Annotated in this window: 77 protein-coding genes, 5 tRNA genes and 2 rRNA genes (2 of these 84 running past the window's edge); 34 read left to right on the plus strand and 50 right to left on the minus strand. The window is 37.8% G+C overall.

Going from position 1 to position 91,116, the window contains the following annotated elements; genetic code table 11:
• The 6 genes from BQ2679_RS00625 to BQ2679_RS00650 form a co-directional block, all read left to right on the plus strand.
• A protein-coding gene (locus BQ2679_RS00625; protein WP_075565099.1) for a gliding motility protein crosses the window boundary here: on the plus strand, positions 1-1,063 show its 3' portion. It extends 434 nt beyond the left edge of the window; the window shows 1,063 of its 1,497 coding nt (coding positions 435-1,497); its start codon lies beyond the left edge, outside the window; its stop codon occupies positions 1,061-1,063.
• 41 nt (positions 1,064-1,104) lie between these two features.
• The gene (locus BQ2679_RS00630) at positions 1,105-1,530 is read left to right on the plus strand and encodes a hypothetical protein (protein WP_075565101.1); all 426 of its coding nucleotides are present in this window, start codon (positions 1,105-1,107) and stop codon (positions 1,528-1,530) included.
• Between the two features lie 173 nt (positions 1,531-1,703).
• Positions 1,704-2,030 (plus strand): PadR family transcriptional regulator, encoded by a 327-nt coding sequence (locus BQ2679_RS00635; RefSeq protein WP_006149048.1) that lies wholly within the window; start codon positions 1,704-1,706, stop codon positions 2,028-2,030.
• The gene (locus BQ2679_RS00640; protein ID WP_075565103.1) at positions 2,017-2,610 is read left to right on the plus strand and encodes a DUF1700 domain-containing protein; all 594 of its coding nucleotides are present in this window, start codon (positions 2,017-2,019) and stop codon (positions 2,608-2,610) included. Before BQ2679_RS00635 ends, BQ2679_RS00640 begins: the two co-directional genes overlap by 14 nt.
• Entirely contained in the window at positions 2,603-3,556 is a 954-nt protein-coding gene (locus BQ2679_RS00645; RefSeq protein WP_075565106.1) for a DUF4097 family beta strand repeat-containing protein, read from the plus strand. The genes BQ2679_RS00640 and BQ2679_RS00645 overlap by 8 nt, the downstream gene beginning before the upstream one ends.
• A 48-nt stretch (positions 3,557-3,604) precedes the next feature.
• Entirely contained in the window at positions 3,605-4,618 is a 1,014-nt protein-coding gene (locus BQ2679_RS00650) for a DUF6574 domain-containing protein (protein WP_075565108.1), read from the plus strand.
• Positions 4,619-4,713: 95 nt separating this feature from the next.
• Here BQ2679_RS00650 and BQ2679_RS00655 read toward each other — a convergent pair whose 3' ends face one another.
• From BQ2679_RS00655 to BQ2679_RS00700, 10 genes are all read right to left on the minus strand, one after another.
• Positions 4,714-5,583: a DUF4299 family protein gene (locus tag BQ2679_RS00655; RefSeq protein WP_075565110.1), complete on the minus strand. Its 870-nt coding sequence runs from the start codon at positions 5,581-5,583 to the stop codon at positions 4,714-4,716.
• Positions 5,584-5,705: 122 nt separating this feature from the next.
• Complete coding sequence (trhO, locus tag BQ2679_RS00660; RefSeq protein WP_075565112.1) at positions 5,706-6,692, minus strand: oxygen-dependent tRNA uridine(34) hydroxylase TrhO; 987 nt, start codon at positions 6,690-6,692, stop codon at positions 5,706-5,708.
• 206 nt (positions 6,693-6,898) lie between these two features.
• Positions 6,899-8,092 carry an L-lactate MFS transporter gene (locus tag BQ2679_RS00665; protein ID WP_075565114.1) on the minus strand — a complete coding sequence of 398 codons (1,194 nt, stop codon included), beginning with the start codon at positions 8,090-8,092 and terminating at the stop codon, positions 6,899-6,901.
• A gap of 378 nt (positions 8,093-8,470) precedes the next feature.
• Complete coding sequence (locus tag BQ2679_RS00670; protein WP_075565117.1) at positions 8,471-9,955, minus strand: ABC transporter substrate-binding protein; 1,485 nt, start codon at positions 9,953-9,955, stop codon at positions 8,471-8,473.
• 106 nt (positions 9,956-10,061) lie between these two features.
• Entirely contained in the window at positions 10,062-10,982 is a 921-nt protein-coding gene (locus BQ2679_RS00675) for a carbohydrate ABC transporter permease (RefSeq protein ID WP_075565119.1), read from the minus strand.
• 13 nt (positions 10,983-10,995) lie between these two features.
• Positions 10,996-11,925 (minus strand): ABC transporter permease, encoded by a 930-nt coding sequence (locus tag BQ2679_RS00680; protein WP_075565121.1) that lies wholly within the window; start codon positions 11,923-11,925, stop codon positions 10,996-10,998.
• A gap of 207 nt (positions 11,926-12,132) precedes the next feature.
• Positions 12,133-14,013 carry a beta-N-acetylhexosaminidase gene (locus BQ2679_RS00685; protein ID WP_075565123.1) on the minus strand — a complete coding sequence of 627 codons (1,881 nt, stop codon included), beginning with the start codon at positions 14,011-14,013 and terminating at the stop codon, positions 12,133-12,135.
• Positions 14,007-14,876, minus strand: coding sequence for an ROK family protein (locus BQ2679_RS00690; protein WP_075565125.1), 870 nt, complete (start codon positions 14,874-14,876; stop codon positions 14,007-14,009). The genes BQ2679_RS00685 and BQ2679_RS00690 overlap by 7 nt, the downstream gene beginning before the upstream one ends.
• A gap of 84 nt (positions 14,877-14,960) precedes the next feature.
• Complete coding sequence (locus tag BQ2679_RS00695; protein WP_075565127.1) at positions 14,961-17,606, minus strand: alpha-mannosidase; 2,646 nt, start codon at positions 17,604-17,606, stop codon at positions 14,961-14,963.
• 74 nt (positions 17,607-17,680) lie between these two features.
• Positions 17,681-18,961, minus strand: coding sequence for a glycoside hydrolase family 125 protein (locus tag BQ2679_RS00700; protein ID WP_075565129.1), 1,281 nt, complete (start codon positions 18,959-18,961; stop codon positions 17,681-17,683).
• Positions 18,962-19,130: 169 nt separating this feature from the next.
• On the opposite strand from BQ2679_RS00700, the gene BQ2679_RS00705 reads away from it, so the two are divergent.
• Both BQ2679_RS00705 and BQ2679_RS00710 read left to right on the plus strand, forming a co-directional pair.
• Complete coding sequence (locus tag BQ2679_RS00705) at positions 19,131-21,215, plus strand: GH92 family glycosyl hydrolase (protein WP_075565131.1); 2,085 nt, start codon at positions 19,131-19,133, stop codon at positions 21,213-21,215.
• Positions 21,216-21,642: 427 nt separating this feature from the next.
• Positions 21,643-23,088, plus strand: coding sequence for an APC family permease (locus BQ2679_RS00710; protein ID WP_075565133.1), 1,446 nt, complete (start codon positions 21,643-21,645; stop codon positions 23,086-23,088).
• Between the two features lie 109 nt (positions 23,089-23,197).
• Here BQ2679_RS00710 and polA read toward each other — a convergent pair whose 3' ends face one another.
• From polA to BQ2679_RS00805, 19 genes are all read right to left on the minus strand, one after another.
• The gene (gene polA / locus BQ2679_RS00715) at positions 23,198-25,831 is read right to left on the minus strand and encodes a DNA polymerase I (RefSeq protein ID WP_075565136.1); all 2,634 of its coding nucleotides are present in this window, start codon (positions 25,829-25,831) and stop codon (positions 23,198-23,200) included.
• Between the two features lie 64 nt (positions 25,832-25,895).
• Positions 25,896-27,038 carry an SH3 domain-containing protein gene (locus BQ2679_RS00720; RefSeq protein ID WP_075565138.1) on the minus strand — a complete coding sequence of 381 codons (1,143 nt, stop codon included), beginning with the start codon at positions 27,036-27,038 and terminating at the stop codon, positions 25,896-25,898.
• A gap of 96 nt (positions 27,039-27,134) precedes the next feature.
• Entirely contained in the window at positions 27,135-27,407 is a 273-nt protein-coding gene (locus BQ2679_RS00725; protein ID WP_075565140.1) for a Veg family protein, read from the minus strand.
• Positions 27,404-28,762 carry a replicative DNA helicase gene (gene dnaB, locus BQ2679_RS00730; RefSeq protein WP_075565142.1) on the minus strand — a complete coding sequence of 453 codons (1,359 nt, stop codon included), beginning with the start codon at positions 28,760-28,762 and terminating at the stop codon, positions 27,404-27,406. The genes BQ2679_RS00725 and dnaB overlap by 4 nt, the downstream gene beginning before the upstream one ends.
• A 42-nt stretch (positions 28,763-28,804) precedes the next feature.
• Entirely contained in the window at positions 28,805-29,257 is a 453-nt protein-coding gene (rplI, locus tag BQ2679_RS00735; protein WP_075565144.1) for a 50S ribosomal protein L9, read from the minus strand.
• A complete protein-coding gene (locus BQ2679_RS00740) occupies positions 29,254-31,227 on the minus strand; it encodes a DHH family phosphoesterase (RefSeq protein WP_075565146.1) in 1,974 nt (657 codons plus the stop codon). Before BQ2679_RS00740 ends, rplI begins: the two co-directional genes overlap by 4 nt.
• A 180-nt stretch (positions 31,228-31,407) precedes the next feature.
• The gene (locus BQ2679_RS00745; protein WP_006150534.1) at positions 31,408-32,346 is read right to left on the minus strand and encodes a DUF561 domain-containing protein; all 939 of its coding nucleotides are present in this window, start codon (positions 32,344-32,346) and stop codon (positions 31,408-31,410) included.
• Between the two features lie 108 nt (positions 32,347-32,454).
• Positions 32,455-33,369 (minus strand): MBL fold metallo-hydrolase, encoded by a 915-nt coding sequence (locus tag BQ2679_RS00750; protein WP_075565148.1) that lies wholly within the window; start codon positions 33,367-33,369, stop codon positions 32,455-32,457.
• A 4-nt stretch (positions 33,370-33,373) separates the two neighbouring features.
• Positions 33,374-34,486, minus strand: a complete 1,113-nt coding sequence (locus tag BQ2679_RS00755) for an acyl-CoA dehydrogenase family protein (RefSeq protein ID WP_075565150.1) — start codon at positions 34,484-34,486, stop codon at positions 33,374-33,376.
• 16 nt (positions 34,487-34,502) lie between these two features.
• Positions 34,503-35,411: a LysR family transcriptional regulator gene (locus tag BQ2679_RS00760; protein WP_159427228.1), complete on the minus strand. Its 909-nt coding sequence runs from the start codon at positions 35,409-35,411 to the stop codon at positions 34,503-34,505.
• Between the two features lie 121 nt (positions 35,412-35,532).
• Positions 35,533-36,183: a 3-oxoacid CoA-transferase subunit B gene (locus BQ2679_RS00765; protein WP_075565155.1), complete on the minus strand. Its 651-nt coding sequence runs from the start codon at positions 36,181-36,183 to the stop codon at positions 35,533-35,535.
• Position 36,184: 1 nt separating this feature from the next.
• On the minus strand, positions 36,185-36,910 hold the full coding sequence (locus tag BQ2679_RS00770; RefSeq protein WP_075565157.1) for a CoA transferase subunit A: 726 nt from the start codon (positions 36,908-36,910) through the stop codon (positions 36,185-36,187).
• A gap of 16 nt (positions 36,911-36,926) precedes the next feature.
• Positions 36,927-37,706, minus strand: a complete 780-nt coding sequence (locus BQ2679_RS00775; RefSeq protein WP_006150502.1) for an enoyl-CoA hydratase/isomerase family protein — start codon at positions 37,704-37,706, stop codon at positions 36,927-36,929.
• Positions 37,707-37,983: 277 nt separating this feature from the next.
• A complete protein-coding gene (locus BQ2679_RS00780) occupies positions 37,984-39,162 on the minus strand; it encodes an acetyl-CoA C-acetyltransferase (RefSeq protein ID WP_075565159.1) in 1,179 nt (392 codons plus the stop codon).
• Positions 39,163-39,180: 18 nt separating this feature from the next.
• Positions 39,181-40,029, minus strand: coding sequence for a 3-hydroxybutyryl-CoA dehydrogenase (locus BQ2679_RS00785; RefSeq protein WP_075565162.1), 849 nt, complete (start codon positions 40,027-40,029; stop codon positions 39,181-39,183).
• 94 nt (positions 40,030-40,123) lie between these two features.
• Positions 40,124-41,332, minus strand: coding sequence for an acyl-CoA dehydrogenase FadE (gene fadE / locus BQ2679_RS00790; RefSeq protein WP_075565164.1), 1,209 nt, complete (start codon positions 41,330-41,332; stop codon positions 40,124-40,126).
• A gap of 217 nt (positions 41,333-41,549) precedes the next feature.
• Entirely contained in the window at positions 41,550-42,098 is a 549-nt protein-coding gene (gene hpf, locus BQ2679_RS00795) for a ribosome hibernation-promoting factor, HPF/YfiA family (protein WP_075565166.1), read from the minus strand.
• 79 nt (positions 42,099-42,177) lie between these two features.
• Positions 42,178-42,840 (minus strand): ComF family protein, encoded by a 663-nt coding sequence (locus tag BQ2679_RS00800; RefSeq protein ID WP_075565167.1) that lies wholly within the window; start codon positions 42,838-42,840, stop codon positions 42,178-42,180.
• Positions 42,837-44,135: an ATP-dependent helicase ComFA gene (locus BQ2679_RS00805; RefSeq protein ID WP_075565170.1), complete on the minus strand. Its 1,299-nt coding sequence runs from the start codon at positions 44,133-44,135 to the stop codon at positions 42,837-42,839. The genes BQ2679_RS00800 and BQ2679_RS00805 overlap by 4 nt, the downstream gene beginning before the upstream one ends.
• 55 nt (positions 44,136-44,190) lie before the next feature.
• On the opposite strand from BQ2679_RS00805, the gene BQ2679_RS00810 reads away from it, so the two are divergent.
• From BQ2679_RS00810 to cysK, 3 genes are all read left to right on the plus strand, one after another.
• The gene (locus tag BQ2679_RS00810) at positions 44,191-44,826 is read left to right on the plus strand and encodes a YigZ family protein (RefSeq protein ID WP_075565173.1); all 636 of its coding nucleotides are present in this window, start codon (positions 44,191-44,193) and stop codon (positions 44,824-44,826) included.
• A 13-nt stretch (positions 44,827-44,839) separates the two neighbouring features.
• Positions 44,840-45,283: a PH domain-containing protein gene (locus BQ2679_RS00815; protein ID WP_075565177.1), complete on the plus strand. Its 444-nt coding sequence runs from the start codon at positions 44,840-44,842 to the stop codon at positions 45,281-45,283.
• A 96-nt stretch (positions 45,284-45,379) separates the two neighbouring features.
• Positions 45,380-46,306: a cysteine synthase A gene (gene cysK, locus BQ2679_RS00820; protein WP_075565180.1), complete on the plus strand. Its 927-nt coding sequence runs from the start codon at positions 45,380-45,382 to the stop codon at positions 46,304-46,306.
• 86 nt (positions 46,307-46,392) lie between these two features.
• On the opposite strand, the gene tsf is transcribed toward cysK, so the two are convergent.
• The 12 genes from tsf to yfmF form a co-directional block, all read right to left on the minus strand.
• Entirely contained in the window at positions 46,393-47,433 is a 1,041-nt protein-coding gene (gene tsf, locus BQ2679_RS00825; RefSeq protein ID WP_075565182.1) for a translation elongation factor Ts, read from the minus strand.
• Positions 47,434-47,511: 78 nt separating this feature from the next.
• A complete protein-coding gene (gene rpsB / locus BQ2679_RS00830) occupies positions 47,512-48,294 on the minus strand; it encodes a 30S ribosomal protein S2 (protein WP_075565184.1) in 783 nt (260 codons plus the stop codon).
• Between the two features lie 230 nt (positions 48,295-48,524).
• On the minus strand, positions 48,525-49,748 hold the full coding sequence (pcsB, locus tag BQ2679_RS00835) for a peptidoglycan hydrolase PcsB (RefSeq protein ID WP_075565186.1): 1,224 nt from the start codon (positions 49,746-49,748) through the stop codon (positions 48,525-48,527).
• Positions 49,749-49,839: 91 nt separating this feature from the next.
• Entirely contained in the window at positions 49,840-50,334 is a 495-nt protein-coding gene (gene mreD / locus BQ2679_RS00840; protein WP_075565188.1) for a rod shape-determining protein MreD, read from the minus strand.
• Positions 50,331-51,152: a rod shape-determining protein MreC gene (gene mreC / locus BQ2679_RS00845; protein ID WP_075565190.1), complete on the minus strand. Its 822-nt coding sequence runs from the start codon at positions 51,150-51,152 to the stop codon at positions 50,331-50,333. Before mreC ends, mreD begins: the two co-directional genes overlap by 4 nt.
• Before the next feature lie 28 nt (positions 51,153-51,180).
• Complete coding sequence (locus BQ2679_RS00850; RefSeq protein WP_075565192.1) at positions 51,181-51,975, minus strand: energy-coupling factor transporter transmembrane component T family protein; 795 nt, start codon at positions 51,973-51,975, stop codon at positions 51,181-51,183.
• Positions 51,968-52,807 carry an energy-coupling factor transporter ATPase gene (locus BQ2679_RS00855; RefSeq protein ID WP_075565195.1) on the minus strand — a complete coding sequence of 280 codons (840 nt, stop codon included), beginning with the start codon at positions 52,805-52,807 and terminating at the stop codon, positions 51,968-51,970. Before BQ2679_RS00855 ends, BQ2679_RS00850 begins: the two co-directional genes overlap by 8 nt.
• The gene (locus BQ2679_RS00860) at positions 52,792-53,619 is read right to left on the minus strand and encodes an energy-coupling factor ABC transporter ATP-binding protein (protein ID WP_075565197.1); all 828 of its coding nucleotides are present in this window, start codon (positions 53,617-53,619) and stop codon (positions 52,792-52,794) included. Before BQ2679_RS00860 ends, BQ2679_RS00855 begins: the two co-directional genes overlap by 16 nt.
• 2 nt (positions 53,620-53,621) lie before the next feature.
• Positions 53,622-54,161: a CDP-diacylglycerol--glycerol-3-phosphate 3-phosphatidyltransferase gene (gene pgsA, locus BQ2679_RS00865; protein WP_075565198.1), complete on the minus strand. Its 540-nt coding sequence runs from the start codon at positions 54,159-54,161 to the stop codon at positions 53,622-53,624.
• Positions 54,162-54,172: 11 nt separating this feature from the next.
• On the minus strand, positions 54,173-55,000 hold the full coding sequence (rodZ, locus tag BQ2679_RS00870; protein ID WP_075565200.1) for a cytoskeleton protein RodZ: 828 nt from the start codon (positions 54,998-55,000) through the stop codon (positions 54,173-54,175).
• Positions 55,001-55,039: 39 nt separating this feature from the next.
• On the minus strand, positions 55,040-56,323 hold the full coding sequence (gene yfmH, locus BQ2679_RS00875) for an EF-P 5-aminopentanol modification-associated protein YfmH (RefSeq protein ID WP_075565202.1): 1,284 nt from the start codon (positions 56,321-56,323) through the stop codon (positions 55,040-55,042).
• Positions 56,320-57,570 carry an EF-P 5-aminopentanol modification-associated protein YfmF gene (gene yfmF / locus BQ2679_RS00880; RefSeq protein WP_075565204.1) on the minus strand — a complete coding sequence of 417 codons (1,251 nt, stop codon included), beginning with the start codon at positions 57,568-57,570 and terminating at the stop codon, positions 56,320-56,322. The genes yfmH and yfmF overlap by 4 nt, the downstream gene beginning before the upstream one ends.
• A 162-nt stretch (positions 57,571-57,732) precedes the next feature.
• On the opposite strand from yfmF, the gene yaaA reads away from it, so the two are divergent.
• Positions 57,733-58,092, plus strand: coding sequence for a S4 domain-containing protein YaaA (gene yaaA, locus BQ2679_RS00885; protein WP_075565206.1), 360 nt, complete (start codon positions 57,733-57,735; stop codon positions 58,090-58,092).
• Between the two features lie 2 nt (positions 58,093-58,094).
• Positions 58,095-59,186, plus strand: coding sequence for a DNA replication/repair protein RecF (gene recF, locus BQ2679_RS00890; protein WP_075565208.1), 1,092 nt, complete (start codon positions 58,095-58,097; stop codon positions 59,184-59,186).
• A 69-nt stretch (positions 59,187-59,255) separates the two neighbouring features.
• On the opposite strand, the gene guaB is transcribed toward recF, so the two are convergent.
• Positions 59,256-60,734, minus strand: a complete 1,479-nt coding sequence (guaB, locus tag BQ2679_RS00895) for an IMP dehydrogenase (protein ID WP_075565210.1) — start codon at positions 60,732-60,734, stop codon at positions 59,256-59,258.
• A 162-nt stretch (positions 60,735-60,896) separates the two neighbouring features.
• A complete protein-coding gene (gene trpS, locus BQ2679_RS00900; protein WP_075565212.1) occupies positions 60,897-61,922 on the minus strand; it encodes a tryptophan--tRNA ligase in 1,026 nt (341 codons plus the stop codon).
• A gap of 195 nt (positions 61,923-62,117) precedes the next feature.
• On the opposite strand from trpS, the gene BQ2679_RS00905 reads away from it, so the two are divergent.
• The gene (locus BQ2679_RS00905) at positions 62,118-63,740 is read left to right on the plus strand and encodes an ATP-binding cassette domain-containing protein (protein WP_075565214.1); all 1,623 of its coding nucleotides are present in this window, start codon (positions 62,118-62,120) and stop codon (positions 63,738-63,740) included.
• 167 nt (positions 63,741-63,907) lie between these two features.
• On the opposite strand, the gene BQ2679_RS00910 is transcribed toward BQ2679_RS00905, so the two are convergent.
• Positions 63,908-66,562, minus strand: a complete 2,655-nt coding sequence (locus BQ2679_RS00910) for a YhgE/Pip domain-containing protein (protein WP_075565216.1) — start codon at positions 66,560-66,562, stop codon at positions 63,908-63,910.
• Between the two features lie 128 nt (positions 66,563-66,690).
• On the opposite strand from BQ2679_RS00910, the gene BQ2679_RS00915 reads away from it, so the two are divergent.
• A complete protein-coding gene (locus BQ2679_RS00915) occupies positions 66,691-67,233 on the plus strand; it encodes a TetR/AcrR family transcriptional regulator (protein ID WP_075565218.1) in 543 nt (180 codons plus the stop codon).
• Between the two features lie 39 nt (positions 67,234-67,272).
• On the opposite strand, the gene BQ2679_RS00920 is transcribed toward BQ2679_RS00915, so the two are convergent.
• The 6 genes from BQ2679_RS00920 to rlmH all read right to left on the minus strand — a co-directional run bounded on the left by BQ2679_RS00920 (position 67,273) and on the right by rlmH (position 70,304).
• Positions 67,273-67,346, minus strand: a tRNA-Asn gene (locus BQ2679_RS00920).
• A gap of 5 nt (positions 67,347-67,351) precedes the next feature.
• Positions 67,352-67,423: transfer RNA gene (locus BQ2679_RS00925), tRNA-Glu, on the minus strand.
• Between the two features lie 51 nt (positions 67,424-67,474).
• Positions 67,475-68,227 carry a competence system response regulator transcription factor ComE gene (gene comE, locus BQ2679_RS00930; protein WP_075565225.1) on the minus strand — a complete coding sequence of 251 codons (753 nt, stop codon included), beginning with the start codon at positions 68,225-68,227 and terminating at the stop codon, positions 67,475-67,477.
• Entirely contained in the window at positions 68,224-69,543 is a 1,320-nt protein-coding gene (locus tag BQ2679_RS00935; RefSeq protein ID WP_075565227.1) for a GHKL domain-containing protein, read from the minus strand. Before BQ2679_RS00935 ends, comE begins: the two co-directional genes overlap by 4 nt.
• 166 nt (positions 69,544-69,709) lie before the next feature.
• Positions 69,710-69,783 (minus strand) — tRNA-Arg (locus BQ2679_RS00940).
• A gap of 41 nt (positions 69,784-69,824) precedes the next feature.
• Positions 69,825-70,304: a 23S rRNA (pseudouridine(1915)-N(3))-methyltransferase RlmH gene (rlmH, locus tag BQ2679_RS00945; RefSeq protein ID WP_075565229.1), complete on the minus strand. Its 480-nt coding sequence runs from the start codon at positions 70,302-70,304 to the stop codon at positions 69,825-69,827.
• Positions 70,305-70,488: 184 nt separating this feature from the next.
• On the opposite strand from rlmH, the gene htrA reads away from it, so the two are divergent.
• From htrA to BQ2679_RS01035, 19 genes are all read left to right on the plus strand, one after another.
• Entirely contained in the window at positions 70,489-71,673 is a 1,185-nt protein-coding gene (gene htrA, locus BQ2679_RS00950; RefSeq protein WP_075565231.1) for a serine protease HtrA, read from the plus strand.
• Between the two features lie 56 nt (positions 71,674-71,729).
• Positions 71,730-72,488, plus strand: coding sequence for a ParB/RepB/Spo0J family partition protein (locus BQ2679_RS00955; protein WP_075565233.1), 759 nt, complete (start codon positions 71,730-71,732; stop codon positions 72,486-72,488).
• 212 nt (positions 72,489-72,700) lie between these two features.
• Positions 72,701-74,059 carry a chromosomal replication initiator protein DnaA gene (gene dnaA, locus BQ2679_RS00960; RefSeq protein WP_075565240.1) on the plus strand — a complete coding sequence of 453 codons (1,359 nt, stop codon included), beginning with the start codon at positions 72,701-72,703 and terminating at the stop codon, positions 74,057-74,059.
• 158 nt (positions 74,060-74,217) lie between these two features.
• The gene (dnaN, locus tag BQ2679_RS00965) at positions 74,218-75,354 is read left to right on the plus strand and encodes a DNA polymerase III subunit beta (RefSeq protein ID WP_075565242.1); all 1,137 of its coding nucleotides are present in this window, start codon (positions 74,218-74,220) and stop codon (positions 75,352-75,354) included.
• 66 nt (positions 75,355-75,420) lie between these two features.
• Positions 75,421-75,615, plus strand: coding sequence for a DUF951 domain-containing protein (locus tag BQ2679_RS00970; protein WP_004250933.1), 195 nt, complete (start codon positions 75,421-75,423; stop codon positions 75,613-75,615).
• Between the two features lie 84 nt (positions 75,616-75,699).
• Positions 75,700-76,815 (plus strand): redox-regulated ATPase YchF, encoded by a 1,116-nt coding sequence (gene ychF, locus BQ2679_RS00975; protein ID WP_075565244.1) that lies wholly within the window; start codon positions 75,700-75,702, stop codon positions 76,813-76,815.
• A gap of 72 nt (positions 76,816-76,887) precedes the next feature.
• Complete coding sequence (gene pth, locus BQ2679_RS00980) at positions 76,888-77,457, plus strand: aminoacyl-tRNA hydrolase (RefSeq protein WP_004250929.1); 570 nt, start codon at positions 76,888-76,890, stop codon at positions 77,455-77,457.
• Positions 77,450-80,953, plus strand: coding sequence for a transcription-repair coupling factor (gene mfd / locus BQ2679_RS00985; RefSeq protein ID WP_083237570.1), 3,504 nt, complete (start codon positions 77,450-77,452; stop codon positions 80,951-80,953). Before pth ends, mfd begins: the two co-directional genes overlap by 8 nt.
• A gap of 65 nt (positions 80,954-81,018) precedes the next feature.
• Entirely contained in the window at positions 81,019-81,285 is a 267-nt protein-coding gene (locus tag BQ2679_RS00990) for an RNA-binding S4 domain-containing protein (RefSeq protein ID WP_075565246.1), read from the plus strand.
• Complete coding sequence (locus BQ2679_RS00995; RefSeq protein ID WP_075565252.1) at positions 81,278-81,646, plus strand: septum formation initiator family protein; 369 nt, start codon at positions 81,278-81,280, stop codon at positions 81,644-81,646. Before BQ2679_RS00990 ends, BQ2679_RS00995 begins: the two co-directional genes overlap by 8 nt.
• A 6-nt stretch (positions 81,647-81,652) precedes the next feature.
• A complete protein-coding gene (locus BQ2679_RS11130; RefSeq protein WP_262362248.1) occupies positions 81,653-81,775 on the plus strand; it encodes an SP_0009 family protein in 123 nt (40 codons plus the stop codon).
• Entirely contained in the window at positions 81,768-83,036 is a 1,269-nt protein-coding gene (locus tag BQ2679_RS01000; protein WP_075565253.1) for a serine hydrolase, read from the plus strand. The genes BQ2679_RS11130 and BQ2679_RS01000 overlap by 8 nt, the downstream gene beginning before the upstream one ends.
• Positions 83,033-84,310, plus strand: coding sequence for a tRNA lysidine(34) synthetase TilS (gene tilS, locus BQ2679_RS01005; protein ID WP_075565255.1), 1,278 nt, complete (start codon positions 83,033-83,035; stop codon positions 84,308-84,310). Before BQ2679_RS01000 ends, tilS begins: the two co-directional genes overlap by 4 nt.
• 4 nt (positions 84,311-84,314) lie before the next feature.
• Positions 84,315-84,857, plus strand: a complete 543-nt coding sequence (gene hpt, locus BQ2679_RS01010) for a hypoxanthine phosphoribosyltransferase (protein ID WP_075565257.1) — start codon at positions 84,315-84,317, stop codon at positions 84,855-84,857.
• 16 nt (positions 84,858-84,873) lie between these two features.
• Positions 84,874-86,832, plus strand: coding sequence for an ATP-dependent zinc metalloprotease FtsH (gene ftsH / locus BQ2679_RS01015; RefSeq protein ID WP_075565259.1), 1,959 nt, complete (start codon positions 84,874-84,876; stop codon positions 86,830-86,832).
• 151 nt (positions 86,833-86,983) lie between these two features.
• Positions 86,984-87,055: transfer RNA gene (locus BQ2679_RS01020), tRNA-Glu, on the plus strand.
• A 228-nt stretch (positions 87,056-87,283) separates the two neighbouring features.
• A 16S ribosomal RNA gene (locus BQ2679_RS01025) occupies positions 87,284-88,829 on the plus strand.
• A 50-nt stretch (positions 88,830-88,879) separates the two neighbouring features.
• Positions 88,880-88,952: transfer RNA gene (locus tag BQ2679_RS01030), tRNA-Ala, on the plus strand.
• Positions 88,953-89,078: 126 nt separating this feature from the next.
• Positions 89,079-91,116: ribosomal RNA gene (locus BQ2679_RS01035) — 23S ribosomal RNA — on the plus strand; it runs 862 nt beyond the window's last position.
• Together the 16S and 23S rRNA genes with 2 tRNA genes alongside form the textbook arrangement of a ribosomal RNA operon.

A 91,116-nucleotide genomic window follows, 5' to 3' on the forward strand; every position in this document is an offset into this window, starting at 1 on the left:
CCGTATTTCTAAACACAATATCAATGACGAGTGGATGCCTTTTGAAGACGCATTAGAATTAAAAATCTTCCCTTGTTTATCTAAGTTGACATTAACGAGATGGCACAAAAATATATATGAGTATTTGCAGTCAACTCCTTTTATTACAGAACTAGTTCTTAAAAATCATAGACAAACAAAACTGGATTTTTCTAAGACATCCATACATCGGCTTTCCATTGATTTGACAGGCGTAGAGGAACTTAGATTGAACGATGATTTGGAGGAGCTAGTCTTATTAGGAGACATGAGCGACAATTGTCAAATACTTGTAAAGGACCATGGAGCCAGCTTACGATTACAACTTGATAGTTCTCTACCTAAGGCACTGGGATTAAAAGATTTAGGAGCCATCCATTGCTCTAACATCCTTGAAATAGACTTTGTACAAATCTTGAATAACTATCCAAGGCTTAGGGAATTAAGATTGTGGGGGAAACCTGGTCATATTCTCAATTTCCATAAATTGTCAGAATTAAAAGAGTTAGTCAATTTTTCAACTGTTGATTTGTTTGGCTTTACCGCAGAGGATATTCCAAAACCAGAAGATTTACCTCGATTAAGCATGTTTTGGATGAGCAGCTTACCAGAAGAGGCCGCTAAAGTAGCCAAAAAATATTATAAAAAACAGCAGGACAAGGGACTGAATCTTTGGATAACAAAACCGAGAAAAGCTGAATGGCTTGCCCAAAACCTAGACAATCCATTTCGCTCATGGGATGGACAAGAGAATATTTCAACCGCAAACGCAAAAAAAGCAGCCTCTCTATATAGAAAGACTAGAGCAAGTGTTAGAAAGCTTCTAGAAAAACCCAACGAGGACACTATGAAACACATAGAAGTCCTCATAAGAGAATATACTCAAGGTTTCAATAAAATGGACAAGCGTAACTGTTTTATTGAAACAATCGAGAGAGAGGATATCTATGATGCCCTGGTCGAGATCTTAGATTTACTACCTGAAGATTTAGGGATGGACAAAGAAAAATTTATAGAAATCTTTGATGAGCTAAAAGATTTTTAAATGAGAAACCTTTCTAGTTCATTCTTGAAACGGAGATTATCATGACTAACTTTATACAGACTATCACAGTCGAAAATCGGCAGGTCGACAAAGAAAATTACTTTACAATTGGCTACTCTCCTGAGATAGAAAAATCTTTACTGTGTGTTTATATTTCTTGGATTGCTGGTTACGAACGCTATTACGAGTTAGATGACGGAGATTTGGCTCTCTTTGAAAGCAAACGAGAAGAATTTCTCAAAAAATATGACAAAGAAATCAAGGCTTATCGGACTGAAAGATTGATTGGTTCTGGGGCTCTGAGGGATTACAATTTTAGTTCTTTACCTGAGAATATCCTAAAAAACTTGGATAGCTATCCTCCATTTAACGGATATGTCTATCAAAACGGCATCCTCTGTGCCAAAATCAAGATTGAAGACAAGTATTTTTATCTTCCGCCCATTTATGATGAGGATTACAGATAAGCATTGCCTCAAAGTAATGCAAAACAGCCTCCAATCTTCTAGTTTTTGATAGAAGATTTTTTATATATAAAAATTTTACACATATTACTTGACAGGGCTTACAAATAGATGTATGATGTATGTGTAGAATAATTATATATAAAATTTTTATATACTAAAAAAGGAGGTGCCCCATGTATTTTCCAACATCAGCGGCCTTGATTGAATTTCTCATCTTGGCCATCCTAGAACAAGGGGATTCCTATGGTTATGAAATTAGTCAAACCATTAAACTCATTGCCAAAATCAAGGAATCTACCCTCTACCCCATCTTGAAAAAACTGGATACCAACCGCTATCTGACTACATACTCTCGCGAATACCAAGGTCGGATGCGGAAATACTACTCCTTAACAGAGATTGGGGAGGAGCAACTATTTGTACTCAGAGAAGAGTGGACACTCTACACTGACACTATCAACGGCATCATAGAAGGGAGCATTCGCCATGACAAGAACTGAATATTTGAATCAGCTTGAAGCCTATCTGATGAAGCTTCCTCAATCTGATCGCATCGAAGCCATGGACTACTTCAAAGAACTCTTTGATGATGCTGGTCCAGAAGGTGAGGAAGACCTAATAGCTAGCCTTGGAAGTCCAAAAGAAGCTGCCCATGATGTCCTGACTACACTTCTTGATAAGAAAATCAACGAAGAAAATTCCAGTAAGAACGACCACCATATTTTACGCATCGCTCTACTAGCCCTTCTTGCAGCTCCTATCGGAATTCCAGTCGGGATTGGTCTTCTCATGGCTATCATCGGGATTTTTATCGCTGCAGTTAGTGTACTTTTAGCCTTCTTTGCTGTATCAGCAGCTGGATTAATCCTAGGAGGCGTTCTCCTATTTGAAAGCTTCTACGTTCTGGCTGAATCTACATCTGCTTTTATTCTGATTTTTGGTGGAGGTTTACTGGCAATCGGAGCTTCGTCCCTAGTCTTGCTAGCGACTTCCTATGTGACCCGTTTCTTTGGAATACTAATCCTTCGACTTATTCAGTGGATTCTTAATAGAGGAAAGAGAGGTGAAAGTCATGCGTAAATTAACAAAAGGATTTCTTATCTTTGGAGTTGTTACTAGTATCATCGGTTTTGCCATGATCATCATCGGCATCCAAACCGATGGGGTCAGAAGCCTCCTTGCAATGTCTCAAAATCCAGTCTTTGAAAGCCGAATGGACGAACTCGTTTTCGATCAAGATATCGAAAATCTTAACATCTCACTAACACAACATTCGCTCGTCATTACGGAGTCAAACGATGATAAGATCCATATCCAGTATCATCCAACTATCTCTGAAAAAGAAAATCTTCAACATTCTACCAAAGAAAAAACTCTTGAGATTTCTGACACCAAGTCAACTACACGTCGTTCTGTAGGTTCTAGTATCGAGGGAATCCTATTTATCGCAAGTGGAGTCTCAAGTCGCAATAATGAAGTCGTTCTATCACTACCAAGAGGAAGAGAATTAAAAAACCTAACAGCGCAGGTTAATCATGGTGTCCTTTCGATTGCCGATGTAAAACTCAGCAATGCCAAGATTCTGTCAAATGGCTATCTTCTTCGTATCACTGATAGCGAGATTAAAAATAGCCAACTGATCACAACTGGAATTGTCAATGTATTTGAAACCAGTCTAACAGATAGCCGTATCCAAGCAGACCATCAACATATCTCTGCTGAGGATATTCAAGTACATGGTAAGGTGGAGCTAGAGTCAAAAAAAGATATGGTCATCCAGTTATCCAAAAAAGAACTTGAGAGAATCAATCTTAACCTCTCATCTGAACACGGCGCTATTTATCATCGAACTCGAGAAGGAGTTCATCCTGTTCAGGGAAATCATGAAAATAAGGACGAAGAATTCTCCAATCCTTACAACGTAGAGAAAAAAGATACGCAAGATCTCCTCGTCGCAAAGGCGGGTCAAGATATCAACATTCCAGACGAACCGGATCGCTCACCCAATTCGAGAAATTATGAATAATAGTTAATCATTACTACTCAAACAAGAAATAAAAAAGGAGGTCCCATCATGACTCAAGAATGGTTCGAAAGTGCTGATTTCGAGAAAACAGCCAACAATGAGAAAAAAGATAACCCATCTGACCCAGTCATTCCCCAAGAAGAGTTAAAAGAAAAAGAAGAGTTGCCAGTGGTTGAAGAAAATCTTCAAATCAATTCTGAAGAACAAGAAGCTGACCTAGAAAAAGTAGAGAATGGCGAACACGAAGAGATCGTGGAAAATACAGAAAAGATAGACAAGTCAGAAGAATCTGTAGAGACTGAAGAACAAGAAGAACTGGCAACAAAGACAGACCAAGCAGAAAAACCGGTTAAGGAAGCACCTCAGCCTAGCAAATCTTTGGAAAGTCCATTTGTCCCAGACCCTGTCCCTACAAAAACAGCAATCTTCAAAGAAGAATTTACTGATTTTTGGATTTGGCTACGAGGAGCTTTGAAAGAACCCACAGCTAGTTTTGATACAGATAAGAAACATAGTTATAATGCCTTTGCGCTACTAACTATCTTTTCTGCTACAAGCTTCCTCTTTACAGTTTATCACGCCAAACAAGGCTACTATGGTCGTATGGCAAGCATCGATGCTCACTTCATGGAACAATTTCCGTCTCTCAATCTCTTCTCGGTATTCTCCATCCTAGTAGCGACAAGTCTCTTCTTCTTTTCAATTCTCATGGGTGGATTTGTAGTCAAACGTTTCGTCGATCAAAAAAATGACTGGACACTAGATAAAACCTTCCAAGAGTACAGCCGACTCTTCGCTATTCCAATCCTCTTGACAAGTTTGGCTAGTTTCTTCGCATTCTTTAACAGTCTCAAATTTGCCATCTTTCTATGTCTGATTAGCTTAGTTATGGTACTTCTTGCTAACCTCTACATCATCTCAAGACCTAGCAAGGATAGTCAAACCGATCCCTTCTATCGCCTTCTCTTGGCCTTCCTAGTCAACGGAAGCATCCTATTTCTCTTTTTCCTAGCAGAATTGTCCTTGATCTTTGATTACATTAAAGTATTAGCCTTTATCTAACATGAAATCCTGTCAGAACTTGACAGGATTTTTTGTACACAAAAAGCAGACCAAAAATCTGCCTTTTCTTATTTTTTAGAACTACTATCTTTCGTTTATTTCTCCAGTTCACTATTTACTAAAGCTTCAAAATCTTCCCCTAAGATTGGTCCTACCACTATTTGGTTGGCATCCAAGTCCTGATAAAGTTCTTTTGGAAGAGCTTCTAAGAAGGCTTTGTAATCTAATCTGGCTACTGCTTCATAGTCTTCAGGCTTAGAACCATCTCCAGATATTTTCACCAAGTCAATCTCCCAGATGACATCTTTACCTGCCAATTGCTCAATGTAAGGAGCAGGAACAACAGGCCCCTTCGGTAAGATAGTCTTAACTCCCTGGGCTAAATGGTAGATGCCGTGAATCTTGCCTTGGCCATCTGGGTAAAATCTGAGGGTTGCAAGATAAGCATCAGACTCTTGAACCTTTTTGACCAGAGTTTCAAAACGTGTCAAACCATCTTGTTCTAAGAAAGCTTCCAAATCCGTCTTATTAAAATAAATAGGTGAAAGAATTCCTTGGCAGAAATATAGACGAGCAGCCTTGTCAGCTAAATAGTTTTTAACAGTTTCTTGGAAATAAAGATTCAAGTCGAAGTCCTCAAAACCTTCAACTGCTTCTCCTATCTTACTAGAAAATCCTCGCAAAAGATCTTCTACAATTTCCCAGTCAGCTCTTGTGATAAAATCAGGAATGACAACTTGATAGCCTTTCTTGCTATCTTCATAGCTAACTTTAAAGAGAAATTGAGACTTACCCACAACAGCACACTCGATATACTCAAGGCGATTGAGAGGCTGACGGAGATAGATAGCATCATAACTATGAGATTCCAAGCCATCTACAAGGGCTAAGATTGATTTTGCTGTTAAAATCTCCTGTTGTCCTAGGACACTTTGTTTATTTGGAATAAAAAATGCTTTCACCATACATCGGCTCCTTTGAAATCGTTTACATATAGTATACACTATTTTCCTGAAAGATGCAGAAACAAATTTTAGATTTTTGGGTAAAAAGCATAGAAAAACAGCCCCTCAGGACTGTTTGCTTTTTATACTGCTGTAGCTGGATCTAAACTCTCACCAAGTACTGCTAAACGCTCAATTACATCAGCTTCTGTTAATTCATGTTCTAAGACATAACGATTGCGTGGATGAACACGGCATTCATGTGAGCACCCGCGAAGGTATTTATCTTCATTTTCTTCTGACGTTAAGATACGACGGTTACAGAATGGATTGCCACAGTTAACGTAGCGCTCACATGGTGTTCCATCAAACCAGTCCTTACCAACAACGGTTGGATTCACATGGTTGACATCCACTGCGATACGCTCATCAAAGACATACATTTTACCATCCCAAAGCTCACCTTGAACTTCTGGGTCTTTACCGTATGTTGCGATACCTCCGTGCAATTGACCAACATCTTTATAACCCTCACGAACCATCCAACCAGAGAATTTTTCACAACGCACGCCACCTGTACAATAGACGACAACACGTTTGTCCATGAATTTTTCCTTGTTATCACGAACCCACTGTGGTAACTCGCGGAAGTTACGGATTTCTGGACGGATTGCTCCTCGGAAATGACCTAAATCATATTCGTAGTCATTACGTGTATCTAAGACAACGGTATCTTCATCAAGTAAAGCTTTCTTGAACTCTTTTGGAGATAGGTAAGCACCAGTTGTTTCTAATGGATTAATGTCATTGTCAAAGTCATTGTCTTCAAGACCAAGGTGAACAATTTCTTTTTTGTAGCGAACAAACATCTTCTTGAAGGCTTGCTCGTTTTCCTCATCAATCTTGAACCATAAGTTCTCCATTCCTGGGAGACTGTGAACATAGTCCATATATTTTTGTGTTGTTTCGTAGTCACCTGAAACTGTTCCGTTAATACCCTCATCAGCCACAAGGATACGACCTTTTAGACCGATAGATTTACAGAAGGCCAAATGATCTGCAGCGAATTGTTCCGCATTCTCAATTGGAGTATAGAGGTAGTAAAGTAAGACACGAATATCTTTTGCCATAAGATTTGTTCTCTTTTCTATTCTTAAATTTTCAGAATTTTTCATCTAACTATACTAGTATACCGATAAAGAAAAGCGATTGCAATTTATTTGACTGAAAATTAACCTCCTCTGGCAGGAGCTAAATTTGATTTGCAATCCTACATCTAAATCAAAATAATAAAAAAATCCTTGGAAAATTCCAAGGATTTTCCAAGGATTAATGTTTATGCTTTTTTAGCTTTAGACATGTAGAAGAGTTGGAGAAGAATACCAACGATAGCCATACCGATAACGATGAAGAAGGCCATTGTGTAGTCTCCTTGGTTTGCTTGTGCAAGACGTGCACCAAGCTGTGGACCAGCAATCGCAGCCACACCATATGCAGTAAACATCCAACCGTAGTTTGTTCCTACATAAGTTACTCCCCAGTTTTCAGCAGTGATACCTGGGAATGAACCTAGGAATCCACCAAATGACAAGGCAACCATCATAACTCCAAGGATAGCCAAGATGCTTCCTGGGCCTTTGAACAAGGCTGTAAGCAATAATCCAACAGCAATTGCTCCAAACATAGCGATAACTGTAGGGTAGCGACCGATCTTATCAGATACTGAACCCCAGAAGATACGTCCAAATGTATTAGCGATAGATACTAACATAACGAAGAGTGTAGCTTCTCCTACAAGTTGATACTGGTCAGAAATTGATGCTGCAGTACCGATGATCATCATTCCACCAGTAGCACCAAGAACGTAAATCAACCATAGAAGCCAGTAATTTCCGTCACGAAGCATTTCTTTGTAAGTTTTACCTTCTGGTTGAGATGCTCCAGCTGCAGGTGCAGCTGCAGGAGCTTTCTCCATTACCAATGAAGAAGTACAAATAACAATTAGAAGAATGATACCTAATACTTTGAATGTTGAGTAAACACCCATAGAAGCAATCAAAGATTTGGCAACTGGACCGATAATAAGGGGACCTAACCCGAAACCTGCTGCTGTCAAACCACCAGCTAGACCTTTTTTATCTGGGAACCACTTAGTAGCAACTGAAGTAGATGCTCCATAAGCTGAACCAATACCAAGTCCTAGGACAACCCCGTAAGTAAGATAAAGGACTGGAAGAGTGGTAGCAAATCCAGTAGCGAACATACCAGCACCGAAGAGAATACCACCTAGGAATACAAATTTCTTAGGTCCTACTGAATCGACTTTAGGACCAAAAATAATCATACCAACAGGTACCATTGCAAAAGAAATACTAAAGGCCAAAGAAGTTTGGGCTTGAACCCATCCTTGACTAGCATTGGTTTCTAGCAGTGCCTTTTGAAAGACTGACCAGGCGTAACCAGCACCTAGAGAGAGATTCGTTAAAATGGCTGCTGCCAAAATTAACCAACGATTGGGTGTTTTTTTCATATGAATAACCTCATGTAAAATTCTTATCCCCAAAGGGAATTGTTGACAAATATTGTCGGTTTTTACCTACTTATCCTAGGTAGCTAGTCTAGAAATCACTAAATAGATAAAGTAATTTTCACAATGTTAAGCGCTTTCATTGTCTTATATATTTATTATAAGCTAGATTCATTTAAAAATCTACTTAATTAAACTAATAGGGGTATTAGCTCAATTAAGCCCTATTCATATCTTATTATCGTATATTTAAAAGGCTATTATAGCCATCTCTTTAGCCTTTTCGCATCAACTATAAAAAGAATCACCACCCCGTCTGGAAAACTCCAGACAAGGCAGTGATCGCATCTTTTAGGAATGAATACACGAAATCAATTGTTCTTAAGATTTTTTGTTTTTCAAGAATTCGTCGTATTGTTTTTGCATTTCATCCAATACTTTTTGGTAAGCACCTTCAGATTTAAGTTTTTCCATCAATTCTGGAATAGCTTTTTCTGGGTCTACAGTACCAGTGTTGATAGCTGTATCGAATTGTTGCATAGTGTTAGTGATAGCTGAGATTTCAGATTTCACGTTGTCAGTGTTGAAGATGAATCCAAGCGCTGGAGATTCTTTTGCAGTTTCCAAGTCTTTCTTAGATTGTGCAATTTGTTCATCTGTAACGTTTTCGTTGATGTAAAGGATCCAGTTGTTACCAGTGTTCCATCCTGACATGTGAGTGTTTCCTTTGTAACCATCAAGGACTTTAACACGGTTTTCTTTACCTTGAATTTTCTCCCAGTTTTTGCCTTCTGGACCGTAAACAAGACCGTTCAAGAGTTCTGGATTAGTGTTCAAGAGATTCAACACTTCCATTGCTTTTTCTTTGTTCTTAGAGTTGTTTGAGATTACAAAGTTTGCAACTTGAGTTGTTTGGTTTTTCTTGATGAAGTTAGTAAATGGTTTGATTTGGATGTCTTTGTTAGCAACACGAGAAAGCAAGCTGCTACCGTAGTCAGCTGGTCCTACTGTTTCTTCACGTACGAACCAAGTATCTTGTTGAAGGTCAAATGAAGTATCGCTTGTTGCTACGTCTTTTGGAATGTATCCTTCTTCATAGAATTTGTGAAGAGTCTTCAAGTGCTCTACGAAACGAGGAACTTCGTAACGGTTAACGATCTTAGTAGTGTCTCCTTCAAGGTCGATTACGAATGGAAGACCGTTTGCCACTGGGTAGTCGAAGTTTTCAGATGGGATAAAGTTCTTAGTAACTGCAAATGGAACTACATCTGGAGCTTTTTCTTTAATTTGTTTCAAGACTGGTTCAAGTGTTTCGTATGAAGTTACACCTGAGATGTCGATTCCATATTTTGCAAGAAGAGTGCCGTTGAAAGCAAAGTTTTGTGAAGATGCAACGTTAGCTGCAACTGGAACTGCATAGATCTTGCCGTTTACAGTATTACCTTTGATGTAAGCTGGGTCAAGCGCTTTGTAGAGTTCTGCTCCTTCTTTCTTGTACAATTCAGTCAAGTCAGCATAAGCACCTTTTTGAGCGTTTACGATGTAGTTATCTGCAAATGCGATATCATAGTTTTCACCTGATGATGTGATAACTGACATTTTCTTACCGTAGTCACCCCATCCAAGGTATTGGATATCCAATTTAGCACCAACTTTTTCTCCGATGATTTTGTTTGCATTTTCTAACAATTCATCCAAGTTATCTGGTTTATCACCGATTTGGTACATTTTGATAACAGTTTTGTCGCCTGAAGTTGACTCAGCAGCTTTTTGGTTATTCCCTTTAAGGTTTCCACAAGCTGCAAGGCTAGCAGCCAAAGCTACAAGGCTAGCAGAAGCAAAAGCATATTTTTTCCAGTTTTTCATGATAAAAACTCCTTTTTTTATTTTTAATTATAAACAATGTAATGATATTTAACTTCTATCACAAGGACGAAGTTAGAGAGGGAGAAACTATGTTTCTCAACTAGCACTATTCTTTAACACCACCAATGGTCAAACCTTTTACAAAGTAGCGTTGGAAGAACGGGTAAAGAATCGCAATTGGAACAGTCGCAACTACAACCATTGCCATACGTCCTGTCTCTTTTGGAAGAGCAACTGCAAGTTGACCTGATAAACCAACTGACTTAGCAATGTAGTCCATATTTTGTTGAATCTGCATGAGCAAATATTGCAATGGATACAAGTTGTCACTCTTGATGTAAAGAAGAGCGTTAAACCAGTCATTCCAGAAGCCAAGAGCTGTCAAAAGCGTGATTGTTGCTATACCTGGTAGTGAAAGTGGCAAACAGATCTGGAAAAAGATCCGAGCCTCGCTGGCACCATCGATACGAGCTGATTCGAGAATTGCTTCTGGGATAGTCTTCTTGAAGAAGGAACGCATCAACATGATGTTGAATGGAGATAGAAGCATTGGAATAATCAGAGCCCAAATGGTATCACCAAGGTGAAGCAATTGAGTTACCACGATATAGCCTGGTACCAAACCAGCATTGAACAACATACTAAGAAGAGCGAAGATTGTAAAGAATTTACGATACTTAAATGTTGAACGTGAGATGGCATAGGCGTATGTTGTTGTGATGAAGACATTTGTCAATGTACCAACAACCGTTACAAAGACAGAGATAAAGAGCGCCTGTAAAATCTTATCTTGAAACTGAGTCAAAAACTCAAAACCATCTAAACCAAACTTAGCAGGGAAGAAACTGTATCCATTTTGAACGATACTGGTTTCATCTGTAACTGAGATAATGATAACGAAGATAAAAGGCAATATACAAGAGAAGGCCAGCAAACCTGATATGATACTGAAGAAGATGTTTGCTTTTTTTCCGAAGGAGTGTATGCCGACTTTATCAATTTTTTCTTTTTTGATTTTTTTTGCCATATGCTCCTCCTTTCTAGAATAGTGCCGAGTTAGGATCAACACGTCTTGCAAGTAAGTTTGATAGGATAACGAGAATCAAACCGACGACTGACTGGTAGAGACCGGCTGCTGAAGCCATACCGATATCTGCTGTCTGAGTCAATCCGTTAAAGACATAGACGTCCAATACATTTGTTACACTATAGAGCTGACCAGCGTTGTGAGGGATTTGATAGAAGAGACCGAAGTCTGCACGGAAGATATTTCCGACTGCAAGAATAGTCAATACTGTCACAAGTGGTGTCAACTGAGGAATGGTTACGTTACGAATCCGTTGCCATTTACTTGCCCCATCCACTGTTGCTGCCTCATAATAGGTTGGGTCAATCCCCATAATCGTCGCATAGTACATAACACTACTATACCCAAAACCTTTCCAGATACCTAGGAAAAGTAGGAGATATGGCCAGATGCCTAAGTCAGCGTAGAAGTTAATTCCCTTCATACCGATAGTTTGCAAGAATCGGTTGATAACCCCTTTATCGATGTTAAGGAAAGCATCTGTAAAGAAACTGATGATAACCCATGATAGGAAGTAAGGGAATAGCATAGAAGTCTGGAATATTTTAACCATTTGCTTAGAGCGAAGCTCACTGAGGATAATGGCAATTCCAACCGACACAATCAAACCGATAAAGATGAATCCAAGGTTGTAAAGAACAGTATTACGGGTGATGACAAAGGCATCTTTTGAACTAAATAAGAACTTAAAGTTGTCTAGTCCAACCCATTTACTATTTATAATACTGTGGATAAATCCTTCTCCCGTCATTCGGTAATCTTTAAAGGCGACCACATTTCCAAATACAGGGATATAGAAGAATAGAATCAACCAAAGCGTTCCTGGCAGAACCATTAAGAAAAAAATCCAGTTATCTCTTAAGGTCTTTGAAAACTTATTCATAATTTCCTCCCTTTTTATTTTCTAAAACGTCAAAATTCTCCATTTTAGACATGATAACGTTTACATCAATAGTATACTCCTATTTTTATGATAGTTTAAACTACTAATTATAGAAAAAACTCCACAAATTATTTTTTGTGGAGAAATATTGTTTATAAAAGTATGTTTCACGAGAAACATTCTGATTCATACAGGGTGTTCTAATCTTTATGTTGTATAGATTGTCGAAGCGGTCGCAATAGTGTGCCACTGATTAGCCGTTGTGGCTGCGAAGTTCTTATCTGCATAGAAATCATTAAATGGCAAGATGTCTACTTCTAGTTCATCAATACGAGAAATGTCACCTGCTAGGTAGTTTTCAATACGATTTTCTGCTCGCTTGATCCGTTGTAAGAGTCCACCTATGCGGATATCCACGGTATCCAAGCCAAAGACCTTGTTTTCTTTCAGCCATTGGTGACTAAAGAGAGCATGGAAGTGTTCAATCTCGCTTCTAAGTTTTGATAATTCTTCCCTAGCAATTTGTTGCAAGCTCTCTTTATCACCTGTTTGATAGGCTTGACGAATGCGTCGTCCCACATCAACCTTGCCACTTAAAATAGCATTCAACTGAGCCTGGGTCTCAAAGAGATAAGTGTAGATGCCTGCTCTTTCTTTAATGTCAGACAGAATCTCAGCTGCTTGGGCAAAGTGTGGTTTGTCCTGTTCAGGTGTCATGTGCTTGTCAAGAATTGGGCAAAGAACATCCTGATAAAATACATAGCGGTTAGGATTGATACCACTTAGATTTCCTGGTAGATTTGGTAAGAGGTTTGCAAGATCAAGCTGCATAAAGTCCTCAACTGATAGACCTGTATTGGTCTTGAAATGAGCAGACAAACGCTCTAAATCATCTCTATAACTGAGTTCAGCCCAGATTTGCAAACTAGGTAGAATAGAGAACTGAGCTGTTTCGCCACCGTTATCTCCCCAACCAGTCACAATAACCTCTTTAATCTTATTGACACGGCAGGCTTTATTTGCCTCAATAGCTACTAGACGACTGAAATGGTTGTGTGGTGTGAAACCAATCCACTTCCAAGCACCACCTGCAAAGGCAATATCCTGGCTAATCTTGTGGTGATTACCAAAGTTACGGTTGTATTTTTCTTCGCTATCCTGATAATAATCCCAGTAAACCAAGGTCACACGGTCTTTTAGACGATCTAAGTAAATACGAGTTTCTTCTGGAATTTCAACATCACGATCGTACTGGCCATCTGCTGACATGAGTTTGAAGAACATATCGCTCCACATCTGGCAGTGGAAACCATACTTGTCTGCAATATCCAGCACGCGCTCCAAATGTTGGCACATGAGGAGGCTACGGTCCACAACACCATTTAAGATGAGATAGCGTCCTAAACCAACCAAGTGGGCTTCGTCCATACCGATATTGACCTTGCGTGTTTGTAGTTTAGACAAAGTAGCAAACATGCCGTCGATTAGGTCGTAAACTTTTTCTTCGCCGATGAGGAGAATGTCCTCTACATCACGAAGTTGCTGGACTTCTTTGACACCCCATTTGACAAAGGCTGATAAGTGAGCCAAGGTCTGAATACAAGGAACAAAAGTCATGTCAAACTGCTGGGCATAGGCTTCGATTTCCTGTAATTCTTCAGCTGAATAAGCCCCACGGAAATAACCAAAATAAGGTTGCCCTTCAATCTGATAGGTGTCTTCTATATAAAGCTCAAAGGTTGAGTAGCCCATCAGAGCTAAGACTTCAATCATCTGCTTGGCAGATGCAATATTTAGAACCGCATTACGGGAACAATCCGCCATGTAGGCTAAATCTTCATAAGCCGCTTGCTCCTCAATCTCCACCTTGTCACCTTCTTCTAAAGCTGTTGCGAGAACAGACAAGGCGCGATAGAGTTGGTGAGGTTTGCGATAAGTCAATTGATATTCTCCGCCCTCACCCTTGATAGAGATAGAAGCTTGGTCAGACTGAGCGACTGCCACTTCTACATCTGGTAGAGAAATGTGCTTTTGAAGTAAGTCTATAGCTTGCTGTTGTTTACTGCTAATTCCGGTAAAATTTACCATTGGTTTTCCTCCTGTAACCAGTTGACAAGGGCACCGTAGAGATTGGCATCTGCCTGATAGGTGCAAGCTTGGATCACTGGCGCAATTGTATATTCTTCATAATTTTCGACAAAAGCATCTACTGCTTTTTGCACACCTTTGATAAAATCTGAGTTCTGGCTGATGGAACCACCTAGGCTGATCACATCTGGGTCGATTAGATACTGGATATTGAGAAGCCCTTGGGCTAGGTTACGATTCATGCGCTCAATGGCTTCTTGACAAAGGGCATTGCCTGCTGCAGCCTCTTGATAAACCTTACGGCCATCCCAGTCTGACTGACCTGATTTTTCAATCACATAACGAACCATGTTTCCTGTAGAAGCTAGTTGTGACCAGTTATTGAGTTTTTCTGCTGGTTCGATAGTTGTCATGTAACCAAACTCTCCACCCAAGCCATGGCGACCACGGTGAATTTTGCCATTGATAATCATGGCTCCACCAATCCCTGTACCAATAACGACACAGGCTGCATTTTCAATCTCAGGATGAGCTAGCAGTTCACTAAGTCCAACACAGTTGGCATCATTTTCTAGATGGACAGGTAGCTGGTGATGAGCAAGGGCCTGGTACCATGAAAATCCATGAATGTAAGGAATGGCACTAATCCCCTCGATCACTCCTGTTTCTTGATTGACCGCTCCTGGAACACTCATAGCAATCCCACGATAGTTCTGTTCTGACAAGCGTTGGTCCAACCAAGCCAATAAATCTTCTAGAGTTTCTGGAGTTGGGGTGCTGGTCTTATCTAAAATCTTTCCATCAGGAGTTAGACTAGCAAACTTAATACCAGTCCCTCCGATATCAATCGTTGCAATGGTCATTGCTTTTACCTGCAAAAAGGAGCGAATCAGCAGTTGGTTCTTACTTTTTCGCTCCTCCTTTCTGTTTATGTTTACTTTTTGAAATTAAATTTCTTCTTTTTGAATGAATTCTGTACGAATTTCCTGTGGTGCCAATAGTCCTGAATGGACTGGATATGGACGTTCCAGCAAATCAAGAATGGTTTGTTGTTTTTCAGATATGCGCACATTTTCTTGACTCATATTGTAGTAACGAAGTACATAACCTTCTCCATTTTCAGCTACCTTAAAGGCTGTTGGGCAGACTTGTGGTAAGCTAAGCACTGGATGGTTGAAAAGACTACCAGTAGCTGCAACACTACCCTCTTGTCTTGCAACTTGAAGAGCTGTAAAAGGCACTTGGAAGGATTTAGCACGACGGAAAGCAGAGAAGCGTTCGCCTGCCTGGTGACATTCCACAGCAAATTCTACTTCGACATCACGCAAGCACTGAGCTTCTGGTGTTGGGAAGTAGCCCCAGTCACCTAGCTCACCTGAAGCACGAAGAATCGTCACTGCAATCGTATCATCTCCAAGGATTTCGTATTCGTGCAATCCTTTATTTGCTACAGTTACAGCCTTTTCATCATCATAAAGGCTGACAAAGGCTTGTTGGTGTTGTGGATTCTCTGGATTTTCCCAAGAAGCTGCCGGTTTATTTGGTCTTGTCACAACTTCATAAATGCTTTCAGAATCATTGCTTGGACGAGTGTTATGAGTTTTTACCAAGAGACGAATGCGGTGGTCTTTGGCTGTATTAGTAAATCGAGTCTTGAAGCGAATCTGTGGATTGTCCACAAAGACAGTCATCTCAGTTTCAAGAGGAATGGTTGTCAACTCTTCTGAACGACCTGCATCTCGTTTCATGAACTCGATGATACCTCTTTGTTCTGCATCCAATTTTTCATCTGCGCTAACTGGAATAGTCAAGTCATGTTTGAGCAATACCTTAGCATAGCGAGCATTGTTTTCTAGGACATCGCATCCTTTCAATTGAGCATAGATTGGATCAGTTCCTTTTGGTTGGAAGTAAATGTACTCGTTACCAATATCTCCACGGTCCTCGAATTGGATGAAATCTTCGTAGGCTTCGTTTGTAGTCTTGTCATAGACTGTGATTCCTTCATCTACACTCACTGTTACGAATGGTGTATCAATGACTCCATTTTGGTAGATACCATCGTGGCCTTCTCCCTCGCCTTCAACCAACTGGAAGCTTGCCCAAGAAAGAGCTGCTAGGTGAACCGGAAGTGTCACGCGCACTTGACGAGCGATACGAGGTTGACGGAATTTGTCTTTTGGAAGGTCATACTCAAAGTTTGCTCCCAAGTCTTCGATTTTAGCTTCGACCACACGGCCATCCAAATCTTTTACATGGTAGGTTGGCAAGGTCAAGGCTGCCATCTTTTTGTAGCCTTCAGTTGGGTGTAATTCTTTGAACTCACAAGTAACGACGTCGAGTACCGTGCTAACAGTATCTACCTTGTCATGCAGACTCGTGTTAATGACAGTAAAGAGGTAGTCGCTCTCAGCATTTTGAGTTGCCAATTTCCCCTTCCATTCATCAAGAAGGTTGTTCTTGACAAAGTTTCCGACTTGGTTGACCTTGGCAAAACGAACTTCCATTTCACGGTGAACTTCGTCAATACTACAGCCACAGATACTATCGTGCGGTGCATTTTGCAGAAGTACTTTCCAAGCATAGGTCAATTGATCCTTGTGGTTGTGTCCACCAGTGATAATGGTCAAAGGTTCCACGACCTGCTCTAACAAGTTGCTATTTTCTTGAAAGGCTTGTTTGAGGTAAATACGGGATGAAGATGTGTTGGCAAGAGTGTACCAACCATCTGTTTCTTGGCTGGTCAACTCACCTGTGACCGTTGATAGGTGTTCAGGAAGTGCACTTTCCACTGCTTGGACATATTCGTCAAAGGAGCTATGAATAAAGGTCACGTCTGGGAAGAGTTCGTTTGCCACACGAATCGCTTCAGTAATATTTCTCTGAACAGGTTGGTGGTCACAGCCGTTCATCATCAACCATTGGTTGGTCGATGCATAATCACGAACATCTGCCAATTTTTGTTTCCAGAAAGCCAAAGCTTCATCTTTATCCACTGGAATTTCATTCCCATTACTGTACCAGTTAGCAAAGAGAATACCAAGCACACGGCTACCATCAGCCCCCTGCCAGTACATTTCAGAAAATTGAGAGGTGAACTGTTCATCTTCGAGGACTTGATTGTCAAATCCGATTGGCTTGACACCGCGACCAAAGGCTGCGACGTGAATACCTGATTTTTGAAGGATTTGAGGAGCCTGCCCCATATTTCCAAAGGTGTCTGGAAAGTAACCGATCTGAGTAGATTTGCCCCATTTAGCACATTCCGCTTGTCCAATCAAGGTATTGCGGACGTTAGCTTCACTGGAAATCAAGTAATCATCCTGCAAGATATAGAAAGGCCCAATCTTCAATTTGCCTTCGTCGATATAACGCTGCACCTTGTCACGGTTTTCAGGGCGAATTTCTAAATAGTCATCGAGGACAATGGTTTGGCCATCCAAGTGGAAACTTTTGAATTCAGGATCATTTTCGAAAAGATCAAAAAGATCATCAAAAAGTTCCACCAATTGCATGCGGTGACTTTCAAAAGGTAGATACCACTCACGATCCCAGTGACTGTGAGAGATGATATGTACAACAACATTTTCCATGAGTAAAACCTCATTCTAACTTAAATTTAAAAATATTTGTGATTCTATGTAAGAATCTATCGAGATAAGGCTCATTAGCGAATATCCAAGTAGTCCAAGACCAACTCACAGAACATCATATTGGCCCAAGAGAACCATTCACGAGAGTAGAGAGTTGGATCGTCAACGTGGAAGCTTTCGTGCATAACACCTGTTCCGCCATCACATGCAACAAGCTGATCTAGCAAGTATTTTTTCTCAGCTTTATCTGTAGCTGTTAAGCCTTGAATTGATAGGGCAATCGGCCAGATATAACGATAGAAGGTATGAGAACTTCCGAGACCGCTAGCGTATTCTCCTTGGTAGAAGTAAGGATTTTCCAGGCTCAGAATGGTGCGACGAGTTGCTTGATAGACTTCATCGTTCACATCGCAGTAACCAAGATAGGGAGCAGCTAACAAACTTGGTACGTTAGGGTCATCCATGATGCTAGCATTTCCTAGACCATCTACTTCAAAGGCGTAAATCTTTTCACCCTTACTGTTGGTGGTGTAGGCATAATTTTCGATCCCTTCTTGAATCTCAGCTTGGAGACGTTTGGCATCAGCAATAATGCTCTCGCTATCAGCTAGATTCAATTCTGCAAAGATTTCTTGGACATAACCTAAGACAACGACTGCAAACATATTTGACGGGATCAAGTAGCTGTACTGACAGCAGTCATCACTTGGACGGAAGGCCGACCAGGTCATGCCTGTCACCGCAAAATCAGGTCCAAAACCATCATTAACCAGCGTATCTTCCTTACGATCGGTATCACGAACAAAGCGATATGGTGAGTTCTTGTGGTCTTGTTCCACCGTCCAGAGATGGAGAATCTCCTTGGTCGCTGTAACAAAAGTCTCATCAAACTGACTAGTCTCGCCAGTTTCTTTCCAAAGAAGGTAAGCCAACTGCAATGGATAACAAAGCGAATCTACTTCATACTTGCGTTCCCAAATCCAGCCATTGAGATCTGTATGGTCTGTTTCGTGGTGACCCTTCCAGTTTTCCTCAATATTAAAAGAATTAGCATAGGGATCCTTGAGAATCAAAGTCATCTGGCGTTTGACCAAACCTGAAATGGTCTGACGTAAACGAGGGTCTCTTTTTGCCACATGAAGGTATGGTCTAAGCTGAGCAGTCGAGTCCCGAAGCCACATAGCTGGGATATCCCCAGTCAGTACAAAGGTCGATCCATCTTCTAAGATTTCAACTGTATTGTCTAAAGTGTCTGTATAGCAACGTTCAAAGACATCAACCCATTCAGGATGTTCCTTGGCGCGCTCCGCTACCTCATCTAGCCACTCTCTGACAATTTCTTTTGAATATACCATAATGTATTTTACCTCTTTCAAACAAGATTCATTTTCAGTATATAGCTTTTAGCCCAGAAAATATATACACAAATGATAGTCATTTTTCTACAAAATTGTTATATTTGAAACTCCTTTTCTAAAGGCTAAATTTTCTGATATAATGTAGAAAACAACTAAAGGATATTCTATGAAACCTATACTTGAAACCATTGATACCCGCTTTGGCACCGCGAGCAAGCATGCCTTTTCTCGGGGAAATACCCTACCTTACGCTGGAGTGCCTTTTGGGATGAATTACTTTGTTCCACAAACGAGTGACCAGGAAGGGTCTTGGTTTTTTGATCCCCATCTTCCTATCTTTCAGGGTATTCGACTAACCCATCAGCCTAGCCCTTGGATTGGTGATTATTCTTGGTTACTACTGACTCCTGTTACAGGAGAAATCAGAGGTGACACCCTCTTCCATCTTCAGTCTTCCTATAACCTTGATCGTGCTATTTTCAATCCCCATTATCTCAGAATTTTTTCTGAGCGTTATCAGATTGAAACCCAACTCACACCTACTTGCTATGGGGCTTCTATTCAACTAAGACAGATACAAGGCAAGAAGCTCTCACTCTATCTGCATGCAGTTGATGATTTATCATTAGAGCAAGTAGATGAGCGTACTGTCAGCCTTGGTCAAAGCGGATTAACCGAAACCAACAAAAGTCCCCTCGTCATGTTTACTGCTCTCGCATTCTCTACGGATATTCTATCTATCAATCAAGTAGGGCAAAACTGGCGAATCGACTTGGCTGGAGCAGAAGCTCTAGTTCAACTAGCTACTTCTTTTATTTCTAAAGAACAGGCCCTCTTTAATCTACCTAGAAAAGACTTTGAAGAAACGAAATCAGAGGCTAAAGCAAGTTGGGAAGACCTTCTAGGCCGTTTTGATGTCGTGGAAACCGGCCCTGTAGACCGAACATTTTTTGATCATTGTCTATACAGACTCTTTCTTTTCCCACAAACCTTCTATGAGGTAAATGAGCAAGGCGAGAATATTCATATAGACTTTGCTTCAGGAACGATCAAGCCTGGTCTACTCTATACCAACAATGGTTTTTGGGATACCTTCCGCACTTCATTCCCACTCTTTGCCTTGATTATTCCAGAACACTATCGTCAGTTTCTTGAAGGCTTCCTCAATAGCTATCGAGATACCGGGTATCTCCCAAAGTGGCTGGCTCCTGACGAAAGAGGAATGATGCCTGGTACTTTGATTGATGGCGTACTAGCAGATAGTGCTTGCAAAGACATGGCACCTGAACTTGAAGAAGAATTTCTCAAAGCCATGATTGAAACTGCGACAAAGGCAGATCCAAAAGCCATCAACGGGCGCCATGGCCTTTCTCAATACCAAGAACTGGGCTATTTATCCACAGACCACCACGAAAGTGTTAGTCACACACTAGACTATGCTTACAGTGACTTTTGCATCTCTACTTGTGCAACAAAATTAGGTCAAGAAGAGCTAGCCCAAACCTATGCTCAATATTCTAAAAACTATCAGAATCTATTTGACTCTGAGACGGGTTACATGAGGGCGCGTGATGTAGATGGCAACTTCCGTCCTGACTTTTCTCCCTATAGTTGGGGTCGTGACTACGCTGAGTGTTCAGCTATTCAAGCCAGTCTAGGTGTCTTACACGATATTTCTGGACTTAGCCAACTAATGGGTGGTAAAGAAGCCTTTAGCAACTATCTTTTGAAAGCTTGTCAAAGTCTCCCACTTTTTGAAACGACGGGCTATGGATATGAAATTCATGAGATGAGCGAGATGGCAACAGCGCCATTTGGTCAACTAGCCATTTCCAACCAACCAAGCTTCCACATCCCTTATCTCTTCCGCTACAGTAATTATCCCCAATATACTAGTCTCTTAATCAAGACTCTCCGTCAAAAAGCCTTCCAAGCTAGCTGGGATGCTTATCCGGGCGATGAGGATAATGGTAGTCTTTCGGCTTGGTATGTCTGGTCTGCTCTTGGACTTTACCCAATTTGCCCAGGAAAAGCAAGTTATGACCTTGGAATTCCACTCTTTGACCACCTTCGTGTCTATCTGGCAGAAAAAAATCAGTGGTTGGATGTTCGTACTCAACAAAATTATGAACACTTCCACTTTGTCCAAGACTGTCAACTGGACGGAAAAGAAAAACAAAGCATCAGCCATCAGGAATTGCTCAATGCTAAGAATCTTGACTTTACCCTTAGCTGGTTGCCAAAGCATTAATAACCTAACCCCTTTGTCAGACGCAAAGGGGTTTTCTTATCCATATAAAGTTATCCACAAGTTGTGAATAACCTTCAACCTTTCTTCGGAAAAGATTTTCAAGTTTTTCCAAAATATCTTTCCAATCCAAGTTCATAGGATGTACAAGAGAATAAAGCCTATAAACCTTGTCCTAACAAGGTTTATAAAAGATTGATTTGTTTCCTATTCTATAAATTTCGTCTTTCTTTTTTCTATTAAAATTATAAAGAGACAGTTGTTGTTGATACCTTGACTTATCCACAAGTTGTGGATAAGTTTTTCTCAACTAAGCAACCCTAGTGCCTATCTGTTAGCGGATTTTTACAATTTTTATAGTAAATTTTAAATTTTGGTAGGCGCTTTCAAAAAATCATGATATACTAAAATTATCAGAAAAGGAGACATTATGAAAAAAGATCAACACCAACTTAATTGGCTTATGGTTTCTCTGATTGCTTTCAACATGGTTTGGGGGCTAGGAAACGTCGTCAACAACTATTCTCAACAGGGTATTTCAGTAGTCGTATCTTGGGTTTTAATCCTCGCACTCTACTTTATCCCATATTCACTCATCGTCGGACAACTAGGTTCTACCTTCAAGGAAAGCGGAAGCGGTGTTAGTGAATGGGTTGAAAAAACATCAACCAAACGTCTAGCCTACTTCGCTGCTTGGACCTACTGGGTTGTTCACATTCCTTACCTCGCACAAAAGCCTCAAGGAATCCTTATTCCGCTTGGATGGGCCTTGCAGGGTAATGGACAATTTCTAAAACAAATTGACTTCCACTGGATTGTTATTCTCTGTTTACTAATCTTTGGACTTTTCCTCTACCTTTCTACAAAAGGATTGACAACTCTGAAAGTCATCGGTAGCTTGGCAGGAAGTGCCATGTTGATCATGTCTTTACTCTTTGTGCTTTTAGCTATCGGTCTGCCTGTCATCAAACCAGACGTCCAGTTTGCGACACCACACATGGATCAACTGAGCACCTACATTCCAAACTTTGATTTTTCTTATTTTACAACCATCTCACTACTGGTCTTTGCAGTTGGTGGTTGTGAAAAAATTTCCCCTTATGTGAATCAAACTCGCAATCCTGCAAAAGAATTTCCAAAAGGTATGATTGTCATGGCCATCATGGTAGGTCTCTCTGCTATCCTCGGGTCAGTTGCCATGGGAATGCTATTTGATGGCAATAACATCCCTGAAGACCTCATGCGTAATGGTGCTTATCAAGCCTTCCAAATGTTAGGAAATTCTTGGGGAGTTGGAAACCTCTTTGTCGTAGTCTACGCTCTTACAAACATGGTCGGACAAATAGCTGCTCTTGCCTTCTCTATTGATGCACCATTACAAATCCTTCTCAATAACGCTGACGAAAACTACATCCCAAGCTGGCTTCGTAAACGTACTGAAAAAGGTGTCCTCATTAACGGCTACCTCCTTACAGGCGTCCTCGTTAGCCTTATCATCATCCTTCCAATTTTTGGTATCCAAGAAATTGACGGACTTGTAAAATGGATGACCAACCTCAATTCAATCGTAATGCCGATGCGTTATCTCTGGGTATTCCTTGCCTATATGATGCTCAATCGCGCTTGGAAAACATACAAAAATGCCGAATACAAGTTTGTTAACAATCCTAAACTTGGCTTTGTGATCGGTACTTGGTGCTTCCTCTTCACTGCCTTTGCTTGTATCCTAGGTATGGTTCCAAAAATTAGCTATGCTGAGAATCCAACTGCTTGGCAATTCTCTCTTCTCACAAACATCTTGACCCCAATTATTCTGATTGGTTTAGGTGTTATTCTACCAATCCTTGCAAAAAAAGAACAAAAGAAACAAATCTAATAAATCCTACTATTAGCTAGATAGCATCACTTTTGTCTTTTCCTAAAAGAAAAATCCCTTTGAACAGTAGCGTTCAAGGGGATTTCTTTTTTGTCTGATAGGCTATTTTTTATTTGGCCTCATACCAAGTCACGCCTTCATTTTCATCAGCAATCAGTGGCACACTGAGTTGAATGGCTTCTTCCATGGTTTGTTTGACGATTTTTTTAATGGCAGCTAATTCTGACTTAGGCACTTCAAGAACAATTTCATCGTGTACTTGTAACAGCATCTTAGTTTGATAACCACCTGCTAGCAAGGCTTTATCTAGCTGAATCATGGCGATTTTGAGAATATCTGCAGCCGATCCTTGAATAGGTGAGTTGATAGCTGTACGCTCTGCAAAACCACGAATGTTAAAGTTACGCGAATTGATATCTGGTAACTCACGACGACGTTTGAAGAGAGTCTCCACATAACCCTTATCACGCGCCTCACGAACCACTTCATCCATGTAGTTTTTAATACCTGGGAAGCGTTCAAAGTAAGTGTCGATGTATGCCTTAGCCTCTTTACGGCTGATACCTAGGTTATTGGATAAACCAAAGTCTGAAATTCCGTAAACCACTCCAAAGTTGACAGCCTTGGCATTGCGACGGTCGTATGGAGTCACATCTTCAGGACGTTCAATTCCAAAGACCCGCATGGCTGTCGAGGTATGGATATCAGCTCCCTCTTGGAAGGCCTTGATTAAGTGCTCATCTTTAGAGATATGCGCCAAAACTCGCAACTCAATCTGTGAATAGTCAGAGCTGAGAAGGACACTATCCTCCCACTTTGGCACGAAAGCCTTACGAATGAGGCGGCCTTGTTCCAAACGAACAGGAATATTTTGCAAGTTTGGATCCACACTAGACAGACGCCCTGTCTGAGTCAAATCTTGAACATAGCGCGTGTGAATCTTGCCATCCGCTAAAATCCAATCCTGTAAACCAATCACATAAGTGGATTGAATCTTAGCAATCTGACGATAATCTAAAATTTTCTTGACGATTGGGGCAATAGGAGCTAGGCGCTCTAACACATCCACTGCTGTTGAGTAACCTGTCTTGGTTTTCTTGGTGTATTCTATAGGGAGACCTAGCTTTTCAAAAAGTAGTTCACCCAACTGTTTAGGCGAGTTGATATTAAATTCCTCACCAGCTAGTTCATAAATCTCTTGAGTCAACTTCTCGATGACGAGCTCATTTTCAGCTTGCATCTCAAGAAGTGTTTCTTTTTTGACCTTAATCCCAGCGATTTCCATCTTAGCAAGAACAAAGGCCAGAGGCTGCTCCATCTCATAGAGAAGGTCTAATTGTCCGTTTTCACTTAACTTTTCAAGCAATACAGGCTCTGTCTCAACCAGCACAGCAACCTTGCGAGCCAAGTGCTCCAATAAGGTTTCTCTCTCAGGGATAGCTTTCTTGACACCCTTACCATAGAAGGTTTCATCATCGACTAGGTAAGTTTGACCATAGAGACTAGCAATGGTTGAAATTTCATTATTCTCTACAGTAGAGAGAAGGTATTTGGCCAAGCGACTGTCAAAAGCAGGAGCCTGCAAGTCCAAGCCAAAACGATTTAAGAGAACTTTAGCTTTCTTAAAGTCATATACTTTCAGAGGTGTTTTTTCTAGAAATTCCTTGAGAATTGGCTCCTGCAAGAGTTCCAACTTATCTGTAGCATAGAGCTTGTCTCCACAAGACCAAGCAAAACCAACCAAGTCATCTGTATGGTAATTTTCACCAAACAGTTCAAAGTGGAAGATAGATTCGGCACTCAGCATATCTTGACTTACTTTATCCACTATAGTGAAATTCAAAGTCTCAGTTTGGTTAGTCTGAGAAGCATTCAAAGCCTGCTTGAGTTGTTTAAAGCCCATCTCATCGTAGAATTTCCCAAGGTTTTCCACATTTGGTCCACTATAGACCAAATCATTTAGACCTATCTCGATTGGCGCTTTTGTGTCGATGGTAGCTAGTGTTTTAGACAGAAAGGCCTGTTCCTTGTCATTGACAAGATTTTCCTTCATCTTGGAAGCCTTCATGCCATCGATATTTCCATAAATACCTTCCAGCGAGCCGTTTTCTAACAAGAGCTTAATACCAGTCTTTTCACCAATCTTGGTCACCCCAGGGATATTATCAGACTTATCCCCCATAAGGGCCTTAAGATCAATAAACTGAGCTGGTGTGATTCCCATCTTTTCCATGAGATATTCTGGGGTATAGGCCTCAAACTCAGCCACACCTTTCTTAGAAATCTCAACCACTGTATGATCATCTGTCAGCTGAATCAAGTCCTTATCTCCACTAACGATTGTCACATCAAAAGATTCCTTCTCAGCCAAGCGACCAAGAGTTCCAATGATATCATCCGCCTCATACTGGGCTAATTCATAGTGGCGAATCCCAAGATGGTCTAGCAACTCACGAATGAAGGGAAATTGCTCACGAAACTCATCTGGAGTCTTCGCACGACCACCCTTATAATCTGCATACATCTCTGTACGGAAAGTCGTTTTCCCCGCATCAAAAGCAACCAAAATATGACTTGGCTGGACACGTTCCAATAGGTGATTTAGCATCAGGTGAAAACCGTAGATTGCATTGGTATGTAGTCCATTGTCATTTTTAAAACGATCCAGTTGCTGGTAAAGTGCAAAAAATGCTCGGAAAGCAACTGAAGATCCATCAATCAATAATAATTTTTTCTTGTCCATACACCCATTATAAAGGAAAGCAGGGAAAAATACCATTGCTAAGAGTTAGATTATCGATCAAGGCTTATTGGGATGTTTTTTCTGCTCGCGCGCCATTGCTGTCAACCTGAAAACCATCGATTGTCGTATCTACTGCCAATTCTCCAGATGCATTCACGTAATAATATTTCCCTGAAACCTGGAACCACTGATCTGTTTTCATAGCTCCTGAGTTTTCAAAATAATACCAAATGCCCTTATCCTTCAACCAACCCGTCTGCATTTCTCCAGACGATTTCAGGTAATACCACTTGGAACTGTCTTTTAGCCAACCTGTTCTCATTGAACCATTAGTTTGGAAATAGTACCAACTGCCGTTTATCTTTTTCCAACCAAGCGATACCTTCCCATTTTCAAAGTAGTACCAAGTTGTCCCCTGTTTTTCCCATCCACTCTTAGAGGTGGCTGTTTTAGTTAGCTGGACATATCTTCTACTACCAGTTCGGGATAGATAAGAAAGCCATTTATAGCCATCTTTTTCAAGAGTCTGATCGTAATGAACACTTTCTCCAGGGTAATAATAGTCAATAATCGCAGCCTGTTGTGATGGCTGGTTCATAATAGCAGCTTTTTCTGTAAACAAATGAGTCCCAGGAACCCCAAGGGATGGAGATATAGGGACACTAGGAGCTTTACTCGTACCTCCCAAATCCTTAAAGTGAATGAAGCCTGTCATTGAACTTGCTTTTATCGTCCGACGATTATACTTACCTGTATATCCATAGTTGTATTCTTCAATTTCAATCATATCACCAAAAACATTAGAAACCCATGCAACGTGGCCATAGTCTCCGCTTCCGTCCCATGCAATTGAACCAATTGTCGGAGTCTTGTCCACACGATAACCTTCTCGTTGAGCACGATAGCCCCACTCTCTAGCGTTTCCATATGCTGGAGGTAACTCAAATCCATTGGCGTTACTTAAGCGAAAAGCAGCGAAAGAAGTGCATTGTCTAGAGTATAGACGCCATTTATCAATGTCTTGGCTTCCATTTTTATAGTAATGAGGGTAATCATCTCCTCGTGCTCTAGATGCTTGGGCTAGTTGATTAGCCTGAACAGATCCGACTCCAAATAAAAAAACACCTGCCAGCAATAGAGAAGCTGTTCTTACAGTAGCTTTTTTTAGAGTAATTGCCTTTTTATTTCCTGCTTTAGTAAATGTCATTCATTCTCCTTTAGTGATATAAATTTTTGAGGTTAGCCTCAAATAACTTATTCGGGAGAAAAAGAAAAAAGTGGGAAATTTCCCACTTTTAGACGATTATTCCTCATCCAAGTATCGAATCAAGTTCTTTTCGGTTAAGATATCTGAATAGGTAAAGGATTCAACATAGACATTAGCCTGCTTATCTCCTTCTACATTGCCAAACTCAACGATAAAGAGTGATGGATACACTTCTATCAATTTTCCTAACTTATTTTTTTGACGTTTACGACCATTTTCTAAGGTCATCTCAACTACTTGTCCTTCATGCGCCTTGATTTCTTCTTTTATTTTTTTCATCTTAGCTACATCTGTAAATGCATCTGTCATCTTTGTTCCTCTCTCTTTGAAATACTTGAAAACTTATTATATTCTTTCTGGAAAATTAACTCAACTGTTCCACGAGCGCCGCTACGGTTTTTCTCGATAATAACTTCTATCTTGTTATTCGGATGACTTTCTTCTTCTTCGCCACCGCGTTCATAATAGTCATCTCGATAGAGAAAGGCTACGATATCCGCATCCTGCTCGATAGACCCAGACTCTCGAATATCTGATAATACTGGCCTTTTATCTTGACGTTGCTCAACACTACGTGACAACTGACTAAGTGCAATGACTGGAACTTTAAGTTCCTTTGCTAGAATTTTCAACTGACGTGAAATCTCAGAAACTTCTTGCTGTCGATTTTCTCGACCAGTTCCTGTGATTAGCTGTAGGTAGTCAATCAAAATTAAACCAAGATTACCTGTTTCCTGTGACAATTTTCTCGCACGAGAACGAATCTCTGTGATTCGAATCCCTGGTGTATCATCGATATAGATACTTGCTTTTGCAAGATTACCTTGAGCAATCGTATATTTGCGCCACTCTTCCTCAGTCAATTGCCCTGTACGGATAGAGTGAGACTCTACCAAACCTTCAGCAGCCAACATACGATCGACCAAGCTCTCTGCCCCCATCTCTAGCGAGAAGATAGCAACTGTTTTATCTAACTTGGTTCCAATGTTTTGAGCAATATTTAAAGCAAAGGCCGTCTTACCAACAGCAGGACGAGCTGCTATAATAATCAACTCTTCCTCGTGTAAACCTGTAGTCATATGATCCAAATCTTGATAACCAGTAGCAATTCCTGTAATATCAGATGTTTGTTGTGAGCGAGTTTCCAAATTTCCAAAGTTTAGGTTTAGGATATCACGAATATTTCTAAACCCACTACGATTGGCATTTTCGCTAACATCAATCAAGCCCTTTTCTGCCTGAGCAATAATTTCATCCACAGGACTAGACGCTTCATAAGCTTGATTAACAGAATCTGTCAACTTAGCAATCAAGCGACGAAGCATGGCTTTTTCTGCCACAATTTTTGCATAGTACTCAGCATTGGCAGAGGTTGGAACAGAGTTGATGATTTCAACAAGGTAGGACAGACCACCAATATTTTGTAAATCATTCTGATTATCTAAAATGGTACGAACAGTTGTTGCATCAATTGCTTCGCCACGATCAGACAGATCCACCATAGCCTGAAAAATCAAACGGTGAGCGTACTTAAAGAAGTCTCGAGAATCAATATATTCTCGAACAAATACGAGCTTACTTTCATCAATAAATATAGCTCCCAATACAGATTGTTCTGCCAAAATATCCTGGGGCTGAACTCGTAGTTCTGCTACTTCTGCCATCAGACTTTCCTTCCTTTTACAAAATCATTACTCAAATCTAGCTTAGCCTTCTTTTACACGAAGATTGATGACACTAGTTACATCTTGATAAATCTTTACAGGTACATCAATCAAACCAACTGCTCGAATTGGCGCTTGGACTTGGATGTGACGTTTATCAATTTTAATTCCAAATTGTTTTTGGAGTTCTTCTGCAATTTTCTTGTTGGTAATAGAACCAAAAGTACGTCCATCCGGACCTACTTTCTCTACAAACTCAACAATCGTTTCTTCAGCTTCAAGTTTTGCTTTGATTTCTTGTGCTTCAGCTAGAAGTTCAGCATGCGCTTTTTCTTCTGATTTCTGCTTTCCACGCAACTCTCCAATCGCTTGAGCTGTTGCTTCTTTAGCAAGATTTTTCTTGATTAAGAAATTTTGTGCATAACCTGTAGGAACTTCCTTAATTTCGCCTTTTTTTCCTTTGCCTTTAACATCTGCTAAAAAGATTACCTTCATTCTTCTGTCTCCTTATTTGTTATATCATTAGAGATTACTACCTTCAGTTTATCTCCAGCTTCTTGCAGGGTCATATCATTCAAACGCGCGGCGGCTAAGTTAAAGTGACCTCCACCGCCTAACTCTTCCATTATACGTTGTACATTAATCTTACTGCGGCTACGTGCAGAAATAGAAATATCTCCCTGGAGATTCCTTGCAACCACAAAACTAGCTTCTATACCTGACATAGCAAGCATAGCGTCTGCCGCTTTACTAATAACAACCGTATCATATTCCTTATTCTCTAAAGCTTGAGCCACAAGAATAGATGGTTGCACCATTTGGCCTTGTAAAATTAATTCATTTACTAGACGATACTCTTCAAAATCAGTCGCTGATATATCTTGAATCACAACACTATCACTTCCACGTGTTCGTAAATAGCTAGCTACATCAAAAGTTCGACTAGTCACACGAGATGTAAAATTCTTAGTATCCAGCATCATACCACCCATCAGTAGGCTTGCTTGAATACGACTCAAACGAATCTTCTTAGAATTTTGGAACTGAATTAACTCAGTCACTAATTCACTTGCACTACTAGCTCCACTTTCAATATAGGTAATAGCTGCATTTTCAGGGAAGTCCTGATCTCGTCGGTGGTGGTCGATGACGATTGTTTGAGTAAACAAGTCATAGAAGTCTTTTGAGAGTGTCAAGGCTGTCTTAGAGTGGTCAACCATGACTAATAATGAACGTGTCGTCACCATATCCATTGCTTCAGTTAGAGGAAGAAGTTTTGTCACTCCCTCGTTTTCTAAAAATTCTATAGCTCTATGAATATCAGGAGACATTTGCTCAGCATCATAAACAACATAGGACTCGTCCATTACATTGCTAGAGAATAACTGCATACCAACAGCAGATCCTAAAGCATCCATGTCTAAGTTTTTATGCCCAACGATGAATACACGATCAACACTCTTCAGCTTCTCTGATATTGCAGTCATCATTGCTCTCGTACGAGTTCTTGTACGTTTAACAGACGCAACAGAGCCTCCACCAAAGTAGACTGGATTCTTAGTCTCATCATTTTCTCGTACGACAACCTGATCTCCGCCACGAACTTCAGCTAAGTTAAGGTTGGATAAAGCAACCTTACCAATGCTCTCGTGATCACCGTCTCCATATGAAAGTCCCATACTAATCGTTAAAGGTAGATTCCTTTGTTTAGCTTCCTCACGGAAGGTATCAATGACAGAGAACTTATCCTTCATCAAATGTTCAAGAACGATATAGTCTGTAAACAGGTAAAAGCGATCCATGCCAACGCGGCGTGAAAACATCTTATGCTGTCTTGTAAATTCCTCGACAAAATTGGCAACAAAGCTATTGATCTGGCTGATATCAGATTCAGACGTTTCATTTTCTAAATCATCATAGTTGTCAACTGAGATAACACCAATAACTGGACGACTAGTAGCCAGTTCAATTGTCGCTTCATACTCTCCTGACACATCAAAAAAGTATAAAACTCCAGAATTTCTGTCAAGATGAACAGCGTAACGCTTCTCTCCAATATTGGCATAAACACCAGGAGAAGATATAGACGCTTTTATGATTTCTTGAACTTGGGAAATATCAATCTCCCCATCTTCAGTTGTTAGAATTAGCTCGGCATAGGGATTAAACCATTCAATTTCAATACTATCCATGTTGAGTTTGATTACTCCAACCGGCATCCGTTCCAATAGCGTACTTAGACTATCTTCAGCTTGGTGGTTTACATATTGAATTTGCTCAATTTCAGTTTTCTGATAGCATTTTCTCTGAAAATTAAATAACAATAAAAATGCTACAATAAAGAAAAATAGGCTTGCTATTGTGACAAAATCATCTTTCAAGAAAATAACCAATACAGACATGACTGTAAATGCCGTCATAGAAAATAGGTATATTAAAAAGGGATTTTTTTCATTTTTTTTCATTCGAAACCTCTTGCGCATTATTATACCATAAATATAGGCAAAAAGCGAACTTAAGGAAGTTTACGAGGATATTAGACAAGTGTTTTGTAAAGGTTTTTAAAGAACAAAAGAGGGCGATTAAATCGCCCTCCTATAGATATACTTCTATATTTGCCTTAAGTATTTTTTCAGTTAGATAGATTATTCACCTACTGAAATTTCAACGTGTTTAAGACGTTCTTGTGCTTCTGCCACGATTGTTTCGATGATTTCTTTACATGGTTTAATTTCTTTTACCATACCTGCAATTTGTCCACTCATCATTGAACCGTGTACAGTATCACCTTCGTAAACTGCTTTAGAAAGAGAACCGATAGTAATTTCTTCAAGCTCTTCACGGTTTGTACCTTTTTGTTCTAATTCGATGTAGTGGTCTGTCATTTCATTGCGAATACAACGAACAGGAGCTCCTGCGATACGTCCAGTAACAGCAGTTGCTGTATCATTTGCTGCAAGGACAGCTTCTTTATAAGCATCAGCAATTGGACATTCGTTTGAAGCCAAGAAGATAGTACCCATTTGTACACCTTGAGCTCCAAGTGTAAAGGCAGCAGCCAATCCACGACCGTCAGCAATACCACCCGCAGCGATGACAGGAATATCAACAGCATCTACAATTTGAGGAATCAAAGCCATAGTGTTAGTGTCACCAATGTGTCCTCCTGCTTCTGAACCTTCAGCAACAACTGCATCAACCCCGAGTTCTTGCATTTTTTGAGCATGTTTTACACTAGCAACTACAGGAATCACTTTAACACCAGCTTCTTTCAAATATGGCATAATATGTTTTGGAGTTCCTGCACCAGTAGTAACAACTGGAACTTTTTCTTCGATAATAACTGTTACAATATCCTTGATGTTTTTCATCATTAACATGATGTTAACACCAAAAGGTTTGTCAGTTAATTTTCTCAATTCACGAATTTCTTCGCGAAGTTGTTCTCCTGTCATACCACCAGAGGCAATAATTCCTAGTCCTCCTGCTTCTGAAACAGCAGCAGCAAGTTGATAGTGAGAAATTTGAGCCATAGCTCCTTGGAAAATAGGGTATTTGATTTGCAAAAGTTTAGTAATAGACATATGTTTACTCCTTTATTTTCGGTTCAGTTTTGTTTGAAATTCAACAGGCTATTTTCCTGTATCTAACAAACAAGAGAATTTAGTCATTTGTCTCCTTATACGCAACTATTATAAAAAGTCTGGTCTACGATCTTGCTGTTCTGTAAATGGAATCACTGGTGGACGTGAGCGTAAAACATAGTCCACAAATTCTTTACCTTCTTTATCAAATTCTGCAACTGCAAAAAATTGATCATGATAGAAGAAGAATTTATAACCATTTTCAAAGGCTTGCTTAAGCCATTTTTCTTTTGCTGAAATAGATTTCATTGGATAATCATCTACAGCTGGGACCCATAGTGGATTTCGATGAACGTGTGTTAGCATCAAATCTCCCATGTGAATCATTGTATCTTCACCTTGTTTAAGTAAAATAATACAGTGACCGTTACTATGTCCGCTTGTATGAATCATTTGAATTTCTGGAATAATCTCAACAGAATCAGAGAAAGTTGTAACTTGGTCCTGAATCGGCTCCCAATTCTCTTTCAAATAAGTTCCACGAGTACGATTATTAGGATTTCTCATTTCGTACCATTCTATATCATTGACAATAATCTTTGCATTTGGAAACTTAGAAACAAGATTGCCCTCAGAATTAACGCGTGTCAAACCACCTGAATGGTCATGGTGCATATGTGTCATCAGTACATAATCAATCTTCTCTGGAGACAAGCCTAAAAGCTCTAAACTCTCTTCAATTTTACTTTCAGATAAAATTCCAAGATTGCGTCTTTGTTTCTCAGACAATTTTGCCGTATCGAAACTTGCATCCATCAGGTAATTCTTCCCTTGGTATTGAATCAAGATCGGATCTGTCAACTCAGACATCATATTGTCTTCATTTGTTGGATAGTATCGAGACCACACAACTTTTGGAACAGGACCAAATAATGTCCCTGCATCAGTTAATTTATCAGCTCCTCGTAGCCATGTCAACTTCATATTATGAAATTGATACTCTTGCAACTTGAGTTCTGTCATTCTATTACTCCTTTAGCCACTGGTGTGCTATTCTTTTTCGAATTGAGTCTCCAGATTTCCCGTAACTTTCAATAGTTTTAGCATCTTTTAAATAACGATCAATCGGGCTTTTATCCTGTGCTTGTAGCGGACCTATTAATCTGATAATCTCTTCAGAAATTTCAATAGCTACTTTTGTAGTATATAATTTAATCTGTGAAACATACAAAGAATCATCTAACATTTGATTCTTATATGAATTGAAATACGCTTCTGCTGCACATAGTTTTGTATATAAATCAGCAAATTGATGTTGATAAATAGTCGCATCAATCAACCTCTTACCAAAACCACGTTTCACCTTTAGAAAAGATAAACCTTTTTCAAAAGCTCCTTCGGAAATTCCAATAGAAACTGCGCTTAAACCTAATTGAAGCTTTCGAACAAAGTCATTTAACTGTTCTTGACCAGCTAAAGTCATCCCTAATAAACTATCCTCTGATAATTCAATATTATCAAAAGTAACTGAACTGATTGGTAAACCTTTTAGTCCTTGTTTAGGGATATCTTCTCCAAAGTAAACACCTGGGACCTTAGTGTCTACGATAAAAAATCCAAACGACGGTTTCTTTTCATCATTTTCTACTTTGGCAAATATAAAAAGTATATCCGTAAAACGGCAATTTGAAACAATCGATTTCTTACCTGAAAGACGCCATCCATTACTTGTTTTAGTCGCAGTTGTATTCACTAATTCTAGATTTTCGCCAAGATATCCCTCAGAAAAACCCAGACCAGCCAATATCTCTCCTTTAATTAATTTTTCAAGATATAGACTTTTTTGTTTAGGACTACCGTATCGATTAATAGGATAAATCCCATAGCAAGCCTGCGTTAATAAAACTGTCGAAAAAGCAGCAAATTCTTTTGAGATTATACGAATAAAAGTCATGAATTCTTCACTTAAAATCGAATCTTCATCCTTTACGATGGAAGAAAATATATCAAAAGATCCAATAAACTCATCTAACAATTCTCTTGGAAATTGATTTTTATCTATTCTATGCTCAAAATAGCTTGCAATTAGACTGCTTATCTCTGCATTATACCTTTTAGCAAGGTTATCATTGTAGACCATTACTCTTCACCCCAAGCTAATTCTCAGACAAGGGTTGATAATACCCTTTTAATAATTCTTCATACACATAGGATTCGACCTCGTTATAGGAAGCCTTGTATGGTCTACAGAACCAAACATTAAAAGGAATCGGGTCATTAAAGCGGACAGTTTGGAAGCGACTGCCATCTACAAGAGTTTCAACAGATTTTGGTAAAATTGTAATCAAGTCTGTTTGATAAGTAGACTCAATTAAAAAGTCCCAAGTAGATGATAAATAAGCAAATTTAGTATTTATGCGTTGTGAACGAAGTTTCTCAACCACCAAATCATAAGTCGTAAATGTTTTATTAAAGATTGCTAAATCATAATCAGCAAGATCAGACCAATCTAGCGCTTCTTTCTGTGCTAATGGATGATGTTTATCCATATAAGCAACATACTCGTCTAAATGAATAATATGTTGTTCAAATTTTTGTGCATCTAAGTTTGTTGGCTCAATTAAAAATGCTAGGTTCAAATCACCGTCACTCATTTTTTGGTGAATCTCTTTTCCTCCACCCTCTATAACTTGAATATAGATGTGAGGGTTGTTTCTCAAAAAATGCGGTAGAGCGTTTGAGAAGAACGTTCTTAATATCAAAGAAGGAATACCAAGATTAATAGTCCCTCTCTGCTTTTGTGATTCAATATGAATCATTGAAAGCATCTCTTCGTGACGATTAACAATTTCTGTGGCAAAACGATAAATCTTTCGTCCTGCCTCAGTCAAACTTTCCAATCTACCATTCTTTCGATTGAATAATTGGATTCCCTCAGCTGCTTCAAAATTTGTTACAAATTGACTTAAGGCTGACTGACTAATATGGATTTTCTTTGCTGCAATCGATAGATTGCAACCACATTCGACTATATTAATGAAATAGTTCATTTGTATAATATCCACTTAGCTATCACCTTACTTCCATTTTTTTCACTTAGATACCAATTGATACTACCGCCTAAAAAGACGATAGTATCGTTTACATATATAATATCATGTTCAGAAGAAAATAGCCAATATTAGCCTAGATAGGCATTGTCTTCACATCTTCTGCAACAATAACGTCACCGGCTGTTTTTTCAAGAACTTCTTCTACAGTTACACCTGGTGCAACTTCTTTCAACAAGAATTTACCATCTTTGAATCCAAAAACAGCTAGTTCTGTAATGACAAGATCTAAAACTCCTTTAGCTGATAGAGGCAATGTGCACTCTTTCAAAAGTTTAGATTCGCCACCTGTAGTATGTTGGATTGCTCCAATAACGCGTTTAGCACCTACCAAAAGGTCCATCGCTCCACCCATACCTGGTGCAAATTTACCTGGGATAATCCAGTTTGCAATGCTTCCGTCCTGGCTTACTTCAAGAGCTCCAAGAACAGTCGCATCAACGTGACCACCACGAATAATTGCAAATGATGTTTGCAAATCAAACAAAGCAGCCCCTGGAAGGAGAGTAATTGGCGCACCACCTGAGTTTGCTAGGTTTGGATTGTAATTATCTTTAGTTGGTGTTTCACCAAAGCGAAGGGCACCATTTTCTGCTTGAAGGATTACATTAACACCTTCTGGGATGAAGTCTGCAGAAGCATTTGGAATACCAAATCCAAGGTTTACAACATCACCATCTTTAAATTCAAGAGCAACACGTCTTGCAATAATTTCTTTTGGTTTCATATTATTTTACCCCCGCTAATTTATTAGTCTCTGTCCAGAGGTCACCCATCATCTTGTGGTGTTCTTCTGGAGTTAAGCCTTGGACTACATAGTCAACAAGGATACCTGGAATATAGATGTCATCCGGTTTAATTTCACCAACTTCAACAATTTCATTTGTTTCAACGATAACTGTATCTGCTGCAAGAGCTAGTTGCAATGAAATGTTCTTAGTTGTACCATCAATGTACAAGTTTCCGTACTTATCAGCTTTTGTAGCTTTAATCAATGCTACGTCAAGTTTTAGCGGGTCATAAATGAGGTACTCACGACCATTGCGAACTACTTTTTCATGCTCATTTTCTAAAATAGTACCAACTCCTGTCGGTGTCAAAACTCCTCCAAGACCTGCTCCAGCAGCGTGAAGACGTTCAACAACAGTACCCATTGGAGTGAATTCTACTTTCATTTCTCCACTAAAGTATTCTTTTTGAGCAGCAGGAGATGTACCAATGTGGGCAGCAACATATTTTTTAACTTGGTGGTTTTCACAAAGGCGTCCAACACCCACTTCTTTACCTGGATGTGAAGTAACAACTGAAACCAAAGTCAAATCTTGTTGATTTTGTCTAACCAACTCTTCGATTAACTCCAAAGGTTCACCAACAGCAAGGAATCCTGAAATCCCTACGACATCACCAGGTTTTACTTTAGAAATAGCTTCTTGTAATGATAAAACAGCTTTCATACTAACACCTCAATTTTTATTTACGGTTGAACACGGCTTTACGTTTTTCAACAAAAGCACGCATTCCTTCAACTTTGTCTTCAGTAGAGAAGAGAAGAGCTTCAGCTTCTGTCTCTAAACGAATTGCATTCTTAAGAGGAAGTTCTGAACCAACTTGAATGACATGCTTAGCTTTTTCAACAGCCAACGGAGCATTTTTCATGATGCTTTTAGCTAGTTCTTCAGCAGATGACAATAATTCCTCAGCTGGAACAAGTTTGTTCAAAATTCCTAGGTCATAGGCTTCATTTCCTTTGACGATTCTAGCAGTGTAGATCAATTCTTTTGTCTTGCTAGTACCGATCAAACGAGACATTCTTTGTGTTCCTGCGAAACCAGGAATGATACCCAAGCCAACTTCAGGGAATCCTACCATCGTCTTTTCAAAGCCAATTCTAATATCCGTTGAGAGTGCAAGTTCCAAACCGCCTCCCAAAGCATATCCATTAAGAACTGCAATAGTCGGTTGAGTAAGATCAGACAGACGGGTAAATGTATCATTGGCATATGTCATGTATTCGAAGGCTTGAATTGGAGACATTTGGTCCATTTCCTTAATATCAGCCCCTGCAACAAATGCCTTATCACCTTGACCACTAACAATAACAACACGGATATCTTCATGTTTTTCTACTTCATCTAAAACAAGATTTAAATCCGTCAAAACCTCTGAACTCAACGCGTTCAAAGCTGCTGGGCGGTTAATGGTGATATAACCGATACCATCTTTAACCTCTAATAAAACTGTATTACTCATTATTCTCCTCCTACTTTAAGTTATTTTGAGTATAGAGTACTGCGTCAACAAATACCGATACTAATGTAAGTGCTTACATTAGTATAATACCTTATTTATTAACAGCCGTCCACTTAGTATTTATGCTTGGAACTATAAGTTCATCTTATAGGAAAGCGCTTTTATTTTGATACTTTAGACTTCTAATTATTTAGAATAAAAAATATCTTACCCGAAATTCTCCGAGGAGATTTCAGGTAAGATATAATACATTTTAGTCAATCGAATAAAGTAGGAATTAACGTTCTACGATAACTGCAGTACCCATTCCTCCACCGATACAAAGTGTAGCAAGACCACGTTTTGCATCACGTTTTTCCATTTCGTGAAGAAGAGTAACTAAGATACGGCATCCTGAAGCACCGATTGGGTGTCCAAGAGCGATAGCTCCACCGTTAACGTTTACTTTTTCTGGATCAAGACCTAGTTCTTTACCAACTGCACATGCTTGAGCAGCAAATGCTTCGTTTGATTCTACCAAGTCAAGATCCGCAACTGTAAATCCACCTTTTTCAAGTGCTTTACGAGATGCATAGATTGGACCACAACCCATAACTTTTGGATCAAGACCAGCGCTTGCGTAAGATTTGATAGTTGCCAATACTGGAACTCCCAATTCTTTAGCTTTTTCAGCACTCATAACTACGACTGCTGCTGCACCATCATTGATACCTGAAGCATTACCAGCTGTTACAGTACCATCTTTCTTGAATACTGGACGAAGTTTAGAAAGCCCTTCAAATGAAGCGTCTTTTCTTGGGAACTCATCTGTATCAAATACAATAGGCTCACCACGGCGTTGTGGAATTTCAACTGGAACGATTTCTTCTTTAAAGCGTCCAGCTTCAATAGCTGCAACTGCACGTTGTTGTGATTGTACAGCAAAGTTATCTTGGTCTTCACGAGTGATTCCGTATTGTTCAGCAACGTTTTCAGCTGTAATACCCATGTGGAAACCTTCGAAACCATCTGTCAAACCATCGCGAAGCATAGTATCTACTACTTTAGAGTCTCCCATACGAGATCCCCAACGTTGGTTTTGAACAACGTAAGGAGCTTGACTCATGTTTTCTGCACCACCGGCTACAACAATATCTGCATCTCCGCACAATACTGCTTGAGCCGCCAATTGAACTGCTTTCAAACCAGATCCACAAACTTTGTTAATAGTGAATGCTGGAGAAGCAACTGGGATACCCGCATTAACGCTCATTTGACGTGCAACGTTTTGTCCAAGGCCTGCGCCAAGAACATTACCCATGATAACTTCATCAACTTGTTCTGGTTTCAAGTTAGCTCTTTCGATAGCACTCTTGATAACTAAACTTCCCAAATCAACAGCAGGAACATCTTTCAAGCTTCCACCGAAGGCACCTAGAGGTGTACGAACCGCTGCAACAATAACTGCTTCTTTCATTATTTGCTCCTTATAATCTTAGTATTTAAAGAATCCTTCTTTAGTCTTACGACCTAGTTTACCAGCTTCAACCATTTTCTTCAATAGTGGTGCTGGACGGTATTTAGGATCACCGAAGCCGTTATTCAATACTCCCATGATTGCCAAACATACATCCAATCCGATCAAGTCAGCAAGTGCCAATGGGCCAATTGGATGGTTTGCACCCAATTTCATAGCTTCATCAATTTCTTCTGCAGAAGCAACACCTTCACCAAGGATAAAGATAGCTTCATTAATCATTGGAATCAACACACGGTTAACAACGAATCCATAAGAGTCTTTAACGTCAACTGCAGTTTTTCCAATTTTTTCAGTCAATTCACGGACTGCTTTTACAACTTCATCTGAAGTTTGAAGAGCACGAATAACTTCAACCAACTTCATAACTGGTGCTGGGTTGAAGAAGTGCATACCAATTACACGTTCTTGATGAACTGTAGCCGCAGCAATATCCGTAATAGAAAGAGATGATGTGTTAGAAGCCAAAATTGTTTCAGGAGCAGTAATTTCATCCAATTGTTTAAAGATGCTGAGTTTGATATCTCTGTTTTCTGTAGCTGCTTCAATAACCAATTGAACATTTTTAGCATCTTCGTAAGAAGTTGAAGGAATCAAGTTACCCAAGATTTTTCCTTTTTCTTCTTCTGACATACGTCCTTTTTCTACTGAACGAGCCAATTGTTTAGAGATGTTATCAATTCCTCTTTGTACAAATTCTTCTTTAATGTCATTAAGGTATACTGTAAAACCAGATTGAGCGAATACTTGCGCGATTCCGCCTCCCATTTGACCAGAACCAATGATCATTACTTTAGAAATACTCATTATTTTCTCCTCTTAATTTTAATATATAAAGTTTATAAAGAAAGAATCGGAACGGTCTTTCAGCAAATGCTAAGCAACCGTTCCAAATTCATTATTATACGAATGCACCAATACCAGTAAGTTCACGACCAACGATCAATGCGTTCACTTCGTGAGAACCTTCATAAGTGTAGATTGCTTCAGCATCTGCAAAGAAGCGAGCTACGTCAGTTTCAAGAGTGATTCCGTTACCACCACATGTTTCACGTGCAAGAGCAACTGTTTCACGCATTACCAATGAGTTATGCATTTTAGCAAGTGCAGAGTTAAGCATCAATTCGTTACCAGCTTCTTGCATTTCTGCGATACGAGCTGAGTAAGAAAGTGCTGCTACTGCGTTAGCTTGCATTCTAGCCAATTTTTCTTGAACGATCTGGAATGAAGCAATTGGACGTTTGAATTGTTGACGGTCTTTAGCATATTTAAGAGCTGCAACAAATGAACCACAAGTGATTGCAGTTGCAATGTGAGCAACGTCAGCACGAGTAAATGTCAAGATACGAGCTACATCAGCAAATCCGTTGATGTTTACCAAACGGTCTGAATCTGGAACTTCAACGTTCTTCATAGTAATGTGACCATTACGTACGCAACGAAGAGCAGTTTTGTGAGGGATTGGCTCAGCGTGGTATCCTGGTGCACCTTTACGAACGATGAAACATTTCACGCGTCCATCTTCAACGTCGCGAGCGAATACTGGAACAACGTCAGCTGTGTCTGACCCACCGATCCAACGTTTTTCACCGTTCAAGATCCATTTGTCTCCAACGCGCTCAGCTGTTGTAGCAAGACCACCAGCGATGTCAGAACCTGACAATGGCTCAGTCAAAGCGAAACATCCTTGCCAGTCAAATGCAGCCAATTTAGGAAGGAATTCTTTTTGTTGACGCTCATCACCACCAAGCAAGATTGTGTTGTAGCAAAGTCCACCATGTACTGTGAAGAATGTTGCCATAGAAGCATCGAAACGACCTAATTCAAGGTACAAGAATGCGATGTAAAGTTCTGATGGTTTGTAGTTTCCTTCTCTTCCTTCGAACAATTTAGGGTTGTTCATGATTTGTGCGCCTTTTGCTACAGCGTAAAATTGTTCGAATGGGAAATCAGGTGCTTCCCAATATTCATTAATTACAGGACGAAGGTGTTTTTCAATCAAACGACGAGTTTCTTGTAAAACTTCTGCTTCTCCCAATGTTAAACCATCTGCATAGTGGAATAGATCCTCTGGATATAATTCGCGCAAGATTTCTTCTTTAGTTGCCATCTGTGGACTCCTTTGTAATAAATTATTTTTTAGAGCGCTTACATTTTTGCGCTCAATATTTGTTGACAAGACTATTCTAACTTAAAGCGCTTTCTTTTGTCTACTTAATAAAAGTAAACGGCCCTATAAGTTGAATTAATACTCTAACTTATATCTTTGTAAAATCAAATAAGTGGGCTGTTTTCAACAGCCCACTTATATATTAAACGACAATATCTTATGATTCTTTTACTTCGAGAAGACCGATATCCCCATCTTCACGACGATAGATTACATTTGTTGATTCATCTTCAACATCTACGTAGATGAAGAAATCATGTCCTAGCAAGTCCATTTGTAGAATGGCTTCTTCTAAATCCATTGGTTTCAAATCAATTTGTTTTGAACGAACAACTTTTGGTTGTGATGTATCTGTATCTTCAACCAATGCATCTGTGAACAGCTGGCTTTTAGATACTTTATTTCTGTTTTTACGCTCAATCTTTGTTTTGTTTTTACGGATTTGACGTTCAATCTTATCTGTCACTAGGTCGATAGATCCATACATATCCTGAGAAACATCTTCTGCACGAAGGGTAATAGAACCAAGTGGAATCGTTACTTCTACCTTAGCAGTTTTTTCACGATAGACTTTCAAGTTGACACGCGCATCTAATTCTTGATCTGCTTGGAAGTATTTTTCGATCTTTTCGAGTTTAGAAACTACATAATCACGAATTGCTTCAGTTACTTCTAGGTTTTCACCACGGATACTATATTTAATCATATAAGTACCTTCTTTCTAAACATATTTGTTTTTCTACATTTATTATAACGCTTTCATATTTTTTTTGCAATCTTTTTCCTCATCTTACGAGGGAAAATGTTTTAATTTTCTGACAACCAGCTTCTATCAACATTTTTTTAATACGATTTATTGTAGCACCTGTTGTATAAATATCATCAAATAATAAAATCTTTTCTGGAATCTTTACTCCCTCTTTAATTACAAAGGGGTTTTCTACTTGCAAACGGTCTGCTCGGTTCATAGATGAACTGGCTTTAACTTCTTTTTTGTCAATAATATTGTAATAAGAAAGCCCTGTTCCCTCAATTAAACCTTCTACTTGATTAACCCCCCTTTGCTGTAATCTCTCCTTGCTTAGAGGAATAAGCACAAGCTGATAATCTTTATATTTTTGAAATTTTTGGTAAAGAACTTTTGTAAATACCTTCCTTAATAGATAATCTCCATCAAATTTATATCTATGAAAATAATCCTTCATGGCTTCATTATAGGTAAAAACAGCTTCATGCTCTACTTGAATCCCTTCTTTATACCAATACTGACAATCCTGGCAGGGACTTGTCTCCCCCTCCTTAAAACACGTTGGGCAGTGTTCAGGACTAATTCTTTCAAAATGATTAAAACAAGCGGAGCAGGTATAGGTCTCTTCTTTTTTGAGAAGCAATAAACTCGTAAATGATAACTCAGTTTCTAAATCTTGTCCACATATTAGACATTTCATAGACCTGCCTCCTGATTCATCTCTTTGACTTCCTTTATAGCTTTCTTGATAGATCTATTTATCCCGTCATGAAAGAAGATAAGTTGACCTGTAGGACGATCCATACTTCTCCCCACTCGCCCTCCAATTTGGATTAAACTAGACTTGGTAAAGAGTTGGTGATTAGCTTCTACTACAAAAACATCCACACACGGGAAAGTAACCCCGCGTTCTAGGATGGTTGTACTTATCAAAATAGTCAGCTCTCTATCTCGAAAGGCTTGTACTTGTTGCAAACGGTCCTCTGTAACAGAAGAAACAAAACCAATTTTCTCATTGGGAAAGTCACGCTGTAAGATTTCCTTTAGCCTTTCTCCTTTTTCAATCTCTGATGCAAAAATCAGTAAAGGATAAGCCGTCTCTCTTTGTTTCTCGATATAACGCCTTAATTTGGGTACTAAACGATTTTTTTGTAAATGTTTATCGAAGTCAGATAACCAAACTGGCTTTGGAATAACTAAAGGATTGCCATGAAAACGGCGTGGTAGACTAAGACGCTTTAATTCCCCTTGCTTGACCTTCTTATCCAACTCATCTGTAGAAGTAGCAGTCAAAAAAATTTTCAAACCACTCTCTTTTACACAGTTATTGACAGCATGATACAGTAAGGGATTGTCTACATAAGGAAAAGCATCCACTTCATCAACTATTAATAAATCAAAAGCTTGATAGAATTTTAGTAACTGATGTGTTGTAGCAACCACTAAGGGAGTCCGAAAGTAGGGCTCTGATTCACCATGTAGTAGAGAAATTTTACAGGTAAAATCACTCTGTAGCCGCTTATATAACTCCAAGCAGACATCTATTCTTGGACTGGCCAAACAGACTGCTCCACCCCTATTAATTACTTTAGCAACAACTTGGTAGATCATCTCTGTCTTTCCAGCGCCCGTAACTGCATGAACTAAGCTAGGTTCTTTCTTATCTACTGCTTGGAGCAAACCCATTGACACCCGTTCTTGAAAAGGCGTTAATTGACCTGACCATTTTAAAACATCTTGTCTCGGAAAATCTTCTTGAGGGAAATAATAAAGGGGCTCATCATTTCTAACTCTCTTCATAATCAAACACTCTCGGCAATAAAAGGCTCCAACGGGCAGATGCCATTCTTCCTCAACCTTGCTACCACAACGCTGACAGACTAGTTGTTCTTTCTCTTTTCTCATAGAAAGAAGTTGTTTAGCCAGTTGTCGCTCTTCGAAACTCAATTCTTGTTCAGTAAATAGACGACCAAGATAATTTGGATTAACTTTCATACTTATATATTCGGAAAAACTAGCGCTTTATCCTATTTTTTAGTACAATTAAACCATGGAATTTAGAACAATTAGAGAAGACGGACAAGTCCAAGAAGAAATCAAAAAATCTCGCTTCATTTGCCATGCAAAGCGTATCTATAGCGAGGAAGAGGCGCGTGACTTTATCACTTCTATCAAAAAAGAACACTACAAGGCCACCCATAACTGCTCTGCCTTTATTATCGGTGAACGTAGTGAAATCAAACGAACTAGTGACGACGGAGAACCAAGTGGCACTGCCGGTGTCCCTATGCTGGGTGTTTTAGAAAATCACAATCTTACTAATGTCTGTGTAGTTGTTACCCGATATTTTGGTGGTATTAAGTTGGGTGCCGGAGGCCTCATTCGCGCTTATGCCGGAAGTGTTGCCTTGGCAGTCAAAGAAATTGGCATCATTGAAATCAAAGAGCAGGCAGGAATTCAGATTCAAATGACTTATGCTCAATATCAAGAATATGGCAACTTTCTGAAAGATCATAATCTTATGGAGATTGAAACCAACTTTACGGATCAAGTTGAAACCATGATTTTTGTAGATAAAGAAAATAAAGAACATATAAAATCAGAACTCATAGAATTTTATAATGGAAAGGTAATTTTAGTAGATAAAGGTTTACGAGAAGTTGAAGTTCCTGTTAACTTAGCTTAAAAAGGAGAAAAATATGGTATTCGGAAAATTAATCAATGGACTCGCTGGAAATTTTAGCGAACAAAACAAAGAGACTCTAATGAAAGAGTATGGTCAATATCTACTAGAAAATGAAGAAATCCAGATTGGGTATAAGCTCATTCGTGATGCAATCATCTTTACAAACATTCGTATTATTTTTACAGACAAACAGGGTGCTACTGGGAAAAAAGTATCTGTCAAATCCATCTTCCTCATGAACATTGTCAATGTTGAATTGGAAACCGCTGGCGTTGGAATCGATGACAGTGAAATGACTATTACTTATCTAGAAAATGTCTTCCTAAAAGCTCATCGTGAGCACTCGAACTCTCTCAAATTCGAATTTCCAAAGAAATCCGATCTTGTTCCACTCTATACTTATTTGTTAGAACTAGCTTACCAAAACCGTCTGAGAATTAACGGTTTAGATCATTGATATAAAAAAATCCTATCGCTTCGATAGGATTTCTATATTTTACAAATAATCTAGATAGGGTTATACTAGGTACAACTTACAAAAAGAGGTATTCACATGGCTATTTATAACAATATCACAGAACTTATCGGAAAAACACCGATTGTTAAATTGAATAACATTGTACCAGAAGGTGCAGCAGACGTTTACGTAAAACTAGAAGCTTTTAACCCAGGTTCATCCGTTAAGGACCGCATTGCTCTCAGCATGATTGAAAAAGCAGAGCAAGAGGGTAAACTGAAACCAGGATCTACAATTGTAGAAGCAACAAGCGGGAACACTGGTATCGGTCTTTCATGGGTTGGTGCTGCTAAAGGTTATAAAGTTGTCATCGTTATGCCTGAAACAATGAGTGTTGAACGCCGTAAGATTATCCAAGCTTATGGTGCTGAACTAGTCCTTACTCCTGGTAGTGAAGGTATGAAAGGTGCAATTGCAAAAGCGCAAGAAATTGCTGCTGAACGCGATGGTTTCCTTCCATTACAGTTTAATAACCAAGCTAACCCAGAAGTTCACGAAAGAACAACAGGAGCTGAAATTCTAGCTGATTTCGGAGCTAATGGTTTAGATGCCTTTGTTGCTGGTGTTGGTACTGGAGGAACTATTTCAGGTGTTTCTCATGCTCTTAAAACTGCTAACTCAAACATTCAAGTTTTTGCAGTTGAGGCAGACGAGTCAGCAATCTTATCAGGTGAAAAACCAGGACCTCACAAAATTCAAGGTATCTCTGCAGGATTCATCCCAGAAACACTTGATACAGAAGCTTATGATGGTATCGTTCGTGTGACATCAGACAATGCTCTTGCACTTGGTCGCGAAATTGGTGGAAAAGAAGGTTTCTTGGTTGGTATTTCTTCTGCCGCAGCTATCTATGCAGCAATCGAAGTTGCTAAAAAACTTGGGGCAGGTAAAAAAGTCCTTGCGCTTGCACCAGATAACGGAGAACGTTACCTATCTACAGCACTCTATGAGTTCGAAGTCTAGTCTCCTAAATACACAAAGCCCTTTAACAAGGGCTTTTTATTTTTTCTATAAGAAAGAGGAAGCAAATCTGCTTCCTCTTTTTGTTATTAGTTATTCAAAGCTGCTGCCATTGTAGCTGCAACTTCAGCTTCAAAGTCATTTGCAGCTTTTTCGATACCTTCACCAACTTCAAAGCGAGCGAACTCAACTACTGAAGCGTTAACTGATTCAAGGTATGCTTCAACTGTCTTGCTGTCATCCATGATGTAGACTTGTGCAAGAAGTGTGTATGCTTGGTCAACTTTAGTGTTGTCAAGCATGAAGCGATCCATTTTACCTGGAATGATTTTATCCCAGATTTTTTCTGGTTTACCTTCTGCAGCCAACTCTGCTTTAATGTCAGCTTCAGCTTGAGCGATAACTTCATCAGTCAATTGTGCTTTTGATCCATACTTCAAGTGTGGAAGAGCTGGTTTGTTAACCATTGCACGGCTTTCGTTATCTTGGTCGATTACGTGGTTCAATTGAGCCAACTCATCTTTAACAAATTGCTCATCCAATTCTTTGTATGAAAGAACTGTTGGTTTCATCGCAGCAATATGCATTGATATTTGTTTAGCAAGCGCTTCGTCTCCACCTTCGATTACAGAGATAACACCGATACGTCCGCCGTTGTGTTGGTATGCACCGAAGTGTTGTGCATCTGTTTTTTCAATCAAAGCAAAGCGACGGAATGAGATTTTTTCTCCGATTGTAGCAGTTGCAGATACGTATGCTGCTTCAAGAGTTTCACCTGAAGGCATTGTCAAAGCAAGAGCTTCTTCGTTGTTAGCTGGTTTACCTTCAGCAATGACTTTCGCAGTTGCATTTACCAATTCAACGAATTGAGCGTTTTTCGCAACGAAGTCTGTTTCAGCATTTACTTCAACTACTGCTGCAACGTTACCGTTCACATAAACACCAGTCAAACCTTCAGCGGCAACACGGTCAGCTTTCTTAGCTGCCTTAGCCATACCTTTTTCGCGAAGTAATTCGATCGCCTTTTCGATGTCACCTTCAACCTCAACCAAGGCTTTCTTAGCGTCCATGACACCAGCACCAGATTTTTCACGCAACTCTTTAACAAGTTTAGCTGTAATTTCTGCCATTTTGATTCTCCTATATTTTTTAAAAATAGGAGAGCCGGGCTAAGCCCTGCCCTCCTAGGTAATTACTATTGATATGAATTAAGCGTTGTCGCCTTCAACAACTTCAACGATTTCTTCGATTGAGTCTGCTTGAGCTTCTGAAACTGCAAATTCTGCTTCAACTGCTGCTACAGCATCTTCACCTTGGCGACCTTCGATGATAGCGTCTGCCAATTTAGCTGTGATCAACTTAACTGCGCGGATAGCGTCATCGTTAGCTGGGATGATTACATCGATATCATCTGGATCAGTGTTTGTGTCAACCATCGCTACAACTGGGATACCCAATTTTTTAGCTTCTTTAACAGCGATTTGCTCTTTATGTGGGTCAACTACGTACATTACATCTGGAATGCGAGGCATGTCTTCGATACCACCCAAGAATTTTTCAAGACGTGCACGTTGTTTGTTAAGAAGTGCAACTTCTTTCTTAGGAAGAACTTCGAAAGTTCCATCTTCTTCCATACGTTTGATTTCTTTCAAGCGAGCGATACGTTTTTGGATTGTTCCCCAGTTTGTAAGAGTTCCACCCAACCAACGGTGGTTGATGAAGTATTGTCCTGCACGAACAGCTTCTTCAGCAACTGCATCAGCGGCTTGTTTCTTAGTACCAACGAACAATACAACTGCATCGTTAGCTGCAGCATCACGCATAAAGTCGTATGCTTGGTCAGCGTATTTTACAGTTTGTTGTAAGTCGATAACGTGGATTCCGTTACGCTCTGTGAAGATGTATTTAGCCATCTTAGGGTTCCAGCGACGAGTTTGGTGACCGAAGTGTACACCAGCCTCAAGAAGTTGTTTCATTGAAATTACTGCCATGAGTATTTCTCCTTTTTTGTTTTTTCCTCTTCTCGATTTCAGCTTGCAAAACGACCCGAGGGCAACAGTTTCACAATTCATCAAGAATGAGTATTATCGTTTACACGACAAGTTTCATTCTACCATAGTTTATCGTATTTTTCAAGTTATTTTAAATTATTTTCTATTAAAAACTGCTATCCTAACTAAACAAAAAATAAAAAGAGACTCAATACGAGTCTCAGCATTTTTTAGTTTGGATAGATGTATGTTACTCCACCTGGGTTGAACCATCCACGGTGATTTCCGATTGTACGGTTTCCACCATAGTTTGATTCTGATACTTGGATACGTGATGAAGACTCAACAGCTGTAACGACTGCAACGTGTCCATAACCACCATCATTCCAACAAGCGATAGCTCCTACTTGCGGTGTAGAACCTGTACGGAAGCCGGCTGCTGCTGCACTTGCAGCCCACTGTCCACCATTACCCCAGTAGTCTCCGGCCCAAGGTGCCAACGTTTTAGCTCCCCATGTACATTCTCCAACAGGATAGCTTGAAGCATTTGTATTGTATGTAGGACGTTGTTTAACTGGTGCTGGTGTTGCAACAGGTGTTGGTGCCGGCGTTGATGTTCCTTCCTCAGAATTTGCTGCAGGTGTAGCTGTTGAAGCTGTAGCCGTAGCTTTTACTTGTTCAACAAGTGTAGTGTTAGCAGATGCGACTACAGATTGACGTTGACTAGCTTGTTGAGCTTTATAAGCTGCTTCTGCCTCAGCTGCTGCTTTTGCTTCTGCTTCTGCCGCTGCCTTTTTCTCTAACAAACTAGCTTTTTCGCTCTCAGCTGTAGCTTTCTCAGCTGCAAGGTTCAATTCAGCAACTTTTAATTCTGCTTGTTTAGTTGTCAAAACTTGAGCATCGTCAGCCAGTGTTTGTTGGTTAGCAATAACTGTATTGATAGCTTCGTTGTTTGCCACTTGTTTTTCAGCGATAGCTTTTTTATCTTCTTTTTGTTGTTCCAACATTTTGTTGTTAGCAGATACAATTTCACTCATTGCAGCAACACGAGAAATAGCTTCTGTGATTGAGTTTGAGTTGATAATTGTGTTGATATAACTTGTAGCAGTTCCATTAGTTTGTGCGCTACGAGCTTGGTTCTCAAGAGAAGCATTACGAGCTACGATGTTTTTTGATAACTCAGTAATTTCTCCTTCGAGTTGCTTAGATTCTGCTTGTAGAGTATCGTTTTCAACTTGTAATTTCTCTTGTTCAGTTTGAATTGCTGAAACTTGCTCTTGGATTTGATCAACTTGCTTTTGAGCTTCTGCTTGTTGCGCTGTCAAAGAACTAATTTTACTATCTTGAGCAGCAATTTTATCGTCTGTATTGTCAGCTTTTACTGTCGAAAGGATTGCTCCTTGTGAAACTAATACTGTACTCAATAAAAGTGACGCTAAGATTTTTTTCTTCATATTGGTATATACTCCTTCTTTTAAGACATTACTAGTATATCAAAAAAAGGCTTAATAAATATTACGTCTTTATTACAGTTTTATTTCTTTATTATAGATATATTTTTTCAAAAATAAACTGAAAAACTAACATCCAAATAAAATTTAAGATCATGGTTGGCACCAAACTATAGATTATAAAAAATGTTAGGCTTTCAGATGTTAATCCAATAGCCTGCGCAAGCATAAAGCCACCAAATTCAAATAAGAAAGTCATCACCAGTATTGCTAACATTCTAGTCCATCTATTTACCAATATGACAGAATTATTTTTATAAACAATAGCACCAACTATAATAAAAAGAAGGCTTGCTAATCCTATTAAATGAAAGAAATAAATATCGTATATGACACCTAGAACCAAGCAATAAGCCAAAAATAAATACTCAGAGACTTCAATCGTCTCAAATAATAGAAATAGAAAAATAAAGTGACTAATAATATGAAAATGAGGAAAAAAACTATTTACAAATTGTCCTAAATGGCTATCTATTAACAAAATAAGGGGCAAGAGGATAAACATTCCTATCTGTTTCAACTGTCTCATGATGGATTCCCCACTAGCTCTACAACCTTCACATTCATCGAGTCAGCATAAAGCTTAACCATAACTTCTCTTGTCAGATAATCGCTACTATGAGTCACAGAAACTACTTCCCCAACAGGAATGTCTGCTGCATTAAAGTTTCCTAAACCACTGGTCGTCACCTTGTCTCCTTGACTGATATCGCCACTACTATTTAGCTGGCTAATCTTAAGTAGCTCTTTTTCCTTATCATAGCCAATAATAATTCCATAAATGCTACTAGATTCATGCTGAATTTTTACTGAAATTTTATCAGTGTTCTCAGCATTTGTTAACAAATTGACGATGGTTGAATGCTCTTCAACCTTTTCAACACTACCAATAAGCCCGCCACCAGCAACAACAAGCATATTACTAGTAACACCTTTTAAAGAACCTGCATCAACTGTCAATTCTTGCTTCCAAGCAGCAGGTGTTCTCATAATCACATCCGAAGCAATCAACTTGGTGGCGTTTAATTTTGACTTCATTTCTAACAATTGGCGTAATTGTTCATTCTCTTCTTTTAGACTTTCTGATTCATTAGACTCTTTTTTCATACGATAGAATTCGCTTTTGAGAGTCTCATTTTCATTGTAGGTTCTAGTTAAATGTCCTAAATCAGATTTTACAGAAGATAACCACTGAAATGGTTTTTCTACCATTCTGTCAATAAGAGAAAGGCCATCACTTGCTTTTGTCACAAATGTACTCGATTTTGTTGTTACTAAAAATACTCCAACAATTATCGTTACGGCAAATAGGACGATGATATACTTTGATTTTTTAAAACGATTCATACATCTACCTTATATTTTTTACTTTACTTCAGGATTTTAATATAAATAATAATATTCCCAATAGACTTATCAAAATGAGGGCAATACTATCTTTTCTCATCCAACTTAATTGTCGATATTGACTTCTTCCAACGCCACCCTGATAACCTCTAGCCTCCATAGCAGTCGCTAGAGAATCCGCACGTTTCAAACTGGTCGCAAACAATGGAATCAAAATTGGAATCATTGCTTTTACCTTTTGAACAATACTTCCTTCACCAAAGTCAACTCCACGCGCCTTTTGAGCATTCATGATTCGAATAGTATCGTCCATCAAGGTTGGTACAAAACGCAAACTCATTGACAGCATGAGCCCTATCTCATGAACTGGAACTTTGAATCTCTTCAAAGGACCTAATAAGGATTCAACAGCTGTGGCCAAGCTTAGCGGCATAGTAGTCAAGGTTAGTAAAGTTGAGTAAAAGATAATCAATACAAATCTACAAAAGATTATTCCTGCTTGTTCAATTCCATGACTCGTAATTTTAATAAAACCTATCTCCCATAATACCTGACCACCCGATATGAAGAATAGCTGGAAAATAGTTGTAAAAGCTATTAGAAAGAACATTGAACGTAATCCTTTTATAAAAAAGGACAAAGGTACTCCTGATAAACTAATAAAAATACCAGTAACAACAAACAGAAGCAAATTCGTAATAGGATTGTTAGCCCAAAAACTTATAACAATCAGCAAAAACATTGCCAATAACTTACTTCGAGGATCCAAACGATGAATAATCGAGTCCCCAGGTATGTATCTACCTAAAATCATATTATCCATTTATGAACTCCTTGAATTCCTCTATCGTTATAGGTAACTGCTTAAAAGTAGCGCCTCTTTTAATTAATTTTTGTGCAAATCTTGTAATTTTTGGAACACCTAACTGTATTTTCTCCATAAAATCAATATCTTGAAAAACAAAGCTTGGTTCTCCACTTTTGACTAATCTTCCTTTTTCCATCACATAAACTTGATCAGCATATTCTGCCACATCATCCATAAGATGTGTCACCAAGACGATTGTTATTCCATCTTGATGGAGTTTTTTAAACAAGTTCATCAACTCTTTTCTACCAATCGGATCCAATCCTGCTGTTGGTTCATCTAACACTAAGATTCTAGGCTCCATAGCCAAAATTCCAGCAATTGCTACACGTCTCATCTGTCCACCTGATAATTCAAAAGGACTACGTTCAAAGAGGGATTCATCAATTCCGACCAAGGCTAATTTTTCACGCGCAATAGTCTCTGCTTCTTCTCTAGAAACTCCAAAATTTTGAGGCCCAAAGGCCACATCTTTGAGAACAGTCTCTTCAAAAATTTGGTTTTCAGCAAACTGAAAAACTAAGCCAACTTGCTTACGAATTTGGCGAATTTCTTTATTTACCGAAGTGGAGGTAATAAGCGTATCAAAGACACGAACTTCTCCATCTGTTGGAACTAACAAACCGTTCAGTAATTGTAGTATTGTCGACTTCCCACTCCCTGTATGTCCAATCAGAGCGGTGTAAGAACCATCCTTGATTGTTAAACTAACATCAGATAGAGCTGTAGAGGCAAACGGCGTTCCATTTTGATAAATATAACTAACATTTTCTAGAGCAATTCCCATAACGCCTCCTCTAGCTCATCTTCAGTCATGTATAAATCAGGTAGATTCAAGCCACTCTCACGTAATGACTGTCTCAATTGGTTCACAAACGGTTGATCTAACCCAATTTTGTCTATATCACTTCGAGAAAATAATTCTCTCGGGCTACTTGTTGATTCAACTTGACCCTTTTTCATAACCAGAACACGATCGCTCATGGCAACTTCTTCCAAATCATGAGTAATAGAAATAACAGTCATTTGATGATCTTTTCGAATTTCTTGGACGATTTTGATTAGTTCCAATCGCCCCTCTGGATCAAGCATACTTGTTGATTCATCTAAAATCAAAATATCAGGGCGCAAAGCTACTACACCAGCAATCGCTACTCTTTGTTTTTGCCCACCAGACAAACGCGCAGGTTCTTTTTTATGAAATTCTTCCATTCCTACCAAGGAAAGCGCCTCTGTTACTCGTTTTTGCATTTGGTCCAGCGAAATTCCTTGATTTTCCAAGCCAAAAGCAACATCGTCTTCCACAGTGGCTCCAACAAATTGGTTGTCCGGATTTTGAAAAACCATTCCAATTTTACGTCTCTTTTCCCAGACATTTTCGGGAGTTAAAAGATCCCCGTCTATCCAAATTTCTCCTGACTCAGCCTCAAGCAAGCCATCTATCAAGCGAACTGTTGTCGATTTGCCGCTTCCATTATGACCAACAATAGACAGCCACTCTCCACGTTTCACGTAAAACGATACATGATTAACATCATAATGCTCTTGGTTCATTTGGTAACGAAAAGCTAAATCTTTAATTTCAATAATGTTTTCCATTTTTAACGAAAGGTTCCTTTAAATAAATAGGCACTTCCTTTGAAGTAGTCATACCCCGAATAGATAGTAAAGAATAGTGCTATATACAGCATCAGTTGTCCTAGAAAATTCCAATGGAATAATAAGAAAATAATTGCAAACATCTGACTAAATGTCTTAATTTTACCAGGCATTGCAGCAGCAAGAACAGTCCCACCTGTCTCGACCAACAGCAATCGCAGTCCTGTAACTGCAAGCTCTCGACAAATAATAATAGCAACAACCCAAGCAGGAGCCATATTTAGGCCAACCAACATGATAAATGCAGACATCACCAATAATTTATCAGCCATAGGATCTGCAAACTTACCAAAATTGCTAACGACTCCCCATTTTCTAGCTAAATACCCATCTAAATAATCCGTGATACTCGCGAGAGAAAAAATAATTGCTGCTATTCCATGTAATAAAGGAGACTCACCAAATGATAGAAAAAGAACAAAAATGGGTATAAATAAAATTCTACCTATTGTTAGTATGTTAGGGATATTCTCTTTTTTCATGTTTACCTTTCTTAATTTGGACTAATAGTCAAACTTATCCATCCTGTCTGTCCGGTTAATTTTGATGTATCTATTTCTTGGTTATCGATCTTGATTTTCACGCCTTTGACAACGCCTAGAGTAATTGTTACGGGAGTTTTTTTAGAAATTGTAGTTGTGGCTGTTTGGTTACCTGGAGCAAGAGTAACACCTCCTGCTAAATCAGTATCCGAAACACTCACCCAACTTTGAGTGTCTTTTACAGAAAGTTGAAGCTCGGCAGTTTCTTTAGAAGTTTTATATACTACTGAGATTGTATCACCTTCTCCAGAAATAGTCACTGCAGATGTTTCAGCAACACTTGTTTCAGTAGTAGATTGGTTATTACTTGTCACTTCAGTGGTAGAATCACTTGTAGTTGTAGTAACAACACTATAACTAGCTTCAGATGTGTTTATTGGTTGTGTCTGAATGTAATTCCATACATAATAAGACACAAAGGCTATAATCGATAAGGAAAATAGAAGGAAATAGAACAGGGGAAGGAAGGATTGTTTTTTTCGATTTGAGCGTCTACGTCCTGAAAGTTCAATCTCATCAACATCGACTTCTTCATAAGTAATCATGCTACCTGAATCATAGGCGTCTAGAATAATATTTTCGTCAAGTTCTACAGCCCAAGCATATTTCCTTAAAAATGATCGCGTATAAAAAAGATTTGGTAATTTATCAAAATTATCTGTTTCCAACGCTTCTAACAAGTCTAGTTGAATATCAGTCTTTCTTTGTAATTCCTCTAAACTTAACCCTTGGCTAATTCTAGCTAACCGCAAGACTTCACCAATCGTTTTTTTTCTCATACTTAACACTCCTACTTTCAAGTATATTCTTATTGTTTACTATAATGGTAAAATTGTAAAATCTACCATATCACTATTATCAATAAAATGGTGCCCAACCTCAAGAACATCTTCCAAAGTCATTTCTTGTATAATTTTAGGTAAATCAAATAGGGTTGAACCCTCTTTAGAAGGTTGATACTGAGTCGCAATAAAATCTAAAGAGTTTAAATTATGAATAAATTCCCCATATAATTCACTTTTAACTAAATCTAAATGATCCTCTGAGATATCATTATCTCTTTCAAATTCCTGAATAGCTTTACGAAAAAGATGAGAAAGGGCAAGAGGTTCCTTGGTTTCCATAGTTAACATTAGGAAGTTAAAACGTTTATTAATCTCAATTTCTAGAGATAAAGACGAATCTATCTTACCAGTTTCATATAAATTTTGGTACCTTTGTGAAGTCCAGCCAAACATCATTGTAAATAGAGCTCTCAACAAGATACTATAACGATAACAATCTTTATTGTCAAAATCTAAATTGCTACGTAGCCCAATTGCTAATTTTGGAGAGGTAACATCCATTCGAGCACTGTCAATCTTGTTTACAGGGTGTAAATCAATTTTGTTTTTAACAATCTTTTCCGCTTTTTTACTAGTTCTATAGTTTTGAAGAAAATATTCTTTCAAAATTTCAAGATCAAAATTACCTGCCAGAAAGATATTAGTATTCACAGGGGTATAAAACCACCTGAAATTTTCCTCTAGATTACTGACCGAAATGTCTTGAATAGACATTTCCGTGCCAACTATATCAGCTGATAAAGGTGTTTCTGGATAAAGATTTGCCAAGGCTCTAAAGAATAAACAAGAGTCTGGATCATCTAAATACATTTCTCTTTCTTGCTGAATAATATCTTTCTCACGTTCAACAGATTCTTCAGATATATTAATTTCAGTTACAAGCTCCTTGAGCAATTCTAAACACTCAATAACATGATCCGTAGTAGAAAATAAATAACTTGTATTTGTAAAGCTTGTAAAGGCGTTGCTTTCAGCTCCCAATGCTGTATAAGCTGCCATAATATCTTCCGCATTTTCTCTTTCAAATAATTTATGCTCTAAAAAATGCGCAACTCCTTGCGGATATGTTTTAGACTCTTTGCCAGACACTGTCAACTTAGTGTCAATTGAACCGATTTGAACATTTACAACACCGTAAATTTCTCTGTAATCCTTTTTAGGTAGCAAAGAAACTGTCAATCCATTTTCTAATCTTACTTGATATAGTGTCTCCTTAATAGCAGGGTAGTATTTTTTGTTAAACTCAACTTTTGTCATTCTACTCCTTCCATAAAGTAAATGGCCTGTAATTTTAAATTACTTGCAGCCTCACAAATCTCATTTTTTCCGACCAATTCTAGTTTTTCAAGCATGGTAGGGATATCCAAAGCTATTTTTCCAAAATAATGACGCAAATAGGTGCGGTCTATAATTGAATCTTGATTGTCTTGAGCCAACATCAAAGATCTTTTAATCATTTTTTTTGTTTGATTAATCTCTATATCTGTAAATTTCCCATTTTTGATATCATGCAATTGTTGATTCATCAATTTTCTTACTCTGTTTCGATTGCTACGATCAATTCCAGCATATAAACGTAAACATCCACTAAAAAAATCTATATGGCTAGATATAGTATAAGCTAGAGCCTCTTTTTCTCGAATCACCGTAAATAATTTAGAATGAGGAAAAGCTCCCAGTAAGCCATTAACAACAATCATAGCCATCTGTCGTTCGTCTCCATACCCTACAGAACAATGATAACCCATTTCTATGATTGATTGTCCTAAACTTTTTCGAGCAAAATTCTCTTTTATCACGTTTGAATAAGGTTGCTGGTACTGAATGTTTACAATACGTTGACGAGCTGTAAAGGGGGTTTGCTTTATATATTCTAAAATCTCAATTTCATTAAAATCCCCTAAGAAAAAAATATCGATTCGATCTTCTTTGAGCATTTTTTGAAAGCTAGTAAAACACGTGTTTGGAGATTCTTCTGAGATTCTGGTAATCAAATCCTCAGGAACTAATTGCATAGAAGGATCTTCAAAATATAAATGATCGAGTTCTTTGTGAGCAAAGAAAAATGGATCTTCAAATTCTGACTCTAATCTAGCTAAAACCTGCTTCTTCTCAATCTCAAATGTATTTTTTTCAAATCCTTCATCATCTGTCAAAGGAGAAAAAAGAATCTCACTTAGTAGATCTAAGATTTGAGAAGTCAAGACGTTTTTCTTACTTAAAAATTCATCCCTTACATAAGTAAAACTTACATCTACAAGATGACTTTGTCCTCTCCTGTATGCATGAGTAGATAAATCTGTCCCATACAAACCTGCTAAATGTTTTCTAAAAAGTTGAGCAGTTGGAAAAGACTTATTGGCAGTTTCCAGCATGCTTGCAATTAACATACGACTTGAAATTGTTTCAAGAGACAACGGAGCTGTGAAACGCACAGTTATTTTATTAGTTTTAAATTGTTTAGATTGGATAAAACGCACTGCAATTCCTGGAACCAACTCCATATTTTACCTCCTTATACATAGAGTTCTATTATACCACGAAACAAGAAAATTTTCTTATTCTCTTTATTTCTTTTTCAATAAAATTCGATTTCAATTTATAAAAGGTCACTCTCTGTTATTTATAGTAAAATATGATATAATACCAAAGATTGAGGTGTACTTATGGAATACAAATTATTTGAAGAATTTATCACTCTCCAAGCGCTTTTGAAAGAGCTTGGTATTATACAAAGTGGCGGGGCTATCAAATCCTTTTTAGCTGAAAATATCGTTTATTTTAACGGAGAATTAGAAAATCGACGAGGGAAAAAAATTCGAATTGGAGATACCATCGATATTCCCAAAATGAAACTTCACATCAGTATAGTCCAACCTAGTATAGATGAACAAGAAGAGTATAAACAAGAAAACCTTGAGAAAGAACGTGTAGCTAAACTTGTCAAAGAAATGAACAAGAAGGTTAAAACTAAAAAGACTAACCAATCCCAAAATAAAACTGCTCCACGTTTCCCAGGTAGATAAGTATGTGGCTCAAAAACTTATCCATCAAACAATTTAGAAATTACCATAATACCGATATAGATTTTAACCCTAAATTAAACGTTTTTGTTGGTCGAAATGCTCAAGGAAAAACAAATCTTCTTGAAAGTATTTACTTTCTATCCTTAACGCGAAGCCATCGAACAAATTCTGATAAAAATCTCATCCAATTCGAAGAAGAACATCTTAAGGTGTCTGGAATCCTACAAAAAAGAACTACAACTATACCACTTGAAATTGACTTAACAGCAAAAGGACGCATCACTAAGGTTAATCATTTAAAACAAGCTCGTCTTTCTGATTATATCGGGCATATGAATGTTGTCTTATTTGCACCAGAAGATTTACAACTTGTAAAAGGAGCACCAGCCATCAGGCGTAGATTTATAGATATGGAGTTGGGTCAAATCAAACCGATTTACTTGTCAGACTTGTCAAGTTATAATCATGTACTTAAACAGAGAAATACTTATTTAAAATCAACACAAAATATTGACGAAACCTTTCTATCAGTTCTTGACGATCAGTTAGTAGAATATGGTTGTCGCGTGATTCTTCATCGATTAGACTTTATCAAAAAGCTTGAATCATTTGGTCGAAAAAAACATTTTGAAATATCAGACCAGCTAGAAGAATTGTCAATCAAGTACCAATCTTCTGTAAACTTTATTGACAAGGAAAATTTAGTTGACAGTTTTAAATCAAGTTTGAAGAAAAGTAGATCAAGGGATATCTTTAAAAAGAATACTGGGGTTGGTCCTCATAGAGATGACATGATTTTCTTAATTAATGGAATGGAAGCAAGTTTCGGTAGCCAGGGACAACATCGTAGTCTTGTTCTCTCTATTAAACTTGCTGAAATAGAATTAATGGAAAGCATCACTCAAGAATCTCCTATTTTATTACTTGACGATGTCATGAGCGAACTTGACAACACTCGTCAACTTAAATTGTTAGAAACTATATCACACAATATCCAAACCTTTATTACAACTACTAGTTTGGAGCATCTTCAAAACTTGCCTGATAATCTCAGTATATTTACAGTAAATGACGGACAAGTAACTGTAAACTAAAGTTTACATATTTGTAAATAAAAAATCTCCTATTTTAGTTAGGAGATTTTTTTTTATTTTTTTCTATTTCTATAATGAGTAGTTTGGTGCCTCATTAGTAATTTGAACATCATGTGGATGACTTTCTTTCAGACCAGCACCTGACATTTCGATAAATTGAGCATTGTCATGTAACTCCTTAAGGTTTGCTGCACCACAATAGCCCATACCAGAGCGAATACCACCAACCATTTGGAAGACGATGTCAGCCGCTGCACCTTTATAAGCAACACGACCTTCAATTCCTTCTGGAACTAGTTTGTTTGCTTCATTAACAGCACCTTGGAAGTAACGGTCACTAGAACCTTTTTTCATAGCTGCAATTGAGCCCATACCTCGGTATGTCTTAAACTTACGTCCTTGGAAGATTTCAGTTTCACCTGGAGCTTCATCTGTTCCTGCAAACATTGAACCAAGCATAACTGCATTTCCACCAGCCGCAAGAGCTTTTACAATATCTCCAGAATACTTGATTCCACCGTCAGCAATGATGGTTTTTCCATATTCACGAGCAACTGCTGCTGCATCGTAAATTGCTGTTACCTGGGGAACTCCTACACCAGCAATAACACGAGTTGTACAGATTGAACCTGGGCCAATACCGACTTTAACAACGTCAACACCTGCATCATAAAGAGCACGCGCACCTTCGGCTGTCGCAATATTACCAGCAATCAAAGTACGGTCTGGGAAATGCGCACGGATTTCAGCGATTTTACGGAGAACTCCTGCAGAGTGACCATGGGCTGTATCGATAACAATAGCATCTGCACCTGCTTCGAAAAGTGCTTCCGCACGTTCAAATGTGTCAGAAGTAACCCCTACTGCACCAGCAACTAGAAGACGACCGAATTCATCTTTTGCCGCATTTGGGAACTCAATCACTTTTTCAATATCTTTAATGGTGATTAAACCAGAAAGACGACCCTCTTCGTCAACTAGAGGTAGTTTTTCAATACGGTGTTCTTGAAGAATACTCTCAGCAGTTTTTAAATCTGTACCAACCGGAGCAGTAACTAGGTTTTCACTAGTCATGTGTTTTGAAATTGGTTGGTTGTAGTCAGAAATGAAACGCAGATCTCGGTTGGTCAAAATACCAACTAACTTACGGTTTTCTAGAGTTTCAACCACTGGGACACCACTGATACGGTAACGGCCCATGAGTTCATCTGCTTCAGCGATTGTATGTTCAGGAGTCAAGAAGAATGGATCAATGATAACACCATTTTCAGAACGTTTTACCTTACGAACTTCGTCAGCTTGTTGCTCAATAGACATGTTTTTATGGATAACTCCAAGTCCACCTGCACGCGCGATTGCAATAGCCATTTGGCTTTCTGTTACAGTGTCCATTGCAGCTGTAATAATTGGGATATTTAAAGTCAAATTATCTGCTAATTTTGTTGTTAAATCCGCATCATTAGGTAACACATGACTCTCTGCTGGAATTAGCAATACATCATCAAAGGTAAAACCTTTTTTCAAAAATTTAGTGTCCCAATTAGACATTGAAGTTTCCTCTTTTCTTTCTTTATTGAGCAAAACGCTTTTTGTATTGTATCTATCATACCATTCTATGAAAATTTGTCAATTAAATTTATAAGAGATTAAATAAAAAACTATCCCTCTTATTTTAAAGAAGAAATAGTTTTATAGTTCATATTCTATCCATTAGTGAAAGTAATTTAGACCCATTGCAGCTTTTACTTCTGATAGTGTTTGCCCAGCAACTTCTCGAGCTTTTTCACTACCTTTTTGGAGCATATTATAAACCTCACCCATATCTTTAGCATATTCTAGGCGACGTTCACGGATTGGACCAAGTTCACGTTCTAGGATTTCAAGTAGATAACGTTTGGTCTTAACATCACCAAGGCCTCCACGTTGATAATGCTCCTTCATTTCAGCAATTTCTTGAGCATCCTCAGGTCGACCAAATACGTCCAAGTAATGGAAAACCATATTTCCTTCAATCTTACCTGGATCCTCAACACGGATATGGTCTGGGTCTGTATACATACTCATAACCTTTTTACGCAGAGTATCTGCATCATCGGATAAGTAAATCCCATTATTAAGAGATTTAGACATTTTGGCATTACCATCTAGACCCGGTAAACGTCCCGCACCTTCGTGCTCAGGGTAAATTCCTTCTGGTTCTACTAAAACATCACAGTTATAGGCATGGTTGAAAGAACGCACAATTTCACGAGTCTGCTCAATCATTGGTTTTTGGTCTGTTCCTACAGGAACAAAGTTTGCTTTAAAGGCAGTAATATCAGCAGCTTGAGCAACTGGATAAACCAAAAATCCTGTTGGGATACTTTCTCCAAAACCTTTCTGAGCAATTTCAGTCTTGACGGTTGGGTTTCGTTCCAAACGAGCTAATGAAACTAGATTCATATAATACATAGAGAGCTCTGCCAGCTCTGGTATTTGACTTTGAATAAAAATGGTTGACTTCTTCGGATCTAATCCCACTGCAAGATAGTCCAAGGCCACATTCCCAATAGACTCTACAATTGTTTGTGGATCTTTTGCGTGGTCTGTTAAGGCTTGTTGGTCAGCTAAAAAGACAAACATGTCATATTTATTTTCTTCTTGTAGCAAAACACGGTTTTTTAAACTCCCAACGTAGTGCCCAATATGTAATTTCCCCGTTGGACGATCTCCTGTTAAAATAATGGGTTTATTCATCTTATTCTCCTTTGATATGGTCCTTTCAATTATAGCATTTTTTTAATAAAAAGACAGATAATTTTTAAAATCAAACAACTAGGTTTATGTCAACGAATCTGTCAACCTAGTTGACATAAAATTGACAAACAAAAATTTGAATATTTCTATCTTTTCTAGTAGAATAAATATATTACATATTATAGGAGAAAAACATTGCTTACAGTATCTGATGTGTCACTACGTTTTAGTGATCGCAAACTTTTTGATGATGTCAACATCAAATTTACAGAAGGAAATACATATGGTTTAATTGGTGCTAACGGTGCGGGAAAATCAACATTTTTAAAAATCTTAGCTGGTGATATCGAACCAACAACTGGTCATATCTCTCTTGGACCAAACGAACGTCTCTCAGTTCTTCGTCAGAACCACTATGACTACGAAGATGAGCGTGCTATTGATGTTGTTATCATGGGGAATGAAAAACTATACAACATCATGAAAGAAAAAGATGCTATCTACATGAAGGAAGATTTTTCTGATGAAGATGGAGTACGTGCAGCTGAACTTGAGGGAGAATTTGCAGAACTAGGTGGTTGGGAAGCAGAAAGTGAAGCTTCACAACTCCTACAAAACCTAAATATCCCTGAAGAGCTTCATTACCAAAATATGAGTGAACTTGCAAATGGGGAGAAAGTGAAGGTTCTCCTTGCTAAAGCCCTATTTGGTAAACCAGATGTCCTTCTTTTAGACGAGCCTACCAACGGTCTTGATATTCAATCTATTACTTGGCTTGAGGATTTCCTAATTGACTTCGATAATACGGTTATTGTTGTATCCCACGACCGTCACTTCTTAAATAAAGTATGTACCCACATGGCCGACCTTGACTTTGGTAAAATCAAGCTCTATGTCGGAAACTACGACTTCTGGAAAGAATCTTCTGAGCTTGCTGCTAAACTACTAGCAGACCGTAATGCTAAGGCAGAAGAAAAAATTAAACAACTCCAAGAATTCGTTGCTCGATTCTCTGCCAATGCTTCAAAATCAAAGCAGGCAACTTCACGTAAAAAGATGCTTGACAAGATTGTCTTAGAAGAAATTATTCCGTCAAGTCGTAAATATCCATTTATCAACTTTAAAGCAGAACGTGAAATTGGTAACGACCTCTTGACAGTAGAGAACTTATCTGTAAAGATCGACGGTGAAACTATTCTTGACAATATAAGCTTTATCTTGCGTCCAGGTGACAAAACTGCTCTTATTGGACAAAATGACATCCAAACAACTGCACTGATTCGTGCAATTATGGGGGATATTGACTATGAAGGAACTGTCAAATGGGGAGTTACAACTAGTCGCTCTTACTTGCCAAAAGACAATTCAGCTGATTTTGCAGGTGGCGAGTCAATCCTTGACTGGTTGCGTCAATTTGCAAGTAAGGAAGAAGATGACAATACCTTCCTACGTGGATTCTTAGGTCGTATGCTCTTCTCTGGAGACGAGGTTAACAAACCTGTCAACGTCTTGTCAGGGGGAGAAAAAGTGCGCGTGATGCTTTCAAAACTCATGCTATTGAAATCAAACGTCCTTGTACTTGACGATCCTACAAATCACTTAGACTTGGAATCAATCTCAAGTCTGAATGATGGATTGAAAAACTTCAAAGAGTCTATTATCTTTGCCAGCCATGACCACGAATTTATTCAAACACTAGCAAACCACATTATCGTTCTTTCTAAAAATGGTGTCATTGATCGTATTGATGAAACATATGACGAATTTCTAGAAAATGCTGAAGTTCAAGCAAAAGTAAAGGAACTTTGGAAAGACTAAAAAAATAAAACTCAGTTGGTTTCCCAACTGAGTTTTTAGTTGATAGTTCTATCAATCTGATTCTATTCAACATATTCATTGTTTCACGTGAAACATTCTATTATTAGATTTATAAATTCTTAACATGATTCATACTCATAAAAAATCGACCAAATTGGTCGATTTTTTTAATCTTCTTCCATTTTTTTAGGTTGATAAGCAAGCATACCTAATCCTATAAATAGAACTAAAGTTACCAGAAGGAAAATTATCTGATTATGAATATTCCCTGTCATAGAAATCGTTTGCCTCAATCCTGAAACTGAATAACTCATTGGTAACCAAGGATTGACAGCCTTAAAGAAATCATTAGTCAAAGCAAGTGGATAAGTTCCTGCACTTGATGCTAATTGTAATAATAGTAAAATAAGAGAGAAGAAAGCACCTAAACGACTATTCCATGTCGTTAACGCGGTTACCATAGACATAAAGGTCAAACTTGCGATGATGATTAAGAACAAGGTTCTCATTTCATGATTTGCCGTTAGACCGATAAGATGAACTCCTCCATAGACTAAGACAGCTGCTAAAACAGCTATAACTCCATTTATTTCGAAACGAGATTTAACCCAAGCCCAACGACTTTCAGGATGACGACCTGAAGGTAACTTAGCAAAAATCATATTTGTTGATAACGCAGCAACAAAGAGGGCAACTGATATCATATAAGGAGCCATGGCAATTCCATTTACAGGAACTTGATCATTATCTGTTTTTGAAAGACTCAAAGGCTCAGATAATACTTCTGCATTATTAGACTCTGTTGATGCTGATTTTAATTGATTGCTAGCGCTGTTCAATCCATGTTCTAGTTCAGTAGCTCCTACTTGTAAACTTTCAATACCAGCAGTTAAAGTTGTTCCACCATCTGCTAATTTTCCAGCACCATCAGCAATTTTCATTGCTCCACTTCCTAACTGAGAGCTAGCTGCAAGCAATTGACTTGATTTATCTATTAATTGACTAGATCCTAGCTGTATTTTATCAAGTCCTGCTATTAAGTCTGAACTCTTACTATTTAATTGGCTAGAACCAGATGAGAGTTTTTCGATACCTGTTACTAATTCTGGAGTTTTCCCAGCTAGCGAATCCAAACCAGTTGTCAAGGTTGAAGAGTTTTCTGTCAACTTACTTGATCCAGAAACCAATTGATTCAAACTTTTTGTTAAATCTGTATTCTTTTCACTTAGTTGGTTTACACCTAAAGAAATAGTATCCAACCCTTTAGTATAATCATTAACTCCATTTTCAATCGATTGACTTCCAGGAACCAACTGATTATCTACAGCATTTTGCAACTGTGTAAATACACTTGACATAGATGTCAAAGAACTAGACGCCACAGGTAATACTTGATTTGCTTTAGTCTGTAAAGTAGAAAGATTAGAGACTGGTTGGTTTACACTTCCCAAATTTTCTTTTAGATTTCCTACCGTCGTTAAAATTGCTTTTGCTGACTCTATCGTAGAATTAGAATTATTTGAAACAGCTTCAGTCAGTTCTTGTTTCTGAGTATCAGTAAGAGATTGATAAGTTGCTGTTGCTTGAAGATTGGTAAGATTTTTCTCTTGCTCTGTTTGACTATTAGTCACAATAGTTTGAGCAAGAGTAGATATATTCGCTAAATCATTAGATATTGTACTCTTAAGTTCAGTATTATCTGAAATAGTTACAGCTTGAAGTGCTTTATTCAATTCATCTAAACTAGTCGCTAATTGAGTGATTTCCTCTTTTTGTTGAGATGAAGTATTCAATTGAGTCGAAATTTCTTTAATCCCTTTATTTAATTGGGTAATACCGTCTCTCAATGTATCTGATTGACTAGATAATTGATTTGCCCCAATAGATAGCTTGTCAACACCGCTTGTGTAAGCATTGACACCAACTGAAAATTGATTGAGACCTGTATTCAGTTGCGAAACTCCTCCTGCATATGACTTCATTCCAGTATTTAGCTGATTGACACCTGCTACTAATTCTGGAGTCTTGGAAGATAATTGGTTAAGCCCAGTGTCAACCTGTGAAACTGCACTTGTATAGTTCTGTAAACCATCATTAAAAGTACCTAAGCCACTATTCAGTTGCTTTACTCCTGTGACATACGTTGTCAACCCTTTTGTAAATTGATTTGTGCCATCAGAAAAGGTTAAACTTGAACTAGCTAAAGTATCAAGATTAGAAGACAATGTCTGACTTCCTACAGCTAACTGACTAGCCCCATTGGCCAATTGTTCACTTCCGTCAGCCGCCTTCGTTAAACCAGATTTTAAATCGCCCATCTTTTGAAATAAAGCTTTCGTATAGGTTTCGGTTACATTAGCAGAAACATTCTGTTTTAACTGTGTCATGGCAGAATCATCCATCTTACTTGCAATGAAGCTATGCCCGCTAGAAGTTTGATAGTTAATGGTCATTTGTTCTGGGTTGTCTGTTAGAATAGATGCAGCCTTTTCAGATAAGTCACTTGGCAAAGTAACTACCATATAATAATCACCGTTTTCTAGACCCTTCTTACCTTCTTCTTCACTGACAAAATGAAAATCTAATGATTTATTTTGCTCTAAATTGGACACCATGTCTTTTCCAATAGTCATTGTATTTCCATTATAAGATGCTTCTTTATCGTTATTAACGACCGCTACAGGCAACTCAGATAATTGGCCATATGGATCCCACATAGATGATAAAAATATGATGTTGTATAAAGCAGGAATAAGAGAAATACCTATCATTACAATGATAAAGGTTGGTTTTTTAAAAATTGCTTTCCATTCTTTAAACATATTGTCTCCTTTTTTACACATATTGTCTAAAATTTTGATATAATAGATTATACATTAAAAATTCTTATTTACAAGTCAAAATCATAATTTTTATACACTGCGTCTATTTTTGTTCACAAGGAGGAACTATGAAAGAGAGCAACAAACGCTTAAAAACTAAACGTACTATTGAGAACGCCATGGTTCAATTATTAATGAAACAACCATTCGATCAAATTAGCACCGTTAAACTGGCAGAAAAAGCTGGAATTAGTCGCTCTAGTTTTTATACTCACTACAAAGATAAGTATGATATGATTGAACAGTACCAAAGTAAGCTTTTTCATACCTTTGAGTATATTTTCCAAAAACACGCAAATCATAAAAGAGATGCTATTCTAGAAGTGTTTGAATACTTAGAGTCTGAACCTTTACTAGCTGCTCTTCTATCTGAAAATGGTACAAAAGAGATACAAAACTTCCTGAGAAATAAACTTCACATTATGCTTAGCACTGACCTCCAAAAACGCTTTATGCAATTAAATTTAAACAATATTGAGTTAGAGTATAGCAGTATTTATCTAACAAACGCACTATTTGGTGTATGCCAAACCTGGATTGCTCATGGAAAAAAAGAAAGTCCACTAGAAATGACAAACTTTCTTATGAAAATGTTGGGAGATGCAAATTAGAGACAAAAAAAGAACACCAATGGTGTTCTTTTTGTTTAACTCCGCCAGTAGGACTCGAACCTACGACATCATGATTAACAGTCATGCGCTACTACCAACTGAGCTATGGCGGATAAAATAGTCCGTACGGGATTCGAACCCGTGTTACCGCCGTGAAAAGGCGGTGTCTTAACCCCTTGACCAACGGACCATTTATCTTTAACAGATATAACCATTATATCAATAAATGAAAAATTGTCAATTATTTTTTAGTCTTTTCAGTTAAAATCTGTTTGAGTTTTTTCGTTTTTAATCGTGAAATAGGACAACGATGTTCTTCGTAAAAAACAACTTCCATAGTCTTACGATCTATATCTTTAATATTTCCAACATTCACTAAAAATGATTTATGAGCTAAATAGAAACGTTGAGATTCCTTATCTTTTTCTTGAATATCTGTTATTGTTCCATAAAACTCTTTTGAAAAATTCTTACCAATAATCCTTAGTTTATGGGAAGTTCCTGTTGTTTCAATATATAAAATATCATGGTAAGGAAGACAAATATCATTCCCTTTAAAACTATATTCAAAGTAATCAACTACGGATTGATTTTCTAATAATGTACTTTTAGTATACACAATACACTCCGCAACTCGTTCTTTGAATAAGCGATCATTGATGTCCTTATCAATAAAATCTAGAGCAGATACTTTGTATTTATAAGTTAGTGTTGCGAATTCAGAGCGACTCGTTATAAAAACGATAATCGCATAAGGATTACGATGACGAATAAACTGGGCTACTTCAAATCCTTTTTTCTCAATTCCATTAATATCGATATCTAAAAAATACAGCTGATTCACTTCTTCATTTTCAACATATTCCATAAATTCTCTAACTTTACCTGTTGTTTTATACGATATAGGAATATTCATTTCTTTGGAAATCTCATTCAAAGTTTTTTCCAATCTTACCTGATGTTCTATAATGTCTTCTAAAATTAATACTTTCATATTATATTCCTCTTAAATCTAATAATTTGTTTAAATCGTTCATTATCAATTTCTGTTTCTAAAATAACATCATCATATTTTTCTAGTATTTCCTTAACATTATTGAGGCCTATTCCTCTATTTATACCTTTTGTAGAATATCCAATGTTAAATATTTCTTCTGGCTTGATCAATCTATTTTTACGAGAATTTTGGATAATAATCAATATTTCAGATTCTAATTTAATGACAGCTACTTCCATTTGTTTTCTATAGCTTTCTAGTGCTCCTTCAACAGCATTATTAAGTAAAATACTCATGACACGAACTAAATCTAATAATTCCATTGATAATGGTGAAATAATATCTTTTACCTCCAGAGTATACTCTATGTTATGAACTCTTGCGTTGGCAATAGATTGAGCAATCACACTTCTAAGAGCGGAATCTTCAAGATTATTTAGATCAAAATAAGTATACTTATCTGATCTAAGTTTATGATTAGCTTTAACAAATACTTCATTGTAAATCCTGTCAATTTCTTGTAAATCTTTACTGTCAATTGCAGTTTGCATACTAACCATCATTCCTGCATAGTCATGTCTAAACCCTCGAATCTCATTGTAAAGCGAAACAATTTCATCAGTATAATTCTGTAAATATAACTGTTCAAATTTTTTCTGATTTAGAGCAATTTCTCTCTCAACTTGAACCTTATTGGCATTCATTGCAAAGAGGATTAGTAGTAAACAAATAAAGACAATTGTTGCTAAAATACTACTAAAACTATAAAAGTGTTCATGAATATTTACCATGTCTGAAATAAATAATAGAATATGTAAAGCAAAGAAAGCAAAAATGGCTTTTTTAAAAAATGGATAGAGGTAATCTTTATCAAAATAATTGATTTCCAAGTGGAAATAAAAAATAATTTTTTTGATTACAAAATAAGTCAGCAATAAAACTACTACAAAAAAGAAATCTTCATATTTTGTTACGAAAGAAACACCTGTTATAGAGGATATGATTACTGCTATAAAAGTATGAGTACTTTGATATAGTAGAGACAATAGTAAACTGATAAAAATAGCCTTGTACTTATGATATTTCTTAAATCCTATTAGATAAACAAATATCACACTAATAAATGAAATTTTTTCCATTCCTAATCCATGTAACGAAATGAAATAGAATAGAATTTCAACTATAGACTGTGCTAGAAATACTCCAAAAATAAACAGATATTTTTCTTTTTTTGTTACCTTACAAATGAGTTCATAGCTATTTGACAGAATAAGAATATGAAGAATAACTATAAGTATTTTCAATAAATTCATTATATCTCCCTATAATTTTTCTCTTTTTACTTGTAAATGAACTTACAAATCTATTATACAAAATGGATTCTATTTTAGAACCATTCATCCTCAACTGCACTTTTTTGTGCCTGAAATGTATTTTTACAAAAAAAGCTGGGATAACCCAGCTTTAAATTGTATGTATTGATCCCAGCAGGATTCGAACCTGCGACCGTTCGCTTAGAAGGCGAATGCTCTATCCAGCTGAGCTATGAGACCTCACTAGTCTATATTATCAGAAAAATCTAGGTTAGTCAATCCTATTTATGATAGGGAGAGCCTTGCTGGATAGTAAAGGCACGGTAAATTTGTTCAACCAAGACTAATCTCATTAATTGATGTGGAAGAGTCAAACGGCCAAAGCTAATAGATAGATTAGCACGCTTTTTTACCTGAGGAGAAAGACCTAAACTCCCACCAATGATAAAGGTTAAAGTAGAAAAACCATTTATAGGCGCTTGTTCCAATTGTTTACTAAACTCTTCAGAAGAGAGAGTTTTCCCTTCTATAGCTAGTACAATAACAAAATCTCGGTCACCAATTTTAGAAAGAATTCTAGTTCCTTCTAACTCTAAAATCTTCTGATTTTCAGAATCACTTGCACGATCTGGTGTTTTTTCATCAGCAAGTTCAATCATTTCTAAATTCGCAAATCGCGAAAGTCTTTTTGAATATTCAGCAATCCCGTCTTTAAGGTATTTTTCTTTCAGTTTTCCTACTGTTACAATTTTTATTTTCATTCTTATATTCTACCACATTCAAATCATATTTCACATCTTATACACAAGTAAAAGAACTAAAATCCTCAAGAAATTCACATATTTTCCACAGTTATCCACAGATTGTTGAAAACATATTTTTTTTAAGTTTGAATTAAGTTAACAGTTTTATACTCTAAACAATAACTAAAACATGGAGGAATCTATGAAAAAAATACAAAATATTTCAAAAAAAATCGGACAACTTTTACTAATTATTCTCATCAGCTTTTTTAGTGGTGTATTGGGTAGTTTAACTATTCTTCAGCTGAATCAAAAACAGGAAACTAATACACAGAATAGTACAACAATTACTCAAACTTCAGTTAAAAATGAGAATTCAACTACTAAAGCAGTAGATAAAGTTAAAGATGCTGTAGTATCGATTATCACCTACTCAGCAAACTCTCAAAATAGTCTATTTGGATACGGTGAATCTGATACAGACACAAATACTGAACAAGTTTCCAGCCAAGGATCTGGTGTTATCTATAAAAAAGATGGGGAGTACGCCTATATCGTAACTAACACTCACGTTATTAATGGAGCTAAGAAAGTTGATATTCGTTTAGCTGACGGAACAAAAGTACCAGGAGAAATTGTAGGAACTGATACTTATTCTGATATCGCCGTTGTTAAAATCTCTTCAGAAAAAGTTTCTGCAGTAGCTGAATTTGGAGACTCAAGTAAATTGACCGTTGGAGAAACAGCTATTGCAATTGGTAGTCCTTTAGGTTCAGAGTACGCAAATACAGTTACTCAAGGAATTGTATCTAGTTTAAATAGAACTGTTTCTTTAAAATCTGAAGACGGCCAAGCTATCTCTACTAAGGCTATTCAAACAGATACAGCTATCAACCCTGGTAACTCAGGCGGTCCTTTAATCAATATTCAGGGACAAGTCATTGGTATTACATCAAGTAAAATTGCTACCAATGGTGGAACTTCTGTAGAAGGTCTAGGATTTGCTATCCCTTCAAATGATGCTATCAAAATCATAGAACAGTTGGAGAATAATGGAAAAGTAACTAGACCAGCTTTAGGGATTCAAATGGTTAACTTATCAAATCTTAGCACAACTGATCTTCAAAAATTAAAACTGCCTGATAGTATTACTTCTGGAGTAGCTGTTCGTTCTGTTCAATCTAATATGCCAGCAAATGGACACTTAGAAAAATATGATGTCATCACAAAAGTAGACGGTAACCCAATTACATCTGCTACTGAATTGCAAAATGCGCTTTACAGTCACTCTGTTGGAGATAAAATGACAATAACTTACTATCGTAATGGTAAAGAAGAGACAACAACAATCAAATTAGATAAGAGTACAAATGATTTAGATTATTAGTTTACATGAATGTAAAGCTACTTTACAGAATATCGAAGTTGTGATACTGTAGAAATATGGAAGAATTAAAACTAATTCATATAAAAGATATTCAAAAAAATCCCTATCAACCTCGTAAAGATTTTCCTGAAGAAAAAATAAAGGAACTTGCTCAATCTATTAAAGAAAACGGCTTGATTCAACCCATTATTGTTCGTCAATCTCCAGTCATCGGTTATGAAATTTTGGCTGGAGAAAGACGTTATCGTGCATCCATTCTGGCTGGACTCTCAGAAGTCCCAGTAATTGTCAAAAATTTATCTGATCAAGATATGATGCTTCATTCAATCATTGAAAATCTGCAACGAGAAGATTTAAATCCTGTTGAGGAAGCTAAATCCTATCAATCTTTGATTGATAAAGGTTTCACTCATGCTGAAATTGCTGAAAAAATGGGGAAATCTCGACCTTATATTACAAATCTTGTTCGATTACTAACCCTACCATATGATATTTTAACAGAAGTTGAAAATGGTAGATTATCACAGGCACACGCTAGACTCCTAATTCAACTATCTAATAAAGAGCAGAGTAAATTACTTGCTCGAATTCAATCCGAAGATTTATCAGTAAGACAAGTAGAACGATTGCTTCAGGAAAAAAAGAAAAAAATATTTAAAGAAAAAGATCACTTCATAAAAGAAGAAGAGGAAGCTTTGAAAAAAATACTAGGTTTAGACGTCGACATTAAACTTCAAAAAAAAGATGCTGGAAAAATAACTATTTCTTTCCAAAATCAAGAAGAATACCAACGTTTTATTAACAGCCTGAAATAAGGCTGTTATTTTAGTTTTCTCAAATCACATACTTATCCACTGGATTAGTAGAGGAAAAATCAGTAAAATCAAAATCTAGACCTTTTATCCACAAGTTGTGGATAAATCTTTTAAACATTGTGGATTGTTTTTCACAAGTTGTGGAAAAAATGCTTGCTATATGATAAAATAATGTTTAAGATTATACCTTTTAGGAGAGGAGGAGTTTGTAGTTGAAAGAGAAACAGTTTTGGAATCAGATTTTAGATTTAGCTAAAGAGCGATTAACACGATCAATGTTTGATTTCTACGCAACACCTGCTGAATTAATAAAAGTTGAGGGAAATGTAGCTACCATATTTTTGCCAAGATCTGAAATGGAAATGGTTTGGAGTACAAAACTTAATGATATTATTGTAGCTGTCGGTTTTCAAATCTATGACACTGAAATAAAAGCTCAATATGTATTGACTAAAGAAGATTCTAATACCTCCGATATAGCAAGCAATGTTGAAAACAGTAATTATCAACAGGAAGAAATTAAAAAATCTATACCCTATTCAGAAACAGGATTAAGAGACATCTATACTTTTGATAATTTTATCCAAGGTGATGGAAATATTTGGGCCAAGTCTGCTGCTTTAGCCGTCTCGGAAGATCCTGGACTAACTTATAATCCTCTGTTTATATATGGGGGACCTGGTCTAGGGAAAACTCACTTGCTCAATGCTTTGGGTAATGAAATTCTCAAAAAAAATCCTAATACGCGTGTAAAATATATTCCTGCTGAAAGCTTTATTAATGAATTTTTAGATCATCTAAGACTGAATGATATGGATAATTTTAAAAAAACCTATCGAAGTATAGATCTCCTTCTTATTGATGATATTCAATCTCTCAGTGGAAATAAAGTGCAAACTCAGGAAGAGTTTTTCAACACATTTAATAACCTTCATAGTAATAATAAACAGATCGTTTTAACGAGTGACCGCAGGCCAGAACAACTGGAAAATCTACCTGAGCGTCTTGTCACGCGCTTCTCATGGGGACTAACAACGGATATTACTCCTCCAGATTTTGAAACTCGCATTGCTATCTTAAACAGTAAAACGGAAGATCTTGATTATCATTTTCAACCTGATACAATCGAATATTTGGCTGGACAGTTTGATTCAAATGTACGTGAATTAGAAGGTGCCCTTAAAGATATTAGTCTCATGGCTAAAGTTAAGCAAATCAACACTATAACTGTGGATATTGCATCTGAGGCTATACGTGCCAGAAAACAAAGCGTTAGCACCATGATCGTCATTCCAATTGAAAAAATCCAAGAGGAAGTCGGAAAATTTTATGATGTTAGCGTTAAAGAGATGAAGGGAACTAGACGTGTTCAGAATATTGTTCTAGCTCGCCAAGTTGCTATGTATCTAGCTAGAGAACTGACTGATAACAGCCTTCCTAAAATCGGGAAAGAATTTGGTGGAAAAGATCATACAACAGTCATTCATGCTCATGCAAAAATCAAATCTATGATTGAAACTGATGATAAATTACGTATAGAAATCGAAACCATCAAAAAGAAAATTAAATAGCTTGTGGATAAGTGTTTAAAATTTTACTGATTTATTAACAAATTTTAAACAAGTATAACTTCTTGATTTTTCTAAACTAAACCTGGTTTTCCACAGATTTCACACAGCCTACTATTACTATTAACCTTCTAATAATAAAAATAAATAAAGGAGATTCCATGATTCATTTTTCTATTAATAAAAATTTATTCCTGCAATCATTAAATATTACAAAACGTGCTATTAGTTCAAAAAATGCTATTCCTGTTTTATCAACTATTAAAATTGATGTGACTAACGAAGGAATTACATTAATTGGATCAAATGGTCAAATTTCAATTGAAAACTTCATTTCTCAAAAAGATGAAAATGCAGGTCTTTTGATTAACTCTTTAGGATCAATTCTTTTAGAAGCTTCTTTCTTTATCAATGTTGTTTCTAGTCTTCCAGATGTGACTCTTGATTTTAAAGAAATTGAACAACATCAAATTGTACTAACAAGTGGAAAATCAGAAATTACTCTGAAAGGAAAAGACAGCGAACAGTATCCACGTATTCAGGAAATTGCAGCAAGTAATCCTCTAGTTCTTGAAACAAAACTTCTTAAGAAAATTATCAATGAAACTGCTTTTGCTGCTAGTGTACAAGAAAGCCGTCCTATTTTGACTGGTGTTCACTTTGTTTTGAGTAATCATCAAGAATTAAAAACAGTTGCAACAGACTCACATCGTCTCAGTCAGAAAAAATTAACTCTTGAAAAAAATAGTGATAATTTTGATGTTGTTATCCCAAGTCGCTCTCTACGCGAATTTTCAGCTGTTTTTACGGACGATATCGAAACAGTAGAGATTTTCTTCGCAAACAACCAAATTCTCTTTAGAAGCGAAAATATTAGCTTCTATACACGCCTCTTAGAAGGTAATTATCCTGATACAGATCGCTTAATTCCAACAGACTTTAATACGATAGTGACTTTTGATGTTGTGAATCTACGTCAATCTATGGAGCGTGCACGTCTTTTATCAAGTGCTACTCAAAATGGAACTGTAAAATTAGAAATCAAACAAGGAGTAGTTACAGCTCATGTAAATTCTCCAGAAGTTGGTAAAGTAAACGAAGAAATCGATACAATTGCTGTATCTGGTGAAGATTTAACTATTAGCTTTAACCCAACTTACTTGATTGAAGCACTAAAAGCCTTGAATAGTGAGAAGGTAACAATCAGCTTCATTTCAGCAGTTCGTCCATTTACCTTGGTACCAGCTGATACAGATGAAGATTTCATGCAGCTGATTACACCAGTTCGTACAAATTAAGTTAAAGAGGTTGAGCCTAGCTCACCTCTTTTATGATATAATCAGAAATATGAAAAGGAGAGTAGTATGTATCAAGTTGGAAATTTTGTTGAAATGAAAAAACCACATGCTTGTACAATCAAATCTACAGGCAAAAAAGCGAATCGTTGGGAAATTACACGTCTAGGTGCAGATATCAAAATAAAATGCAGTAATTGTGATCATGTTGTCATGATGAGTCGTTATGATTTTGAAAGAAAAATGAGTAAAATTATCGACTAAATGCAAGTAGTTATAGGGTTAGCAAGTTTTCCCTTTTTGTGTTATAATATTGAAGATTGAAATGTGAACGGAGATTGAGAAACTATGGCTTTAACAGCAGGTATCGTGGGTTTGCCAAATGTTGGTAAATCAACCCTATTTAACGCAATTACAAAAGCAGGAGCAGAGGCTGCAAACTATCCATTTGCAACTATTGACCCAAACGTTGGGATGGTAGAAGTTCCAGATGAACGCCTACAAAAATTGACTGAAATGATTACTCCTAAGAAAACAGTCCCAACAACCTTTGAATTTACAGATATTGCAGGGATTGTAAAAGGTGCATCAAAAGGAGAAGGTCTTGGAAATAAATTCTTGGCCAATATTCGTGAAGTTGATGCCATTGTCCATGTAGTTCGTGCCTTTGATGATGAAAATGTCATGCGTGAGCAAGGTCGTGAAGATGCTTTTGTAGATCCATTAGCAGATATTGATACCATTAACCTAGAATTGATTCTTGCTGACTTAGAGTCTGTTAATAAACGCTATACGCGTGTGGAAAAGATGGCACGTACACAAAAAGATAAGGAATCAGTTGCAGAATTTAACGTTCTCCAAAAGATTAAGCCTGTCCTTGAAGACGGTAAATCAGCTCGTACTATTGAATTTACAGATGAAGAGCAAAAGGTTGTCAAAGGTCTTTTCCTTTTGACCACGAAACCAGTTCTTTATGTAGCTAACGTTGATGAGGATGTGGTTGGAGACCCAGAATCTATCGATTATGTGAAGCAAATTCGTGAATTCGCAGCAACAGAAAATGCAGAGGTAGTGGTCATTTCAGCGCGTGCTGAAGAAGAAATTTCTGAGTTAGACGATGAAGATAAAAAAGAGTTTCTTGAAGCAATTGGTTTGACAGAATCAGGTGTGGACAAATTGACTCGTGCAGCTTACCATCTATTAGGACTTGGAACTTACTTCACAGCTGGTGAAAAAGAAGTTCGTGCTTGGACCTTTAAACGTGGTATGAAAGCTCCTCAAGCAGCTGGTATCATTCACTCTGATTTCGAAAAAGGATTTATTCGTGCAGTAACGATGTCTTATGATGATTTGATTAAATATGGATCTGAAAAGGCTGTAAAAGAAGCTGGACGCTTGCGTGAAGAAGGAAAAGAATATGTCGTTCAAGATGGCGATATCATGGAATTCCGCTTTAACGTATAATGAATATTTTAAATAGTGTCAATTAGGTTGGAAAAAAATTCCAACCCTTTTGGCTTTTGAAAGGAAAAATAAATGACAAAATTACTTGTGGGATTGGGAAATCCAGGAGATAAATATTTTGAAACCAAACATAATGTTGGATTTATGTTGATTGACCAACTAGCAAAAAAACAGAATGTATCCTTTACACACGATAAGATATTCCAAGCTGAATTAGCTTCATTTTTCCTTAATGGTGAAAAAATTTATCTAGTGAAACCAACAACTTTTATGAATGAAAGTGGGAAAGCAGTTCATGCTTTATTAACCTACTATGGTTTAGATATCGAAGATTTACTGATTATTTACGATGATCTTGACATGGAAGTAGGAAAAATTCGACTTCGCGCTAAAGGATCAGCTGGCGGTCATAATGGTATCAAGTCAATTATCCAACATATTGGTACACAGGTTTTCAATCGTGTAAAGATTGGTATCGGTAGACCTAAAAAAGGAATGTCTGTTGTTCACCACGTTTTGAGTAAATTTGACAAGGATGACTATATAGGTATTTTACAGTCTATTGACAAGGTTGACGATGCTGTAAATTATTATTTACAAGAGAAAAACTTTGAAAAAACAATGCAGAAATACAATGGGTAAGGGAATGTCATTAATCGAATTCTTTTTAGAGAATAAGAATATACAATCATGGAATGAGCATTTATCTCTCAAGCAGAGGGAATTACTACTAGGTCTCTCTGGTTCAGCAAAGTCTTTAGCTATTGCAAGTAGTGTTAAAAATCAGAACAAGATTTTAGTAATGACATCTACTTATGGAGAAGCTGAGCGTCTAGTAAATGATTTAATTTCTATCCTGGGTACTGATATGGTTTATCCATTTTTAGTAGATGATTCACCAATGGTAGAATTTTTAGTATCGTCTCAAGAAAAGATTTTTTCAAGAGTTGAAGCCTTGCGTTTTCTAAGAGATAAATCTCAAAAAGGAATATTAGTTTGTAACATGGCGGCTAGCCGTTTATTCTTACCAGATCCTCAAATTTTTGATAACAGTGTGTTAAAACTTGAAGTTGGCGAAGAATGTGAACAAAGAGAATTAAAAAATCAATTGATCTCACTTGGTTATAAAAAAGTTACTCAAGTTCAAAGTCAAGGTGAATTTAGTCTTCGAGGGGATATTTTAGATATCTTTGAAACTTCACAACTATCTCCTTACCGAATAGAATTCTTTGGTGATGAAATAGATGGGATTAGAGAATTCGACGCAGATACACAATTATCAAAAGAAAGTCAATCTCAAGTCTTAATCTATCCAGCTAGTGATATTTTATTAACTACTGAAGATTATCATCGTGGTCAAAAATTCTTAGAACATGAGATTGATAAAGCTATTTCTCCAACTTTAAAGTCTTATTTAGAAGAAGTTTTTAGTTGCACGAAAGAGCAAGTTCTTCATGCAGATATTCGCAAGTTTTTATCTATTTTTTATAAAAAACAGTGGACATTGATAGATTACTTGAATCAAGTTCCTATTATTTTTGATGATTTCCAAAAAATTATCAATCAGTATGATGTTTTTGATAAGGAAACAGCTAGTTACTTGACAGAAGATTTACATAATAGTAAAGCTGTGTCAAATATACAATATTTTACTGATGTAGAAAATCAATTAAAAAAATATGTACCAGCGAGTTTTTTTTCGAATTTTCAAAAAGGTCTTGGAAATCTAAAATTTGATCATCTTTATCAATTTAATCAATATCCTATGCAAGAATTCTTCAATCAGTTTTCTTTTCTGAAAGAAGAAATTGAACGCTATAAAAAATTAAAATATACAATTGTTCTTCAATCAAGTAGCCAAACAGAATTAAAAAAACTGTCAACGATTCTTGATGAATATAGCATTAAAGTTGACAACAGTAATCAAAGTGAAATCTGTAAAGGAGTTGTTAATCTTGTTGAAGGAACTCTTCGTCATGGTTTTCATTTTGTGGATGAGAATCTTGTATTCATCACTGAATATGAAATTTTCAAAAAGAAAATTAAACGTAAATATAGAAGACAAAATATCAGTAATGCTGAGAGATTAAAGGACTATAATGAGCTCCAAAAAGGAGATTATGTTGTTCATCAAATTCATGGGATTGGTCAATATTTAGGAATCGAAACGATTGAACTCAAAGGGATTCACCGAGATTATGTAAGTATCCAATATCAAAATGGAGATCGAATTTCTATCCCTGTAGAACAAATCCAAACCTTATCTAAGTATGTTTCAAGTGATGGTAAGGCTCCAAAGTTAAACAAATTAAACGATGGACGTTTTAAAAAAGCTAAGCAAAAAGTAAAAAATCAAGTTGAAGACATTGCAGATGACTTAATTAAGTTATATGCAGAGAGGAGTCAACTTGAAGGTTTTGCATTTTCAAAAGATGATGAAGATCAAGTTGCTTTTGATGAGGCTTTTCCTTATGTTGAAACTGAGGACCAACTTCGAAGTATAGATGAAATTAAAAAGGATATGCAGGCTTCTCAACCAATGGATCGACTTTTAGTTGGAGATGTTGGTTTCGGTAAGACTGAGGTGGCCATGCGAGCTGCTTTTAAGGCTGTCAACAATCATAAACAGGTTGTTGTTTTAGTACCTACTACAGTTTTGGCTCAGCAACATTATAGTAATTTCAAGGAAAGATTTGAGCAGTTTGCTGTCAATGTAGATGTTTTGAGTCGTTTTAGAAGTAAAAAAGAGCAGACTGAAACACTTGAAAAATTGAAAAAAGGCCAAGTTGATATCCTGATAGGAACCCATCGAGTTTTATCTAAAGATGTTGAATTTGCTGATTTGGGTTTGATCATCATCGATGAGGAACAACGTTTTGGTGTCAAACATAAGGAAGCTTTGAAGGAATTAAAAAAGAAGGTTGATGTCTTAACTTTGACAGCTACACCAATTCCTCGAACTCTACATATGTCTATGCTAGGTATCCGAGATTTATCTGTCATCGAAACTCCCCCAACCAATCGATACCCTGTACAAACCTATGTCCTTGAACAGAATAATCGTGTCATTCGTGATGCTGTATTAAGAGAAATTGATCGTGGTGGTCAGATTTACTATCTTTACAACAAAGTTGACACGATTGAAAAGAAGGTTTCAGAGTTACAAGAGTTAATTCCTGAAGCTTCTATTGGTTTTGTTCATGGTCAAATGAGTGAAATTCGTTTGGAGAACACACTACTTGATTTCATTGAAGGTGAATATGATATTTTAGTAACAACAACAATCATTGAAACAGGAGTAGACATTCCAAATGCCAATACCTTGTTTATAGAAAATGCAGACCATATGGGATTGTCAACCTTGTATCAATTAAGAGGTCGGGTTGGTCGTAGTAATCGTATTGCTTATGCCTATCTTATGTATCGACCTGACAAATCTTTGACAGAAGTTTCAGAAAAGAGATTAGAAGCTATCAAGGGATTTACCGAATTGGGTTCTGGTTTCAAAATCGCTATGCGCGATTTATCCATTCGTGGAGCGGGTAATCTTTTGGGAAGTTCGCAGTCAGGTTTTATCGATTCTGTTGGTTTTGAACTCTATTCTCAATTACTGGAAGAAGCAATTGCTAAGAAAAATGGAACTGCTAAGAAACGTGAAAAAGGTAATGCTGAGTTAATTCTACAAATTGATGCCTATCTTCCGGATGAGTACATTTCAGATGAACGACATAAAATTGAGATTTACAAGAGAATTCGTCAAATTGATAACCGTGTCAACTATGAAGAATTACAAGATGAGTTAATTGACCGTTTTGGTGAGTATCCAGATGTAGTTGCCTATCTCTTAGAAATTGGATTAGCTAAAGCTTATCTAGATAAAGTATTTGTTAATCGTGTTGAAAGAAGAAATAATAAGCTTGTAATTCAATTTGAAAAAATATCGCAACAGCTATTTTTAACCCAAGATTATTTCCAGGCTCTTTCTCAGACAAATTTGAAGGCTAATATTTCTGAAAATCAAGGTTTAATCGAAGTTGTATTTGATATTCGAAATAAAAAAGATTATGAGATTTTAGAAGGACTCTTAACCTTTGGAGAATCATTAGCGAAGATAAAAGACTTAAAAGAGTCACATTAGGGGTTATCTTTTTTCTTCTATAAAAGGAATAAAAATGGTACAATAATAATTTGAGGTATTATAAGATGAGATTAGATAAATATTTAAAAGTATCACGAATTATTAAACGCCGTACAGTGGCTAAGGAAGTTGCAGATAAAGGGCGAATTAAGGTAAATGGAATCCTTGCTAAAAGTTCAACTGACTTAAAAATCAATGATCAGGTTGAAATTCGCTTTGGAAACAAATTGTTGCTTGTAAAAGTGTTGGAAATGAAAGATAGCACTAAAAAAGAAGACGCAGCAGGAATGTTTGAGATTATCAGTGAAACAAGGGTAGAAAGCGATGTATAAAAAAATAGTCCAAATGAATAACTCGTTTATTCAAAATGAACATCAACGTCGTAGATATTTGATGGAAGAACGACAAAGACGCAATCGTTTTATGGGTTGGGTTTTGATTTTAATTATGTTGTTGTTTATTTTACCAACTTACAATTTAGCACAGAGTTATCAACAACTATTATCACGTCGTCAACAACTAGCTGAGTTGAAAAAACAGTATGAGGAATTGAGTGACGAAAAGGATAAGGAAGCTAGTTTTGCGACTAAGTTGAAAGATGAGTCGTACGCAGCTAAATATTCTCGTGCAAAATATTATTATTCTAAATCGTGGGAGGAAGTCTATACTATTCCGGACTTACTTCCTAGGTAATATGAGATGGAAAATATATTAGATATAGTTGAGCAATTTTTAAATTTATCAGATGAAAAATTAGAAGAATTAGCCCAGAAAAATCATTTGTTACGATTGCAGGAAGAAGAGGAAAAAAAGAATGCGTAAATTTTTAGTGATATTACTACTTCCAATTTTCTTTAAAAGTGTCCAAGTAGTTAGCACTGAGAATCCGGTTATCATTCCAAAACAAGAAATCTATTCACTAACCCATGGTTCATATGATTTGTATTATCAAGATGCCATTGAATCTCCAAAATTTTATGGTGAAACCCCCGTTTATTCTACAGAAGATTTGATAAAAGAATCAGGAAAAGTTAATTCAGAAACTAAATTAACTATATTAGAGTGGCGATTAAATAGTCAAGGAATTGCAGTGTTTAAGTTATCTAATAACCAATTTGTCGCTGCAGATAAAAGATTCGTGTATGATGAATCAACTGTAAATAGTAACATTAAACAGGTATGGTTAAAACCTGGGTTTATAATCTATAACAGTCCTTATGATCAAACAGAAAAAACACATACTTTATCACCTTATCAAAAAATTGAAGGGGATATGTTAGTGTTTGCTGAAGGTAGAGAGTTTTTACGTCTAAAACAAGGTGGTTGGATTTCGCTGGAAGATATTTCTGAAGAGGATAACCGTATTGAAAAAGTACAGGAATTATTATCTTCAAATTATCAAAATGACCAGTTTTCAATTTATGTTAAACAGTTAAGCACAGGTAAAGAAGCTGGTATTAACGAAAACCAAAGAATGTACGCTGCTAGTATTATGAAATTGCCTTACCTCTATTATGCTCAGGAAAAGATAAATCAAGGGGATATTCAACTGGATACAGCCCTTAAGTATGTTCCAGAAGTGAATGAATATCCTGGTTCCTATAAACCTGAAGGAAGTGGTAGTCTTCCAAAAAAAGCCGACAACAAAGAGTATAGTGTTAAAGATTTAATCGCAAAAACAGCAAAAGAGTCAGATAATGTAGCACATAATATCCTTGGTTATTACATTACAAACAAATCTGATGAAACCTTTAAACAGCAGATGACAGCTCTTTCGGGTGAAAATTGGGATGTTACAGATAAATTGGCTTCTGCAAAAATGGCTGGTCAAGTCATGGAGTCTATTTATAACCAAAATGGTTTTGTACTTGAGTCACTTTCAAAAACTTCGTATGACAACCAGAGAATTGCCAAAAATATTTCTGTTAGTGTAGCTCACAAAATTGGAGATGCAGACGAATTCAAACATGATACTGGAGTTGTTTATACAGAATCACCATTTATCATTTCTATCTTTACCAAAAATTCAGATTACGATACAATTTCTAAAATCGCTAAAGATGTCTATGAGGTCTTAAAATGACAGACCGGGATTTTTTGAATCATTTACTTAAGAGAGGTTATTTCAAAAATCATTCAAAAGTAATTGTAGCCTTATCTGGTGGACTTGATTCGATGTTTCTGTTTCACCTTTTGTCTACTTATAAAAATGAACTTAATATTGAACTTGTTGTAGCTCATGTGAACCATAAACAAAGACCAGAATCTGATGAAGAAGAAGAGGCATTAAGAAATCTAGCTAGACAAACTGGAACTCCTTTTTATGTAGCTCATTTCACTGGGCGTTTTACAGAGGCAGGTGCTCGCCAATTTCGCTATGACTTTTTTAGAGAAGTAATGAGAGAAACATCTGCAACTGCACTTGTAACAGCTCATCATGCAGATGATCAGGTTGAGACGATTTTTATGCGACTGATTAGAGGTGTTAGATTACACCATTTATCAGCTATAAAAGAAAAACAAAAGTTTAATCAAGGTGAATTAATTCGTCCGTTACTAAGCTTCTATAAAAGTGATTTTCCTGAAATAAATCATTTTGAAGATGTTTCAAATCAAGAAAATCATTATTTTCGAAATCGTGTTCGTAACCTCTATTTACCACAATTGGAGAAAGAAAATCCTGAGATTCGCAAAGCTATACTAGAATTTGGGAAAGAAATTTCTGATTATCAAACAACAATTTGTGAATTATCTCAGACGATTGATGTAGAAGATTTAACTCAGTTTTTATCTTTTTCAGAAGAAACACAGCGAGTTTTATTACAAGAGTATCTGAGTTACTTTGCTAATTTGAATGTAACTAGAGAACAATTCCGAGAAATTCATCATATTCTAAAGACTAAAAGTCAATATCACCATAGTTTGAAAAATGGCTACGAATTAGTTAAAGAGTACAATCACTTTCAAATTCGTAAAATCAGACCAAAGTCGGATGAAATAAGTAGTAAGAGTGTGTTAGACTATCTAAATCAAGTCACTTATGAAGGCTATCTCTTTTCATTCGGTATTCCATTAGAAGGGGAGGATGTTCAAAAAATCAGTGTTTCCCGTGAAACATCTATAGTATTACGACATAGAGAAATTGGTGACTATCTGATAAAAAACGGACATCGAAAGAAACTGAGACGTCTCTTTATAGATTTGAAAATTCCTTTAGAAAAAAGGGAAAATGTGATTGTCATTGAGCAATTTGGACAAATTTGTTCAGTTTTAGGAATCGAATTCAGTGATTTGAGTAAAAAAACTAAAAATGATATAATGAGCACTGTACTTTATATAGAAAAAATAGATAGGTAAAATTATGTTAGAACAAGATATCAAGAAGATTATGATTTCTCAAGATGAAATCACAGAAGCAGCAAAAAAATTAGGCGCTCAATTGACAAAAGATTATGAGGGAAAAAATCCGATTCTGGTTGGTATTTTAAAAGGATCTATTCCTTTTATGGCAGAATTGGTAAAATATATTGATACACATCTTGAGATGGACTTTATGATGGTTTCTAGCTATCATGGTGGAACTGTGAGTAGCGGAGTGATTAATATCAAACAAGATGTAACTCAAGAAATTAAAGGTAGACATATTATTTTTGTAGAAGATATTATTGATACTGGTCAGACTTTAAAAAGTTTGAGAGATATGTTTACTGCGAGAGAAGCGGCTTCTGTTAAAATTGTAACTATGCTAGATAAACCAGAAGGTCGTACTGTAGAGATTGAAGCAGATTACACTTGTTTTACAATCCCAAATGAATTTGTTGTAGGCTATGGTTTAGACTATAACGAAAATTACCGTAACCTTCCTTATGTAGGTGTATTAAAAGAGGAAGTTTACTCAAAATAGAAGGGTAAGTTGTTGAATGCAAAAACAAAATAATGGTTTCATAAAAAATCCATTTCTTTATTTGTTGATAATCTTTTTACTTGTAACAGGATTCCAGTACTTTTTTGCTGGTAGAGTTGCGGGTAGAAGTCAAGAAATTAAGTACTCAGAATTAGTGCAGGAAATTACTAATGATAACGTTAAGGAAATGACCTATCAACCAAGTGGTAGCGTTATTGAAGTTTCTGGTGTATATAAAACTGCTAAAACAGAAAAAAAAGATACTGGTATACGTTTCTTCACGCCTCCTTCTGCTAAAGTAGAAAAATTTACAAGTATTCTTCTTCCGTCAGATACTACTGTAGCTGATTTACAAAAACTTGCAAGTGAACATCAGACTCAAATTGAAGTAAAGCATGAGAGTTCAAGCGGTATGTGGATTAATATACTAGTCTCCGTTGTACCATTTGCGATTCTATTTTTCTTCTTATTCTCTATGATGGGGAATGTTGGGGGGAATAGTGGAAGAAATCCAATGAGTTTTGGACGAAACAAAGCCAAAGCAGCAAATAAGGAAGATATCAAAGTTCGTTTTTCAGATGTTGCCGGTGCTGAAGAAGAAAAACAAGAACTTGTTGAAGTTGTTGAATTTTTAAAAGATCCAAAACGATTTACAAAATTAGGTGCTCGTATCCCAGCTGGTGTTCTCTTAGAGGGTCCTCCGGGAACTGGTAAAACATTACTTGCTAAAGCAGTTGCAGGAGAAGCTGGTGTACCATTCTTTAGTATTTCAGGTTCTGACTTCGTAGAAATGTTCGTCGGTGTTGGTGCAAGTCGTGTACGTTCTCTTTTTGAGGATGCAAAAAAAGCAGCTCCAGCTATTATCTTTATTGATGAAATCGATGCTGTCGGTCGACAACGTGGTGTCGGTCTTGGTGGGGGTAATGATGAACGTGAACAAACTTTGAACCAATTGCTGATTGAGATGGATGGTTTTGAAGGAAATGAAGGAATTATTGTTATTGCGGCAACAAACCGTTCTGACGTATTAGATCCAGCACTTCTTCGTCCAGGTCGTTTTGATAGAAAAGTATTGGTTGGTCGTCCAGACGTTAAAGGACGTGAAGCAATTCTCAAAGTCCATGCTAGAAATAAACCTTTAGCAGAAGATGTAGATTTGAAGTTAGTTGCCCAACAAACACCGGGATTTGTTGGTGCTGATTTGGAAAATGTATTGAACGAGGCAGCTTTAGTTGCAGCTCGTCGTAATAAGTCAGTCATTGATGCTTCTGATATTGATGAGGCAGAAGATCGCGTTATTGCAGGACCTTCTAAGAAAGATAAAACTGTTTCTCAAAAAGAACGTGAAATGGTTGCTTATCATGAGGCAGGACACACAATTGTTGGTTTGGTCTTGTCCAACGCACGTGTAGTTCATAAGGTAACAATTGTTCCTCGTGGTCGTGCAGGTGGTTACATGATTGCACTTCCAAAAGAAGATCAAATGTTGCTATCTAAAGAAGACATGAAAGAACAATTAGCTGGTTTGATGGGTGGACGTGTTGCTGAAGAAATCATCTTTAATGTCCAAACAACAGGTGCATCAAACGACTTTGAGCAAGCTACACAAATGGCGCGTGCAATGGTTACAGAGTATGGTATGAGTGAAAAACTTGGACCTGTTCAATACGAAGGAAATCATGCAATGTTTGGTGCTCAAACTCCACAAAAATCTATTTCAGAGCGTACAGCTTATGAAATTGACGAAGAAGTTCGAGCATTGTTAAATGAAGCACGTAATAAAGCAGCTGAAATTATTCAATCAAATCGTGAAACGCATAAATTAATTGCAGAAGCCTTATTAAAATATGAAACATTGGATAGTACACAAATCAAATCTCTTTACGAAACAGGGAAAATGCCTGAATCAGTAGAAGAGGAATCACGTGCCCTATCATATGATGAGGTCAAATCAAAAATGGCTGAAGAAAATTAAAAAATATTTCTATATAATAAAGAGAGGAAATCGTTAATCCTCTCTTTTTAAATTCATTGTATTTAGAGAAACATAAAAAATTTAAAAAATATAGTTAAATCTGTTGACAAGATTCTAAAAGTAGGTATAATAGAAAGAGTTGAAAAGCTCAGGTCCGTTGGTCAAGGGGTTAAGACACCGCCTTTTCACGGCGGTAACACGGGTTCGAATCCCGTACGGACTATGAGTATGTTGCAGTAGAAGTTGAAAAAAGTTTGAAAAAGCTATTGACAAGGAAAAGAAGCTGTGATATACTAATATAGTTGTCGCTCACGACAGAAGTGAGAGGCAAAGACCTTTGAAAACTGAACAAGACGAACCAATGTGCAGGGCACTACAACTGATGTTGTAGTACTGAACAATGAAAAAACAATAAATCTGTCAGTGACAGAAATGAGTGAGAACTCAAACTTTTAATGAGAGTTTGATCCTGGCTCAGGACGAACGCTGGCGGCGTGCCTAATACATGCAAGTAGAACGCTGAAGGAGGAGCTTGCTTCTCTGGATGAGTTGCGAACGGGTGAGTAACGCGTAGGTAACCTGCCTGGTAGCGGGGGATAACTATTGGAAACGATAGCTAATACCGCATAATATTGATTATTGCATGATAGTCAATTAAAAGGTGCAATTGCACCACTACCAGATGGACCTGCGTTGTATTAGCTAGTTGGTGGGGTAACGGCTCACCAAGGCGACGATACATAGCCGACCTGAGAGGGTGATCGGCCACACTGGGACTGAGACACGGCCCAGACTCCTACGGGAGGCAGCAGTAGGGAATCTTCGGCAATGGACGGAAGTCTGACCGAGCAACGCCGCGTGAGTGAAGAAGGTTTTCGGATCGTAAAGCTCTGTTGTAAGAGAAGAACGAGTGTGAGAGTGGAAAGTTCACACTGTGACGGTATCTTACCAGAAAGGGACGGCTAACTACGTGCCAGCAGCCGCGGTAATACGTAGGTCCCGAGCGTTGTCCGGATTTATTGGGCGTAAAGCGAGCGCAGGCGGTTAGATAAGTCTGAAGTTAAAGGCTGTGGCTTAACCATAGTACGCTTTGGAAACTGTTTAACTTGAGTGCAAGAGGGGAGAGTGGAATTCCATGTGTAGCGGTGAAATGCGTAGATATATGGAGGAACACCGGTGGCGAAAGCGGCTCTCTGGCTTGTAACTGACGCTGAGGCTCGAAAGCGTGGGGAGCAAACAGGATTAGATACCCTGGTAGTCCACGCCGTAAACGATGAGTGCTAGGTGTTAGACCCTTTCCGGGGTTTAGTGCCGTAGCTAACGCATTAAGCACTCCGCCTGGGGAGTACGACCGCAAGGTTGAAACTCAAAGGAATTGACGGGGGCCCGCACAAGCGGTGGAGCATGTGGTTTAATTCGAAGCAACGCGAAGAACCTTACCAGGTCTTGACATCCCTCTGACCGCTCTAGAGATAGAGTTTTCCTTCGGGACAGAGGTGACAGGTGGTGCATGGTTGTCGTCAGCTCGTGTCGTGAGATGTTGGGTTAAGTCCCGCAACGAGCGCAACCCCTATTGTTAGTTGCCATCATTCAGTTGGGCACTCTAGCGAGACTGCCGGTAATAAACCGGAGGAAGGTGGGGATGACGTCAAATCATCATGCCCCTTATGACCTGGGCTACACACGTGCTACAATGGTTGGTACAACGAGTCGCAAGCCGGTGACGGCAAGCTAATCTCTTAAAGCCAATCTCAGTTCGGATTGTAGGCTGCAACTCGCCTACATGAAGTCGGAATCGCTAGTAATCGCGGATCAGCACGCCGCGGTGAATACGTTCCCGGGCCTTGTACACACCGCCCGTCACACCACGAGAGTTTGTAACACCCGAAGTCGGTGAGGTAACCATTTGGAGCCAGCCGCCTAAGGTGGGATAGATGATTGGGGTGAAGTCGTAACAAGGTAGCCGTATCGGAAGGTGCGGCTGGATCACCTCCTTTCTAAGGATAAGGAATGCACATTGGTCTTGTTTAGTCTTGAGAGGTCTTGTGGGGCCTTAGCTCAGCTGGGAGAGCGCCTGCTTTGCACGCAGGAGGTCAGCGGTTCGATCCCGCTAGGCTCCATTGGTGAGAGATCACCAAGTCATGCACATTGAAAATTGAATATCTATATCAAATAGTAACAAGAAAATAAACCGAAAACGCTGTAGTATTAATAAAGAGTTTATGACTGAAAGGTCAGAAAAATAAGGTTAAGTTAATAAGGGCGCACGGTGGATGCCTTGGCACTAGGAGCCGAAGAAGGACGTGACAAACGACGATATGCCTTGGGTAGCTGTAAGTAAGCGATGATCCAGGGATTTCCGAATGGGGGAACCCAACAGGTAATGCCTGTTACCCATATCTGTTAAGGATATGAGGAGGAAGACGCAGTGAACTGAAACATCTAAGTAGCTGCAGGAAGAGAAAGCAAAAGCGATTGCCTTAGTAGCGGCGAGCGAAACGGCAGGAGGGCAAACCGAAGAGTTTACTCTTCGGGGTTGTAGGACTGCGATGTGGACTCAAAGACTATAGAAGAATGATTTGGGAAGATCAGCCAAAGAGAGTGATAGCCTCGTATTTAAAATAGTCTTTGTACCTAGCAGTATCCTGAGTACGGCGAGACACGTGAAATCTCGTCGGAATCTGGGAGGACCATCTCCCAACCCTAAATACTCCCTAGTGACCGATAGTGAACCAGTACCGTGAGGGAAAGGTGAAAAGCACCCCGGGAGGGGAGTGAAATAGAACCTGAAACCGTGTGCCTACAACAAGTTCGAGCCCGTTAATGGGTGAGAGCGTGCCTTTTGTAGAATGAACCGGCGAGTTACGATATGATGCGAGGTTAAGTTGAAGAGACGGAGCCGTAGGGAAACCGAGTCTGAATAGGGCGCCTTAGTATTATGTCGTAGACCCGAAACCATGTGACCTACCCATGAGCAGGTTGAAGGTGCGGTAAGACGCACTGGAGGACCGAACCAGGGCACGTTGAAAAGTGCTTGGATGACTTGTGGGTAGCGGAGAAATTCCAAACGAACTTGGAGATAGCTGGTTCTCTCCGAAATAGCTTTAGGGCTAGCGTCGACATAGAGATTCTTGGAGGTAGAGCACTGTTTGGGTGAGGGGTCCATCCCGGATTACCAATCTCAGATAAACTCCGAATGCCAATGAATTATGGTCGGCAGTCAGACTGCGAGTGCTAAGATCCGTAGTCGAAAGGGAAACAGCCCAGACCACCAGCTAAGGTCCCAAAATAATTGTTAAGTGGAAAAGGATGTGGGGTTGCACAGACAACTAGGATGTTAGCTTAGAAGCAGCTATTCATTCAAAGAGTGCGTAATAGCTCACTAGTCGAGTGACCCTGCGCCGAAAATGTACCGGGGCTAAAACAATTTACCGAAGCTGTGGATACCTTTATAGGTATGGTAGGAGAGCGTTCTATGTGTGAAGAAGGTATACCGTGAGGAGTGCTGGAACGCATAGAAGTGAGAATGCCGGTATGAGTAGCGAAAGACAGGTGAGAATCCTGTCCACCGTAAGACTAAGGTTTCCAGGGGAAGGCTCGTCCGCCCTGGGTTAGTCGGGACCTAAGGAGAGACCGAAAGGTGTATCCGATGGACAACAGGTTGATATTCCTGTACTAGAGTATGTAGTGATGGAGGGACGCAGTAGGCTAACTAAAGCAGACGATTGGAAGAGTCTGTCTAAGCAGTGAGGTGTGAATTGAGTTAAATGCTTAGTTCTATAACATTGAGCTGTGATGGGGAGCGAAGTTTAGTAGCGAAGTTAGTGACGTCACACTGCCAAGAAAAGCTTCTAGCGTTTAACATACTCTACCCGTACCGCAAACCGACACAGGTAGTCGAGGCGAGTAGCCTCAGGTGAGCGAGAGAACTCTCGTTAAGGAACTCGGCAAAATGACCCCGTAACTTCGGGAGAAGGGGTGCTGACTTTACGTCAGCCGCAGTGAATAGGCCCAAGCAACTGTTTATCAAAAACACAGCTCTCTGCTAAATCGTAAGATGATGTATAGGGGGTGACGCCTGCCCGGTGCTGGAAGGTTAAGAGGAGTGCTTAGCGCAAGCGAAGGTATGAATTGAAGCCCCAGTAAACGGCGGCCGTAACTATAACGGTCCTAAGGTAGCGAAATTCCTTGTCGGGTAAGTTCCGACCCGCACGAAAGGCGTAATGATTTGGGCACTGTCTCAACGAGAGACTCGGTGAAATTTTAGTACCTGTGAAGATGCAG

This window comes from Streptococcus timonensis (genome assembly GCF_900095845.1).
Lineage (GTDB): Bacteria > Bacillota > Bacilli > Lactobacillales > Streptococcaceae > Streptococcus > Streptococcus timonensis.

Bases quoted from the DNA above. Each gene is read 5' to 3' on its own strand.
- BQ2679_RS00630 (WP_075565101.1), top strand. From the start codon at position 1,105: ATGACTAACTTTATACAGACTATCACAGTCGAAAATCGGCAGGTCGAC.
- BQ2679_RS00635 (WP_006149048.1), top strand. From the start codon at position 1,704: ATGTATTTTCCAACATCAGCGGCCTTGATTGAATTTCTCATCTTGGCC.
- BQ2679_RS00640 (WP_075565103.1), top strand. From the start codon at position 2,017: ATGACAAGAACTGAATATTTGAATCAGCTTGAAGCCTATCTGATGAAG.
- BQ2679_RS00645 (WP_075565106.1), top strand. From the start codon at position 2,603: ATGCGTAAATTAACAAAAGGATTTCTTATCTTTGGAGTTGTTACTAGT.
- BQ2679_RS00650 (WP_075565108.1), top strand. From the start codon at position 3,605: ATGACTCAAGAATGGTTCGAAAGTGCTGATTTCGAGAAAACAGCCAAC.
- BQ2679_RS00655 (WP_075565110.1), bottom strand. From the start codon at position 5,583: ATGGTGAAAGCATTTTTTATTCCAAATAAACAAAGTGTCCTAGGACAA.
- trhO (WP_075565112.1), bottom strand. From the start codon at position 6,692: ATGGCAAAAGATATTCGTGTCTTACTTTACTACCTCTATACTCCAATT.
- BQ2679_RS00665 (WP_075565114.1), bottom strand. From the start codon at position 8,092: ATGAAAAAAACACCCAATCGTTGGTTAATTTTGGCAGCAGCCATTTTA.
- BQ2679_RS00670 (WP_075565117.1), bottom strand. From the start codon at position 9,955: ATGAAAAACTGGAAAAAATATGCTTTTGCTTCTGCTAGCCTTGTAGCT.
- BQ2679_RS00675 (WP_075565119.1), bottom strand. From the start codon at position 10,982: ATGGCAAAAAAAATCAAAAAAGAAAAAATTGATAAAGTCGGCATACAC.
- BQ2679_RS00680 (WP_075565121.1), bottom strand. From the start codon at position 11,925: ATGAATAAGTTTTCAAAGACCTTAAGAGATAACTGGATTTTTTTCTTA.
- BQ2679_RS00685 (WP_075565123.1), bottom strand. From the start codon at position 14,013: ATGGTAAATTTTACCGGAATTAGCAGTAAACAACAGCAAGCTATAGAC.
- BQ2679_RS00690 (WP_075565125.1), bottom strand. From the start codon at position 14,876: ATGACCATTGCAACGATTGATATCGGAGGGACTGGTATTAAGTTTGCT.
- BQ2679_RS00695 (WP_075565127.1), bottom strand. From the start codon at position 17,606: ATGGAAAATGTTGTTGTACATATCATCTCTCACAGTCACTGGGATCGT.
- BQ2679_RS00700 (WP_075565129.1), bottom strand. From the start codon at position 18,961: ATGGTATATTCAAAAGAAATTGTCAGAGAGTGGCTAGATGAGGTAGCG.
- BQ2679_RS00705 (WP_075565131.1), top strand. From the start codon at position 19,131: ATGAAACCTATACTTGAAACCATTGATACCCGCTTTGGCACCGCGAGC.
- BQ2679_RS00710 (WP_075565133.1), top strand. From the start codon at position 21,643: ATGAAAAAAGATCAACACCAACTTAATTGGCTTATGGTTTCTCTGATT.
- polA (WP_075565136.1), bottom strand. From the start codon at position 25,831: ATGGACAAGAAAAAATTATTATTGATTGATGGATCTTCAGTTGCTTTC.
- BQ2679_RS00720 (WP_075565138.1), bottom strand. From the start codon at position 27,038: ATGACATTTACTAAAGCAGGAAATAAAAAGGCAATTACTCTAAAAAAA.
- BQ2679_RS00725 (WP_075565140.1), bottom strand. From the start codon at position 27,407: ATGACAGATGCATTTACAGATGTAGCTAAGATGAAAAAAATAAAAGAA.
- dnaB (WP_075565142.1), bottom strand. From the start codon at position 28,762: ATGGCAGAAGTAGCAGAACTACGAGTTCAGCCCCAGGATATTTTGGCA.
- rplI (WP_075565144.1), bottom strand. From the start codon at position 29,257: ATGAAGGTAATCTTTTTAGCAGATGTTAAAGGCAAAGGAAAAAAAGGC.
- BQ2679_RS00740 (WP_075565146.1), bottom strand. From the start codon at position 31,227: ATGAAAAAAAATGAAAAAAATCCCTTTTTAATATACCTATTTTCTATG.
- BQ2679_RS00745 (WP_006150534.1), bottom strand. From the start codon at position 32,346: ATGTCTATTACTAAACTTTTGCAAATCAAATACCCTATTTTCCAAGGA.
- BQ2679_RS00750 (WP_075565148.1), bottom strand. From the start codon at position 33,369: ATGACAGAACTCAAGTTGCAAGAGTATCAATTTCATAATATGAAGTTG.
- BQ2679_RS00755 (WP_075565150.1), bottom strand. From the start codon at position 34,486: ATGGTCTACAATGATAACCTTGCTAAAAGGTATAATGCAGAGATAAGC.
- BQ2679_RS00765 (WP_075565155.1), bottom strand. From the start codon at position 36,183: ATGAAACCAAAAGAAATTATTGCAAGACGTGTTGCTCTTGAATTTAAA.
- BQ2679_RS00770 (WP_075565157.1), bottom strand. From the start codon at position 36,910: ATGAAAGCTGTTTTATCATTACAAGAAGCTATTTCTAAAGTAAAACCT.
- BQ2679_RS00775 (WP_006150502.1), bottom strand. From the start codon at position 37,706: ATGAGTAATACAGTTTTATTAGAGGTTAAAGATGGTATCGGTTATATC.
- BQ2679_RS00780 (WP_075565159.1), bottom strand. From the start codon at position 39,162: ATGAAAGAAGCAGTTATTGTTGCAGCGGTTCGTACACCTCTAGGTGCC.
- BQ2679_RS00785 (WP_075565162.1), bottom strand. From the start codon at position 40,029: ATGAGTATTTCTAAAGTAATGATCATTGGTTCTGGTCAAATGGGAGGC.
- fadE (WP_075565164.1), bottom strand. From the start codon at position 41,332: ATGGCAACTAAAGAAGAAATCTTGCGCGAATTATATCCAGAGGATCTA.
- hpf (WP_075565166.1), bottom strand. From the start codon at position 42,098: ATGATTAAATATAGTATCCGTGGTGAAAACCTAGAAGTAACTGAAGCA.
- BQ2679_RS00800 (WP_075565167.1), bottom strand. From the start codon at position 42,840: ATGAAATGTCTAATATGTGGACAAGATTTAGAAACTGAGTTATCATTT.
- BQ2679_RS00805 (WP_075565170.1), bottom strand. From the start codon at position 44,135: ATGAAAGTTAATCCAAATTATCTTGGTCGTCTATTTACTGAACAAGAA.
- BQ2679_RS00810 (WP_075565173.1), top strand. From the start codon at position 44,191: ATGGAATTTAGAACAATTAGAGAAGACGGACAAGTCCAAGAAGAAATC.
- BQ2679_RS00815 (WP_075565177.1), top strand. From the start codon at position 44,840: ATGGTATTCGGAAAATTAATCAATGGACTCGCTGGAAATTTTAGCGAA.
- cysK (WP_075565180.1), top strand. From the start codon at position 45,380: ATGGCTATTTATAACAATATCACAGAACTTATCGGAAAAACACCGATT.
- tsf (WP_075565182.1), bottom strand. From the start codon at position 47,433: ATGGCAGAAATTACAGCTAAACTTGTTAAAGAGTTGCGTGAAAAATCT.
- rpsB (WP_075565184.1), bottom strand. From the start codon at position 48,294: ATGGCAGTAATTTCAATGAAACAACTTCTTGAGGCTGGTGTACACTTC.
- pcsB (WP_075565186.1), bottom strand. From the start codon at position 49,748: ATGAAGAAAAAAATCTTAGCGTCACTTTTATTGAGTACAGTATTAGTT.
- mreD (WP_075565188.1), bottom strand. From the start codon at position 50,334: ATGAGACAGTTGAAACAGATAGGAATGTTTATCCTCTTGCCCCTTATT.
- mreC (WP_075565190.1), bottom strand. From the start codon at position 51,152: ATGAATCGTTTTAAAAAATCAAAGTATATCATCGTCCTATTTGCCGTA.
- BQ2679_RS00850 (WP_075565192.1), bottom strand. From the start codon at position 51,975: ATGGATAATATGATTTTAGGTAGATACATACCTGGGGACTCGATTATT.
- BQ2679_RS00855 (WP_075565195.1), bottom strand. From the start codon at position 52,807: ATGGGAATTGCTCTAGAAAATGTTAGTTATATTTATCAAAATGGAACG.
- BQ2679_RS00860 (WP_075565197.1), bottom strand. From the start codon at position 53,619: ATGGAAAACATTATTGAAATTAAAGATTTAGCTTTTCGTTACCAAATG.
- pgsA (WP_075565198.1), bottom strand. From the start codon at position 54,161: ATGAAAAAAGAGAATATCCCTAACATACTAACAATAGGTAGAATTTTA.
- rodZ (WP_075565200.1), bottom strand. From the start codon at position 55,000: ATGAGAAAAAAAACGATTGGTGAAGTCTTGCGGTTAGCTAGAATTAGC.
- yfmH (WP_075565202.1), bottom strand. From the start codon at position 56,323: ATGACAAAAGTTGAGTTTAACAAAAAATACTACCCTGCTATTAAGGAG.
- yfmF (WP_075565204.1), bottom strand. From the start codon at position 57,570: ATGGAGTTGGTTCCAGGAATTGCAGTGCGTTTTATCCAATCTAAACAA.
- yaaA (WP_075565206.1), top strand. From the start codon at position 57,733: ATGGAATACAAATTATTTGAAGAATTTATCACTCTCCAAGCGCTTTTG.
- recF (WP_075565208.1), top strand. From the start codon at position 58,095: ATGTGGCTCAAAAACTTATCCATCAAACAATTTAGAAATTACCATAAT.
- guaB (WP_075565210.1), bottom strand. From the start codon at position 60,734: ATGTCTAATTGGGACACTAAATTTTTGAAAAAAGGTTTTACCTTTGAT.
- trpS (WP_075565212.1), bottom strand. From the start codon at position 61,922: ATGAATAAACCCATTATTTTAACAGGAGATCGTCCAACGGGGAAATTA.
- BQ2679_RS00910 (WP_075565216.1), bottom strand. From the start codon at position 66,562: ATGTTTAAAGAATGGAAAGCAATTTTTAAAAAACCAACCTTTATCATT.
- BQ2679_RS00915 (WP_075565218.1), top strand. From the start codon at position 66,691: ATGAAAGAGAGCAACAAACGCTTAAAAACTAAACGTACTATTGAGAAC.
- comE (WP_075565225.1), bottom strand. From the start codon at position 68,227: ATGAAAGTATTAATTTTAGAAGACATTATAGAACATCAGGTAAGATTG.
- BQ2679_RS00935 (WP_075565227.1), bottom strand. From the start codon at position 69,543: ATGAATTTATTGAAAATACTTATAGTTATTCTTCATATTCTTATTCTG.
- rlmH (WP_075565229.1), bottom strand. From the start codon at position 70,304: ATGAAAATAAAAATTGTAACAGTAGGAAAACTGAAAGAAAAATACCTT.
- htrA (WP_075565231.1), top strand. From the start codon at position 70,489: ATGAAAAAAATACAAAATATTTCAAAAAAAATCGGACAACTTTTACTA.
- BQ2679_RS00955 (WP_075565233.1), top strand. From the start codon at position 71,730: ATGGAAGAATTAAAACTAATTCATATAAAAGATATTCAAAAAAATCCC.
- dnaN (WP_075565242.1), top strand. From the start codon at position 74,218: ATGATTCATTTTTCTATTAATAAAAATTTATTCCTGCAATCATTAAAT.
- BQ2679_RS00970 (WP_004250933.1), top strand. From the start codon at position 75,421: ATGTATCAAGTTGGAAATTTTGTTGAAATGAAAAAACCACATGCTTGT.
- ychF (WP_075565244.1), top strand. From the start codon at position 75,700: ATGGCTTTAACAGCAGGTATCGTGGGTTTGCCAAATGTTGGTAAATCA.
- pth (WP_004250929.1), top strand. From the start codon at position 76,888: ATGACAAAATTACTTGTGGGATTGGGAAATCCAGGAGATAAATATTTT.
- mfd (WP_083237570.1), top strand. From the start codon at position 77,450: ATGGGTAAGGGAATGTCATTAATCGAATTCTTTTTAGAGAATAAGAAT.
- BQ2679_RS00990 (WP_075565246.1), top strand. From the start codon at position 81,019: ATGAGATTAGATAAATATTTAAAAGTATCACGAATTATTAAACGCCGT.
- BQ2679_RS00995 (WP_075565252.1), top strand. From the start codon at position 81,278: ATGTATAAAAAAATAGTCCAAATGAATAACTCGTTTATTCAAAATGAA.
- BQ2679_RS11130 (WP_262362248.1), top strand. From the start codon at position 81,653: ATGGAAAATATATTAGATATAGTTGAGCAATTTTTAAATTTATCAGAT.
- BQ2679_RS01000 (WP_075565253.1), top strand. From the start codon at position 81,768: ATGCGTAAATTTTTAGTGATATTACTACTTCCAATTTTCTTTAAAAGT.
- tilS (WP_075565255.1), top strand. From the start codon at position 83,033: ATGACAGACCGGGATTTTTTGAATCATTTACTTAAGAGAGGTTATTTC.
- hpt (WP_075565257.1), top strand. From the start codon at position 84,315: ATGTTAGAACAAGATATCAAGAAGATTATGATTTCTCAAGATGAAATC.
- ftsH (WP_075565259.1), top strand. From the start codon at position 84,874: ATGCAAAAACAAAATAATGGTTTCATAAAAAATCCATTTCTTTATTTG.